Below are 111,070 nucleotides of genomic sequence, written 5' to 3' on the forward strand. Positions count from 1 at the left end.
GGCTGGATTGTCCGGCACCCCGCCGATGGGGGCAAGGTGAAGGCGGGCCGCGGTTCAGGCGGCCCGCCGTGTCAGACCGTTGCGATCAGCGGCGGAAACGACCCAGCAGGCCGCCCTTGGGCGCTTCGGGCTCGCTGGGCGCGACGATGTCGGGCTCGGCGACGCCGACGGCGAGGCTGGCGTTCACGTAGTCGGTGACTTCGGCCAGGCTGGCACCGCTGAGTTCGGCGATTTCGGTCAACAGCGCCGGACCCTTCATCATCACCGTGGCGATGCGGAAGTGGCGCGGGAACTCGCGCTCGGTCTGCGGCCACTTGAGCAGCTTGTAGCGGTCGTTCGGGTTGTAGCCCGGCGCCAGGCTGCCGTTGTGGCCGCCCAGGCCCAGGATCCATGCCAGGCGGCTGAACGGGTGGCTGCCGCCGAGTTCGGTCGCCAGGGCCGGCAGTTGCGCCGGGTCCACCGGTTCGAGGTCGTCTTCGCGGATGATCGCGGTGGCATAGGGCAGCAGTGGCTTGAGCGTCGCTCCGCCCAGGTAGACACGCTGGCCCGGGTCCAGCACCAGGTCGGGAGCGCCGGCCAGCCGTATCCGCACCGGGCCGGACAGCGCGCCGGGGCGCAGGTAGTCGGCCAGGCGCGGGTCGGCCGGTGGTTCCGGGGCCGGCACGGGCTCCGGTTCCGCCGCGGGTTCCGGCACGGGCTCGGACGCGGGTTCGGGTTCCGGTGCGGCGGCGGCAGCGGGGGCCGGTTCGGGCTCAGGTTCCGGCACCGGCTCGGCGGCGACCGGCGGGGCCTGGGTTTCAAGCTGCGCCAACAGGGTCGCCACGCCAACGGCGGTGACCGGGCGGGCCAGCTGGAAATCGGTGTCCACGCGGCCGCCGGCGGTGAGCGCAACGACGGTCTTGCCGCCGCTCATGGCCTTCATCAGGCTCATCTGGCCGTACATGGAGTCCATGTCGACCACCACCACCTCGGCCTCGTTTTCGTTGGTCATTGCCCAGCGATGGGCGGCATTGGCCTGCTTGAACGCGGCCTCCACCGAGGCCTGCTCGTCACGTGAGAGGCCTGCAAAACAGATGCTTCGAGTCGTCATTTCCTGGAGTTCCCCCTGGTCACGCCGGCTAGGGACGGCGTGAAGGCCGAAAGTGTCGGTGCTGGCGCCGACCGCGTCAAATCGGCTCAGCCGGGACGGCCGGGCCGCCGCGGCAGGTGGCTCTTCAGGAAGGCCATCTGGTCGGCCAGGATGTGGCGGTTGGAAAGGATCAGGTGTTCGACCCAGCTGGGGCGGTAGGGCACGGCCAGCAGCGGCATGCCGGCCTGCTGCGGCGTGCGCCCGCCCTTGCGCGAGTTGCAGTGGAAGCAGGCGCAGACGACGTTTTCCCAGACGTCGCGGCCGCCCTTGGACACCGGCATGACGTGGTCGCGGGTCAGGGAGTGGCGGCCATATTCCTTGCCGCAGTACATGCACAGGTTGCCGTCGCGGGCGAAAAGGGCGGTGTTGGACAAGGCCGGCGAGGGGTCCAGGGCCTTGGCGTGGGCATGGCTGCGGCCGGCCACGATCGGGTGCAGTTCGACCAGGCTCTGCAGGCCGCTGGCCCGGTTGGTGCCGCCACGCACGACCAGGCAGGGGTCGCCCAGGGTCCAGGCGACGGCGCCGCGCACGTACAGGCAAACCGCGTCCTGCCAGTGCATCCAGTCGAGGATGCGGCCATGGGCGTCGAGGGAAAGCACGCGGGGAATGCCGGTTTCAGCGAAAGACGGGGCTCCACCCGGGTGGGGCTTGCTCCCGGTGCCCACCAGACTCAAGCGGGTCGGCGGTATTCCCATCAGGGCTTGAGCATACGCCAGTCCCGTTGCAGTTCAAGCACCGGGCGGATCCGACGGGGCGGGCAGCGCGGGGCGGGCTAGAATCGTGCATCCCTCCCCCGTCACGAGGCGTGCATGCGCGGCCTGTATCCCGACATCGAACCCTACGACAGCGGTTTCATCCAGGTGGATGGCCGGCACCGGCTCTATTACGAACAGTGCGGCAACCCCGATGGCAAGCCGGTGGTGATCCTGCACGGCGGGCCGGGCGGCGGCTGCGGCGCGAAGATGCGTCGCTTCCACGACCCGCAGGCGTATCGCGTGGTGCTGTTCGACCAGCGTGGCGCGGGGCGCTCGACACCCCACGCGGACCTGGTCGACAACACGACCTGGGACCTGGTGGCGGACATCGAAAAGCTGCGGCGACACCTCGGGGTGGACCGCTGGCAGGTATTCGGCGGCAGCTGGGGTTCGACCCTGGCCCTGGCGTACGCGCAGGCGCATCCCGGGCAGGTGAGCGAACTGGTGCTGCGCGGCATCTTCATGTTGCGGCGATGGGAGCTGGAGTGGTTCTACCAGGAGGGCGCCTCGCGCCTGTTCCCCGACGCCTGGCAGCAGTACCTCGAACCGATCCCGAAGGTCGAGCGTCACGACCTGATGAGCGCCTACCACCGGCGCCTGACCTCGGACGACGAAGCAACCCGCCTGGCGGCCGCGCGTTGCTGGTCGGTCTGGGAGGCGGCGACGAGTTTCCTGCGCCAGGACGAGGCCTTCATGCACAGCCACGAGGACGCGCACTTCGCGCTGAGCTTCGCGCGCATCGAATGCCACTACTTCGTCAACGGCGGCTTTTTCGACGCCGACGACCAGCTGCTGCGCGACGCCCACCGCCTCAAGGAGATCCCGGGCGTGATTGCCCACGGTCGTTACGACGTGGTCTGCCCGGTGCAGAACGCCTGGGACCTGAAACAGGCCTGGCCCGGCGCCAAACTCGAGATCGCCCCGACCTCGGGCCACTCAGCCTTCGAACCCGAGCTGGTCGACATCCTGGTGCGCGCCACCGACGACTTCCGCTGACGTCGCCGAACCGGATACGAGAGGGGTTCAGTCCCGGGCCCCGGTCTTGCCCTTTGGGCAAGCAAGGCGGCCCTTGCGGCAATCGTCGGTGGCGCCGCCGCGCACGCTACGTCCTCGCCGCCCGGCCGGGACCAAGCGTCATCCATGACCAGCTCACGGCCGGGTCGCTCCCGCGCATCCATGCGCTCCGCGACACTTGGGCATCCTGCCCGGCGCCACTACGGACATCCATGTCCTCCGTTTCGTCGAGGACGTAGCGTGCACGACGTCGCTCCCACTCCATCACGGGCCGCTGGTTGCCAGCCCGACGCTTCGCGTCGAAGTGCTCTTCGTGCGCCAATCACTGGAGGCCGGAAAACGTCTCCGGCGGTGGCTCGCCGCCTGCTTGCCCGGCGGCCACGACGTCATTTCGAGGAGGTAGCGTGCAGTCGCCCTGGCCGACCTTCGGAGACAAGGACGTCGACGAAGAGCCTACATGGAGGTACTTGCGGCGTGTCGGCCAGGGCGACTGCACGCTGCCTCCACCCGCGAATATCCTGAGCGGCGCCGCCTTGCTTGCCGAAGGGCAAGACCAGAGATCGGGAGTCCCTCCCGCAGGAAGTCGTTCCCCCCCCCAGCAATCATTCCACGCGGGTGAGGGTCAGGCGGGGCTGCCGTCGGGGTCGTGGTTGAGCAGCCAGAGGCCGGCCCAGAGCTTCGGGTCCATGGAGTACCCGGCGGCCATCTTGGCGGCCAGCCAGCGCGGGGCGTCGTCGACCGGCACTTCGTGGACCGTGATGTCCTCGGTCTCGTCACCGCCGCCGGCATGGACCCGGGTCAGGCCGCGGGCGCGGACGAAGGCGATCAGCTCGTTGCTCATGCCTGAACTGGTCGGCCCGACCATCAGCACCTTCACTTCGTCGGCGCGCCAGCCGGTTTCCTCGAGCAGTTCGCGTTTCGCGGCTTCCTCGACCGTATCTGCGGCGTCGAGGTCACCGACCAGGCCCGCCGGCATCTCGATCGTCGGCGCGTTCATCGGGATGCGGAACTGCTCGACGAACAGCAGCTTCCGCTCCGGCGTCAGCGCGATCACGATCACCGCGCTGCCGGCGTTGGTTCTCTCGGCGTATTCCCAGTGCCCGCGCTTCACCAGCCGCAGGTATTTGCCTTCGCACAGGGTTTGGGGTTGGTCGGCCATGCCGGCGATCCTAGCGCGCCGTGCGCGGGCCCGTCAGGTCGCCAGCAGTCGCCGGCGCGACAACGGGCCGAAACGAAGCTGGTCGCAGATCGCTTCCAGCGCGGGCTTGTCGGGGTCGCGGCGTTCGCAAAGGCCCAGGTCCTCGGGCAGGGGAGCATCCGTGGCGATCGTCGCCAGGCGGCGCGAGAGCAGGGCGATCTCGCCGTGCTCGCGCAGCCGCTGCGCGTGCTGGGCGGCACCGCGCATGCGCAGGAAAGGCACTTCGTCCAGCCTTTCGTAGATCTGGTCGAGGCTGCCGAAATGACCCAGCAGCGTGGCCGCCGTCTTCGGACCGATGCCCGGGACGCCGGGGATGTTGTCGATCGCGTCGCCGGTCAGGCCCAGGTAGTCGGCCACCTGGTGCGCGTGCACGCCGTAGCGCGCTTTCACCCCGTCGGCGCCCCAGCGCTGGTCGCGGGCGAAATCCCACTGCTGGTCGTCACCGGCCAGCAGCTGCGAGAGGTCCTTGTCGGCCGAGATGATGAGCCCGGCGTGGCCGGCCTCGCGCACCCGCACCAGGGTGGCACCGATCAGGTCGTCGGCTTCGTAGCGGCCGTCCGACAGCACGGCCAGGCCCAGTGCGCGGCACAGCGCCTGGCAGTGGCCGAACTGGCGCTTGAGCTCCTCCGGCGCCGGTTCGCGGTTGGCCTTGTAGGCCGGGTAGAGCGCGTTGCGGAAATTCGACTCCAGCGATTCGTCGAAGGCCACGGCGATGCGTTCGGGCCGCTGCCGCTCCAGGATGTCGAGCAGGAAGCGCGCGAAGCCCTGGACTGCGTTCACCGGCCAGCCGTCGAGGTCGTGGAATTCGTCGGGCATCGAGTGCCAGGCCCGGAAGACGTAGAGGCTGGCGTCGATCAGGTGGACCGGCGGGTTCATGGCTGCCACGGCGCCAGCAGCGCGTCCACGTCCGGGCGCTGGCGCTCGGGCGCGGCCTCGGCGGCGGTTCCCAGGTGCATGAAGCCAAGCACCTGCTCGCCCTCGTCCAGGCCCAGGAACTGCTTGATCTGCGGGTCGTAGGCGGCCCAGCCGGTCAGCCACTGCGCCCCGAAGCCCAGGGCCTGGGCCGCTTGCAGCAGGGCGAAACACACGGCGCCGCCGGACAGCAGCTGCTCCTGCACCGGGACCTTGTGGCCGGGTACCGGGCAGCCGACCACCACCACCACCAGCGGCGCGTGCGAGAAGCGCTGCCGGTCCTTGTCCACGACCGCCGCCGGCGCCGCGGGATCCTTTTCCAGGCAGCGCGCCGCGAGGCGTTCGCCCAGCGCGTGGCGGGCGTCGCCCCGGATGGCCAGGAAGCGCCAGGGCGCGAGCTTGCCGTGGTCGGGCACGCGGACGGCCTCGGCCAGCATGGCGCGCAGCTGGGCCGCGTCCGGGCCGGGTTCTTGCAGCAGCCGGGAGGGCACGGAGCGGCGGGCCCGCAGGAAATGCAGTTCGTTCATCCGGGCGAGATTACCATTCGTCCTGCCGGTGCCCTCCCGGCCCGATTCTGGGAATAGGGTCACAGTTATCTGTGGCACGATTGACCAGACTTGCTCTACAGCGCGTAGTCCCCCCCGGCGTGCAGAGGCCCATGAACGAAATCCCCAGCCCAGGTACCGCCCGTCCAGGCAGCCCGACGTCCCCGAAGGACCTCGTGTCGGCGATGCGCCGTCGCAGCACCGAACACCTCCAGGCCGTGCTGGCGCGGGTCTTTGCACGTGCCGACGACTGGCTGTTCGACCTGGCGAAGAAGGACGGGGTGCCCGATGGTTCGCCCTACCTGTTCGCGATGCGGGCGCTGCGTACGTCGCGCGCGCCGCTTGAGCGGGGATTCCGGGACTACCTGGACAAGGGCTTTTCCTCCTTCGAAACCCGGACCGCGCCGCGCGCGCCGTCGGAAGACGACGGCCTGGCCGAACTGACCCTGCTGCCCGAGAGCGAACTCGAGCAGCAGCTGGCCACCAACCTCACCGCCGAGGCAATCACCCGCATCCACGGCAACCAGCTCGACGAGCTGGCCGGTCGCCTGGCCCGCATGGTCGGCGTGGCCAAGCTCGAAGCCGACCAGAACCCGCTCAGCGCGCACGCCCTGGCCGGTGCCATCGGCGCCGCCCACGGTGGCATCGAGCTGCCTGACGACGTGCGCATGGTGCTGTTCAAGTATTACGAGCGCGAGCTCATCCACGACCTGCGCGACCTGCTCACCGACCTCAATGCCCGCCTCGAGGCCGCGGGTTTCCGCGCCGACCAGGGCGCGGCCAAGCCGGCCCAGCGTGCCAAGCCCCGGCCCGACTACGTGCCGCCGGCGACCGCCGACGGTTACGCCCCGGCGGCGTCCGACTACCTGTCCTCCGGCCAGGGCGGTGGTGGCGAGGCCCCGGCGGGCGAAGACCGCGCGGTTTTCGAAGCGCTGCAGCAGCTGCTGCATGCCTGGCGCCCGGCCCAGCCGCCGGGTGGCCGTCAGCCCGGCCGCCCCGGCCAGCGACCGCTGCAGTCGAATGAAATGATGTCGCTGCTGTCGCTCATGCAGCCCAGCGTGCCGCAGGCCGTCCACGAAGCCCTGGACCGGCCCGAGGCCTCCCTGGCTGCGTTGCTCAAGAACGAGCTGCTCAGCGGCGCCAGCCGCATCGGCCTGCCGCCCGAAGACGTCAGCATCAGCCGGGACGACGAAGACGCCGTCGACCTGGTCGGCATGCTCTTTGACGTGATGTTCGACGAGCGTGACTTCGAGCAGTCCGCCCGCACGCTCATCTCGCGCCTGGTCGTGCCTTTCGTGAAGGCCGCGGTCATGGACCGCCGGCTGTTCCTCTACAAGACCCACCCGGCCCGTCGTTTGCTCAACTCGCTGGCCGAAGCCGTCGAGGGCAACCGGGGCGAGGGCCCGCAGGAGCGCGAGCTGCTGCAGAAAGCCGAAAACACCGTCGACCGCTTGATCGCCGAGTTCAATGAAGACCTGGCCATCTTCGAGACGCTGGAACAGGAACTGCGCCAGTTCCTGGAACAGCACCGTCGCCGGGTCGAGCTGGCCGAGCGCCGCGCCGCCGAGGCCCAGCGTGGCCAGGAGCGCCTGGAACAGGCCCGCGACCTGGCCAAGGTCGAACTCGAGCAACGCACCCGCGGCCTGGAGCCGACCCCGGCGATGCGCGACTTCCTCGAGCGCAACTGGACCCACCACCTGTCGATGATCGCGCTGCGCGAGGGCCCCGACAGTGGCTCCTGGCAGAACGCCCTGACCGTCGCCGACCGCCTGCTGGCCCTGCTGCCCAAGCCGGGCGATGCGGTCGAAGCCATCGGCCCGTCGGTGCAGGCCATGCGCGAACCGATCGAAACCGTGCTGGCCAGCTCCGGCATCATCGGCGAGGCGGCCCAGGACGTGATGCACGGGCTTTCCGACAGTCTCGAGCGCCGCGCCCGTGGCCAGGCCCCGGCCAAGGTCGAGGTGCCGGTCGAACCGCCGGCGGACGACAAGGTCGTGCAGATGCCCGACCGGCGTTCGGCCGTGCAGGCCGCGCTGGCCGACCTCAAGCCCAAGCTTGAGGTCGTCGGCGGCAAGGCCGAGATCGAGGTCAACGACAGCGATGTCGAGCAGATGCGCCAGCTCAAGGTCGGCACCTGGATCCACATCGCCGGCGAAGACGGCAAGCACCATCCGGTCAAGCTGTCCTGGGTCAGCCCGATTTCCTCGCGCCTGATGTTCGTCAACCGCCGCGGTGTCCGCGTGCTGGTGGCGTCGGTCGAGGAACTGGCCGCCATGAAGCAGCAAGGCAACCTCCTGGTCCGGGAGCAGGAACAGGTCTTCGACCAGGTCCTGCACCGCGTCATGGGCAAGCTGCGCGAAGACCTGGGCTGAGCCCTGCCGCGTCCACGGCGGTTTCCGGTAGCATCAATGCCGGACATCCCCGGGAGTGGCCTGCATGTCGGCCTGCATCGTCTTCATCCGTGAAACCGCGCCGGGCGAACGGCGCGTTGCCCTGACGCCGGAAACCACCCGCAAGCTCACCGGCCTGGGCGCCCGGGTACTGATCGAACGCGGCGCCGGCGCGCCGGCCTTCTTCCCCGACGCCGCCTATGCCGGTGCCGATTTCAGCGACGACGCCGATGCCGCGCTTGCCGCGGCCGACGTATTGGTTTGCGTGCAGCCGCCCTCGGATGACCGCCTGGCCCGCCTCAAACCCGGCGCCCTGTTGGTCGGCCTGTTGGCGCCGCACGCCGACCCGGGACGGGTGCAGGCCATCGTCGACGCGAAGCTGACCGCTTTCCCGCTGGAAAAATTACCGCGCACGACCCGGGCCCAGGCCATGGACGTGCTGTCCTCGCAGGCCGGCATGGCCGGCTACAAGGCCGTGTTGCTGGCCGCGCAGCTGGCACCGCGTTATTTCCCCATGCTCACCACCGCCGCCGGCACGATCCGCCCGTCCCGGGTGCTGGTGGTCGGCGCCGGCGTCGCCGGCCTGCAGGCCATCGCCACGGCGCGGCGGCTGGGGGCGCAGGTGGAAGGCTTCGACGTGCGCCCCGAGACCCGCGAGCAGATCGAATCCCTGGGCGGCAAGTTCCTGGACCTGGGCGTCAGCGCCGCCGGCGAAGGCGGTTATGCCCGTGAACTCACCGCCGAGGAACGGGCCGAACAGCAGCGCCGCCTGGGTGAACACCTCAAGAGCGTCGACGTCGTGGTCACCACCGCCGCGGTGCCCGGCCGCCCGGCCCCCCGGATCATCAGCGCGGCCATGGTGTCGGGCATGAAGCCAGGCAGCGTGGTCGTCGACCTCGCGGCCGAAACCGGCGGCAACTGCGAACTCACCCGGCCCGGCGAAACCTTCGTGCAAGACGGCGTCACCTTCGCCGGCCCGCTGAACCTGGCGAGCCAGGGCGCGATGCACGCCAGCGAAATGTACGCGCGCAACGTCTACAACTTCCTGGCGCTTTCGCTCAAGGACGGGGCGCTGGCGCTGGACTGGGACGACGAGTTGATCGCCCGCACCTGCCTGGCCCACGACGGCGCACGCCGCGACGGCTGATCAGTCGGCTTTCGCATCCGGCGCCGGCGAAATGCCCGGCCCACCGGTCTCCAGCCAGGCGCGACGTTGCTCCGGATCCAGTGATCGCCATTTGTCGGCCAGCGCCTGGCGCTCTTCGGCCGGCAGGCCCCGCATGACCCGCATCGCTTCGCGCATCTGCTGGCGCTGCGCCGGCGACAGGTCGCGGTAGTTGCGCATGCCCTTGCGGATGCGTTCGCGCTGTTCGGGCGACATGGCCTCCCAGCGCGCGCGGCGCTGCGCGTGCTCCAGGGCCTGTACGCGCCGGGAGGCGGGCAGGGTGTCCCACTCGTCCTTGAGCCGCACGAGCAGCTTCTGCTGCTCAGGCGTCAGTTCGTCCCAGTCCGGGACGACCACGCCTTCGGGGACCTGCATGGGCCCGTGCGGCGGGTGACCGTGGCGGTGGTCCCCGCGCCGGCCGTCGCCGTCCCCGGCGCTGGCGGGAAACGCGATCACCAGGGCCAGCGCCAGGACGCAGGCGTGGAGCAGCCGACGCGGCAGGGTGTTGCGGCCCGGTGTCATTGCGGCTCCCCGCGCGAGGCCACCGGTGCTTCGGCCAGCCAGGCGTAGAGTTCGGCGTCTTCGGCCATCACCAGGGCTTCGACTTCATCGCTGGCCAGCGTTCCGGCGACCGGCGAGCCCGGGTCCAGGCGCGCCGGCAGCCACCAGGCCAGGCCCAGGGCCATGACGCTGGCGGCGACGGCACCGGCCGGCCACAGCAGGCGGCCGTGCCGGGCCGGTACCGGCCGCAGCGCCGCTTCGCGGGCCCGGCGCAGGCGGAAAACCATGCCCTGGTCCAGGCGCTCGCTGGCGCGTGCGAACAGGTCGCGGGCCCGGTCAAGGGTGGGGTCGGGGCGGCTCATCGCCATTCCTCCAGGTGGGTGCGCAGGGCGGACATCGCCCGCGACAGGTGGGTTTTCACGGAGCCTTCGGAACAGCCCATGGCCGACGCCGTGTCGGCCACGTCCAGTCCCTGCAGCTCACGCAGCAGGTAGGCCTCGCGCTGGCGCCGGGGCAGGCGGCGCACGGCGCGCCCCAGGGCGGCCCAGGCGGCGCCGTCGGCGTGGCGGCGGGCCGGGTCTTCGTCCGGGTCGGGCAGCATCTCGAGCGGGTCTTCGCGGCTGTCCTCGTCCCGGCCCAGGACCGCCATGAACTTGCGGCGCACGCCGTTGCGACGGTGCCGGTCGGTGATCTGGCGGCGCAGGATGGCCCAGAACAAGGGCGTCCACTCGGCGGCAGGGCGGTGCTGGTAGCCCACGAGCTTGATCATGGCGTCCTGTACGGCATCCAGCGCGTCCTCGCGGTGTCCCAGCGCCAGCTCGGCCATGCGCAGCCCACGGCGCTCGACCGACGCCAGGAAGGCGTCGAGGCTGGGGCTTTCGGCGGCGGGGGCGGCGTCGAAGGGCATCACGGGCGGGCGGCGGTACCGGGCATGTGGCCTTATAACGCATCGCCGGCCCGCGGGTTGACCGGCGGCGGCCCCGGCGCTGGCCGGCATTCAAGCAGCGGTTATGATGCCCGGGCGAGCGCCTTCGCACGGGGAGGGGACATGGACGGTTTCGTCGCGCTGTACATCTTCATGCTGGCGGCCTTCACGGGCTACGAGATCATCGGCCGGGTGCCGGTGATCCTGCACACGCCGCTGATGTCGGGTTCGAATTTCGTGCACGGCATCGTGCTGGTGGGCGCGATGGTGGTGCTGGGCCACGCCGACACCACCGCCGGGAAGATCATCGGGTTCCTGGCGGTGCTGATGGGCGCCGGCAACGCCGCGGGTGGCTACGTGGTCACCGAGCGCATGCTCGAGATGTTCAAGTCCAGCAAGAAGGGAGACGGCGCATGAGCTGGCTGCCGCTGCTGGTGAAGGCCAGTTATTTCGCCGCCGCCCTGCTGTTCATCCTGGGCATCAAGCGCATGTCGTCGCCGGTGACGGCGCGCAGCGGCATCCGCTGGGCCGGCGTGGGCATGCTGATCGCGACCCTGGCGACCTTCGCGACCCCGGGCCTGCACAACATGCCGCTGATCCTGGCGGCGGTGGTGCTGGGCACGGCGGTGGCCTGGTGGTCGGGCAAGCGCGTGGCGATGACCGACATGCCGCAGATGGTGGCGCTGTACAACGGCCTGGGCGGTGGTTCGGCGGCGGCGATCGGCGCGGTCGAGCTGCTGCGTTATTCGGACCTGGGCGTGGCGCCGTCGCAGACGGTGCTGGTGCTGGCGGTGGCCGGCGCCCTGATCGGCTCGATTGCGCTCACCGGTTCGGTGATCGCCTGGGCCAAGCTCGACGGCCGGCTGGACAAGCGCTTCACCTTCCCGGGCCAGCAGGCCTTCAACGCGCTGGTGTTCCTGGCGGCAGTGGGCCTGGGCGTGTTCACGGTGCTGGGCCTGCAGCAACCGGTGATCATCGGCTTCTTCGTGGCGGCGCTGGCGGTCGGCATCCTGATGACGCTGCCGATCGGTGGCGCCGACATGCCGGTGGTGATTTCGCTCTACAACGCGCTCACCGGCCTGGCCGTGGCCTTCGAGGGTTACGTGCTGCAAAACGAGGCCTTGATCATCGCCGGCATGGTGGTGGGCGCGGCAGGCACGATGCTGACCCAGCTGATGGCGAAGGCGATGAACCGTTCGATCGCGAGCGTGCTCTTCGGCAGCTTTGGCGCGACGGGCGAGGCGAAGGAAATCGCCGGCGCGCAAAAGCCCATCGAAGCGGGCGACGTGGCGGCGATGATGGCCTACGCCGAGCGCGTGGTGATCGTGCCGGGTTACGGCATGGCGGTGGCGCAGGCCCAGCACAAGGTCTGGGAGCTGACCCAGGCGCTGATCAAGCGCGGGGTGAAGGTGAAGTTCGCGATCCACCCGGTGGCGGGCCGCATGCCCGGGCACATGAACGTGCTGCTGGCCGAGGCGGGCGTGCCTTACGACCTGATCGCCGACATGGACGACATCAACCCGGAATTCCCGACGACGGATGTGTCGCTGGTGATCGGCGCGAACGACGTGGTGAACCCGGTGGCGAAGACGGACCCCTCGTCGCCGATCTACGGGATGCCGATCCTGGACGTGTCGCTGTCGAAGAACACGATCGTGATCAAGCGCGGCAAGGGCACGGGTTTCGCCGGCATCGAGAACGCGCTCTTCTACGCCGACAACACCCGCATGCTCTACGGCGACGGCGCCGCCGCGGTGGCCGGGCTCATCGCCGAACTCAAGTCCGTCGACGGCGGCCACTGATCCGCCCTCCCACGCGGGAGGGCGGGAGTAGCGGGGTCAGACGGAGAAAGCGGCCGCGTAGTTGGTCGAGTAGACGACCTTTTGCAGGGCTTCGGAGATCTTCAGGTTGCCCGCGATGATCTGGCCCGAGTCGATCAGCTTGTCGCCGCGGCCGTGGAAATCGCAGACCCGGCCGCCGGCTTCGCGCACCAGCAGCAGGCCGGCCGCAATGTCCCAGGGCTTCACGCCCGCCTCGAAATAGGCGTCGGCGCGACCGCAGGCCACGTAGGCCAGGTCCAGCGCCGCCGAGCCCGTGCGCCGGATGTCCTCGGCTTCGGACAGCATCGTCCGGATCGTGTCCAGCTGCGGCGCCAGGCGCTGGCGCTCGCGCGGCGGGAAGCCGGTCACCAGCATGGCGCCCTTGAGGTCCTTGCGTTCGGCGACGCGGATCTTCTTGTCGTTGAGCAGGGCGCCCGCGCCCTTCGACGCCGTGAACAGCTCGTTGCGCATCGGGTCGAAGACCACGCCGTGCACCGGCTCGCCGTTCTCGACCTGGGCGATGGACACGCAAAAGTGCGGCCAGCCGCGCAGGTAGTTGGAGGTGCCATCCAGCGGGTCGATGACGAACGTCGAGCGGCCCTTGCCCATCGCGCCGGACTCCTCGCCCAGCATGGCCGCGTCGGGGAACGCCCGCCGCAGCTCGCGTATGATCACGGCCTCGGCTTCGGCGTCGACCTCGCTCGCGTAGTCGAGCTTCGACTTCTCGAAGACGTTGAGGGCGTCGAGCTTGCCCATGTGGCGCAAGATCAGGTTACCGGCCGATCGGGCGGCCTTGACCATGACGTTGACGACAGGTTTCTGCATATTCCCGTCCGAAAAACCGCTGGATTGTGTGAAGAACAAGGGGCCGGTCCGTGCCGGCGCCGCGCAAGGATAACAGGTTGGCCAACGAAAATATCCGCATCGTCCTCGTCGGCACGCAGCATCCGGGCAACATTGGATCCGCTGCCCGGGCCATGAAGACCATGGGCTTGTCGGCCCTGCACCTGGTCTCGCCCGAGCGCTTCCCCGACCCCGAGGCGGTCACCCTGGCCGCCGGTGCCGGTGACCTGCTGGACGCCGCGCAGGTGCATACGGACCTGGTCCAGGCGCTGGCCGGCTGCCGTTTCGTGGTCGGCACCAGTGCCCGCCGCCGGACCGTGCCGCTGCCCGAGCTGAGCCCCCGGGACGCCGCCCGGCAGCTCGCCCAGGCCGCCGCCGACGGTCCCGTGGCCCTGCTGTTCGGGCGCGAGCGCACCGGCCTGGAAAACGACGAACTCCAGCGCTGCCACGCTTCGGTCTGCATTCCGACCGACCCCGGCTTTGCCTCGCTCAACCTGGCCGCGGCCGTGCAGGTGCTGTCCTACGAGCTGCGCCTGGCCGCGCTGGAGGCCTCGGGCGGGCAGTTGCCCGTGGCCCGGCCCATGCCCGCCCCGGATACCGAGCCCCCGGCCACCGCCGACGAGCTCGAGCGCCTGTTCGGGCACCTGGCCGAGGCCCTGGACGACATCGATTTCCACAAGGGGCGGCCGCCGGACATGGTGATGGCCCGGCTTCGGCGCCTCTACCTGCGGGCCGGGCTGGACAGTCGCGAGGTGAAGATCCTGCGCGGCATCCTTTCCGAGGCCCAGCGCATGGCCCGGCTGGCCGGCTACGGACAAGCCTAGCGTCGCCGCGCCCGGGCGAATACAGTAGGACAGCCCGAACACGAGTGCGACGAGAACCTAGTGACGCCCCGCAACCCCAGTGTTATCCCCGGTGGTCTGGTGCGGCTGGCCGTGCTTCTCCTGTTGGCGTTGTCCGGGCTGGCCCAGGCCAACGACGGGGTGCTGGTGCTGGGGCGCATCAGCGACGACCCGCGTCGCCACTACGAACAGCTCAAACCCCTGCTCGATTACGTCGTGCCGCGGATGAAGGACGTCGGCATCACCGAAGGCCGGGTCCTGATGGCGCGCGACCCGCAGCAGATGATGAGCTACCTGCGTCGCGGCAAGGTCGATTGGGTCACCGAAACTCCTGGCACGGCCCTGCTGTTGGCCGATCGCGCCAGCGCCCGGCCGCTGCTGCTGACCGAGCGCAGCGGCTCGCGCGAGTACCGCAGCGTCATCTTCACCCACCGCGACAGCGGCATCACCGACCTGTCCCAGCTGCGCGGGCACACCATCGCCTTCCAGTCGCCGTCGTCCACCAGCGCCTACCTGGTGCCGGCGATGGTGCTGCTCGACCGCGACCTGCCGATGGCCCTGATGGTCTCGCCGCTCGACGAAGCCGATCCGGATTCCGTCGGCTACGTCTTCGCCAATACCGACGCCAACCTGGGCGCCTGGGTGCACAAGCGCCTGGTCGATGCGGGTGGATTCAGCGACCAGGACTGGGAATCGCTGCAACGGGTCTCCGAAGCCTTCCGGCGCGACCTCGTGATCATCCACACCACCGGTCCGGTGCCGCGCGCGATGGAGCTGGTCAGCGAAGACATGGACCCGAAGGTCGCGGCCCGGCTCAGGGAAGTGCTGCTGGGCGCCGCCGAAGACCCGCAGGCGCGCGACGCGCTGCGTCAGTTCTTCCGCACCACCGGATTTTACGAGGCCGATGCCGAAACCCGGCGCTCGCTCGATGAATTGCGGCGCGGCGCCCGCGTCGTGCGCGAGGCCCTCGAGTGAAGCTGCCGTTCCGGCTCGGGCTGCGCGGGGAGCTGATGTGGATGCTGGCCGCGGTGATGCTGGTGGTCGCCGGCCTGTTCGGCGCGCTGTGGCTGCACACCAAGCGCAGCAATGTCGATGCCCGCGAGCTCAGCGCCGATGCGGTCCGCGAGCTGGCGCGCGAAGGCCTGCTCATGCGCGGCCGCACGCTGTCGAGCCAGTTGGCCGACGCCGCCACCAATCCGCTCTACTACCTGGACCTGGCCAAGCTCGGTGAGCTCGCGCGCGCCACGCTGCGGCAGCCGGACGTGGTCTACGTCATCATCCACGACGCCGAGGGCCAGGTGCTGCACGATGGCTCGGGCGACATCCCGGCCTTCGGCCAGCCGATGTCCGATCCGATGGCCTTCCAGGCGCTGCAGGCCGAAGGGCCGCATGGCCAATGGAACGACAAGCTGCTCGACGTCGCCAGCCCGATCCGGATCGGCGGCGAGCGTATCGGCGGCGTGCGCGTTGGCCTGTCGCGCGACAACGCCAGCCGCCGCGAAGTGGAGGTGCTGGGTCCGCTGGAACAAAGCCTGGGCGAGGCCAACCGCGAACACCTGGCCTGGATCGTGGCCCTCCTGGCCGCCCAGTTCGGCATCGCCCTGATGGCGATGTGGCTGCTGCAGCGGCGCATCGTGCAGCCGATCAGCCAGCTGGCCGACGCCGCCGGACGGATCGAACAGGGCCGCTATGACGACGTCGACCTGCGGTCCGAGCGACAGGACGAACTGGGCGACCTCGTGCGCGGCTTCGGTCGCATGGCCGAAGCCGTGGCGCGGCACGACCGCGACATCCGGCGCATGGCATATACCGACTCCCTGACCGGTTTGTCGAACCGGCTCGCGTTCCGCGAAGCCCTCGACGACCGCCTGATGACCCTGCAGGCCAGCAGCGGCGAACTGGCCCTGCTGTTTGTCGACCTGGACGACTTCAAGCGGGTCAACGACACCCTGGGCCATGAAGCCGGCGATGACGTGCTGGGCGAGCTGTCGGTGCGGATCCGGATGACGGTCGAGCGCCTGGGCGGGCAGGGCGCTGAAATCGCCCGCTTCGGCGGCGACGAATTCATCGTGCTGTTCCTGGCCGACGACATCCGCGCCAGTTCCGGCCGCCTGGCCGAGGAGCTGATCGAGGAAGTGCAGCGGCCACTGGTGCTGCAGGGTCGCCAGGTCTTCCTGGGCGCGTCGGTGGGCATCACCCTGTTCCCCTTCGACGCCTCCAGCGCCGGCCAGCTGCTCAAGAATGCCGACATCGCCATGTACCAGGCCAAGGTCGCCGGCAAGGGCTGTTACCGCTTTTATTCCAAGGCCATGGACCAGGCGGTCGAACGCCGGGTGCAGCTGGAGGAAGAGCTGCGCGGCGCCTGGGAGCGCGGCGAGCTGAGCCTGCACTACCAGCCGATCTACCGCCTGGCCGACGGCCGGGCGATGGGCGCCGAGGCGCTGTGCCGCTGGGAGCACCCGCGCCTGGGCGTGGTGCCGCCCTCGGTGTTCATCGAAGTGGCCGAACAAAGCGGGTTGATCGAAGCGCTGGGCCGGCACGTGCTGGTGCAGGCCTGCCAGGACGCCGCCACCTGGCAGCAGCCCGGACAGGAGCCGCCCTTCGTGTCCGTGAACATCTCGCCGCGGCAGCTGCGCACCGGCGACCTGCCCGACGTGGTCGCAAGCGCCCTGCAATCGACCGGGGTCGCCCCGGCGCAGCTGCACCTGGAGCTGACCGAAACCGCGGTGCTGGGCGACGAGGTCCAGGCCAGCGCGCTGCTGTCACGCCTGCGGGCGACGGGCGTCAAGGTCTGGCTGGACGACTTCGGCACCGGATTCTCGGGATTGAGCCACCTGCGCCGGGTGCCGGTGGACGGCGTCAAGATCGACCGCAGTTTCGTTGCCGACGTGCTGCGCGATCCCGACGACCTGGCGCTGACCTCGGCCATCATCGCCATGGCGCATTCGCTGGGCATCACCGTGGTGGCCGAAGGCATCGAGACCGAAGGGCAGTACGCGGTGCTGCGCGAACGCGGCTGCGACCAGGGCCAGGGTTTCTGGATGGGCCGGCCAATGCCGGCCAACGACATGCGCCGGGCTTTCCGCGACGCTTCAGGCGAATAGGCCCTGCACCCAGGTCCAGGCGTTGGCCGCCGCTTCGGCGAGTTGCTTGGAAAAAAACGCCAGCACGACGACTTCCGCCAGGCCCAGCAGCCAGGCCACCATCAGCAGCCGTCCGTCGCGTTCGATCATCGCGATCGCGTAAGCCAGCAGCAGCAGCCCGAAGATGTAGTTGGTGGCCGGGATCGGAAGCGCCAGCAGGAAGCCAAGCACCACCAGCATCAGGCCGGTGAAGATGCGGGCCAGGGGATGGTCGATGGCCCACTCGCTGCGCGGGCGGCTGAATTTTTCCAGCCAGCGCAGTACGCGCGAACTGCGGTCACGGAAACGCACCAGGCGTTCGGGCGGCAGCGGTCGCCGGGAAAGGAAGCCGGGAACCCAGGGATGTTCCATCAGCCACAGCAGCTGCAGGCCAGCCAATGACACCAGCGGACCACTGACGGCGCCGGCACCCGCCGGCAGCGGGATGAAGGCCGGCAGGATGACGATGAGCAGGTAGATGCCGAAGGCGCGGGCCCGGAACTCGTCGAGCACCCCGCCCAGGGTCATTGGCGACGCGCCCGCCCGCCCTTCCGCGAGGGCGTCGAGCAGGGCGCGGGTGCTGATTTCGGCGGGGGTCATGGCACGGCAGTGTGGGCTTGGGCGCCTTTATCCGTGCTAAATCCCGTCCTCGCGCTCGGGTTCGGGCAGGCGCGAGACCAGCAGCTTGTCGATGCGGGCGCCGTCGAGATCGACCACTTCGAAGCGCCAGCCGGCCCAGTCGAAGTGTTCGCCCGAGTGTGGGATGCGGCCGAAACTGGCGATCACCATGCCGGCCGCCGTGTGGTAGTCGCCGTCGTCCTCGTCGGGCAGCCGGGCCAGGGACAACAGTTCGCGCAGCTCCTCGGTCGAGAGGCGGCCGTCGACCAGGTAGGAACCGTCGTCGCGGGTCACCACCAGGGCTTCCTCGGGCGTGGACTCGGTGTCCTGCACGCGGCCGAGCACCGCGGCCAGCAGGTCGTTGGCCGAGACCATGCCCTGCACGTCGCCGTATTCGTCCACGACCAGGGCCAGGGTTTGCTGCTCTTCGCGGAAGATCTCCAGCAATTTCATGGCCTGGGTGGATTCGGAGACGAACAGCGCCGGCCGCAGCTCGCGGAACAGTTCGGCATTGCTGCCCAGGCGGCCGATCAGGCCGGTCAGGCTTTTGATCTCCAGGATGCCCAGGACCTCGGTGTCGCCGCCGCGGTAGACGGGGTAACGCGAGTAGGGTGTTTCCTGCATCACCGCCAAGTTGTCCTCGAAGCTGGCCGAGGCGTCGAGCCAGACGATGCGGGTGCGCGGCGTCATCAGGCCGGCGCTGCTGCGGTCGCCCAGCCTCAGGACGCGGTTGATCATGTTGCGTTCGCCGACGTCGATGACGCCCTGCTCGTGGCTTTCGGCCACCAGCATGCGGATCTCTTCTTCCGTCACCTGCTCGGCCTGGCCGCGGTCCAGGCGAAGCACGCGCAGCAGCACCCGGGTGCTGGTCGAAAGCAGCCAGACGAAGGGCGTGGCGATCAGCGAAATCCACCGCATCGGCACCGCCACGAAGGACGCGATGCGCTCGGGCGCCAGCAGCGCGATGCGCTTGGGCATCAGCTCGCCGACGACGATGCTGAAGTAGGTGATCAGGGTGACCGCCACGCCGGTGCCGATGCCCTGGGCCAGTTCGGGGTCCAGGCCGAGCGGGGCGATGGCCTCGACCACGCGGTTGCCGATGCTCTCGCCGCCGTACAGGCCCAGCAGGATGCCGATGAGCGTGATGCCCACCTGCACCGTGGACAGGAAGCGCTCCGGATGCTCGGCGAGGTCCAGCGCGGCTTTCGCGCGCTTGCTTTCCTCGGCCTGCTGCTTGAGCCGGGCTTTCCGGGACGTCACCACCGACATCTCCGATAGCGCGAAGAAGCCGTTGCAGAGGATCAGGAACAGGACGAGGGCGAGTTCGAAGGTCATGGGCCGCCGGACGGGTCCGGCAAGGGGCTCCTGCAGGGAAGTTGGCTGGGTTCGAGCCGGCACTATGCCACAGGCGCCCCGCCGGACCCCGGGACGCGGGGCTGGGGCGGCCTGTCAGGCGGCGGTAACATGCACGCCGAACGAGGCCCGGGGCGATCCCGGCCAGGCCAAGGATCCCCGATGTTTTCCCTCCAGACCATCTTCGGCAAGGGCGACAAGTTCTATGGGCTGCTCGAGTCCAGTGCCGCCGCCGCCCGCGAAAGCGTCCGCGCCCTGGGCGAGCTGCTGTCGACGCCACCGGCCGAGCGCTCGCTCGACCGCTTCAAGCTGGCACGCCAGCGCGAGAAGGACCTGCACGCCCAGATCAGCCAGGAGCTGGTGAACACCTTCGTCACCGCGCTCGAGCGCGAGGACATCGAGGACCTGTCCAACGCCCTGTACAAGATCCCCAAGGTGGTCGAGAAGTTCGCCGAGCGTTACGCCCTGGCCTCCGAGCGGGTGGGCGACGTGGACTTCATCCCGCGTGCGGCGATGCTCGAGCGTGCCTGCACCGTGCTCGAGGAGATGGTCGGCCAGCTGCGCAAGGGCATGGCGCTGGAAACCACCAAGAGGATGAACGACAAGCTGCAGGCCATCGAATCCGAAGCCGACCGGCTGATCCTGGAGATGTACCGGGACACCTACACCAACGAAACCGACCCGATGCGCTACCTGATCCTCAAGGACCTGTACGAAATCCTGGAAAAGGCCATCGATCGCTGCCGCGACGCCGGCAACGTGATCTACCACATCGTGCTCAAGAACGCCTGATCCATGACCACCGCCCTGGTCCTGGTGCTGGTCGTGGTGTTGGTCGCGCTCGTTTTCGAGTACATCAACGGATTCCACGACACCGCCAACTCGATCGCCACCGTGGTCGCCACCAAGGTGCTGACGCCGCTGCAGGCGGTATCCCTGGCGGCGGTGATGAACCTGATCGGCGCCCTGTCCGGCACCGCGGTGGCCAAGACCATTTCATCGGGCCTGATCGACGCCGACGTGGTGCTGGTCAGCTCGCAGCTGGTCATCTGCGCCCTGTCCGGCGGCATCGTCTGGAACCTGGCGACCTGGTGGTTCGGGCTGCCGTCCTCGTCCAGCCACGCCCTGATCGGCGGCCTGATCGGCGCGGCGCTGGCCGCGGCGGGCAACAACCTGGACGTGCTGGTGTGGTCGCAACCGGCGCTGGACTGGACCAAGAGCGAGGGCATTTACTGGAAGGTGATCCTGCCGATGATCAGTTCGCCGCTGGCCGGATTCATCCTGGGCCTGGTGATGATGGGCGCGCTGTTTGCCGTCATCAGCGCCATGAACGGTTCCGGCGGCTGGCTGGCGCGCATTTCCCGGCCCAAGTGGGTCAATGCACTGTTCGGAAAGGCGCAGATCCTCTCGGCCGCCTACATGGGATTCGCCCACGGCACCAATGACGCGCAAAAGACCATGGGCATCATCGCCCTGGCGCTGATCGGTGCCGAGGCCGCGGGCACCCTGGACGCCTTGCCGCCGATGCTGGCGTTCCTGCACCCGGGCGACTCGGCGGGCGGCATCGACACCTGGATCATCGTCACCTGCGCCATCGTGATGGCCATCGGCACCGCCGCGGGCGGCTGGCGCATCATCAAGACCCTCGGCCACAAGGTGGTCAAGCTGCACCCGATCCACGGATTCGCGGCGGAAACCAGCTCGGCGACGGTGCTGTCGATGGCCGCGCATTTCGGCATGCCGGTATCGACCACCCACAGCATCTCGACCGCGATCATGGGCGTGGGCGTGGCAAAGAATCCACGCGCGCTCAGGTGGGGCGTCATCGAGAAGATCCTCTGGGCCTGGATCCTCACCATCCCCGCCTCGGGCGGTCTCGCCTACGCCCTGTTCAAGGGTGTCCAGGCCCTGGGCTGGGCCTGACCCACGCGCTTACAGCAAGTCGCCGCCGGCGGAGAGCATGCGTTCCATCTGGTCGCCGAGGCCGCCGATTTCCAGGACCAGCCGGTCGATCTCCGCCGCCGTCAGCGTGTCGTAGGGGCGGTTTTCGCACAGCTGCAGGTAGGGCACGCCGTCGAGCTCGCCCACGGCCAGGTAGCCGACCGGGCTTTGCCAGTTGAAACCCAGCATGCGCTTGGCGTCGACGCCGGTCATCGGCGCGATGACGGTGCTCACGCGCAGGTAGGGGCGCTCGGTCTCGTCCATCATTTCGGACAGGAAGATGCTCTGGTGGCGCTTGCCCTGGTCCAGCGACAGCTGCACGCAGGCCAGGTAGGGCTCGCTGGCGGTCAGCTTGTACTTGCCCTGGAGGTGGCCGCGGATCTGTTCGAAGTTCTGCATGGTTGCGCACTGCTGCTGGCTTGGGGGAGGGGTATCCTAGCGCCCATGCCACGAAAGCCCAAGGAAAGCCCCGCCCAGGAACTGCGCCGCAGGGTGCTCGAGGCCGTGCGCGCCGTGCCGCCGGGCCAGGTCGCCGGCTATGGGGAAATCTCCCGGCGCGCCGGCTATCCCGGGCGGGCCCGGCTGGTGGCGCGCATCCTGTCCGCCGGTGACGAGCCCGGGCTGCCCTGGCACCGGGTGCTGCGCTCGGATGGGCGGATCGCCTTCCCGCCGGGCTCGGCCGGTTTCGACGAACAGGTGCAGCGCTTGCGCGCCGAAGGCGTGCGGGTCGAATCCGGACGCGTGCGCGGGCAGCGGGCGGCGCCCACGCTCGACCAGATCCTGTGGGCGCCGCCCGACTAGGGCCTCCGGCGATGCGCCGGCTGCCGTTATGATGGGCCGGTCTTGAAACGGGATCCCGCATGTACCTGCCGCCAGTCACCAAGGCCCTGCTGATCGCGCTCGCCGCCGCCTACCTGGCGCAGATGCTGGCGCCGGATGTCGCCTATCTCTATTTCGCGCTTTGGCCCCTGGGTGAGTATTCCACCCAGTTCGTCGGGTCCGACGGCTTGCCGGTCACGGTGGGCTTCCTGCCCTGGCAGATCCTCAGCTACGGCCTGCTGCACGGCAGCCTGGGGCACCTGTTCTTCAACGCACTGGCGATCTACATGTTCGGCGGTTCGCTGGAGCAAACCTGGGGCTCGCGGCGCTACCTGACGTTTTTCATCGTCTGCGTGGCGGGTGCCGGCCTGATCCAGCTGATCGTCGTGACCAGCGGCGTCACCGGCCAGGGCATCTACCCGACGGTGGGGGCCTCGGGCGGCATCTTCGGCCTGTTGATGGCCTACGGCATGCTGTTCCCGAACCGGCAGATCATGCTGCTGATCCCGCCGATCCCGATGAAGGCGCGCACGTTCGTCATCGTCTTCGGCGCCATCGAGCTGCTGATGGGCGTGTTCAACACCGCCTCGGGCATCGCCCACTTCGCCCACCTGGGCGGCATGCTGTTCGGCTGGCTGATGATCCGCTACTGGCGCGGGCAACCGCCGTTCAAGCCCCGCGGGCCGCGCCGGATCCACTGAATCGAAACCTCAGGTAGGAGCGCCTTCAGGCGCGAATCTTTTGACTTTGCCGCTGGCAAAGAAGGGCTTCGCGCCTGAAGGCGCTCCTACAGGTGTCTGGCGGAAAGGTCAGCGGCGTAGCTGGAGGAAGTCGGTGCTCGCGACCAGGCGCAGGCTGTCCAGGCGCGGGCGCGCCGTGGGCAGTGCGGCCAGCACGGCCTCGCGTTCGGCTTCCAGCGCGGCGATTTCCGCCGGCCGTACGGCCGGGTTGACGTGGGCGAGGGCGCGCAGGCGCTGGATTTCCGCCGACAAGGTGGCGTCGGCACGGGCTACGGCCTCGTCGATCAGGGCCTGCGCCGCGGCCTTGGCTTCGTCGCGGGTGCGTTCGAGCATCGGCGGCACCAGGGCCGCCAGCACCTTGCGCTGCGGGCCCAGGTCGAACACGCGGTCGCCGGCACGGTGGCGGGCGCGTTCGCCGGGCGCGAAGTTCGGGCGACGCTGCAGGCGGGTGTCCACGGCCACGGACAGCGGCGTCGGCGGCAGCCAGCGCTCGATGTCCAGGCGGGCGTCGGCGACGCACTCGATCACGTTCACGGCTTCAAGCACGACCGTGCGCGGCGGCAGTGAGTCGTCGACCAGGAAGGCGGCATTGCCGCTCTCGCCCGAAATCAGCAGGTCGGTCGCGGTCAGCATCAGCGGGTGGTCGGGGCGCAGGTAGAGCAGGTCGTCGCGCGACAGCGCGGTGGCGCGGTCGCTGGTGCACATGCGCGGCCCCTGGCGCAGTTCCTCGAAGCCATCCACGGACAGGTGCTCGGGGTCGAGCAGCCAGATGTTCTGGGCCAGGGCTTCGTTGTGCACGCCGAAACTTTCCAGCAGCCGCAGCGGGAAGTCGTCCATGGCCGCGTGCTGGTCGTCGGCGGCCAGGGCCTGGCGCAGCGCGTCGCGCTCGCCCAGGCCACGGCTGCCGAGTTCGAGCAGCCGGTCGCGGCCTTCGGCGATCAGCCGTGCCAACTCGGCGTGGCGCTGCCGGCTGCGTTCGAGCAGCTCATCGAGCGCCGGTTCGCGGGCATCGGCATCGAGCGAAGCCAGTTGCAGCAGTTCGGCGCCGAAACCGCGCAGCATCTCCCGGCCGTCGGCCAGCACCTGGCGGAAGGCGTCCAGGCCTTCGTGCAGCCAGCGCTGGAGCACTTCCTGGGCGCTGTCGGCCACGGCGGCGGCGTGCAGGTGCACGTCGCCCTGCTGGCCGATCCGGTCCAGGCGTCCGATGCGCTGTTCAAGCATGTCCGGATGCAGGGGCAGGTCCCAGAACAGCAGGTGCTGGGCGAACTGGAAGTTGCGGCCTTCGGCGCCGATCTCGCTGGACACCAGCAGGCGCGCGCCTTCCTCGTCGGCGAAGTAGGCGGCGTTTCGGTCGCGCTGGAGCAGGTTCATGTCTTCGTGGAAACGCGCCACCTTCATGCCGGTGCGCAGGCGCAGCGCTTCCTCGATGGCCTGAACCTTGGCCCGCGAACGGCACAGCAACAGCACCTTGGCCGGTGCGACCGCGTCGAGCGTATCGAGCAGCCAGTCCATGCGCGGGTCGCGGGTGAAATCGTGTGACGGTTCGTCGTCGGTCTCGCCGACGTCGTGTGCGAATTCGGCGCGCAGCACGCCCAGCAGGGTGGGGTCCTCGTCGGCGTGCAGGACCTTCAGGTGCGGAATGCGCTTGGGGAATCCCCCCACGGCGGCACGTCGGTTGCGCACCATCACCCGGCCGGTGCCGTGGCGGTCGACCAGGTCGGCCAGGAGGGCATCGCGCGCGGCGGCATCGCCGGCCGCGATGCGGCCCAGGCGCTGGGCCAGGTGGTCCTGGTCGTCCGGGAACAGCCGCGCCAGGGCCTGCATGTCGTCGGTGGTGAGCGCCTGGTCGTCGAGCAGGCGACCGGCCAGCGCCGACAGGTCGTGGTAACCGCGGGTCTCGGCCTTGAAGGCCTCCAGGTCGGTGTATCGGGCCGGGTCGAGCAGCCGCAGGCGGGCGAAGTGGCCACCCAGCCCGAGCTGTTCGGGCGTGGCGGTGAGCAGGAGCAGGCCGGGCGTGCGCGCCGACAGGGATTCGACCAGCGCATAACCCGGGCTGGTGAACTCCGGGGTCCAGACCAGGTGGTGGGCCTCGTCGACCAGCAGCAGGTCCCAACCGGCGGCCAGGGCCTGGCGGGCGCGCTTTTCGTGGCTGGCCAGCCAGTCCACCGAGGCGATGACGCACTGCTCGTCTTCGAAGGGATTGGCCTTGGGCTCGGTCATCTCCAGCGATTCGCAGCGCTCTTCGTCGTAGATGGCGAAGGCCAGGTTGAAGCGGCGCAGCAGCTCGACGAACCACTGGTTGACCAGGCTTTCCGGCACCAGCACCAGCACGCGGCTGGCGCGGCCCGAGGCCAGCATCTGGGCGGTCACCAGGCAGGCTTCGATGGTCTTGCCCAGGCCGACTTCATCGGCCAGCAACAGGCGTGGCGGCCGGCGCGCAGCCGCGGCCTCGGCGACCTGCAGCTGGTGCGGCACCAGGTCGATGCGCGCGCCCAGCACGCCCCAGCCCGGGTGCGCGCGCGCCTCGGCGCGACGCCGCAGGCACTCGACGCGGAATTCGAACTGGTCGTTGCGGTCGACCCGGCCGGACAACAGCCGCGAATCGGCCTGCGACACCGGCTGCTCCGCGTCGAGCTCGCCCTCGGCGTGCCAGTGGCCATCGCACAGGTAGTGCACGTGGCCCTCGCGGTCCTCGACCTTCTCGACGGTCTTGTCGTTGCCCTCGACCCGCACGCGCTCGCCGGGACGGAACACCGCACGCAGCAGCGGCGCCGAGCCCAGGGCATACATGCGCACGACGCCGGTGCCGGTGAAGACGATTTGCACCTGGCGTCCGGCCAGGCGCAGCACCGTGCCCAGGCCCAGTTCGGGTTCGGCGCTGGAAAACCAGCGTTGGCCGGGGGAAAACAGCATGCGCGACTCCATTCGGGGAGCGCGATTCTACAGGGCGCGGCGGGCTGCCCCAAAGTTCCGGCTCCCTGCGCCTGAACGGAGACGGCCCGGGCAAGCCCGGGCCGTCCTGGTGCCGCTATGGTCGGGTGCTTACCAGATCGAGACCCGGTCCGCTTCCGGACGCACCATCGGGTCGCCGGCTTCGCAGCTGAACGCGGCCGCGAAGGCGGGCAGGTTCGAGGGCGCGCCGATGGCCCGGAAGCGGGCCGGGGCGTGCGGATCGGTCTGCAGGCGGACCCGCAGTTCTTCGTCCTTAAAGTTGCGGCGCCAGACGGTGGCCCAGTTCATGAAGAAGCGCTGGTCCTGGGTGTAGCCGTCGATCTCGCCGACCCTCTTGTTCTCCAGCTCGCGCTGCAGGGCGTCGTAGGCCACGGCCAGGCCGCCCAGGTCGGCGATGTTCTCGCCCAGGGTCAGCTTGCCGTTGACGTGCAGGTCGTCGATCGAGGTGTAGGCGTCGAACTGCGCGACCAGCTGGTCGGTGCGCGACTGGAAGCCTTCCTTGTCCTTGTCGCTCCACCAGTTCTCGAAATTGCCTTCGGCGTCGAAGCGGCTGCCCTGGTCGTCGTAGCCGTGGATCATCTCGTGGCCGATGACCGCGCCGATGCCGCCGTAGTTGAGCGCCGGGTCGGCTTCGAGGTCGAAGAACGGCGGCTGCAGGATCGCGGCCGGGAACACGATCTCGTTGGCCAGCGGGTTGTAGTAGGCGTTGACCGTCTGCGGGCTCATGCCCCATTCGGTGCGGTCCACCGGCTGGCCGATCTTGGCCAGGTTGAAGCGGTAGTTGAAGGCGTTGGCGGCCATCAGGTTGGCGACGTAGCCATCGCGGCTGGTCGCCAGCGCGCTCCAGTCACGCCACTTGTCCGGGTAGCCGACCTTCGGGGTGAAGGCGGCCCACTTCTCGAGCGCCTTTTCCTTGGTTTCCGCGCCCATCCACGCCAGGCCCTCGATGCGGGTCTTGAGCGCGGCGGACAGGTTGCCGACCAGGTCCTGCATGCGCGCCTTGGCTTCCGGCGGGAAGGCGACCTCGACGTACTCCTGGCCCAGGGCTTCGCCCATCTGGCCGTTGATGGTGTTGAGCACGCGCTTCCAGCGCGGCTGCATTTCCTGCTGGCCGCGCAGGGTCTTGCCGTAGAAGTTGAAGTTTTCCTCGGCAAAGGCGCTCGACAGGAACGGCGCGGCGTTGTCGATCGCGTGGTAGCGCAGGTAGGCCTGCCAGGTGGCCACCGGGACCTCGCCGAGCATGGTGCTGACCTCGGCATGGAACTCCGGCTGAGCCAGCGAGAACATCTCCGGGGCCGGCACGCCCTGGGAATCGAAGAAACGCGTCCAGCTGAAGTTCGGGCTGACCGCGTCGGCCTGTTCCAGGTTGACCGGGTTGTAGTACTTGGAAACGTCGCGCGAGAGCTCCTCGCTCGACAGCGACTTGCCGGCCAGGCGGGTTTCGAACGCCATCACGTCCTTGGCCTGGCTCGCGGCGGCCTCCGGTTCGGCGCCGGCGAGCTCGAGTACCTTGGCGATGTGCGCGACGTAGGCTTCGCGGATGCCGGCATGCTTGTCGTCGAAGTAGTAGGACTTGTCCGGCAGGCCCAGGCCACCCTGGGTGGCGTAGGCGATGTTCATGGTCGAGTTCTTGAAGTCGGCTTCGGGACCGAAGCCGAACACGAAGGCCTGGCCCTTGGCATAACTGTCGCGCAGCCACTGCGCCACGGCGTCGCCGGAGTCGAGCGCGGCGATGCCGTCGAGCGTGGACTGCATCGGCGCCAGGCCGGCGGCCTCGATCGCGGCTTCGTCCATGCCGGTGGCCCAGATGTCACCGATGAGCTTGGCGGTGCCGTCGGCGGCATCGCGGGCGGCGAGGTTTTCCACCAACGCGTGCTGGATCTCGAGCGAGCGCTCGGCCAGGGCCTCGAAGCTGCCCCAGGTGGTGCGGTCGGCCGGGACGGGGTTGGCGGCCAGCCACTTCCCGTTGACGAACTGGTCGAGGTCGGTGCAGGCCGGCACGCTGGTGTCGAGGTCGGCGGCCTGCAGGGTGATCATCGGGGTCTTGACGCCCGACAGGTCGATCGCCGGCGCCGGGGTCCCGGCGGCGGTCGGGGCCTGGGACGGGTCGGTGGAGTCGGACTTCTGGCAGGCGGCCAGGGCGACGGTGACGGCGAGCGCCAGGGTCAGGGGCTTGGCATAACGAAGGTTCACGGCATTCTCCGGGCGCCGGCATGGCGCCGCAGCGCCCGATTCTCCGCCCCCCGGCCGGGCAGGGGCATAGGTCGAAGGTCATGGGCCGGGTCGCCAAAAAAAAGGGGCGCGACCTGCGTCGCGCCCCTTCCCGTCGCTTTTCTGCCCTGGGATCAGTAGTGACCGATACCGAAGCGGAAGAGCATGCTGGCGCTGTTGTTGCGCTCCAGCGGGTCGGCGTTGGTGCTGCCGGCGGTGCCCGTGGCCTGGACCTGGACCGAGCGCGCCGAGGTGGCGGTGAACCGGATCAGGTCGTTCTGGCGGTTCGGGTAGTTGCCAGCGAACTGGCAGCGCATGATCCGCGTGGTGCGGGTCGGCGCCTGCTCGGCGCAGCTCCAACCTGCCGGGGCGTCATAGGAGAGGCCTTCGATTTGGTTGGTGATCTGCATTTCCAGGAAGGTGCCGGCGGCGTCGCCTGGACCGCGGTTGCGGACGGAGAAACCAAAGGTGACCTCGCGGGCGTAGGTGATCGAGGCCGGACGGCTGGCATACACGGCCAGGTCGGCCGGCTCGGGCACGAAGCTCGCCGCCTGGACCAGCGCGTGGGCATCGAGCAGGCCCGGGCCGCAGCCCTGCGGGCAGGCGATCGGCATGGCGTAGGCGGTGGCGGCCAGCTGGCTGGTCACCTCGGCCGGCGTCCACAGCGGCAGGCCAAGGGCCAGGCGGCGGCTCTGGGCCAGGGCGATGGCGCCCGAGACGTGCGGGGCCGCCATCGAGGTGCCGCTCATGTAGGCATAGGCCTGGCTACCCGGGACCGTGGTGCCGTTGTTCCAGGTCGACGCGACGGACGAGCCCGGCGCGGTGATCTCGATGCTGGGGCCGAAGTTGGAGAAGCCCGAACGCGCACCCGTCGAGGTGCTGGAGGCGACGGTCACGACGTTGGCGCAGTTGGCCGGGGTGGCGTTGCTGGCATCGAGGTTGTTGTTGCCGGCCGAAACGACCACGGTGGTGCCGCGCGACACCGCACCATTGACCGCGTCCTGGATGACGCCGAAGCAGGGCGCGAGGCCGCCGAGCGACATGTTGATGACGTCGGCGACGTCAGCGGTCGCGAGGGAGGGGACGCCCGGCACGGTACCGCCGGAAGCCCAGGTGATCGCGTCGATGATGTCGATGAAGCTGCCGCCGCCGGTGCCCAGCACGCGCACCGGCATGACCCGGGCGTTGAACGCGGTGCCGGCCAGGCCGCTGCTGTTGTTGGTGACCGCGGCGATGGTGCCGGCGACGTGGGTGCCGTGCCAGCTCGAGGACTCGCCCGGCTCCCAGTCGCCCGGGTCGCTCGGATCGGCGTCGCGGCCATCGCCGTCGTTGGAAATGGACGGCTCGGAGATGAAGTCATAACCGGCCACGATGTTCGCATTCAGGTCGGTATGCGAGGTGATGCCGGTGTCGAGTACGGCAACGCGGATGCCGCTGCCATCGGCCAGGTCCCAGGCCGCTTCGGCGCGGATGCCGGTGCTGACGTTGAAGAAGGCGTACTGGGCCCAGTACAGCGGGTCGTTCGGGACGAAGTGGGCCTCGAGCATGAAGTCGACCTGGACCGACTCGACGCCCGGCAGCGCGGCGATTTCATTGAGCACGGCTTCGGCCGAGGCGCGGTCGAGCTTTTGGCTCACGCCCAGGACTTCGGCACCCAGGGACATCGGCCGCAGGTGGCTGGCCACGGGGGGCAGCTCGACCTTGCGGCCGCTCGCCTTGGCGAGGTTCTGGCCCTGCAGGGCGCGGTTGGCGGCAAGTACGACGGCGTCCATCGGCGAGCCGCCGGACTTGGCCGCGACCTGGTCGTCGCTGAACTTCACGATGAAGCGTTCGAACTGCTGGCCTGAATCAAGGCCGGCGGTGATGACTTCGCCGGCGTTGGCGGCGGTGCCGGCGAAAGCCATGGCCGTGGCCAAAGCGAGGGCGCGCAGGCGGTGCTTGCGGGAGGTGTGAATCACGTTGGTGTTCCCCTGAACTGGATGCGGATGGGGCCGCGGGAGGCGCGGCGCTGTTGACGGCGAGGCGGGTCGGTGTTCCCCAACGACCAGTTCCCTGTGCCGTACTTCCGAATATAACGGGGCGGAGGCCGAAAGTGGGACGTGCTTCACAAAAAAAGACCCCGGGCAGCAGGGCTGCCCGGGGTCTGGTCCAGCTAACCGATGCCTGGCTTACCAGATGACGACGCGGTCCTCGCCCGAACGCACCATCTTGTCGCCTTCCTTGCAGTCGAAGGCTTCGGAGAAGGCCGGCAGGTTGGACGGGGCGCCGATGGCGCGGAACATGCCCGGCGAATGGGGCCCGACCGTCAGCTGCTGCTTGAGCTGGGCTTCGGTGAAGGCGATGCGCCAGACCGTGGCCCAGTTCATGAAGAAGCGCTGGTCCTGGGTGTAGCCGTCGATCATCGGGTCGGTGTAGCCCTCGCCCTGGGCGCGCTGCAATGCGTCATAGGCAACGGTCACGCCGCCCAGGTCGGCGATGTTCTCGCCCAGGCCCAGGTTGCCGTTGACGAACAGGCCCGGCAGCGCCTCGTAGCCGCTGTACTGGTCGGCCAGCTTGGTGGTCGCGGCTTCGAACTTCTTGCGGTCCTCGTCGGTCCACCAGTTGGCCATGTTGCCCTGGGCGTCGAACTTGCTGCCCTGGTCGTCGAAGCCGTGCAGCATCTCGTGGCCGATCACCGCGCCGATGCCGCCGTAGTTGAGCGCGTCGTCGGCGTTCACGTCGAAGAAGGGCGGCTGCAGGATGGCGGCCGGGAACACGATTTCGTTGGCGGTGGCGCGGTAGTAGGCGTTCACCGTCTGCGGGCTCATGCCCCATTCGCTGCGGTCGACGGGCTTGCCGATCTTGTCGAGCATGTACCGGTAGTTGAAGGCCGAGGCGGCGAGCAGGTTGCCGGCGTAACTATCGTCCGAGACCTCCAGGCCGCTCCAGTCGCGCCACTTGTCCGGGTAGCCGACCTTGGGCGTGAACGAAGACCATTTCTCGATGGCCTTGGTCTTGGTCTCCTCGCTCATCCACTCCAGGTTTTCCAGGCGGGTCTTGAGCGAGGCCATCAGGTTGCCGACCAGCTCCTCCATCTTGGCCTTGGACTCGGGCGGGAAGGCCTGTTCGACGTAAAGCTGGCCGAAACCTTCCCCCATCGAGCCATTGAGCGCGCCCAGCACGCGCTTCCAGCGCTCCTGCATTTCCTTCTGCCCGCGCAGGGTCTTGCCGTAGAACTCGAAATTGCGTTCGGCGAAGGCGTTGGACAGGTAGGGCGAGGCTCCGTCGATGGTGCGGAAGCGCAGCCAGGTCTTCCAGGTGTCCAGCGGCACGTCGGCCAGCATCGCGTCCACCTCCTTGAAGAAGGCGGGCATGGGCAGGGAGAAGGTCTGCGGCGCATCGACGTCGAGCGCGGCGAAGAACTGCGTCCAGCTGAAGTTCGGGGTGCTGGCGTCGGCGTCAGCCAGGGAGACCGGGTTGTAGCGGTTGGCCGGGTCGCGCAGTTCAAGCCGGCCCAGGGACGCCTTGGCCAGGCGGGTTTCGAACGCGAGCACGTCCTGAGCCTGGGACTTCGCGGTGTCCTCGTCGGCGCCGGCCAGCTGCATCAGCGCAGCCACGTGTTCGACGAAGGCGGCGCGGGCGGTCTTGTAGTCCTCGCGGTCTTCCAGGTAGTAGGCGCGCTCGGGAAGCGACAGCCCGCCCTGGCTGGCGTAGGCGATGTTGGTGGTCGAGTCGTTGTAATCGGCCATGGCGTACAGGCCGAACAGCATGCCCTGGCCGCGCGCGTAGGCATCACCGATATAGGCCGGGATGTCGGCGTTCGACGCCAGTGCATCGATGCGGTCGAGCTCGGGCTGCACCGGCGCCAGGCCGGCGGCTTCGATGGCGGCTTCATCCATGCCGGCGGCGAAGAAGTCGCCGACTTTCTGTTCCATGCTGCCCGCCGGCCAATCCCCGGCGGCGGCAGCCTTGGCGATTTCATGCTGCACCTGCAGCGAGCGCTCGCCCAGCGCCGGGAAGGCACCCCAGGTGGTGCGGTCGCCCGGCACCGGATTGGCGGCCAGCCACTTGGCGTTCACGAATCCGTTGAAGTCCTGGCAGGCCTGGATGCTGGTATCGATGTCCTGGGCATCGAGCGAAATCGGCTGCTGCTGGACCTGCGCGAGGTCGATCGCCAGCTTCGGCGCCTCGGGCGCGGCGACGGCGGCGGGTTCTTCGGCTTTCTGGCAGGCGGCCAGGGCCAGGGAAACACAGAGCGCCAGGGTCAGGGGCTTGAGGCGGGTCATGGGCGAAACCTTTGCAAGGGACGAAGCCCCCGAGCCTAGGGCATGCGCGCGGCCGGCGGGTAGGCCAGAGGTCATGGTCCGGGGCTGGCGGCGATGGCCGGGGCTCTGCTACGGTGGCGGCGTTGGTCCTGGACTCCCATGCTCATGAAGCCCCGTCTCCAGACCCGCAGTCACGCCGGTGGCGTCGTCACGCATCGGCTTTCTGATGGTCCTAGCGCCGCCCCCTTCACGTGCATGAATGCCGCCGCGCCCGCGGCTGCCTGGTTGTCCCGGTCCCCCTCGAACCGTGAACCAGGAGAGTGGCAATGCGCGTATTGGCCTGTGATGGCATCCATGAAGACGGACTGGACCTGTTCCGCAAGGCAGGCTGGACCGTCGAGACCAGCGACCCGATAAAAGACCCCAAGGCCCTGGCCGAAAAGCTGGCCGGCTTCGACGCCGTGCTCGTGCGTTCGGCGACCCCGGTGCCGGGCGAAGCCCTGGCCAAGGCCGGCCAGCTCAAGGTGATCGGCCGCGCCGGCGCCGGCGTCGACACCATCGACGTCGAGGCCGCCACGGCCCGCGGCGTCGCGGTGATGAACGCGCCCGACGGCAATACCCTGGCCGCGGCCGAACACGCCATCTCGCTGCTGTTCGCGCTGGCCCGGCACGTGCCGCGCGCCGACGCCGGCATGAAGGCCGGCGATTGGCCCAAGGCCGGCCTCACCGGCTTCGAGCTCGAGGGCAAGAAGCTGGGCGTGATCGGCCTGGGCCGCATCGGCGCCACGGTGGCGCGCAAGGCCCAGGGCATCGGCATGGAAGTGGCCGCCTTCGATCCCTTCCTGCCCGCCGCTGCCGCCGGCAAGGGCAGCGTTCCGCTGATGACGCTCGACGAGTTGCTGGCCTGGGCCGACGTGGTGACCCTGCATATCCCGCGCACCAAGGACACGACCAACCTGCTCGATGAAAAACGCCTGCGCGGCATGAAGAAGGGCGCCTTCCTAATCAACGCCGCGCGCGGCGGCCTGGTGGACGAACAGGCGCTGCTGGCGCTGCTCGAGGAAGGCCACATCGCCGGCGCCGGCCTGGACACGTTCGCCACCGAACCGCTGCCGAAGGACTCGCCCCTGCGTGGACATCCGCGCCTGGTGCTGACCCCGCACCTGGGCGCCAGCACCGGCGAGGCGCAGCAGGCCGTCAGCACCATCCTGGCCCGGCAGATCATCGATTTCGTCGCCACCGGCGCCGTCGCCGGCTGCGTCAACCTGCCGCCGCTGACGCCCGAGACGGCCCGCGAGGTCGGTCCGTGGATGCCGCTGATGACGGCCCTGGGCAAGCTGGCCGGCCGCCTGGTGCCGGCCCCGGTGAAACTTCACGTCACCTACGCCGGCCGCACCCAGGGCCTGGACACGCGGCCGCTGACGCGGCTGCTGGTGGCGGCGCTGCTGGGGCCGGCCTCGGGTCGGGTGACGCCGGTCAATGCCCTGCACGAAGCGGCGACGCGCGGCCTCGAGGTCGCCGAAACCCTGGGCGGCGACGGCGACGGCTTCGACCGGCTGCTGCGCATCCGCGTGGAAGCCGGCGGTCAGTCGCGCGAAATCGAGGCGACGCTGCATCGTGGTCCGCGCGTCGTGCGCCTGGACGGCGTCGAGCTGGACTTCGACCCGCTCGCGCACGTGTTGCTGATGCGCAACGAGGACAAGCCGGGCGTGATCGGCCTGGTGGGTTCGCACCTGGGCGCCGCCGGCGTGAACATCGTCAACTTCTCGCTCGGCGCCACCGGCGACGGTGGCGCGGTGGCGGCCATCACCGTCGACCGCGAGGTCGCCGAGGCGCAGCTGCAGTCGCTGCGCGGCATCCCGGGCATCGTGTCCATGGAGCAACTCTGATGCGCGTCTTGCTTGCCCGCCACGGTGAAACCCCGTGGAACGCCGAAGGCCGCTACCAGGGCCAGCACGACATCGCGCTGTCGGAGACCGGTGAACGCCAGGCCCGCCTGCTCGGTGACCGCCTGCGCGACGTCCCGATCACGCGGGCCATCGCTTCGCCGCTGTCGCGCGCGCGCCGCACGGCCGAACTGGCCCTGGGCGAGGCGCGCGGCGGACTGCTCAGCCTGGACCGCGACCTGCAGGAGATCGCCCACGGCGACTGGGAAGGCCTGCTCGCCAGCGAGATCCGGGCCCGCGACCCGAACCGGCTGCGCGCCTGGCGCGATTCCCCGGAAACCGTGCAGATGCCCGGCGGCGGTGAATCGATCGTGCAGGTGTTCGATCGCGCCTGGCCGGCGTTCGCCCGCGCCTGCGAAGGCCTGGGCGACGGCGACACCTTGCTGGTGGTGGCGCACGACGCGGTCAACCGCGTCATCCTGTGCCGGGTGCTGGGGCTGCCGCTCTCGCGGCTGTGGTCGTTCCGGCAGGCGCCGACCACGCTCAACCTGCTCGAAGGGCAGGGGGCCGATGCGCTCGAGGTGGTGCGCCTGAACGACTGCAACCACCACACGCCGCTGTTCGGCGAGGCGGTGCACCGGGCGCTTTGAAGCCGCTGGGGGCGGGTCCGGCGGCGCGCTAGCCGCCGGACGGATTCGCCGCCGCGTCGCGGGCCTGTTCGACCTGGCGGATCATCGACTGCAGGCGGTCGTTGCCGGGCATCCTGGCGTCCACGGCGCGCAGGTCGGCAAGGGCCGCCTCGTAGCGTTTGGTGGCGAAGTAGGCCTCGGCGCGATGAAGGATGACCTGTGGATCACCGGTGCGATCGACCAGCCAAGTGTATTCCGCGAGCGCCTCGTCAACCTTGCCGGCGGCCAGTTTCACCCGGGCGCGCAGCAGCCGGGCATCGCCATTGGCGGCATCGTCCTGCACCAGCCAGTCGAGGTCCGCCAGGGCCTGTGGCCAGTCCTGGGACTGGGCATGCAGCTGGGCACGGGTGAAGCGTGCGGTACGAATGTCTTCGTCGGGCACCCAGTCGCCGGAGACCACTCCGTTGCACGCCAGGATGCGCTGCGCGACGTCGCCCTGTCCCGTGCACCGCGACAACCGGGCTTCCGGAATGATGGTGGGCAAGCCGGTCGCCCGTTCCAGCTCCGCCAGGAGGTCTTCGCCGCTGCGATTGCGCGTGCCGGGGTCGCCGCCGGATTGAATGAGCGTGCGCAGGCGCTGGCGCAGCATCGTCCTCAGGGCCTGCACGGCTTCGTCGCGCCGGCCGGCCTTGGCCAGGGCGCGACCGCGCCACTCGTGGTAGTCGCCGTTGTCCCGGTAGTGCGTGAGCCAATCTTCGCGCTGGATGCGCTCGATCAAGGCCAGCGCCTCGTCGAAGCGGCCCAGGGCAATGAGGTCTTCGACGATCCGGAAGTAGTTGAAGGCGTTCGAAGTCGCCGTGAAGGCCGCCTGGTGATCGGCCAGCGCCAGGGCGTGCTGCTGCATGTCCCGGTAGCTCTCGCCGCGCTGCGCCAGCCAGTGCGATCGTTCCGCCGGCGGCAGGGTCGCCAGCACGCGGGTGCAGGCCTGGGCACGCTCGGCGGGTGCCGGCACGCCATGCGAGCGGCCCGGGGCGCGGTTCTGGCACAGTTCCCTGTCGGTCGTGGATGCCAGGGCGGGCAGGCTGGTCGCCAGGGCCGGCAGCAGGCTGAGAATCACGAACAGGCTTCGCATGCGTGCTTCCCTTTCCCGGTCAGGTGGCGGCCATCCTCGCGGCTGCGCTGGCCGGGGTCAAATCCGGCCAGGCGTGGATCTAAGGCGTTTTGTCCGGATCCGCCGGGGGCGCCTCGTCCGGCGACTGCCCGGTCGCGGCGCGCTTGCGCATCGCCTTCTCGGCTTCCTTCTCGGCTTTCTTCTTCTGCTTGGCCAGCTCACGCTGCCGCTTTTCGAACGAATAGTTGGGTTTGGCCACGTTGATCCACGGTAAAGGACTGGCGGCTAGCCTAACGCCTTAGCTCGTCGCGGGCGACGCCCGTGGAGGATAATGCCGCCATGGCGCGCACCCTCGAACAGTGGCTGGACTACCAGCAGCAGGTCCATCCCCGGTCCATCGACATGGGGCTCGAGCGCGTGGGCGAGGTGGCCAGGCGGCTGGGCATCGGCCGTCCGGCGGCGCGGGTGGTCACCGTCGGCGGCACCAACGGGAAAGGTTCGACCGTGGCCTTCATCGAAGCGATCGCCAGGGCGGCCGGGCTCCGGGTGGGTGCCTATACGTCGCCGCACCTGCTTCGCTACAACGAACGCATCCGCATCGACGGCGTCGAGGCGACCGACGCCGCGCTGGTCGAGGCCTTCGAACGCATCGAGGCCGCGCGCGAAGCCATCTCGCTGACCTATTTCGAGTTCGCCACGCTGGCGGCGCTGCTGCTGTTCGAAGCGGCCGGGCTGGACCTGGCCATCCTGGAGGTCGGCCTGGGCGGGCGCCTGGACGCCACCAACCTGGTGGACGCCGACTGCGCGGTCATCACCACCGTCGACCTGGACCACCAGGACTACCTGGGCAACGACCGCGAGAGCATCGGCGCCGAAAAGGCGGGCATCCTGCGCGCCGGCAAGCCCTGCGTGCTGGCTGAAAAGGACCCGCCCTCGTCGGTGCTGCGCCGGGCCTACGTGCTGGGCGCCTACGCCATCCGCGGCTATTCCGACTATCTGGTCGACGAACTCGACACCGGCTGGCGCTGGCGCGAGCCCGGCTTTTCGATTGACCTGCCCGAGCCGGCGATGCCGGCGCCGGCGCAGCGCGGCAACGCCGCCGCCGCCATCGCCGCGCTGCGTGCGCTCGACCTGCGGATCCCGGCCAGGGCGCTGCGCGAGGGCGTGGCGGGCGCCAGGGTGGCCGGCCGCCTGCAGGTCATCCCCGGTGCGCCCGAGCTCGTGCTGGACGTGGCCCACAACCCGCAGGGCGCACGCCAGCTGGCGCAATGGCTGGGGGCCAACCCAAAACCGACGGTGGCCGTCTTCAGCGCGCTGGCCGACAAGGACCTGGCCGGCATCTGCCGGCCGCTGGCCCCCTGGCTCAAGGCCTGGCACCTGGGGCCGATCACCGACGCCGGGACACGCGGGCTGCCGGTCGACGAACTGGCGCGCCGGCTCGCCGACGAACTGCCGGCCGACATCCTGCACCCGCATCGCAGCCTGGCCGAGGCCAGGCAGGCGGCCGCCGCCTCGGCCGGGGAGGCGGGGCGCGTATTGGTTTTTGGTTCTTTCCACACGGTGGCTGAAGCCCTGGCCCAGGCCTGAACCGGCCCGCCTGCCATCCCGGCTATAATTCGCGCCACTCCTCCGGCCGGACCGAATACGCGATGGATTCCGCCCTGAAACAGCGCCTGATCGGTGCCGCCGTGCTGGTGGCGCTGGCGATGATCTTCCTGCCCATGCTGCTGCAGGGCCCGGAGGTCGGTGAACCCGACGCCGCGCAGGTTCCCTTGACGATGCCGGACGCGCCCGACCAGGAGTTCGAGACCCGCGAGCTTCCGCTCGCCGCGCCCCAGCCGGCCGGTGAGGGTTCCGTGCTCGGCGGCCCGCAGCCTGTGCCGGCGGACGACCCCAATGCCGTCGCGACCGTGGACGTGCAAGGCGACGCCGCGCCGCGTGTGGACGCCGTGGACGCGCCCGTCCCGGACGCCGGAAACGACGGCGCGCCGCTGCAGGCGGTCGATGCCGCCAGCGGCCAGCCCCTCTCGGCGACGCCCGCGCCGGAACCTGCGCCTGAACCGGCGGCGGCAGCGCGGCCGGAGCCCACGGCGCCCTCCGAAGCCTTGCCCGCCACGGCCGCCGGCGGACGCTACGCCGTCAATGTCGGCAGCTTCTCCAACCTGGCCAATGCCCGCGCGCTGGCCGACAAACTGCGCGCGGCCGGGCTGCCGGTCACCAGCGAATCGGTGGACGTGAACGGCAAGCCGGCGATGCGGCTGCGGGTCGGGCCGTACGCCGAGCGCACCGTCGCCGAGGCCGCGCGCCTGCGCGCCGAGAACGTCGCCGGTACCCGCACCGTGGTGGTGACGCTGCAGGCGGGCCGCGAGACGACGCCGGCGCCGACGACGCGCGCGGCGACGGCTGCGTCGGTCGGCTTTGCCGTGCAGCTCGGCGCCTTCAGCACCGAAGCCGATGCCAATGCGCTCCGCGACCGGGCCCGCAGTGCCGGCTTCGTCGCCTTCCACCAGCGCGTGGCCACCGACAGCGGCGCCGTCTGGCGCGTGCGCGTGGGCCCGGAGGCCGACCGCGCCGCCGCGGAGCGCCTGCGTGCCGCCATCGCCGACAAGTTGGGCCTGCGCGAAACGATCATCGTGGCCCACCCCTGACCCCCATGCTGAACTGGGCTGACTACGCCTTGCTGCTGGTGCTCGCGGTTTCCATGGCCATCGGCCTGTGGCGTGGGTTCGTGGTCGAGGTGCTTTCGCTGACCGTCTGGGTCGCCGCGTTCTGGCTGGCGATCGCCTTCGGTGCCGAGGCCTCGACGCTGTTCACCGGTGTGGGTGCCGCGTCGGCGCAGCTGTTCCTCGGCTACGCCAGCGTCTTCCTGGCCGTGCTGCTGCTCGGTGGCCTGGTGACCTGGGGGATCGGCAAGCTGATCGCCAACACCGGCCTCTCGGCCACCGACCGCGTGCTTGGCCTGGGTTTTGGGCTGGCGCGCGGCGTGGTGCTGGCCTGCGTCGCGGTCATGCTGCTTGGCTTCACGCCGGTGCCGCGCGATACCTGGTGGACCCAGTCGCGCTTCATGCCGACCGTGCAGGAGGGCGCCCTGTGGATGGCCGGCTTCCTGCCGCCGGTGGCCGCCCAGGAACTGCAATTCCCGGTGCCGGGTTCGGCACTGTTGGACCCCTTTACCGGCCAACCGCCTGAAGCGGACGGCCAGACTCTCCCGGAGACCTGAACCATGTGCGGCATCATCGGAATCGCCGGCGCCAGCGACGTCGCGGCGGCCCTCTACGACGGCCTGATGGTGCTCCAGCACCGTGGCCAGGACGCCGCCGGCATCGCCACGATGGAAGGCCGGCGCCTGCACGTGCACAAGGGCAACGGGCTGGTGAAGGAAGTTTTCGACGAGCGAGCCATGTCGCTGCTGACCGGCGGCGTCGGCATCGGCCATTGCCGTTACCCCACGGCTGGTTCGGAGGGTGACGCCGAAGCGCAGCCGCTTTACGTCAATTCGCCCTACGGCATCGCGCTGGCGCACAACGGCAACCTGATCAACACCGACGAATTGCGGCGCATGGTGTTCGAACAGGACAAGCGCAACATCAACACCGAGTCCGATTCCGAAGTGCTGCTCAACGTGTTCGCGCACGAACTGCAGGTCATCGGCAGGCTCGACGCGAAGGCCGCCGCCGCGGCCGTGGCGAGCGTGCACCGGCGCTGCAAGGGCGGTTACGCCACCGTCGCGATGGTGCTGGGCCTGGGGCTGGTCGCCTTCCGCGACCCGCATGGCATCCGGCCGCTGGTACTGGGCAAGCGCGAGGTCAACGGCCGCGACGAATATGCGGTGGCCTCGGAAAGCGTCGCCCTGGACATCCTGGGCTTCCGCCGCGAGCGCGACCTGCAGCCGGGCGAGGTGGTGGTGGTCACCCCCGACGGGCAGCTGTATTCGGAAGCGGCCGTGCAGGAACAGCCGCACGCACCCTGCATCTTCGAATACGTCTATTTCGCCCGCCCGGACTCGATGATCGAGAACATCTCGGTGCACAAGGCGCGCATGCGCATGGGCGTGACCCTGGGCCAGAAGATCCTGCGCCTGCGCCCGGACCACGACATCGACACCGTCATCCCCATCCCCGACACCTCGCGCGATGCGGCGCTGGAACTGGCCAACGTCCTGGGCGTGAAGTACCGCGAGGGCTTCATCAAGAACCGCTACGTCGGCCGCACCTTCATCATGCCGGGGCAGGGCGAGCGCAAGAAGTCGGTGCGCCGCAAGCTCAACCCGATCCCGCTGGAGTTCAAGGACCGGGTGGTGCTGCTGGTGGACGATTCGATCGTGCGCGGCACCACCAGCCAGCAAATCGTGCAGATGGCGCGCGACGCCGGCGCCCGCAAGGTCTACCTGGCCTCGGCGGCGCCGCCGGTCCGGCATCCGAACATCTACGGCATCGACATGCCGTCGGTGGAGGAGCTGGTGGCGCACGGCCGCAGCGAGGCCGAGGTCGAGAAGGTGCTGGGCTGCGACTGGCTCATCTACCAGGACCTGGCCGACCTCGAAGCCGCCGTGGCCGGCCCGAAGTTCCCGGGCCGCCGCTTCGACAGCTCGTGCTTCAGCGGCGACTACGTCACCGGGGTGGAAGCCGGTTATTTCGAACACCTGCAGAAGCTGCGCTCCGACGACGCCAAGCACAAGCGCCGCGGGGCGTGAAGACGCCAGGGCCTGACATCCTCGAAGCGGCCAGGGCCTGCATCGACGCGGCCAACCCGGCCGACAAGGTCCGCCTGACGCGCGCGGCCGCCGAGGCCTTCCGCGCCGGCAGCCTGCCGGTGCCCGCGGCGCCATCCGAACCGCAGCCGATCCGCGCGCCGGGAAGGCCCGAGCGGCCGCGCCTGGTGCTGCCGCGCGAGGTGCCGCAGCGGGGACTGGGCAGCATCGAGGGCCGGGCGGCGTTCCTGCATGCGATCGCGCATATCGAGTTCAACGCCATCAACCTGGCCTGGGACGCGGTGTATCGGTTCCGCGGCATGCCCCACGCTTATTACCAGGACTGGGTCGGCGTCGCCGACGACGAAGCACGGCACTTCGCCATGCTGTCGGCGCGGCTGGGCGAGCTGGGTTTCGCCTACGGCGATTTCGATGCGCACAACGGCCTGTGGGAAATGGCGGAAAAAACCGCCGACGGCGGCCTGCGCCGCATGGCCCTGGTGCCGCGCGTGCTCGAGGCCCGGGGCCTGGACGTGACGCCCGGCATGATCGCCCGGCTGCGTTCGAACGGCGACGAAGCATCGGCGAAGATCCTGGAAGTGATCCTGAGCGAGGAAGTCGCCCATGTCGCGGCCGGCACGCGCTGGTTCCACTGGCACTGCGAACGCGCCGGCCTGGCCCCGGGCCGCGAGTTCATCCGGCTGGTCCGCGAAGCCGTGCGCGGCAGCATGCGCGGTCCCTTCAACCGTCCGGCGCGCCTGGCCGCCGGCTTCGAGGAAGACGAGATCCGCAGCCTCGAAACCATGGAGTGATGCAATGAATCGTTTCCTGTCGTTCCTGTTCGTCCTGCTCCTGGCCGCCTGCCAGCCCGAACCGGTCGATCCCGCCGCGGACGAAACCGCCGGCGCTGAAAAACTGGCGCTCTACGAGGCGGCCCGCGCCGACGGGGATTTCGAAATCGCCGAGATGCACGGCAACCTGCTTGACCAGGACCACGGCAAGACCCAGGCCGCCGCGACCATGCGCAAGACCATCGACGAAGTGCGCGCGCAGGCGGAAGCCATGCGCGAACGCCGGCGCCTGATCGGCCTGTGGGACTACCAGTCGGTCGCCGTCGAGGGCGGCACCCAGCATTCGGCGGCCATCTACAGCAAGGTGCCGGGCTACGACGCCGAGTCCGGCGGCCCGGCGCCACGTCCCGAGGCGCGCCTGGTGCTGCGCCGGCATCCGCAGTGGGGCGAAAGCGCCTACCTGGTGCTGGAGATGTCCACGCTTCGCTGCGGCCCGCCCTGTCGCCTGGCGATCCGCTTCGACGACCAGCCGGCACGCGAATTCGCCGGTGAACCCGCCGACACCGGCACCGGCCCGGCGCTGTTCATCAAGGACGAGCCCGGCTTCCTGGCGGCGATGTCGTCCGCGCAGCGCGTGCGCATCGAACTGCCGCGCAACGGCGTGCTGGTGCCGCGCTTCGAATTCGAAGTGGGTGGCTTCCGGCCGGCGCTGTACCGCGGCGACTAGGTCGCCGGTCCAGTGTCGGCGGCCAGCGGGAGTGCCTCAAGCACCAGGCCGTCCGCGTCGACGCGGAGCACGCTGCCCTGCTCGTACCAGTCGCCCAGCACGATGCGCTGCGCGGCACGCCCATCCACGTCCAGAGCATGCATGGCCGGGCGGTGGGTATGGCCGTGGATCAACCGGTCGACGCCGTGGCGGCGCAGGACCTCCACGACCGCAGCCGGGTTCACGTCGGTGATGGTTTCCGCCAGGCCCTGCTGGTGTTCGCGGCTGGCGGCCCGCGCCTGCGCCGCGAAGGCGTGGCGTGCGGCCAGCGGCTGGGCCAGGAACTGCTGTTGCCAGGCCGGGTCGCGCACCTGGCGCCGGAAGGCCTGGTAGGCGGCATCGTCGGTGCACAGCAGGTCGCCGTGCATGAGCAGGGTGGGTACGGCGAACAGGTCGACCACGCAGGGATCGGGCAGCAGGGTGGCACCGCTGCGCCCGGCGATCTGCTGGCCGTAGAGGAAATCGCGGTTGCCACGCATCAGGAACACCGGCACGCCGGCCTGGGACAGCGCCTTGAGTGCGATGCACACCGATGCGCCCGGCTCGCCGGGGTCGTCGTCGCCGATCCAGGCTTCGAACAGGTCGCCTAGTATGTACAGCGCCGAGGCCTCGCGGGCCGGGCCCGCCAGCAGCGCCAGGAACGCGTCGGTGGCCGCCGGCCGTGCCGGGTCCAGGTGCAGGTCGGACACGAACAGCACGCTCACGGCGTGTCGGACCCGGTCACCGTGGCCGGCTGCGAAGGTCCGGCCAGCACCACCTGTTCGATCACCACCGGCGTATCGGGCACCCAGCCGTTGAACGGCCCCTGCGAGCCGGTCGGCACGGCCGCGATGCGGTCAAGCACGTCCAGGCCCTGCACGACCCGCCCGAACACCGCATAGCCCGAGGTGTAGGGGCTGGAGTCGTCCTTGCGGTCGAAAGCCGGGTTGTCGGCCAGGTTGATGAAGAACTGGGTGGTCGCCGAGTCGGGCGCGCCGCGGTCCCGCGCGGCCGCGATGGCGCCGCGCAGGTTCAGCAGGCCGTTGCCCGCTTCGTTGGGCACGGGTGCACGGGTCGGCTTGGCCTGCAGGTCCGGCGTGAATCCGCCGCCCTGGACCAGCAGCCCGGGCACGACCCGGTGGAAGATCGTGCCGTTGAAGTGGCCGTCGCGGGCATAGGACAGGAAGTTCTCGACCGTGCGCGGTGCGGCGGCGGCGTCCAGCTCCAGGATGATCTCGCCCAGGCTCGTCACCAGGCGGACGCGCGGCGCGACCGGTGTGGTCGCCGGCGTCTCAGTTTCCGGCGCCGGGACAAGGGGCGGGGCGGTGGGCGAGGCGAGGGCGACGAGCGGCAGCAGCAGCAGGAAAAGCAGGGTCTTTCGCAGGGGCATCCGGGCAAATCGTGCGGGAACTGCGCCATGTTAGCGCAGGCGGCCGGCCCGGCCGGACATTTGCCGTAAAATGCCCGGCCCACCGACCCGACCCGGCCCCGACGATGACCTGCCGCACCCGTTTTGCCCCCAGCCCGACCGGTTTCCTGCACATCGGCGGCGCCCGCACGGCGCTGTACTGCTACCTGGAGGCGCGTCGTCGCGGCGGCCAGTTCATCCTGCGCGTCGAGGACACCGACCGGGAGCGCAGCACCCAGGCCGCGATCGACGCCATCCTGGCGGCGATGGACTGGCTGGGCCTGGACTACGACGAGGGGCCGATCTTCCAGACCGACCGCCTGGACCGGTACCGGGAGGTCGCGGAAAAAATGGTCGCGGACGGCACGGCCTATTACGCCTACGAAACCAAGGAAGAGCTAGAAGCCATGCGCGAGGCGGCGATGGCCGCCAACCTCAAGCCGCGATACAACGGCCACTACCGCGACCGCAACGAACCCTTCCGCGACGATCCCAACCGGGTCATCCGCTTCAAGAACCCGATCGGCGGCAGCGTCGTGTTCGAGGACAAGATCAAGGGCCGCATCGAGTGGAGCAACGACGAGCTCGACGACCTGGTGATCTTCCGCTCCGACGGCTACGCCACCTACAACTTCGCGGTGGTGGTCGACGACCTGGACATGGGCATCACCGACGTCATCCGCGGCGACGACCACGTCAACAACACGCCCCGCCAGATCAACATCTACAAGGCACTGGGCGCCCCGGTGCCGCATTTCGCCCACATGCCGATGATCCTCGACCCGGAGGGCGCCAAGCTCTCCAAGCGCTCGGGCGCGGCCAACGTGATGTCCTACAAGGACGAGGGTTACCTGCCGCATGCCCTGGTGAACTACCTGGCGCGCCTGGGCTGGTCGCACGGCGATCAGGAGATATTCAGCCGCGACGAGCTCAAGACGCTGTTCGCGATCGAGAACGTCAACCAGAAGGCCTCGCGCCTGGACCCGGCCAAGCTGGGCTGGCTCAACCAGCACTACCTCAAGACCGACGATCCGGCCGACGTGGCCCGGCACTTCGAACCGCAGCTGATCGCCCACGGCTACGACCTGTCGAAGGGCCCCAGGCCCGCCGACGTGGTGGTGGCGCTGCGCGACCGCGTCCAGACCCTGAAGGAAATGGCCGAGCGCGCCCACGTCTGGTATTGCCCGCTGGAGGCCTACGATGAAGCCGCGGTCGCCAAGCACTTCACGGCCGCGGCGCGTTCGCCCCTGTCGGAAGTACGCAGTCGCCTGGCGGCACTCGCGGACTGGAGCCCGGCGGGCGTCGACGGCGTGCTGCGCGCCACGGCCGAAGCGCTGGGCGTGGGCCTGGGCAAGATCGCCCAGCCGCTGCGCGTGGCCATCACCGGCACCCAGGTCAGTCCGTCGATCGACCATACGGTTTTCCTGGCCGGCAAGGACCAGGCGCTGGCCCGTATCGACGCCGCGCTGGCGATGCTGCCCGGCTGAACCTGCCCTGTAGGAGCGCCTTCAGGCGCGGAGTTCTTCCTTTCCGGAGGCAAGGGCAAAAGATTCGCGCCTGAAGGCGCTCCTACAGGTTCTTCGTCGTTGATTTAGCGGGCGCCAGGCCCCACCCTTAGGCCATGTCCCGCAAGCGCAGCCACGCCGCCCACGATTGCACCGATCCGGACCTCCACGTCCACGATGCCGGCGCCTACGTGCGCGCGGTCGAGGAAGCCTGCGCCGAGCGCGGCCTGCGCCTGACGCCGCTGCGGGCGCAGGTGCTGGGCCTGATCGCCGACGCCGGCAAGCCGGTGAAGGCCTACGACCTGCTGGACACGATGAAGGAAGAAAACGGTTCGAGCGCGCCGCCGACGGTCTACCGCGCGCTCGATTTCCTGCTCGAGCAGGGTTTCATCCATCGCTTGGCCTCGGTCAACGCCTTTGTTGGCTGCCATCATCCGAACGAACGCCACTCGGTGCCCTTCCTCATCTGCGACCGCTGCCATGCAGCGATCGAGCTCGAGGACGAGCGCATCTGCGGCCTGCTCGACGAGCAGGCACGCGCCCTGGGTTTCGAACCCCGGGCGCAAACCCTGGAGGTGCACGGCCTGTGCGCACAATGCGCGGCGGCATGAAAACCACGCTCGCCGGCCTGGCCCTGCTGCTCGCCGCGGGCCCGATGGGCGCGCAGGACTATCCGGTCGAGCCGCCGAAGGCGGACCAGGCACCGCCGCCGCCGATCGGCCTGGCCCTGCCCGAGGACTACCTGGCGCCACCCGTCGACCTGGTGACGCCGCTGGCCATCCTCGACCGCCTGGTGGTGCCGGGCACCCGCATGCAGCTTGAGTGGCGGCCGGGGGGCGGCATCAGCGCCGCCGAGATCCCGAGCCCCGTCGTGGTGACGCGCGGCGCGCTGTCGGGCCCGGTGCTGTGCCTGGTGGCGGGCGTGCACGGCGACGAAATCAACGGCGTCGAAATCGTGCGCCAGCTGTCGCACGGCATCGACCCGACCCGGCTCTCGGGCACCGTGATCGGCGTGCCGATCGTCAACGTGCACGGCTATTCACGCGGCACCCGCTACCTGCCGGACCGGCGCGACCTCAACCGGTACTTCCCGGGCTCGCGCAGCGGATCGATCGCCTCGCGCATCGCCAATGCCTTTTTCCAGGACATCGTCAGCCACTGCGACATGCTGGTGGACTTCCACACCGGCTCGTTCGAGCGCAGCAACCTGCCGCAGGTGCGCGCCGACCTGACGCGGCCGGACGTGCTGGAATTCAGCCGGCACTTCGGCAACACCGTGGTGCTGCACAGTCCCGGCAACAAGGGCATGCTGCGCGTCGCCGCCACCGCGGTGGGCGTGCCCGCCGTGACGTTCGAGGCCGGCGCGCCGGCGCGGCTCGAGCCGGAGGAGATCGCCCAGGCCGTGGCCGCGATCGAACGGCTGATGGTGCAAACGGGCATGCGTGAAGACCCGACCGCCGCCGACGATGCGACCGCGGAGATCGACCCGGAGGTCGTGGCCAGGCGCCCCGATCCGGCGCCGATCTTCCTCGACTCGCGCTGGGTGCGGGCCAACTCGGGCGGCCTGCTTATCAGCGAGGTGACGCTGGGTCAGCGCGTGCAGTCGGGACAGCGGCTGGGCCGGGTCATCGACCCGGTCGCCAACGTCGAGCGCTACATCCTGGCGCCGGTGCCGGGCCGCGTCATCGGCATGGCCCTGAACCAGGCCGTGCTGCCTGGCTACGCCGCCTTCCACCTGGGCACGGAAACCAGCGAGCAGCAGGCCGTGCAGGAGGCCGTGACGCCGCAGGACGGCGAAGGTCCGGAGCCCGACCCGGAATCGCGTCCGTCTGAGCTCGCCGAACCCTCGGATCGCGAAGACTACGAATAGCCCAGCCGCGGCATCGCGTCAGAAGCTGACGCGCAGGCCCGCCATCACGTTGCGGCCAGGCAGCGGCGCGTAATCCTTGAGATAGGAGGTATGTGCGCGGGCCTCGCGATCGCCCAGGTTGCGGCCTTCCAGGAAGGCTTCCCAGCCGGCCATGCCGACGTCCCAGTGGTAGGCGATGCCGGCGTCGACCAGGGTGTAGCCATCGGTCGCCGATTCGAACTGGGCGACTTCGTCCTGCGCCTGCACGCGGACCGCACCGATGCGGGCGCGCCAGGCGCCGCGCTGCCAGTCCAGGTCGGCGCCGACGCGGCCCGGGGCGATGCGCGGCAGGCGGCCGCCATCGTCGAGACGGGCATCCACCTGGTCGGCGAACACGCGCAGGTTCCACAGGCCGCTGGCGTTGTCGGCCAGCTCCACGCCCAGCTCCGCTTCCCAGCCGGTGAACGTGGCGTCGGCCTGGGTCCAGGCGCGCAGCGGCAGGTCGTCTTGTTCCAGGCCGGTGTCGGCGAGGTAGATGAAGTCCTGGAAGGCGGTGCGGTACACCGAGATCTTGCCGTCGAACCGGCCGTGGTGCAGGTGCAGGCCCAGCTCCGTGCCGAGCGCCACCTCGGTGTCCAGCGAGGCATCGCCCAGCTCGTAGGACTGCGTGGCGACGTGGGCGCCGTCCGAGAACAGTTCTTCGGCCGTTGGCGCGCGTTCGGCGCGGTTGAGGTTCAGGCTCAGGTGGGCCGATTCCGAGAATCGCCACAGGCCACCCGCGGCGAGGCTGGTCGCGTTGCGGTCGGCGTCGGCGCCCGAATCGGGCGAGACGCTGACACGTTCGTGGCGCGCGCCCAGTTCGAGCTTGAACTGGCCGAAGTCCTTTTCCTGAAGCGCGAACAGGCCCAGGTCGCGGGTGACCGACGGCGGTACGAAGGCCTCGTCGCCAACGGCTTCGAAGTCGCGGTGGCTCATCTGCAGGCCGAAGGCGCCGCGCCAGCCCTTGAACTCGCGCTGCACGGCCTCGAAGCGCGCCTCGGTGCCCGTGTTGTTGAAGACCGTGCCGACTTCGTCACCCTCGAGTTCGGTGTGCTCGTAGAGGCTGCGCTGCACGCGCCAGTTCAGTTCGGCGAAGGCGCCGACGTCGCGGATGCCGCCCCGGGCCTCGAAGCGGTCCTGGCGCAGGTCGAGGCGAACGATCTCCTCTTCCTCGCCGTGCTCGTCGTGGTCGTCATCGTGGTCGTCGTCGTGCTCTTCGTGCGCGTGGGCGCCCGGCGGGATGCCGTAGTCGCTGCGGTAGGTGCTGGCGGCCATGCCGAACCAGGTGCGTTCACCGAACCAGCTGGCGCCCAGGGCACCGCCTTCGGTGGTCAGCGCGCTGTTGGGCAGGCGGCCGCGGGCGAAGTGGTCCGGGTCTTCGCCTTCCTCGATTTCCTCGGCGATCAGCGCCGGCGAAAACGCGTAGCCGGGAATACGCACGTCACCGCTGTCGCGGCGGAAGAGGTCGGCGTGCAGGGTCAACGCGCCGGCGTCGGCGTCGACACGGGCCATGCCCACGGTGCCGTCATCGACGCTGCCGTGGCGCAACTCGGCGCGACCGGCCACGGTGCGGCCGACCTGGGCGGTCGGCACGCGGCCATCGACCACGTTGACCGCGCCGCCGATGGCGCCGCTGCCGTAAAGCAGGCTGGCCGGACCCTTGAGCACTTCGATCTGGTCGGCCAGGAAGGGTTCGATGCCGATGGCGTGGTCGGCGCTGACCGTCGAGACGTCCAGGGCACTGCCGCCATTGGCCAGCACCTGCACGCGCGCACCTTCCAGGCCGCGGATGACCGGCCGGCCGACGCCTGCGCCGAAGCTGGCCGACTGCACGCCGGCCTGGCGCTCCAGGGTCTCGCCCAGGGTGCCGGACTTGCGGCCGTCGAGTTCCTCGCCGGTCAGCACGTCCACCGGCCGCGCCAGGTCCTCGATGCCCTGGCGCAGCGGCGAGGCGGTGACTTCGACGACGTCCAGGGTCCGGGGCTGGTCGTGGTCGTGTTCGTCGCGCTGGCCGGCCTCCTGGGCAAGGGCCAGGGCGGGCAGGGCGGTGGCGAGGGCCAGGGCAAGCGGGGCGAAGCGGGGCAGGCGGGGCATGGGCAGGACGGTCTCCGGATGCGATTTACGGAATGTTATACTGTTTCAGTTCGAAATGTTATACCATTCACCCATGGCATCAATCCCCCCCAATTCCGCCACCGCGAGCCTGGCCACCCCGGCGCCGCGCCGTCGCCTGCGCCTGCCCGCCTGGGCCGACCGCCTGGGTGCCGTCGGTGCCTTCGTGTGTGCCCTGCACTGCGCCCTGGTGCCGGTCGCGTTGGCGCTGCTGCCGGCGCTGGGCCTGGGCCTGGTGGCCTGGCACGGCATCGAATGGGCCTTCACCTCGATCGCGACCGTGCTGGCCGTGGTCAGCCTCTACCTGGGCTATCGCGGGCACCGGGCCTACCACGCCTGGCTGCTGGTGGCGCCGGGGCTGGGCCTGGTCTGGCTGGCCCTGCTGTACCCGCCGCTGCACCAGTCGGTCCTGCCGCATGCCATCGCCATGGCGCTCGGTGGCCTGCTGATCGCGGTGGCCCACCTGGCCAACCTGCGCCTGTCCTACGGCCACAGCCACTGACGCAGCCGGCGCTGCCTTGGTGACCGCCGCGCGCGGTGTTAGGCTACGCGCCCCACGAGCACACACTTTCAAGGAAACACCATGGGTAGGGGCGACAAGAAGACCGCCAAGGGCAAGCGTTTCACCGGTAGCCACGGCAATGCCCGTGCGCAGACCGTCAGCAAGCCGACCGCCGGCAAGGCCGCCGCTACGGTGAAGGCCCCGGCCAAGGCTCCGGCCAAGAAGGCCGCGACCAAGAAGGCTGCTGCCAAGTAAGCAAGCGCGATCCGGGCTTCGGCCCGTTCGTCGACGAACCCCGCCCCGGCGGGGTTTTTTCGTGGGCTAACCGAGCCGACGACCGGCGACGTGCACCGAGTGCACGAGATCGCCGCCCAGCCAGTACGCGAGTTCGGCCGGATGTCCGATGCGCCACTGCACGAAGTCGGCGCGCTGGCCGGCCGCGAGCCGGCCGCGGTCGTGCAAACCCAGCGCCGCGGCGGCGTGCACCGTGGCGCCTCGAAGGGCTTCTTCCGGCGTCAGCCGGAAATGCGTGCAGGCCAGGCTCATCGCCAGCCGCAGCGATTGCAGCGGCGAAGTGCCAGGGTTGAGGTCGGTGGCCACCGCCATCGGCACCGCGTGTTCGCGCAGCGCGTCCAAGGGCGGCAGCCTGGTTTCGCGCAGCACGTGGAAGGCGCCCGGCAAGAGCACCGCCACGGTGCCGGCCGCGGCCATCGCACGCACGGCGTCCGTGTTTGTCCACTCGATGTGGTCGGCCGAGAGACCGCCGAACGACGCGGTCAGCGCGGCGCCGCCCAGGTCGCTCAGCTGGTCGGCGTGCAGCTTCACCGGAAGCCCCAGTCCGCGCGCGGCTTCGAAGACGCGCCGGGTCTGCGCCGGCGAAAAGCCGATGCCCTCGCAGAAGGCATCCACGGCGTCCACCAGGCCCTCTTCGTGCAGGCGCGGCAGCCATCCGATCACCGCGTCGATGTAGTCGTCGGCGCGGCCGGCAAACTCCGCCGGCAGGGCATGGGCCGCCAGGTAGGTGCAGCGCACGCTGATGCCAAGCGCTTCGCCGATGCGTCGCGCCACCCGGAGCATCTTGCGCTCGTTTTCGAAGTCCAGGCCGTAGCCGGACTTGATCTCCAGGGTGGTCACGCCGTCGGCGCACAGCGACCGGGCGCGCGGCAGCGAGACGGCGAGCAGGCTGTCTTCGTCGGCGGCGCGGGTGGCGCGCACGCTTGAAAGGATGCCGCCACCTTCGCGGGCGATCTGTTCGTAGCTGGCGCCTTGCAAGCGGCGTTCGAACTCGCGGGCACGATCGCCTGCGAACACCAGATGCGTGTGGCAGTCGACCAGGCCCGGCGTGATCCAGCGGCCTTCGGCCGACTCGACGCGCGTGGCCAGGCCAGCCGCATCGCCGGGCAGTTCGTTGGCGGGGCCGGCATAGGCCAGCAGGCCGTCCTTCCACGCCAATGCACCGGCCTCGACGACGCCGTAGGCGCCCAGGTCGTCACGCAGCGTCGCCAGCCGCGCGTCGAGCAGCAGGCGGTCCCAGGGCGGTGCCAGCCGCCCGATCACCGGATCGCCCCCGCGGCCCGCAGTCCGTCCGGGTCGAAACCCATGGCGCGGGTGACTTCATCGCTGTGCTCGCCCAGGCGCGGTGGCGGCAGTTCGCGCCGCGCCGGCGAGCCGGAAAGGTGGATCGGGCTGCCAACCATGGGAATTCCTTCTATGTCGTAGCGCATGCCGCGGGCGTGGGCCACCGGGTGCTCCAGTGCCTGGCGAACACTGTTGATCGGTGCGGCGGGAATGCCGGCCCGCTCCAGGAGCGCCAGCCAGTGCGCCGCCGGCTCCGCCGCGAACAGCGTCGACAGCGCCTGGCACAGTGAATCGCGATGGGTCACGCGGGCGGCATTGTCGTGCCAGCGGGCGTCGTCGGCCCATTCGGGGTGGCCCAGTGCCCGGCACAGCTGCACCCAGAGCTTTTCGCTGGCCACCGCGAGCACGAAGGACTGGTCGCTGGCAGCGAAGGTCTGGTAGGGCACGATGCTGGGATGGGCGTTGCCGTAACGCGGCGCATCCACGTCGGTGAACAGCGCGTTGCCGGCCACGTTGGCCAGCAGTGAAAGCTGGGTGTCGAACAGGGAAACATCGATGCGCTGGCCGCGGCCGTCGCGTTGGCGCTGCAGCAGTGCCGCCAGGATGGCCGTGGCCGCGTTCTGTCCGGTCGCCAGGTCGGCCACCGCCACGCCGACCTTGCTCGCTTCCCCGTCCGCCGGCCCGGTGATCGACATCAGGCCGGCCTCGGCCTGCACCACGTAGTCGTAGCCGGGACGCATCGCGCCGGGACCGTCGCGGCCGTAGCCGGAGATCGAACAATAGACCAGCCCGGGGTTGATCGCCGCCATCGTTTCATAGCCCACGCCCAGGGATTCGGCGCCGCCCGTGCGGTAGTTCTCCACCAGCACGTCGGCCTTGCGGACCAGCGCCTCGAGCAGCGGCCGCGCCGCCGGTTCGCGCAGGTTGATCGCCAGCGAACGCTTGTTGCGGTTGCAGCAGGCGAAGTAAGCCGACATGCCGTCGAGGAAGGGCGGTCCCAGGCCGCGGGTGTCGTCGCCTTCGAAGGCTTCGAGCTTGATGACGTCGGCGCCCAGGTCGGCCAGCGTCATGCCGCACCAGGGGCCGGCAAGCACGCGGGAAAGTTCAAGCACGGTGATGCCGGAAAGTGCGCCCATGGCCTGGCATTGTATGCGCCCGTGCCGGCTGCATGCGAAACTTCCGGCATGGCCACGCCTACCGCCGTCCCCGATCCCACCGCCGTCGTTCCCGTCGCCACGCCGGACGGCCATTGGCGCCTGCCTGGCTTGCCCAACCTGCATTCGCACGCCTTCCAGCGCGCGATGGCCGGACTGGCCGAACGCCAGAGCAAGCCCGAGGACAGTTTCTGGACCTGGCGCGAGCTGATGTACCGCTTCGCCGGTCGGCTCGATCCCGACAGCCAGTACGCCGTGGCCCGCCAGCTCTACGCCGAGATGCTGGAGGCGGGTTTCACTACCGTCTGCGAGTTCCATTACCTGCACCACCAGCCCGATGGCCGGCCCTACGACGATCCGGCGGCGATGTCGAAGTCGCTCATCGCCGCGGCGCGCGATACCGGTATCCGCCTCACCCTGCTGCCGGTGCTGTACATGAGCGGCGGTTTCGACGGCCGGCCGTTGGGCGAGCGCCAGCGTCGTTTCGGCCATTCGCTCGACGGTTACCTGTCGCTGCTGCAGTCGCTGCGCGCGCTGCGCGACCCGACGCTGGAAGTGGGCGTGGCGCTGCACAGCCTGCGGGCGGTGCCGGCGGACGCGATCACGGCGCTGGTGGCCGCGATCAGCGACGAATCGATGCCGGTGCATATCCACATTGCCGAGCAGATCGGCGAAGTGCAGGAGTGCGAGTCCCTGCGCGGCGCGCGTCCCGTGCAATGGCTGCTCGCCAACGCGCCGGTCGATCCCGACTGGACCCTGGTGCATGCCACCCATCTGGTTCCCACCGAAGTGCAGGGCATCGTCGCCAGCGGCGCCACCGTGGCGATCTGCCCGACCACCGAGGCCAACCTGGGTGACGGGCTGTTCCCGCTTCGTGAGTTCCTGGGCGCCGGAGGCCACTGGGGCGTGGGCTCGGATTCGCATGTCTCGGTGTCGCCGGTGGAGGAGCTGCGCTGGCTTGAATACGGCCAGCGGCTGTCGACCCGTCGCCGCAACATCGCCGTGTCCAGCGGCCAGCCCAGCACCGGGACCCTGCTCTACACCCAGGCCCTGGCCGGCGGCCTGCGTGCCTGCGGGCAGGGTGGAGCGGCGGCGGCCGACCACCTGGTGATCGACGGCCAGGCACCGGCGCTGGCGGGTGCGCGCGAGACCGACGTGCTCGACCGGTTCGTCTTCGCCGGCAACCGGCCCCTGGTTCGCGAAACCCACGTCGCCGGCCAATGCCCGGTGCGCGATGGCCGGCATCGCGACGGTGACGCCATCGCCGCGCGCTATCGCCAGGCCTTGGCGCGGCTGCTGGCCGACTGAGCGCGCATGGGGCGGGTTTCATCCCCGTCCGGGCCCGGTTCGTCGCATTCATCCCACGGTGTTCCACGGTGGCGGCATCGTGCAGATGTCCCCGAACCGAGGTGGTCCGCCATGCATCCGATGAACCTGCTTGCTTCCCTGGTCGCCCTGGGCCTTTCCGCCCCGGCCCTGGCCCTGAGCGACGCCGACGTCGCCAGCGCCCTCAAGAAGCGCCTCGAAGGCGATCGCACCGGCGCCTGTTTCGCGGTGGCCGTCGTCGAGGCCGATGGCGTCTCGCGCGCCTACGGCTGCGCCAAGGCCGGGGGTGAGCCCCGTATCGGCCCGGATTCGGCGTTCGAGATCGGCTCGGTCAGCAAGACCATGGCGTCGGCCCTGCTGGCCCGGGAGATCCTGGCCGGTGGCGCCTCGCTCGACGACCCGTTGTCCGACTGGCTGCCCAAAGGCACCCGGGTGCCCGAATTCGAAGGCCAGCCCATCCAGCTGCGCCACGTGGTGACGCACACCAGCGGCCTGCCGGCCCTACCGCCCGGCGTCGCGATCACCGACCCGAACGATCCGTATTCGGGCATGAATCCGAAGATGCTGCACGCCGCGCTCGGCCGCGTGCAGCTGACGCGTGCGCCGGGCAGCGCCTTCGAATATTCCAACTTCGCCATGATGCTGCTCTCCGACGCGCTGGCGCGACGCACCGGCAAGGACTTCGACGCGCTGCTCGACGAACGCCTGTTCACGCCCCTGGGCATGGCCCATGCCTACGTCAACGACAAGCCCGACGACGTCACGGCTGCGCAGGGGCACGCCCCGAACACCCAGCCGGTGCCGGCCTGGACCTTCAAACCGGACCTGGCCGGCGTCGGCGGCGTGCGCGCCACGCTCGACGACATGGTTGCCTATGTGCAGGGTCAGCTGGGCGCGGCGCCGCAGGACCTGATGCCGGCCCTGGACCTGGCCCAGCAGCCGGTGTGGACCAGCGGCCAGCCGACGATGGCGATGAACTGGATCGTCGCGCCGCTCAACGGCCGCCCCGTGCACGTGCACGAAGGCGGCACCGGTGGCTTTTCCTCGCTCGTGGCGTTCGACCGCGAGGCGGCGCGCGGCGTGGTCGTGCTTTCGGACACCGCGCTGCATTCGCTCGGCGGGCTGGGCAGCCTGGGCCTGCATCTACTCGATCCGGCCGTTCCGCCCGGCCAGCCGCGCATCGCCACGCCGGCGCCGCCGGAGCTCATCGACGCGCTGGTCGGCGACTACCTGCTGCAAGGGGTGATGAAGATGAGCGTGCGCCGCAAGGGCGAGGCGCTTGAAATCCAGGCCCAGGGCCAGCCGGCCTTCGAGATGGGCCATGACAGCGCCGGCGATTTCTACCCGCTGGCGTTCGATGCGCTGCTCAAGCCGGTCAAGCAGCCCGACGGCCGCCAGTCCTTCGTCTGGGTGCAGGGCGGCGGCGCCATGCCGGCCGAACGCATCGACGCGAATGGCGCGACCCCCTGAGCGGCCGATATGCTGCCCCGGAAATGAGTGACGCCGTGGAAACCTACTCGCTGAGCCGACCGCTGCCCGCCGAGGTCCTGGTGGGCGGCAACTCGGTCTGGAGCCGCTACCATCGCTACCCCGTGTTCAGCGGGCGCTGGCTGCGTGGCCGCAGCGTGCTCTTCGGGATCATCATCGCCGCCTTTTCGCTGCTGGTGACTTTCGGTACCGCGGTGACGACGCGCGACTGGACGCTGGGCGCACTGGCCGGCGGTCACATGTTCGTCGCCTTCTTCCTGATGGCGACCACGGGCCCGGCGCTGGCGACGTTCACGCGGCACCAGCGCTGGCCGCGGCGGCGTGAGCGCCTGCTGGTGGTGCTGGCGGTGCTGGTGGGCATGGTGGCGAGCTTTTTCGTCGACCAGTGGGCATCGGGTTATGTCGACGGGGAAGTCCGGCAGGCCATGGTCGAGGCCGGCGCACTGACGTCGAAGGATCCGCCGATCGATCCGGCCTTCAAGACCGTGGCGCTGGTGGTCAACGGCGCGGTGCTGGTCATCATCTACGGTTTGTTCGGTGGCGGCCTGGCGCTGCGCGCTTATTTCAGCGAGGGCCGGCGCTGGGAGGCCGACCGTCGCCATCGACAGCTCTCGGCGCTGCGTGCGCAAAAACAACACGCCGACCTGCGGCTGGGCCTGCTGCAGGCCCAGGTCGAACCGCATTTCCTGTTCAACACGCTGGCCTCGGTGCGGGCCCTGGTGCGGCAGGATCCGGCGCAGGCCGAGGCCACGCTCGACGCCCTGGTGGCCCACCTGCGCGCGACCATCCCGAAACTGCGCGACGGTGACAGCCTGCTGCATTCCACCCTGGGCCAGCAGCTCGATATTTGCGCCAGTTACCTGGAACTGATGCGACTGCGCATGGGCGGACGCCTGGGCTACGCGGTCGAAGCCGAGCCCGCGCTTCGCCAGCGGCCGTTTCCGCCGCTGCTGCTGATCACCCTGGTCGAGAATGCGATCAAACACGGGATCGAGCCCCAGCCCGGGCCGGGCCGGGTGGAGGTGCGCGCCAGCCTGCGCGGCGAACGCCTGGTGCTCAGCGTCGTCGACGACGGCGCCGGCCTCAAGCCAGGCCTGGGCAGCGGCGTCGGCCTGGCGAACGTGCGTGAACAGCTCGCGGCGCGCTACCAGGGCCAGGCAAGCTTCAGCCTCAGGGGCCTGGCCGGCGGGCGCGGCGCCGTGGCCGAAATCATCCTGCCTTTGCGCGACGAAGCCTCCCGAACGGCGGAGGCGGCCCCATGAGCAAGGTCACCGCCATCGTGGCCGAGGACGAGCCGCCCCAGCGTGCGGCCCTGCTGGACATGCTGGCCGACGCCTGGCCGGAGCTTGAAATATGCGCCGCCTGCGAAGACGGGCCGGCCGCCCTGGAAGCAATCGCCGAGCACCGGCCCGACGTCGCCTTCCTCGACATCCGCATGCCGGGCATCAGCGGGCTGGACGTGGCGCTGGCGGCGGTGGCGGCAGGCGGGCGGGTGGTCTTCACCACGGCCTACGACGACTACGCGATCCGGGCTTTCGAGGCCGGCGCGGTCGACTACCTGCTCAAGCCGGTGGCCCCGGCGCGGCTGGCCAAGGCCATCGAGCGGCTCAGGGAGCAGTTGGCCAAGGGGCGCGAAGAAGACCTGCAGGCGCGCATCGAGGACCTGGAGTCGCGGCTGCAGCCGCGCGGCGATCGCCTGCTGCGCTGGATCAGCGCCAGCGTCGGCGACAACGTGCGCATGATCGGCATCGACGAGGTGCAATTTTTCCAGGCCCAGGACAAGTACGTCCGGGTGGTGACCGGCGACGACGAGGCGATCATCCGCACGCCGCTCAAGGACCTGCTGGCCGGGCTGGACCCGGAGGTGTTCTGGCAGGTGCACCGCGGCGTGGTCGTGCGCGTGGCCGCCATCGACCGCCTGCGCAAGGACGAGCTGGGCAAGGCCCGCATCAGCCTGCGCGGCCGTGAGGACAGCCTGCCGGTCAGCGCCGCCTTCCTGCATCGCTTCCGGGGCATGTAGGCTGCGGGGCATGAAACGATGGTGGTTGCTGGTTTGCCTGGCCCTGCCGGCCCTGGCGCAGGCGTCCGCGCCTGCCCGCGAGGACCTGCGGGTGTTCGCGGCGGCCAGCCTGCAGGAAGTGATGGACGAGGCGGGCCGGCTTTGGCAGGTGCGCAGCGGCCAGCGCGTGCGCATCTCCTATGCCGGCAGCGCGGCCCTGGCGCGGCAGATCGAGCGCGGCGCGCCGGCGGATGTTTTCGTTTCGGCCGACCAGGCCTGGATGGATTACCTCGAGGCCCGGGACCAGGTCGATCCCGCGAGTCGCTTCGACCTGGCCGCCAATGCCCTGGTGCTGGTGGCCCCGCGAGGCACGGCCGGTCCGCTGGCGCTCGAGCCGGCTGCGCTCGAAGCCGCCCTGGGTCCGCGTGGCCGGCTCGCTGTCGCCGAGACAGGCAACGTGCCGGCCGGCCGCTACGCCCGCCAGGCCCTGGTTTCCCACGGCCTCTGGGCGGGACTGGCGCACCGCCTGGCCGAAGCCGACAGCGTGCGCACCGCGCTGGCTTTCGTCGCCCGCGGCGAAGCCCCGTTGGGCATCGTCTACGCCACCGATGCCCAGGTCGAACCGCGCGTGGTGGTCGTGGCGCGTTTCCCCGCGGGTTCGCACGCGCCGGTGCGATACCCGGCGGCGCGCGTGCAGGCGTCCGCGTCCGGACGCAGCGCCGGTTTCCTCGGTTACCTCCAGGGGCGCGAGATGCGCGGGTGCCTGGAGGCGCACGGCTTTCAAATTCCCTGATGCTGCAGCCCGCTGAAATCGAGGTGGTGCTGTTGAGCCTGCGGGTGGCGCTGCTGGCGGTGCTGGTGTCGGTGGTGCCGGCGGTGGCGGTGGCCTGGGTGCTGGCGCGGTTCCGCTTCCCGGGCAAGTCGCTGTTCGACGCGCTGGTGCACCTGCCCTTGCTCCTGCCGCCGGTGTTGACCGGCTACCTGCTGCTGGTCGCCTTCGGGCGCCAGGGCGTGATCGGCCACTGGCTGGCCGAAACCCTGGGCGTCGAAGTGGCTTTCCGCTGGACCGGTGCGGTGCTGGCGGCGGCAGTGATGGCATTCCCGCTGTTCGTTCGCGCCATCCGCCTGTCGTTCGAAGCGATACCGCGCGAATACGAAGAAATGGCCGCCAGTTTGGGAGCCCGGCGCTGGGCGACCTTCGCCCAGGTGGACTTGCCGCTGGCGATGCCGGGCCTGGCCGCCGGCGCCGCGCTGGCCTTCGCCAAGTCGCTGGGTGAGTTCGGCGCCACCATCACCTTCGTCTCCAGCATCCCCGGCGAAACCCGCACCCTGTCGCTGGCCATGCACCAGCTGATGCAACAGCCGGGCGGCGAGGCGGGCATCACCCGCCTGGCCATCGTGGCGCTGGTGCTGGCCCTGGGCGCCTTGCTGGCTTCGGAATGGCTGGCGCGGCGATCGCGGGTGCGGCGCGCCAGCGAGTAGGCCCGTGGCGCGCAGGCGCGCAGGCGCGCAGGCGCGCCAGCAAGCGGGCGAGGGCGAGCCGGCCGGGCGGCTTATAATCACGGCCTTGTCCTGGGAGCCGACGATGCCTGCCGCCAACCGCAAAGACCCTTCGCGAAAGATCGCCGCGCCGCGCGGCAGCCAGCTCAACTGCAAGTCCTGGCTGACCGAAGCGGCCTACCGGATGATCCAGAACAACCTCGACCCGGAGGTCGCCGAGAATCCGGCCGAACTGGTGGTCTACGGCGGCATCGGCCGCGCCGCCCGCGACTGGGCCAGCTACGACGCCATCCTCGACAGCCTGCGCACGCTCGAAGACGACCAGACCCTGCTGGTGCAGTCGGGCAAGCCGGTCGGCGTCTTCCCCAGCCACGCCGATGCGCCGCGGGTGCTGATCGCCAACTCCAACCTGGTGCCGCACTGGGCCACCTGGGACCACTTCCACGAACTCGATGCCAAGGGCCTGATGATGTACGGCCAGATGACGGCCGGCAGCTGGATCTACATCGGTTCGCAGGGCATCGTGCAGGGCACCTACGAGACCTTCGTCGAGATGGGTCGCCAGCATTACGGCGGCAATCTTGCCGGCCGCTGGATCCTCACCGCCGGCCTGGGTGGCATGGGCGGGGCGCAGCCGCTGGCGGCCTCGCTGGCCGGGGCCTGTTCGCTGAACATCGAATGCCAGCAGTCGCGCATCGACATGCGCCTGCGCACGAAATACGTGGACGAACAGGCCACCGACCTCGACGACGCCTTGGCGCGCATCGAGCGCTACACCAGCGGCGGCCAGGCCAAGTCGATCGCGTTGCTGGGCAATGCCGCCGAGATCCTGCCCGAACTGGTGCGTCGCGGCGTGCGCCCCGACGCAGTCACCGACCAGACCTCGGCCCACGACCCGCTGCACGGCTACCTGCCGGCCGGCTGGACCCTGGAGGAGTGGTTCAGCGAACAGAAGAACAACCCGCAGAAGGTCATCGACGCCGCCAAGCATTCGATGCGCACGCACGTCGAGGCGATGCTGAACTTCGAGGACATGGGCGTGCCCACCTTCGATTACGGCAACAACATCCGCCAGATGGCCTTCGACGTCGGCTGCAAGGATGCGTTCGACTTCCCGGGCTTCGTGCCGGCCTACGTGCGGCCGCTGTTCTGCCGTGGCATCGGCCCGTTCCGCTGGGTTGCGCTCAGTGGCGACCCGGAGGACATCTACAAGACCGATGCCAAGGTGAAGGAACTGATCCCCGACAACCCGCACCTGCATCGCTGGCTGGACATGGCGCGCGAGCGCATCAGCTTCCAGGGCCTGCCGGCGCGCATCTGCTGGGTCGGCCTGGGTGACCGCCACCGGCTGGCGCTGGCCTTCAACGAAATGGTTCGCAACGGCGAAGTCAGCGCGCCGATCGTCATCGGCCGCGACCATCTTGATTCGGGCTCGGTCGCCAGCCCCAATCGCGAAACCGAAGCCATGATGGACGGCAGCGACGCCGTGTCCGACTGGCCGCTGCTCAACGCCATGCTCAACGTCGCCGGTGGCGCCACCTGGGTGTCGCTGCACCACGGCGGCGGCGTCGGCATGGGCTACAGCCAGCACAGCGGCGTGGTGATCGTCGCCGATGGCAGCGAGGCTGCCGACCGGCGTTTGGCGCGGGTGCTGTGGAACGACCCCGGCACCGGCGTCATGCGCCATGCCGACGCCGGCTACGAGATCGCCAAGGCCTGCGCGCGCGAGCAGGGGCTGAAGCTGCCCATGCTGGGGCAGGGCGAATGACCGGCGCATTCCTGGCCGTCCTGCTGTCCGTTGCCGGGGCGGCGCCAGGCCCGGTTGCGGTGGCTGCCGACGCGTGTCCGGAGCCTCGCATCGTCCAACCGCGTTATCCGCTGGACCTGGCCCGGGCGAACAAGACCGGCCTGGTCCTGGTCGGCGCCCGTTTCGACGATTGTGGCCGGATCATCGAAACCCGGATCGACGAGGGCTCCGGGCGCAGGCAGTTCGATGAAGCGGCCAATGACTCCGTGGCGCTTTACGTGCTCTCCGAACAGCAGCGTGCCAAGGCAGAGGACGGATGGGTGCAGGTGCCGGTCAAGTTCGGCGGTTTCCGCAACGTCGAGGCTCGCAAGATTCCCTGGCCGCGCTCGCATCGCAAGCCGCGTTATCTTCCGGAAACCGAGCCGCTGCCGTTCGACAGCATCCAGGCTTTCAAGGAGGCCAAGGTCACCGACCAGCGCCATTTCCTGCATCCGCCCTATGGTCGTTCGGCCGATGCGTCCGGCCGGATCATGCAGACCTGGATGAATCCTCAAAATGATGACCCGTCGGTGTTCTGGCTGATGTACAACATCCAGCCGCCCTTGAATGCCTCGCCGGCCGACAGGACGATCACCGCGGCGATCGCCCGCTATCGCCTGGTCGAAGAAGACGGCGTGCCGGTGGTCCGGCTGGGCGTGCTTTGCGAACGGCCGGCGGACGAGTGCGAGCGGCTTCGCGAGTTCCTTTCCAAGGGGCTGCCGTTCGCCAAGCCGCGGCGAGGCTGATGCCGGGCGGGATCCGCCGCCCACGACGGTTTCCACACTGGCGCGCAGGCACGGGCTCGCCGAAGATGCGGCCATTCCTCCTGGAGATCCCCACATGATCGGTTACGTCACCCTCGGCACCAACGACATGGCGCGGGCCTGCGCCTTCTACGACGCGCTGCTGGCTGAAATGGGCGCCAAGCGCATCATGGAAGGCGAACGATTCGTCGCCTGGGGCACCGACAGGCAGTCGCCCAGCGTCGGCGTCATCACTCCCTTCGACAAACGGGACGCCACCCCCGGCAACGGCACCATGGTCGCGCTGGCCGTGCGCACGCCCGCGCAGGTGGATGCGCTCCACGCCAGGGCCCTGGCCCTGGGCGGCACCGACGAAGGTGCGCCGGGCGATCGCTTCAAAGGTTTCTACGCCGCTTACTTCCGCGACCCGGACGGCAACAAGCTCAACTTCTTCTGCATGGGCGGCGCCTGAAGACACCGGGCTCGCCCAGGCTACTTGCAGTGGCCGGCGCCGAGGCTGCCTTTCCGTGTCACTGCACAGCGGTGCGCACGAAAATTTCGTAGCCATCCCAGCGGACCACCTGCCCGCCGCGGATCTTGGCGGTCTTGCGCAGTTCGACCTGGCCGTCGACGGTGACCTCGCCGCTGGCGACGATGGCCTTGCCCATGCCGCCGCTGCCGCAGACGCCGGCCAGCTTGAGCAGGTCGTTGAGCGCGACGTGTTCGCGTTCGAGCTCGAAATCAATGCGGGTCATTCGGACTCCGTCGTGCGTGCAGGGGGTCGCCGGGCCAGCCAGCGGTCGAGGGCATTGCCGAACGCCTGGCGATCACGGGCGTGGAAGCCGGCCGGGCCACCGGTGTTGACGCCGGAGCCGCGCAGTTCGTCCATGAAGTTTCGCATGGTCAGGCGCTGGGCGATGGTATCTGCGGTATAGAGTTCGCCGCGCGGGTTGAGCGCCAGCGCGCCCTTCTCCAGGACCAGGGCGGCCAGCGGGATATCGGCGGTCACCACCAGGTCGCCCGGGGCGCAGCGCTCCACGATCTCGCTGTCGGCCACGTCCAGCCCGCCGGAAACCTGCATCGAGGTGATGAATCGCGAAGGCGGCGTGCGCACCCAGCTGTTGGCCACCAGGGTCACCGGGATCCGCGCGCGCTCGGCGGCGCGGAACAGGATGTCCTTGATCACGTTGGGGCAGGCGTCGGCGTCGACCCAGATATTCATGCATTCGCGGTCTGGAACGGGTTCACAGGATACGCGGTTGCCTTCAGGGTCCGAAACGCGCGACGTCCGCCATCAGCCAGTCGGCGAACGCCTGTCCCGGTGCCGACAGGCGGCGGTGCGTCGGATAAACGATGTAGTAGTTCCAGCGTGAAGGCATGCCCGGCAGGGCCAGTACCCGCAGCCGGCCGTCGGCCAGGAGGGGTGCAAGGATGCGTTCGCGGGCCAGTGCCACGCCCAGGCCCAGCGCGGCGGCCAGTATGGCGTCGGTGGTGTCGCTGAACTGGTAGCGTTCGGGCGGCGTCGCGCCGTGCACACCCGCGGCCCGGAACCAGTCGTGCCAACCCTGGTGCGCCTTGTCGGCAATGAGCGGCAGGGTCACGAGGTCGGCCGCGCACCTGACCGCGGCCAGGCCCGGAAGGCGTGGCGACGCCACCGGACGCATCGTGTCGTCCATCAGCGGCAGCGCGGCGAGTCCGGACCATTGGCCGGGGCCGTGCCGGATGCCCAGGTCGTGGCCCCCCTCCTCGAATCGGCTCAGGGTGGCTTCGGTGTCGAACACCAGCCCGATGCCAGGGTGTTGTTCGACGAAGCGGTGCAGGCGTGGCAGCAGCCAGGTGTTCAACACCGAATGCAGGGTGGTGACGCGGACTTGGACCCGCTCGTTCCTGCTGGCGCGCAGGCCATTGAGCACGGATTCCATGTCCGCCAGCGCGTTGCCGGCGGCGTCGGCCAGCTGGCGGCCCTCCTGGGTGAGGGTGACGCCGCGCGCGTGGCGCCGGAACAGGGCCACGCCCAGGCGGGATTCCAGCTTGCGTACATGGTGGCTGACCGCGCTGGAAGTCAGGTGCAGTTCTTCGGCGGCATGGGTGAAGTTCTGGTGCCGGGCAGCGGATTCGAAGGCTGCAAGGGCCGGAAGCAGGTCGGAACGGACGCGCGTCATGAGCAACAAACCATGCTTGTGGCAATGCCGGAAAGTATGCGCTTGTGGGCCTCTCCGGGCCAACGATAATGGCACCAGTCACCAACCCGGCTAATGACGATGAAGAATCCGCCACCCCTTGCCCACGTCGTGCCGGCACCGCCGGTGCGCGGCTGGGTAACGCCCCTGGAACTGTTGCTGCTGTCGGCGGTCTGGGGCGCGTCCTTTCTCTTCCAGCGGGTGGCCGCGCCGGAGTTCGGGGCGGCACCGCTGGTTGAACTGCGCCTGCTGTTCGGTGCGCTGGTGCTGCTGCCCTTCCTGTGGCTGGCGCGCGTGCACCTGCCCTGGCGGCTCTGGCCAAGGCTCGCGCTGATCGCGGCGATCAATACGGCCGTTCCCTTCACCTTGTTTGCCTGGGCCGCGCAACGCGCGCCGGCGGGGGTAGGTGCCATCACCAATGCCATGGCGGTGTTGTTCGCGGCGCTGGTGGCCTTCCTGTTCTTCGGCGAGCGCATCGCGCCCCGCAAATGGTTCGCGTTGGTCCTTGGCTTCGTCGGCGTCGTGGTGCTGGCCAGCGACAAGACCAGCGGAGGTGAGGTTGGTGCGGCCGCGGCCGCGGGGGCGCTTGCGGCCTTCCTGTACGGGGTGGGTGCCAACCTCGTGCCGCGCTGGTTCGCCGGCTTGCCGCCGGTAGCGGTGGCGGCCGCGACCCTGGTGTGCGCTTCACTGATGACGCTGCCCTTCGCCCTGGTCTCCTGGCCCAAGGGATCGGTGTCCGGTGCCGCCTGGGGCTCGGCAATCGCCGTGGGCGTACTCAGCACCGGCTGGGCGTACGCGATGTATTACCGCCTGATCCAGCGGGTAGGCGCGGCGCGGGCCGTCACCGTGACCTATCTCATTCCGCTGATGGCGGTTGCGTGGGCCTGGAGCCTGCTGGGCGAGGCCCTTACCTGGCCCATGGCGGCTGCCTGCGTGCTGATCCTGGGCAGCGTGGCGGTCAGCCAGCGCTCCGCCGCCGCGAGAGGTTGAGCCGGGGCGCAAAAACGGGGCAAAAAGAAGGCAGGGCCAACTGTCCCGAAAACAGTGGAATGCCCTGCCAAAGGTGGTCAACGCCAGGGGGCGGTTGACTGCAAATTGGTCTCCGGGCGGCTCGACGAGGAGAAGAACGCGACCGGACGTGGGCAATGGACCATTTCCCGGGTCGGTCGCGCAAGACAGCGGGGCTGCCCTTTGGGGCGAAGACTGCTAAGCAGGACTAACGGTGGTCCCCTAGTCCCTTGAATGTGCTGGAGGGGGTGGCCGGAATTGAGCGAATCAGGACAAGGTGAGGTAAGAAACGCTCACCCGGTTAGCCGTGATGTCAATCCTGCTTGGCCAGACTACCGTTGGCCGCCTCGCGTTGGCCCTGGGCGCGTGCCAGTCGGGCGCCCGTAAAGGCCCAGGCGAGGGCGACGCCGGCACCGGCCACGGCCACCACCGCCGGATTCGAGGCGAAGGCGTCGATGCCTGCCTTGACCCAGCCGCTGACGGCATCGGCGCCGCGGTATACGGCGGTGTCGATGACGTTCTTGGCCTTGTACTTGGCGGTCGGTGCGACGACGGTGAACAACATTTCGCGGCCCGGGCGGGCCAGCGCGTATTCGCCGGCGCGCCGGGTCACCATGACGATGGCCAGCACCGCGAAGGTCGGTGCCACCGCCAGCCACAGGAAACCGCCGACCATCACCACCGGCACCGTAGTCAGCAGCACCACCAGCCCCAGGCGCCGGACGATGCGGCCGGTCAGGAAGAGCTGGGTGAAGATGGCGATCGTCTGCACCACGGTGTCGAGCAGGCTGAAGACCCGGGTCTGGTCGACCGGGTCGGGGAAGTGCATTTCGACCAGGCGGGCCTGTTCGAAGTAAAGGAAGGTCGTCACCGTCGCCAGCAGCACGACGAAGGTCGCGATGCCCAGCAGGTAGGGCGACGCCAGCACCGTGCCGATGCCTTCGAAGGGGTTGCCGCCCAGCGGCGCCCGTCGCGCCATCACTTCGGTCGGGTCCAGTGGATGGCGGTCGCGCCAACCCTGCAGCCAGATCGCGGCACCGGCGGAACCGAGCAGGAATACCGTCGCCAGCGCCATCAGCCCGCCATGGCCCAGCGGCCCGACCAGCACCAGGCCCAGCAGCGGACCCAACAGGCCACCGGCGCTGGCGCCGGCCGCCATCAGGGCGAAGGTGCGCTTGGCCTGGCTGGCCGGGAACAGGTCGGCCAGCACGCTCCAGGCCACGGAGATCGCCAGCAGGTTGAACACCGACAGCCAGATGTAGAACGCGCGTGCCAGCCAGGCGTTTTCCGGCGCGGCATGGATGGCCGCCGCGAAACCCAGCAGGTTCAGCGCGAAGAAGCCGTAGGTCCAGGGCAGGATGCGCCGGCGCCGGACGGCGGCGGCGACGGTGCCGAACAGCGGGATCGCGATCAGGGTGACGATGAAGGTGCCGGTGAACAGCCACTGCAGGTTGCGCACGCCACCGGCGATACCCATGGTCTCGCGCACCGGGCGAAGCATGAAGTAACCGGCGAACAGCAGCAGGAACATCGCCATGCCGGCCACCACGGCCGGCAGTTCCCCGGGTTCGATGCCGAGGACCCGGGCGAGCAGCCGGTGCACGTCACCCGGTTCCCGTTCCATGTCAGGCGAACATCGCCGTCAGCTCGGCGCGCTGCGCCGCATCGAGCGTGGCCGCACTGCCGGCGCGCAGGTTGTCGCTCTGGCGGTGGGGTTTGCCGGTGGCCGGGATGACGACGGTGACGGCGGGATGGCTGAGCGCGAACTTCAGGAACATCTGCGCCCAGGACGTGACGCCGACCTCCGCGGCCCAGCCTGGCAGGGGCTGCCCCGAGACGCGGGAGAACAGTTTTCCGTCGTCGAACGCCCGGTTGACCATCACCGCCACGCCGTTGTCGGCGGCGGTCGGCAGCACCCGCTTTTCGGCGTTCGGTGCGCCCACGGCGTAGTTGACCTGCACGAAGTCGGGTTTTTCGACGGCGATGATGTCGGCCAGGGTGTCGTGGGAATCGTCGCGGAAGTGGGTGAGCCCGACGTATTTCACCTTGCCCTGGGCCTTGAGTTCGCGCGCCAGGGCCAGCTGGGTCTTCCAGTCGCGCAGGTTGTGCACGGCCAGCAGCTCGACCTTGTCGGTGCGCAGGCGCCGCAGCGAATCGGCGAACTGCGCCTCGCCAGCCGCACGGTTGTCGGCGGCCAGTTTGGTGGCCAGGAAGACCTGGTCGCGCAGGTCCAGTTCGGCCATCAGGTCGCCCAGCACGTCTTCGGCGTTGCTGTAGTTGGGCGAGGTGTCGATGACGCTGGCGCCGCCGGCGACGAAGCGCCGGAGGACCTCCCTGAGCGGTTCCCGGCCGGCCAGGTCGACCTCGAAGCTGCCGGAGGTTCCCATGCCGATGACCGGGATTTTCTCGCCGGTCGAGGGAATGGCGCGCCGGCTCATGCCGGCGGCGGCTGGCGTGGACGTGGTGTCGGAGAGTGCGAACGCGGGCCGCATCGCCGCGGCGGCGGCGATGGCGACGGTCGCGGACAGGAATTCACGACGATTGGCCATGGCGGGCTCCTGGGTCGGTGGCGGACGGCCGATGCTCGCGCAGACTACGTGAACTTTCCGTTCAACCGCCCCTGCCGGTGGTCAGGGGCCTCAGAGGGCGCCGCCGGCGGGATCGTCGCGGAAGTCCCGGGCGCCGAGGCTGCGCGTGAGACGGAACACGCCCTCGCGCACGACCCGCCGCATCACAATGTCGATGATCGTGGTCTGGTTTGGTTCGATCACGTCGAGCAGGCCGCCCAGGTCCGCTCCCAGCTGCGCCGCCCAGTGTTCGACCAGGCGGTCGCCGCCGCGCGGCTGCAGTTTCAGCCCGTAGGGCGGGCGCGGTTCACGTGTGGGGCGCAGGATTTTTCCATCGGGGCCGGGAATCGGTTCGCTGCCGGCCAGCGCCGCGTGGTTGAGGAAGAAGGCCAGGTGTCCGGGTGCGCGCCGGTTGCCCTGGCGGTCGGTCAGGAAGCCCTCCGGAAGCTGGTTCGGGTCGGCCGCCGGCCCTGCCGTGAGCAGCAGGTCCAGGTCGCCAAGCCGCGCGCCGCTGTCGTCCATCAGACGGAAGACCAGCATCGAATGCGGGTCGTGGATGTAGCGGCGATCGGGCAGTACCGGGATCTTCTCGATTTCAACGCGACGCGCGGGCTGCTGGTGGACCGCATTTTCGGTTTGGAAGTCGCCTGCCAGCGCCTGGTAGCCGGCTTCGTCGGAAACGGCGAGGCAGCGCAGCACCGCGTCCACCGTCGGATGCGGCTGGCCGTCGTCGCGCACGCTGGCCAGGATGCCCATGTCGGTGCCGCTGTGCGACAGGCCCGGCAGGATGCGGAAAGGCGTGGTCGCGGCGCGCCGGTTGCCTGCCAGCTTCAGTTCGCGAAGGCGCTTGCGGGCGCTGGGCAAGGCCTCGCCGGGCACCGGCGCCGCCTGTTCAAGCACGACGTGGCGGGCGTTAAGGTTGGCCGCTGCCAGCCGCACCACGCCGTCGCCGCCGGTTTCTCCGGTGTAGGCATTGACGTGGTCGTAGAGCTTGCGATCGATCGCGTCGCCGCTGAGCACGAACTGGAACACGGGCCGCGGGCCGCGGGACAGATGCAGCTTCGGGTAGTCGTGGATCCAGCCCAGGTTGAGGGCCAGTGATTCGGGGCTGGCCAGTTCGAGCCAGTCGAGCACGCCCTGGCCCGGTTCGACGCCGTTGAACCAGGCCCGGATACCCGCCAGCCGGCCCTTGCCCAGCTGGGCCAGTGCCGAGCCGAAGTTGGCCGGCGCCAGCATCACCAGGTGCGACAACGGGCAGTCGCCGGCCCGGCCCGGCCTGACGTAATAACGGTCCAGCCATTCGCGCACCACCGGCCCGCCGGTGCTGTGGGTGATGCAGGCGAACCGGCGGTCGCGGCCGGCCCCGGCCAGGACCCCGGCGATGGCGTGTTCAAAGGCCCGGGCGATGTCCCCCAGCCGCACCTCATCGCGGAAACTGACGTACTGGCCCAGGTAGACGTGGGCGACGTCCAGGCCAGGGCCGCCGCGCCGGGCCGCTTCGCGCTTGAGGCGGGCCGGCAGCTCGCCGTAGGTCGAGGTGCTGGTCACCGACCAGCCATGCACGAACACCAGCAGGGGCTTGGCCATCGGAGGGGCCTTCCGGGGGGTGTCCCATGCTAACTTATGACCCGCGAACAGGGGGATGCCCGCCGATGGTGCTCGAAGAGCGGCAGATGCTTGTTGGTCTGCTTGAAAAGGGGATGTACGTCAGTCGCCTGGACCGAGACTGGGTAGGCACGCCGTTTCCGTTCCAGGGCTTCGAGATCAAGTCCGACGAAGACATCGAATTGCTGGCCGCGTATTGCACCAGCGTCTTCATCGACGTCGCGAAAAGCCTGGTCGCGGACCGGCCGTCGACGCGCGTGAGTTCGGCGCCGCGCAACGTGTTTCCCCCGCGCGGCCCGGAATACCACAACACGGTCGACGTCAAGGACGAGATGCCGAAGGCGCGTGAGGTCCACGCCGACCTGCGCGCACTGGCCGAACGCATCGCCGACGACGTGCGCAACGGTCGCCGGCTCGAGCCGGGCGTCGTCCGCGAGGCCATCGAACCCATGGTCGAGAGCCTGCTGCGTAATTCCGACGCCCTTTTCTGGCTGATGGCGCTGATGAAGCGCGACGACTATGCCTACAGCCATGCGGTCAACTGCAGCGCGCTGGCGGCCGCCTTCGGCCGGCACCTGGCGCTGCCCCGCGAGGTGTTGGTGGAACTGGCCACCGGCGGCTTCCTGCTCGATGCCGGCATGGCGACCCTGCCGGGAGACGTGGTCAACCACGACGGCAAGCTGGACCCCGATGCCATGCAGCTGATGCGCGAGCACGTCCAGCGCAGCATGGAACTGCTCGACCAGGCCGGAGTCACCGGCAAGTGGGCACGCGAACTCGTGGCTGCGCACCATGAGCGCCACGACGGCTCCGGCTATCCCCAGGGCCTGGCCGGCGACCGCATCCCGCTGGCCGGCCGCATGGGCGGCGTGGTCGATACCTACGACGCCTTGCGCAGCGACCGGCCGCACCGCAACGGCGAATCGCGCCACGGCGCGCTCCAGGCGCTCTACCGCGCCCGCGACCGCATGTTCCAGGCCGAGGTGGTCGAACAGTTCCTGCAGTGCCTGGGCGTTTATCCAACCGGTTCACTGGTCGAACTCAACACCGGCGAAGTCGGCGTGGTGATGGCGCAGAACCAGGTGCGTCGCCTGCGTCCGCGCCTGATGCTGCTGCTCGATCGCGACAAGAAACCGTACACGCCTTATCGCGACGTCGACCTGATGCAATACGGCGTCGACCTGGCCGATGGCGGGGTGAAGATCGCCCAGGCCCTGGAGCCGGGCACCTACGGCCTGCGGCCCGAGGACCTGTTCCTGTGATGTCCGGGGTGTGCCCATGACGGTTCGCACCGGGAGCCTGCCCGAGCTCCTGGCGCCGCGGCTCGAGGCCGCCGTGGGCGATGGTCAGTCCCTCGGCGTGATGTGCATAGGCATGCAGGATTTGCGCCGCCTGCGCGTCCACGCCGGTTACGCGGCCGTGGACGATCTGCTGCGACAGTCGGCGGAGCGCCTCACCGCGATACTCCGGCCCGGCGACGAACTGGTCGAATTGGGTTCGGGCGACTTCGCGATGATCCTCACCGGGCTCAAGGACAGCCAGCATGCACTGCTGGCCGCCGCCCGCGTCCAGCGCCTGTTCGAGTCACCGTTCCAGGCCGCCGGCCAGCCGGTGCTGGCCCTGGTCTCGGTTGGCCTGGCCATGTACCCCGAACACGGCGACCAGCCGGAACTGCTCTGCCGCCAGGCCGAGCAGGCCATGCTGCAGGCGCGCCACGAACCGGACCGCATGCTGGTCTGCAAATCGCGAATCACTCCGGCGGGCGTGGATCCAGCCGACCTGCTCACCGCGATCAACGACGGCCAGCTTTCCATGTGGCTGCAGCCCATCCTGGACTTGCGGCGCCGCAAGATCGTCGGCGCCGAGGCGCTGGCGCGCTGGCGGCATCCGCAGAAAGGCGACATCAGCCCGGGGGTGTTCATCCCGGTGGCGGAAGGCTCGGGCATGATTTCCCACTTCACCCGCTGGTCGGTCAACGCCTGCCTGCAGCTGGTCGCCGAGGCGCGCAGCCGCGGCCTGGATATCCCGATCGCGCTCAATCTCTCGGCCACGGCATTCGCCGAACGTGGCCTGGTCGAGCAACTGCTGGGCGGGCTCAAGCTCTGGGGCGTGGCGCCGCGCGACCTGGTGCTGGAAGTCACGGAAACCGCCATCGTCGCCGACGTGCGCCGGGGCGCCCAGCAGCTGCAGCAGCTCAACGCCGCGGGCGTGCGCGTGTCCATCGACGATTTCGGCGTCGGCAACGCCTCGGTGTCCTACCTGAAGGAATTCCCGGCCACCGAAATGAAGATCGACCAGTCCTTCGTCACCGGCATGCTGGGCGACCTGCGCTCGCTGCAGATCGTCAAGGCGATGATCGGCTTCGCCCACCAGATGGGCATGCGCGTGGTCGCCGAAGGCGTCGAGGACAAGGCCACGCTCGAGGCCCTGGGCGACCTCAACTGCAACCTGGCCCAGGGCTGGGCAATCGGCAAGCCGAAACCCGCCGCAGAATTCATGGACGAGCTGGCGGCCGCGCCGCGCTGAGCCGTCTCAGGCCGTTTCGGGGTCGTCGCCGACGCCGGCGCTGGAACGCACCGCGCCCGGCAGGCGCTTGGGCACGCGGTTGGCGTCGAGCAGCCGCTCGATGCGGGCGAAGACCTCGGCGCGCGAGAACGGCTTCTTCATGAAATCGTCGGCGCCGATGCGGTGCACGTAGAACTGTTCGGTGGCCTGCTCGTTGCCGCTGATCATGATCACCGGGATGTCGCGGGTGTACGGGTCCTTGCGCAGCTGTCGCAGCGCCGCGAAACCGTCCATGCCCGGCAGCACGATGTCCAGGAACACCAGCTCCGGGCTTTGGGTGCGGGCGATCTCCAGGCCCTCCTCGGCATCGCTGGCTTCCAGCACCGTGTAATCGTTCTGGCGGAGCATGCGCGAGAGCAGGGCAACGATGGTGGCCGAATCGTCGATCACCAGCATGCGGGTGCCCGGCCGGGCATTGGTGCGCGGCTTGCCGCGGCGCTCCGGTCCCGAGGCAGGCGCCGGCTCGGCGCCGCCTTCGGGCGCCTCGGCCCTGGCGGCCGGCGCGGCGGGTTTGCCCCAGCCGAACAGTCGTTTGATCTTCTCGTACACTTCCACGCGCCGCTCCCCGGCTTTTTCCCCGGGCACAGTGTCCACGTCCCGCGACCGGCTGGCAATGCGGGGCGACTGGACAGCCTGGCCGGCTTGGCCCAGGCTGCCGGGCCGCGATCCCCCGTCCCCAGAGTCCCCAGGAGCCGCCGTGGCACCCAAATCCACCGTCCACAAGGCCAGGCTGCAGGTCAGCGACATGGACCGGCACTATTACGCCGCCCACGACCTGGTCCTGGCCCAGCACCCGTCGGAAACCGACGAGCGACTGATGCTGAGGCTGCTGGCCTTCGCCCTGCACGCCGACGAGCGCCTGGCCTTCGGCCGCGGCCTGAGCACCGACGACGAACCCGACCTGTGGCGCAAGGACCTGACCGGGGTCATCGAGCAGTGGATCGACCTCGGCCAGCCGGACGAATCCCGGGTCCGCAAGGCCTGCGGTCGCGCCGGCGAGGCCGTGGTGCTGACCTATGGCGGTCGGGGCGCCGACCTGTGGTGGGAAAAGAACGAGGGGCCGCTGGCGCGTTTTGGCAACCTGGTCGTGATCGACATCGACCCAGAGGACGCCAAGGCCCTTGGCCAGCGCCTGGTGCGCGGCCTGGACGTGCAGGTGATGGTGCAGGACGGCGTGGTCCAGTGGGTGGACGAGGCCGGCACCCTGGAAATCAGCCCGCGGCTGCGCCGCACGCGCAGCTAGTCGAGCACCTTGCCCTCGGCCGTGCCCAGGTTGGCCGGTTCGGGCATGGGCAGCGGCTGCCGCGACAGCAGCGGGTGCACGAAGACGCCGAGCAGGATGACCGCGACGCCGGCGTAGAACATGCCGCCGAGCTCGTGCTGTTCGCCCAGCAGCACGATGGCGAGCAGGATCGCGTAGATCGGCTCCAGGTTCACCGCCAGCTGCGCCGAGAACGCACTCAGGTAGCGCAACGCCACCAGCGACAGGGCGAAGGGCAGCAGCGTGCAGACGATGGCCAGCACCAGCAGCCACAGCATGTCCATGCCGCCCGGGATGACCAGCGGGGACCCGAACCAGGGCAACAGCGGTGTCAGCAGCGCCAGCACCAGCCCACCGGCGCCGAGCTCGAGCCCGGTGACGGTCAGTGGGTCCGCACGTTCGACGAATCGTTTGTTGAGCGAACCGAACAGCGCCACCAGCACCGCCGAGATCGTGCCCACGACGATGCCCAGGTGCATGTCGTCGGGCACGCCGCCGACCACCAGGGCGACGCCGGGCACGACGGCCACGCCCAGCAGCAGTTCGCGGGGTTCGAACTTGCGGCCGGTGATCCAGGGTTCGACCATCGGTACGAACACCGTCGCCAGCGCGATGCAGGTCACCGCCACCGAGGCATTGGCCAGCTTGATGGCACCGTAGAAGGTGAGCCAGTGCAGCGCCACCAGGGTGCCGATGCCGGTATAGATCAGCCACAGCCGGGGCGGCAGCGCCGCCAGTCCGCGCCAGACCCGTGGCACCAGCAGCAGCGCTGCCGCCACCAGCGCCATGCGCCAGACCACCAGGGCCATGGCGGGCAGCGTGATCACCTTGCCCAGGATCGCGGTGAATCCCCAGAGCAGCACGCAAAAATGCATCTGCCAGTAGGCCTTGGTGGTGGGTGTCATCGGGTCGTGCCTTGTGCGAGAGCGCGTTTTTGCATGGGGGAGAGTTGCTTGATGGCGTGTTCGGCTTTCAGCGCGCTGGACCGGTCCGGGTGTTCGAAGCTGGCCAGCAGGCGGCGCGGCGGATGCGAACGGGTGTAGCGCGCGCCCTTGCCGGCGGCGTGTTCGGCGTAGCGCCGCGACACGTCGACGGCCACGCCGGTATAGACGCTGCCGTCCAGGCATTCGATCAGGTAGACGTACCAGGACATGGGCGGCATTCTCCCACGCGGCGGCCGCGATTCGCGCGGCCTGGAGACGCGTCATGCGCAGCTTTTTCACGGTATGCCTGCTTGTCTTGCCGGCCGGGGTCCTGGCCACGCCCGTGGTCTTGCCGTGTTCGGACCCTGGCGCCTTGCGCGCGGCGGTCGAAGTGGCGGCCATGGACGACGCGACCCCGGACGACAGGGATGACCTGGTCAGCGACCTGTTCGACTGCCTGGGACACCCCGATCCCGCGGTGCGCGATGACCTGGCCTACGCAACGCTGGCTGCGTGGCTCCGGGGCGATGCCGTCTCGCCCACCGTGCGCGGCGACCTGCTGGTCGACCTGTCGGCCGAGCTGGCGCCGAAACACCCGGATCCGCGCGGATTCCGCCCGCCGTTCGCGGCGCTGGTCCTGTCCGAGGTGGCGCGCACCGACCGGGTGTCGGCCTGGATGACCGACAAGCAGCGGCACCAGCTGGTCGCGGCCGCCGCGGATTACCTGGCGGGCGTGCGTGATTACCGTGGCTTCATTGACGGCGAGGGCTGGCGCCACGGCGTGGCGCATGGTGCCGACCTGGTGATGCAGCTGGTGCTCAACCCGGCGCTTGATGCGCCGGCACGACGCCGGCTCCTGGACGCCGTTGCGGCCCAGGTGGCGCCACCGGAGGCACCGCCGTACGTGCATACCGAATCGGAGCGGCTGGCCCGGCCGGTGCTGCTGGCGCTGGGCCAGGAAAGTTTCGACGCCGTGCAGTGGTCGGCCTGGGTCGCGGCGCTGGCCGCGCCCGCGCCGATGGCCGGCTGGGGCGAAGCCTGGCAGTCCGAGGCGGGGCTGGCACGCCGGCACAACCTGCGCGCCTTCCTGATGGCCCTGCACGTGGGTCTGTCCGGGCGCGAGGATGCGGCGGCGTGGCAGGCCCCCGTTGCCGAGGCGCTGCGCGCGAGCGACTAGGCCCTCAATCCTCCGGGGTGTCCGCCGGCACCGGTCGCACCGGCACCGCCAGGTTGCACACGTCGACATGGCCGGCCGGGTGCACGTACCAGTCGTCGCGGCGGTTGCGGCGCGATTCGACGTAGGCGTCCCAGGTCGCGGTGTCGGTGCGCATCACTTCGATCTTCGCGCGCTGGTCTTCCGGCATCTCCGAAGCCAGGCGCATGGCCAGGATCGGGGTGCGGCGCGCGGGGTCGGTGTAAAAACCCAGCGGGCCCTTGCCGCGCACCAGGGTGCTCAGGTGCTCCATGCCGACCACGACGCGGCCGACGGTGGTGATGTTGAGGTCCAGCTGGCGCGGCGACTGGCCGGTGACGACGTAGAGCTCGCTGCCGTTGCTGCTGTCGGGCGCCATGGCGCGTCCGGCGCCAACGGTGCCGTAGCAGTGCGCCAGCCAGGCCTTGCCGGCGTCCGGGTCGCGCGCCGCGGCGAATCCATCGACGAAGCCCACCTGCGGCGCCCAGCCATCGCGGTCGGGCAGGGCGGTGAAGTCCAGGCCGTCGGCGGGTCGGCTGAACTCGGCCGGCAGCGTCGCCCGGGCTTCACCCAGCGGCCGGCGCAGCGGCAGTTCGTCGCCGGCCGGGTCGCCCCACTGCACGACGAAGTTGTCCTGCGAGCGGTTGATCGACAGGCCGTCGAAATAGCGGCCCTGCACCAGGGCACGGATGTTGGCGACGTGTTCGGGCGCGAAGGCGGGCGCCAGTTCGATCACCACCATGCCGGCGGGGAGCTGCAGGTACACCGTGTGTTCCGGGTCCAGGCTGCGCCAGTCCCGGGGCGTCGAGGCGTCGATCACTTCCTGGGTCGTCGGTGCCTTGGCGACCGGCGCCGGGTTGTTGGCCGGGGCGTGGGCACAGGCGCCCAGGGAAAGGGCCAGCAGGCTGGCGGGCAGGATGGGGCGCATGCATCAGTCCTCGCGGTTCGATGCCCGGCAGCGTAACGCAGCCCGGCTCAGTCGGGGTCGGGCGGGGGTTCCTGCAGGGCGGCCAGCTGCTCCTGCATCTGGGTGATCACCGATTCCCAGTGCCGCGGGGCTTCGAACCAAGGGAAGGCGACCGGGAAGGCCGGGTCATGCCAGCGTCGGGCGATCCAGGCGTTGTGGTGGAGCAGGCGCAGGGTGCGCAGGGGTTCGACCAGGTGCAATTGCCGGCGGTCGAAGGCGCGGAAGGTTTCGTAGCCCTCGAGCAGCCAGCGCCAGGGGTCGCGGCTGTCTTCGCGGCGGCCGGCCAGCATCCACAGATCCTGCACCGCCGGCCCGGCGAGGCAGTCGTCGAGGTCGACGAAGTGGGCCTGGTCATCACGCCACAGGATGTTGCCCGGGTGGCAGTCCCCGTGCAGGCGCAGCATCACCGTTTCGCCGGCGCGTTCGTAACAATCGTCCATGGCATCGAAGAGGGCTTCGGCCAGGCGCTCGAAGTTGTCCTCCAGCTCCGGCGGCAGCCAGCCTTCTTCGAGCAGGTAATGCACCGGGTCTTCGCCGTGGCTTTCGATGCCGATGACGTCCCGGTGCCTGAATCCACGGGCCGCACCGACGGCGTGCATGCGGCCGAGCACGCGGCCCAGGTGGGTGAGCACGTCACGCCGGCCCAGCTCGGGCGCGTGGCCGCCGCGCATTTCGAACAATGCGAAGCGGTGGCCTTCGAAGTGGTGCAGGGTCTGTCCGTCCAGGACCAGGGGGGGCACCACGGACAGGTCCGCGGCCCGCAGCTCGGCCGAGAAGGCGTGCTCTTCGCCGATGGCTTCGTCGGTCCAGCGACCCGGCCGGTAGAACTTCGCCACGCGCGCCGGGCCGTCTTCCATGCCGATGCGGTAGACGCGGTTCTCGTAGCTGTTGAGCGCCAGCACGCGACCATCGCAGCGCAGGCCCAGCGATTCGACGGCGTGCAGGATGCGGTCGGGGTCGAGGTCGGCGAACGGCGTGTTGCCGCCCACTAGCGCGGCAGTTCCAGCGCGGTCGCGCGCTCGGCCAGGGGCATCGACAGGTACAGGTGCGAACCCAGCGGCGAGAAGCCGGCCTTGCGGAACGCCTGGCGGTACCAGGTGGCCGGCCGGCGATGCAGTTGCTTGAGATCGCCGATGATCTCGTCGCCCTCGGCGAATACTTCCAGGAACGCGACGCCCTGGCACAGGCGCGAGAATTCCTTCAGCCCGCGCAGCAGCTCGTCGTCGTCCAGGTAGTGCATGACGTCCGAACACACCAGCAGGTCGACCGGGCGCGAGAAGCCCACCGCGGCCAGGTCGCCGAAGGGCATCCAGTGCAGGTTGCGGCTGGCACCGTAGCGATCCACCGCGTAGTCGCTGCTGTCCAGGCCCAGGTAGTTCAGGGTGGGGCGGAGCTTGAGCAGCGGCGCACGCCAGGCGCCTTCGCCGCAGCCGACGTCGAGCACCGACCTGATCGGCCTGCCCAGGTGGTATTCGGCGGTCGCCACGGCCAGCGCGACCTTCCTGCCCAGCGCCGCCGGACCGCCGAGGTCGCGCCGGCGGTACCAGTTTTCGAAGTAGTCGCGGTCGTAGACCTTCTTCATGCGATGCGCGCCCTGGCCCGGTGCAGCAGCCAGGCGGCGAAGATCGCGCCGGTCAGGTACATGCTCAGCGCATACACCGCGGGGGCGATGCTGGCGGCGTCCCGACCCAGCACTTCGATGGCGATGAAGATCGCCAGGGTCCCGTTGTGGATGCCGATCTCGAAGGCGATGGCGATCGCCTGCGGCTCGGCCAGGCGCACGCCGCGGGCGACGAAATAGCCCGACAGCAGGCTGACCAGGTTGAACAGTATGCAGGCCAGGCCCACCACCGGCGCGTAAGCACGCACGATGTCCCATTCGGATACGAAAGCCATCACGATCAGCACGCCCAGCAGTGCCGAGGAGAGCAGGCGCACGGGCTTTTCGGCGGCGGCCGCCAGGGCCGGCCGCCAGGCCCGCAGCGCCATGCCCAGCGCCACCGGTCCGATCACCAGGATGGCGACCTCGACGATCTTGCGCGTTGGCGGCGGCACGCTGCCCTCGGTGCCCAGGAACACCGACAGGGCCAGGGCCGTCCAGACCGGCAGCGTCAGCAGCGCCAGGATGCTGTTGATGGCGGTCAGGCTGATGTTGAGCGCGACGTCGCCGCGCGCCAGGTGGCTGAACAGGTTGGCGGTGACCCCACCGGGCGAGGCCGCCAGCAGCACCAGGCCAAGCGCCAGCTCGCCCGGCAGGTCGAAGGCCATCGCCAGGCCGAAGGCGACCGGTGGCAGCAGCAGCACCTGCACCCCCAGGGCCACCGCCACCGCCCGCGGCACCGCCAGCACGCGGCGGAAGTCGGCCAGCGTCAGGTGCAGGCCCAGCCCGGCCATCACCACGGCCAGCGCGATGGGCAGGAAGAGCATCAACACCGGATTGTCGGACATCAGCCGAGCTTTCCGATGATGACCGAGCGCATCGAAATCGGTCCGGTCACTTCTTCGTTGAAGAACTCGACCGGGTCCCCGTCGCGCTGCAACGCCAGCACGTAGAGCAGCGGCAGGTAGTGTTCCGGCGTGGGAATGGCCAGCAATGCGTCCGGTCCCAGGGTCTCGTAGCCGAGCATGCCTTCGTGGTGGCCTTCGGCGATGCGTTCGGCGATGTCTTCGTCAAAGCGCAGCGCCCAGTCCAGCGGCGCCTCCTGTCCCTTCTTCCAGTAGCGCAGGTTGTGCACGATGTTGCCGGTGCCCAGCACCAGCACGCCTTCGTCGCGCAGCGGCGCGAGCTGGCGGGCGAGGTCGTAGTGCCAGGCGCCGGGTTGCAGGCTGGACAGGCTCAGCGGCACCACCGGGATGTCGGCGGCGGGAAACATCGGCTCGAGCACGCTCCAGATGCCGTGGTCCAGTCCGCGGTGCGAATCGAAATGCACCCGGGGTTCGGTGACCAGTTCGGCGACCCGATGCGCGAGTTCCGGACTGCCCGGTGCCGGGTAACGCACGTCGAACAGCGCCTTGGGGAAGCCGCGGAAGTCGTGGATGGTGTCGGGCTTTTGGGCGGTGCCGACATAAACGCCCTGGGTTTCCCAGTGCGCCGAGATGCACAGGATGGCTTTGGGTCGCGGCAGCCGCTGGCCCAATGCCTGCCAACTCCGACGCCAGGCGTTGTCCTCGATGGCGTTCATGGGCGATCCGTGCCCGACGAACAGGGCGGGCATCGGGCCAGGCATGGACGGGCTCATCGAGTCACTCTCCGGGGGCGTGGACTGGCGTCCACATTAACCAAGGCCACGGCGGATGCAAGACGGGGCCGGTCGCCGCGTTCCGGGAGCCGTGACTTGCGGCACTGCCGGGGCGGCCTCAGCTGGGTATTATCAACTCAACACTATGCACAAGACGCCTGTATGAAGCAGGCCGGGACAGAGCCATGGCCGACACCGAGCCGCACCTGAAGAAATTCCAGAAGGAACTGAGCGCCGGGACCGTTTCGCTGGTCCTGCTGGCGGTACTGGCCCGGTCGGACGAGCCGCTCTACGGCTACCAGATCGCCAAGCGGTTGGAGCAGACCGGCGATCCGCTGCTCGGCGGCAAGCAAAGCGCGCTGTATCCGGTGCTGCGCAACCTCAGCGCGTCCGGGCTGGCCGAGAGCCACGTCGAGCCATCGGTCGCCGGTCCGCCACGCCGCTACTACCGCATCACCACGCTGGGCCGCCAGGCGCTGTCGGAATGGACCGGCAGCTGGCGCACCACCCGCGACTCCGTCGATTCCGTGCTGGAAGGAAACCTGCGATGACCGCCGCCACCCCGAAAACCATCCCCGAATACCTCGACCAACTGCGTGCGGCACTGCGCGGTGCCGACCAGGCCCTGGTCCAGGATGCCCTGTACGACGCCGAGGAATACCTGCGCTCGGAAATGGCCGCCAACCCCGGCCTGTCCGAAGCCGACCTGATCGCCAGCGTCGCCACCTCGTACGGCGCCCCGGAAGAAGTGGCCGACATCTACCGCGACACCGAGGTGCAGGTGACGCGGGCGCTGCGCACGCCGCCAGCGCCGCCGCGCGCCAGCCTCACCGGCCGCTTCTTCGGCGTCGCCACCGACACCCGGGCCTGGACCGCGCTTTTTTACATGCTGCTGTCGCTGGCGACCGGCATCATCTACTTCACCGCCGTGGTCACGGGCTTCAGTCTGTCGGCGAGCCTTGTCCTGATGATCATCGGCATCCCGGTGGTGATCCTCTTCGTGGGCCTGGTGCGGGTGCTGTCGCTGGTCGAAGGTCGCATCGTCGAGGTGCTGCTGGGCGAGCGCATGCCGCGCCGCCCGCTCTACCAGGGGCGTGGCCAGCCCTGGCTCGAGCGCATCGGCGCCATGTTCACCGATCCGCGCACCTGGTCGACCATGCTCTACCAGCTGATCATGCTGCCGCTGGGCATCGTCTATTTCACGGTCACGGTGACCGGCCTGGCGCTGTCGGTGGGGCTGGTGGGCGGTGGCATCCTCGCCCTCCTGGGCAGCTTCGGCCTGCCGGTGAGCATGGATTGGGACGGCGTCTACTTCGGTGCGCCCTGGCAGGCCGCGGTGGTCATTCTTGCCGGCGGGCTGTTGTTCTTCGCCATGCTGCACCTGGCGCGAATGGTCGGTCGCGGCCATGGCGCCCTGGCAAAGAGCCTGCTGGTCAAAACCGCCCAGCATTGACCCGGAGGGGCATCAGGCAAGGGCAAACGTCCAGCCGATGCCCCACAGGCCCTGCACGACCAGGGCGAGCAAGGCGAGGATTGAAACCACGAAAGGAACGGCGCGACTTTTCGCCGGATCGATGTAGGCCGCCGCGTACCAGATCCTCGCCAGCAGCCAGACGGCGCCGAAAATGGCGGCGAGGCCGGGCAGTCCGAAGGCGGCAGCGACCCAGAGCGCCGGCAGGAACATCAGCGCGGATTCCTGGGTGTTCATCTGCGCGCGGAAAGTGCGCTCGAAGCCGTCGGGCCCGGTGGTTGCCGGTGCCTTGACGCCGTGAAGCCCGCGGGCTCGGCCGACCAGGGCCATCAGGGTCATCATCAGCAGGACGGTGAGCAGGGTGATCAGGCCGATAAGGGGATGCATGGCGGGCTCCTGGGGATTCACTACAGCCTAGCGGCTCCGCGACGTTTTGCGGGCCCGGCTTGCGACGCCGGGCTTTGCAGTATGGTGGGTGCCCGGAAATCCCGCTGGAGTCGCCCATGTCCGACCCCCTGGCCCAGCCCCTGCCATTGCCCTGCGGCGTGGTGCTGGGCAACCGCCTGTGCAAGGCGGCGATGACCGAGGGGCTCGGCGACTCCCGGTTGCGGGCGACGGCGAAGCTGGACCAGCTCTACGGCGCCTGGAGCGATGGCGGTGCGTCGCTGCTGCTTACCGGCAACGTGGTGATCGACCACCGCGTGCTCGAGCGTCCCGGCAACGTCGCCATCGACCCGGGCTTCGCGCCCAGCGTCGATGCCACGGCCCGCGCGCGCCTTCGTGCCTGGGCCAGCGCCGGCACGCGGGCGGGCAACCAGCTATGGATGCAGGTTTCGCATGCCGGGCGGCAGTCGCCGCGTTATGTCACGCGCCGGCCGGTCGGGCCTTCCGACGTGCAGCTGGACCTGATGGGCAATTACGCCAGGCCGCGGGCCCTGCGCGAGGACGAGATCCTCGGCCTGGTGCGGCGATTCGCCCAGGTGGCGGTGATCGCGCGCGACTGTGGCTTTACCGGCGTGCAGGTGCATGGTGCCCACGGCTACCTGCTCAGCAGCTTCCTGTCGCCGGTCACCAACCGGCGCAGCGACGCCTGGGGTGGTTCGCTGGAAAACCGCGCACGTTTCCTGCTTGAGACCGTGCGTGCCGTGCGCAAGGCCGTGGGCAACGACTTCCCGGTGTCGGTGAAGCTCAACTCGGACGATTTCCGCAAGGGCGGTTTCAGCCACGTCGACTGCCTGGGCGTGGTCGGGATGCTCAACGGCGCCGGCGTGGACCTGCTGGAGATATCCGGCGGCAACTACGAACAGCCGCGCCTGCTTGGCCTGAGCGGTCGCGCCGATGACGCCGTCGAAGTTCGCGCCAGCACGCAGGTGCGCGAAGCCTATTTCCTGGACTATGCCGCCGCCATCCGCCGGGTCGCGACGATGCCGCTGATGGTCACCGGGGGCTTCCGTAGCCGCGAGGGCATGGAATCGGCGCTGGCCGGCGGCGATACCGACATGCTCGGCATCGCCCGGCCGTTCTGCACCCATCCCGATGTCGCCCGCCAGCTGCTGGCGCGCGAAATCGACACGCTGCCCGCCTACGAACACCGCCTGCACCTGCGGCCGCGCGGCCGGCTGTCGCCGGCCAGTCCCTGGCTGGCGGCGAAGATGATCAACGTGCTGGGCGCGCAGGGCTGGTACTACCAGCAGATGGCGCGCCTGGCCGATGGCCGCCATTTCGACCCGCGGCGCGGGGTCATGCGGTCCTTCGCCCGCTACTGGTGGGACGACCTGAGCCGCGCCGCCGCGCTCAAGCGATAAGGAGCAGACCCGATGACCCACGATCCCATGCATGGCGATGAACCGCTGACCGACGAGGCCGTCATCGAGGCGACCCGCGATTGGCTGGAAAAAGCGGTGATCGGACTGAACCTCTGCCCCTTCGCCAAGGCCGTGCACGTCCGGCGGCAGATCCGTTACGTGGTCAGCCAGGCCACCGACGAGGAAGGCCTGCTCGACGACCTGCTGCATGAGCTGCAGCTGCTGGCCTCGGCCGACCCGGGTGACGTCGAGACGACGCTGGTGATCCATCCCTACGTGTTGCGTGATTTCCTGGACTACAACGACTTCCTGGACATCGCCGACGCCGCCGTCGAGGAGCTGCAGCTCGAAGGCGTGCTGCAGGTGGCCAGCTTCCATCCCGACTACCAGTTCGCCGACAGCGACCCGGCGGACATGGCGAACTTCAGCAACCGTGCGCCTTACCCGACGCTGCACCTGCTGCGGGAAGACAGCGTGGACAAGGCCGTCGCCGCCTTCCCGGAAGCCGACCGCATCTTCCAGGCCAACATCGACACCTTGCGCCGTCTTGGCATGGATGGCTGGAAGGCGCTGTGGCGCAAATGACTCAGAAGGCGTCCTCGGGCATCGCCATCAGGCTCGGGGCGCCGGCGCGCGCCTCGCGGAACCGCTGCTCGACTTCCGGCAGCAGCCAGGCGAAATAGAAGCGTGCCGTCGCCAGCTTGGCGGCGTGGAACCGGTCGTTTTTGCCGAGCGCAAGCGCGGCCATGCGCGCCCACAGCCAGGCGAAACACAGGTGGCCGACGATGCGCAGGTAGGGCACCGCGGCGGCACCGATTTCATTCGGGTCGTTCTTGGCCTTCGCGCCCAGCTCACGGCTAAGCGCCAGCGTCTGCGCCAGCAAGTTGCCGAGCGGGCCGGTGAAGGTGGCCAGGTCCTCGCGGCCGGCGTGCTCGTCCAGGAAGCGCTGCACCAGCGCGGCGAATCGGCCGAGCCTGGCGCCGCCGTCCATCAGCACCTTGCGGCCCAGCAGGTCGAGCGCCTGGATGCCGTTGGTGCCTTCGTAGATCATGTTGATGCGCGCGTCGCGCACGAACTGGTCCATGCCCCACTCGGAAATGTAGCCGTGGCCGCCCAGCACCTGCTGGCACAGCGTCGTGGTCTCCCAGCCGTTGTCGGTCAGGAAGGCCTTGACCACCGGCGTGAGCAGCGCCATCAGCTCGCTGGCGTCCTCGCGCACGGCGGGGTCGGGATGGCCGTGTTCGCGGTCGAGCAGCAGGGCGGTCCAGGTGGCGAGCGCGCGCCCACCTTCGTTGTAGGCGCGTGCGGTGAGCAGCATGCGGCGCACGTCCGGATGCACCAGGATCGAGTCGGCCGGCTTGTCCGGCGAGGCCGCGCCCGTGGCGGCGCGTCCCTGCAGGCGGTCCTTCGCATAGGTCGCGGCGTTCTGGTAGGCGATTTCGGCCTGGCCCAGCGACTGCATGCCGACACCCAGGCGCGCGGAGTTCATCATCACGAACATCGCCGCCAGTCCCTTGTTGGGCTCGCCGATCAACCAGCCGGTGGCGCCGTCGAGGTTCATCACGCAGGTTGCGTTGCCGTGGATGCCCATCTTGTGTTCGATCGAGCCGGCCTGGATGGCGTTGCGGGCGCCGGGCTTGCCGTCGGCGTCGGGCAGGAACTTGGGCACCAGGAACAGCGAGATGCCCTTGGTGCCGGCCGGCGCGCCGGGCAGGCGGGCCAGGACCAGGTGCAGGATGTTTGCCGCCAGGTCGTGTTCGCCGGCGCTGATGAAGATCTTGGTGCCGGCCAGCGCGTAGCTGTCGTCGCCGTTGGGCTCGGCCCTGGTCTTGAGCATGCCCAGGTCGGTGCCGCAGTGCGGCTCGGTCAGGCACATGGTGCCGGTCCATGCACCCGAGACGATTTTCGTCAGGTAGACCTGCTTCTGCTCGTCGGTGCCGAAGGCCATCAGGCACTCGTAGGCGCTGTGCGAGAGGCCGGCGTACATCAGCCAGGCCTGGTTGGCCGAATTCCACATTTCGTAGAGCCGGTTGTTGACCAGCGTCGGCAAGCCCTGGCCGCCGAAATCCGGGTCGCAGGCCACCGACGGCCAGCCGGCCTCGACGAACTGCTGGTAGGCGGCCTTGAAGCCTGGCGGGGCCGTGACCACGCCGTCGCCGTGGAAGGTGCAGCCTTCCCGGTCGCCCACCTGGTTGAGCGGCAGGATGACCTGGCTGGCGAACTTCGCCCCTTCCTCGAGCACCGCCTCGATGGTGTCGCGGTCCAGGCCGGCATGGCGGGGCAGGGCGGCGAGCTCGGTTTCGGCCTGGAGCAGGTCGAACAGCACGAACTGCATGTCGCGCAGCGGGGCGGTGTAATGGGGCATGGCGGGCTCTCGGGTCGGGCTTCAGGCGCACCATACCGGTGCGTATGTGAGGCCGGAGTATGCCCGAGTGCGCCGGCGCTGGGCCAGCCCCGCCGGGGCGGGGCTGGCCGGCGGCCTATTCGACGCGCAGCGGCTGGCTGTGCAGCATCAGCTGGTTGTCGCCGTTGTAGTAGCGCAGCTCGTAGTTGCCCGGCGCGTCGGGCAGCTTGATGGTCACCTGGCGCTGGTCGTAGCCCTTGTCGGACTGTACCCGGCGATTGGCGAGCGCCTTGCCGTTGCCGCCGCGGGCCGCCGGGTCCCAGACCTGCACTTCGTCGTAGCGCGCGCCCGGCCCGGTCCAGGTGACGGTCAGCTGGCTGCCGGCGGCTGCGGCGACAGGCGCATCGAACGCCACGTCCACCGGCGTCACCTGCAGCGGTTGCTCATGCAGCAGGGACTGGTTGTCGCCGTTGTAGTAGCGCAGTGTGTAATCGCCGGCCTTGCCGGGCGCGGTGAGCGTGACCTGGCGCTGGTCATAGCCCTTGGCGCTTTGCACGCGCTGGTTGTCGATGACCTTGCCGCTTCCGGCCCGGGCGGCCGGATCCCAGACCTGGACCTCGTCGTAACGGGCGCCCGGGCCGGTCCAGGTGACGTCGAAGTCCGAGGCCATGGGCACCGAAGCCGGTGCCTGCAGGGCCACCTCGACCGCGACCACCCGCAGCGGCACCGACACGAGCTCCTTGTTGTTGTCGCCGTTCCAGTAGCGCAGCGTGTAATCGCCCGGCGTGGCCGGCGCGGTGAGCGTGACGGTGCGCTGTTCGAAGGTCTTCGCGCTTTGCACGCGCTGGTTGTCGATCACCTTGCCGCTTCCGGCCCGGGCGGACGGATCCCAGACCTGCACCTCGTCGTACTGGGCACCCGGGCCGGTCCAGGTGACGACGAAGGTGGAGGCCATGTCCACCTGTTCGGGTGCCTGCAGCGCGACTTCGGCGTCGAGCACTTTCAGCGGCACGGTCGCCAGGACCGCGCTGTTGTGCCCGTTGTAATAACGCAGTTCATAGTCGCCCGGCGTGGCCGGGGCGGTCAGGCTGACGGTTCGCTGCTCGAAGGTCCTGGCGCTTTGCACGCGCTGGTTGTCGATGACCTTGCCGCGGCCGCCACGCTGGTCGGGCGCGAACACCTGCACTTCGTCGTATTGCTCGCCCGGGCCGGTCCAGGTGACTTCGAACCGGCTGGCGATGCTCACCTCGGCCGGTGCCACCAGGCCCACTTCGGCTTCGGTGATGGTGATCGGACGAGTGGCGATGACCTTGCCCTGGGCGCCATGGTAATAGCGCAGCAGGTAATCGCCGGGCTTGGCAGGCGCCACCAGTTCCACCTGCTTCTGGTCGACGCGTTTGTCGGCGACCACGCGCTGGGCATCGATGACCTTGCCGCGACCGCCGCGTTCGCCAGGCGCGAACACCTGCACGTCGTCGTACTGGTGGGCAGGGCCGGTCCAGGTGACCCGGATGCGCGAGGACATCGGCGCACTTTCGGGGGCGTCCAGCGTGGCTTCCGGGGCCGGCGGCTCGGGCGGCGCAGCGACGACGGTTTCGGTCAGCGCCGCGGCCAGCCCGTCGGCGTCATTGGCGGCGAGGTAGCGGCCGCCGGTGTTCTCGGCCAGACAGGCGACCTGCTTGCCTTCTTCGGCGCTGAGCCCGAATCCGACCACGTGGGCGGTGAAATCCACGCCGGATTCTTCCAGTTCCTTGCCCAGGGCACAGGGGTCGGCCTTGCAGGTCTCCAGGCCGTCGGTGATCAGGATGACGGTGGCCTTTTGCTCGGTGAAACGGAGCTCCTGGGCCGCACGCGCCACCGATTCGGACAGCGGCGTCATGCCCAGGAACTTCATCTTCGCGGCGGCCGCGGCGATGTCGGCGGCGCTGCCCGTGCGCACGGGCACCACCAGCTCGATGTCGTCGCAGTTGCCCTTTTCGCGGTGGCCGTAGGCCATCAGCCCCAGCGCCATGGAATCGGGCGTCTGCTTGAGCACCGTCGCGAGCGTTTCACGGGCGATCTCGAGCTTGGGCTTGCCATTGATCTGGCCCCACATCGAACCCGAACCATCGAGCACGATGATGGCCTGCTCCTGGGCGGGCCCTTGGGCCTGTGCCAGGCCGGTGGCCAGGCAGAGCAGCGCCAACGGGGGCAACATGGCACGACGGGGGGTCCGGGGCATGCGGAAACTCCTGTTTTGCTTGGGTATGCAAGAACTAACGCGAAACGGGCCGCGAATGCGCCATTCAGGCGGCAAGGCCCGCCGCGTGGCCGCTGGCCCAGGCCCACTGGAAGTTGTAGCCACCCAGCCAGCCGGTGACGTCCACCACTTCGCCGATAAAAAACAGCCCGGGCACGATGTTCGACTCCATGCGGCTCGAGGACAGACCGTCGGTGTCCACCCCGCCGAGCGTGACTTCGGCCGTGCGGTAGCCCTCGGTGCCGCTGGCCACGATGGGCCAGTGCGCCAGCTGCCGCGCGATGGCCGGCAGTTCGCCGTGGCTGAACTGCCGCATCGGTTTGCTGGTGAGCCAGGTTTCGCACAGCCGCTGCGCGAATCGCTTGGGGAAGACATCGGCGAGCACCGTGCGCAGTTCGGCGGCGGGCTGTTCGCGCTGGCGCTCGAGCAGCCAGGCCTGGATGTCGTGTTCCGGCAGCAGGTCGAGCAGCAGTTCCTTGCCCGGTTCCCAGTAGGAGGACACCTGCAGGATCGCCGGGCCACTGAGGCCACGGTGGGTCACCAGCATGGCATTGTCGAAACGCGCCTTGCCGCATCGGGCCGACACGTGCACGGACACGCCGGCGAGGTCCGCGTAGTGCTCGAGATGCTTGCCGCTCAGCGTCAGCGGCACCAGGCCGGCGCGCGTGGGCAGCACGGCGTGGCCGAACTGGCGCGCAAGCTCATAGCCCAGGCCGGTGGCGCCCATCTTCGGGATCGACAGGCCGCCGGTGGCGACGACCAGCGACGCGGCATCCTGCCTGCCGCGCGAAGTCTGCAGCCTGAAGCCGCCGCCGGGCAGCCCGGCCACCGATTCGATCGTGCAGCTGGTCTCCACGACCACGCCGGCGTCGGCGCATTCGGCCAGCAGCATGGCCACGATTTGTTTGGACGACTCGTCGCAGAACAGCTGGCCCAGCTCTTTCTCGTGCCAGGCGATGCCGTGGGCGTCGACCATGTCGATGAAATGTCCGGGTCGGTAGCGCGCCAGCGCCGACTTGCAGAAGTGCGGGTTGGCGGACAGGAAATTGGCCGGGGTCGTGCCGGTATTGGTGAAGTTGCAGCGGCCACCGCCCGACATCAGGATCTTCTTGCCGCATCGGTTGGCATGCTCGAGCACGCGGACGCGACGTCCCCGGCGCCCCGCCGTGAGCGCGCACATCAGGCCGGCGGCGCCGCCGCCGATGACCAGTACCTCGGGTTCGGGTCCTGCGAGGCTCATGGAAGGAAGGTCGGGCGGCGGAAACGCCATGATAGCGGGCATGTGCGTCGCCCGAAAATGCGGCTAGTCTTGGCCTGGCATACAGGGGAGGGCGCGCGATGAAACTGGCAAGGATCGTCTGGGTGACGCTGGTGCTGACGCTGGCCGTCGGCTGTTCCGACACCGGGCAGGACGCCATGGAATCCATGGATGCCGCCGATGCGGCGGGCGCCGCGGCCATGGCCGGCATGGAGAACGCCCCGGGTGAGTTCCTCGCCTACGAACACCACGCCCGGGTACGCCTGCCCGTAGCCGACATGCCCGAACGGGTCGCCGCGGTTCGCGCGGCCTGCCTGGGGGGACAACACGGCCAATGCACCGTGCTGGGCGAAGACATCCAATCGGGCCAGTTCCCTTCCGCGTCGCTGGTGCTGAGGGTGGTGCCCGGCGGCGTCGAGCCCTTGTTGGGCCTGGCCGCCAACGGCGGCGAGCTGGCCCAGCGCAGCACCCGGGCCGAAGACCTGGCGGTGGCCGTGCGCGACACCAGCCTGCGCCAGGCCAGGCTGCGGTCCCAGCACGCGCGCCTGCTGGAGTTGATGGCACGCCCGGATGCGCGCGCCGAGGACCTGATCGCGATCACCCGCGAGCTCGCTGAAATCGAAACGCAGCTGCAGCAGGCCGAACAGGATGCCGCCCAGCAGCAGCATCGCGTCCGCACCAACCTGCTGACGCTGGCGTTCGAAGCCGACCAGCTGACCACGGCGAGTTCCGAATTGGGACGGACCCTGGGCGACGTGGTGTCGGTGCTGGACCACAGCGCAGCGGTGCTGGTGCTGGTGGTGGTGGCCCTGCTGCCCTTCCTGGTGCTGGCGCTGGTGGTCTACGTGCTGGTTCGTGCCTGGCGTCGGCGGCGCCGGAGGGTCGGCTGATGGCGGCCCGGCGCTGGCTGCTGGGCTGCCTGCTGACGCTGCTGGTCCTGCTCGTGCTGGCCGTGGCGACCTGGTGGTTCGTGCTGCGGCCGATGTGGAACGCCGGTGTCGAAGGTGCGAAGACCTGGATCAGTGCGGTCGACCTGGGCGACGACATCGTCAACCAGGCGCCCTACGAGCCGCCGGCGGACGGCCGCATGACCGCGGCCCAGGTCGAGTCCTTCGTGCGGGTGCAACAGGTGGTGGCCGCCGAAATGGGGCCCGACCTGGCGCGCCTGGCGCACCAGAGCCAGGCCGCGGCCAGCGAACACGCCAGCGGCAGGCGCGAACCGACGATCCAGGACCTGGGCAACGTGTTCGGGGAGGCCTCGGGGCTGCTGTCCAGGGTGCGCGCCGCACAGGCGCGCGGCGTCAACCAGGTCGGCATGTCGCGCGAGGAATACGCCTGGGTGCGCCGGCAGTCGCTGGCGGCGATGTCCGAACTGCTGCCGGTGCCCGATGCCGGCACCGTCGCCGGCATGGCCGGCCTGCCTGGCCTGCCGGCCTTCAAGGGGCCGGACGCGGACGACGAAGTGGCGTTGGCGGCGGCCCGGCACAACGCCGAGCTGCTGCGCCCGCACCTGCCGCTGCTGCACCAGACCCTGGGGGCGATGCCGGCCCTGCCCTGAGCGGGCTCAGTCCTTCGGCGGTCCCTTGCGGTGCGGCTTTTTCGGGCCGAAGGACTTGCGGTCGCCGAAGTCCTTCTTCGGGCCGAAGGGCTTCTTGCCGAAGGGCTTCTTGGCCGGCATCTTGCCGGCGGTGTCCGGCGGCTCGCCGTCGCGGGTGATGCGCAGCTGCTGGCCGGCGCACCAGACGGTCTTGAGATGGCCCATCACGTCCGCCGGCATGCCGTCGGGCAGGTCGAGCAGGGTGTGGTCCTCGAAGATCTCGATGCGGCCGATGTGCTTGGCGTCCAGGCCGGCTTCGTTGGCGATGGCGCCGACGATGTTGCCCGGCTTCACGCCGTGGTCGTAGCCGACCTCGATGCGGAAGGTCATCTTTCCTTCGTCGGGCGCACGGGGTTCGCGGACCTTCTTCGGGAAGGCCGGCCGTTCCGGGCGATCGCCGCGTTCGAAGCGCGAGGGCTTGGTGAACTTGTCGGTGGCGGCCTGCACGTCGCGATCGAAGGCGCGCTTCTTGGCCTCGAACTTCGGCGGCTGCATCAGCAGCGGCACGTCGCCCCGGGCCATCTTGGCCAGGGCGGTGGCGATCTCGATGGCCGGCACGTTCATCTCGCGCTCGTAGTCCTCGATCAGCTTGCGGAACTCGCCCAGCTCGCCGGCGGCCAGCGTGTCGGTGATCTGCTGCTTGAACTTGGCGATGCGCACGTCGTTGACGGCGGCGACGGTCGGCAGCTCCATCGGCGTGATCGGCTGGCGGGTGGCGCGCTCGATGGCGCGCAGCATGCTGCGCTCGCGCGGGGCGATGAACAGGATCGCCTCGCCACTGCGACCGGCGCGGCCGGTGCGGCCGATGCGGTGCACGTAGCTTTCGGTGTCGTAGGGCACGTCGTAGTTGACGACGTGGCTGATGCGGTCCACGTCCAGGCCACGGGCGGCCACGTCGGTGGCCACCAGGATGTCGATCTTGCCGTCCTTGAGCTGCTGGATCGTGCGTTCGCGCTGCGCCTGCACGACGTCGCCGTTGATCGCGGCGGCGGAGAAGCCACGCGCCTGCAGCTTTTCGGCGAGTTCGTCGGTGGCCTGCTTGGTGCGGGCGAAGACGATCATGGCATCGAAGGGTTCGGCTTCCAGGATGCGGGTCAGCGCATCGAGCTTGTGCATGCCGCTGACTTCCCAGCTGCGCTGGCGGATGTTGTCGGCGGTGCGGGTCTTGGCCTCGATCGTGACCTCGACCGGTTCCTTGAGGTAGGTCTGGGCGATGCGGCGGATAGCGTGCGGCATCGTCGCCGAGAACAGCGCGGTCTGGCGCACGGCCGGCATCTTCTTGAGGATGGCCTCGACGTCGTCGATGAAGCCCATGCGCAGCATTTCGTCGGCCTCGTCGAGCACCAGGGTGCGCAGGTGCGAGAGGTCGAGCGAGCCCTTGTCGAGGTGGTCGATGATGCGACCCGGGGTGCCGACCACGACGTGCACGCCGCGGCGCAGGGCCTGCAGCTGCGGGCCGTAGCCCTGGCCGCCGTAGATTGGCAGCACGCGGAAGCCGGGCAGGTGGGCGGCGTACTTCTGGAAGGCCTCGGCGACCTGGATGCCCAGCTCGCGGGTGGGGCAAAGCACCAGGGCCTGGGGCGAATTCACCGCCGGGTCCAGGCGCGCCAGCAAGGGCAGGGCGAAGGCGGCGGTCTTGCCGGTGCCGGTCTGGGCCTGGCCCAGCACGTCCTTTCCGGCCAGCAGGTGCGGGATGGTCGCGGCCTGGATCGGCGAGGGCGACTCGTAGCCGACGTCGGCCAGGGCCTTGAGCAAGGGCTCGCCGAGGTCGAGGTCGCGGAAAAGCAGAGGCGCGTTCGGCGCCACGTTCGTGGAGTCGGTCATGGGAGGTCCGTTGGAATTCGGGGTGCTTCGCATTCCGGCACACCACGGACACGAAGAAGGCGCGCGGATTGTACCCCAAGTGGCCTGCAAACGCCTGAACCGCTTCGGTATTGCGGCCCGGGAGCATTGCCGGAATCATGGTGCTCCCGCCCCGACCGGAGAACGACCATGCGTCCCATCCGCTCCAGCCTAGCCCTCGCCGCGGTTTTCGCCGCACTTGCCGGCGGTTGCGCCACCACCCCGACCGGCCGCAGCCAGCTGATCCTGGTCGACGATTCGGCGATGGACCGCATGGGCGCCAGCGCCTTCGACCAGATCAAGACCAGCGGCCGCCTGGCCAACGACCCGGCGGCCAACCGCTACGTGCGCTGCGTGGCCGAGGCCCTTGTGCGGGTCCTGCCCACCCACGAGCGCCAGCAGGCCTGGGAGGTGGTGGTCATCCAGGACGACAGCCCGAACGCCTTCGCCCTGCCCGGTGGCAAGGTCGGCGTGCACACGGGCCTGTTCAAGGTCGCCACCAACCAGGACCAGCTGGCCGCGGTGATCGGCCACGAAATGGGCCACATGGCCTCGCGCCACGCCGCCGAACGGGTCTCGCAGCGTTATGCCGCCGATGCCGCGTTGCAGGCGCTCAATGCCGCCACCGGCGGCGAGCGCCAGCAGTTGCTGGGCCTGTTGGGCGTGGGTGCGCAGGCCGGCGTCCTGCTGCCGTTCTCGCGCCAGCACGAGGTCGAGGCGGACGTGCTCGGCCAGCGTTACATGGCCCTGGCCGGCTTCAACCCCGAAGGCGCGCCTGCGGTGTGGGAAAACATGATTCGCGCCACCAGCGGCAACCGCCCGCCGGCATGGCTCTCGACCCATCCGGACCCAGCGCAGCGCGTGCAGTCGCTGCGCGCGTCGGCGCCCGGGCTCATGGCCACCTACCAGCAGGCCCGCGCGGCAGGCCGCAATCCCAACTGCCGCTGACCCGGCGAGGACACCGACCCCATGTACCTTTGGACCAAGCTGTTCCACGTATTGTTCGTCATTGCCTGGATGGCGACGGTCTTCTACCTGCCGCGCTTCCTGGTGAACCTGGCCGAGGTGGGCGAACAGCCGGCGGTGCGCGAGCGCCTGGCGCTGATGGGCAAGCGCCTGTACCGGTTCGGCCACGTGATGTTCGGCATCGCCTTCGTGCTGGGGCTCACCCTGTGGATGCACTTCGACCGGTCGGGCGGCTGGCTGCACGCGAAGCTGACGGTGGTGGCGCTGATGCTGGCGCACTTCATCATCACCGGCCGCTGGCTCAAGCGTGCCGCCGCGGGCGGCGCGCTGCCTTCGCCCACCACCCTGCGCTGGTACAACGAAATCCCGCTGCTGCTGACCATCGCCATCCTATGGCTGGTCTACTTCAAGCCCTTCTGAGCCTTCCACAGCCAAGCCCCATTCACAGGACGTTTCTGCCGACGGGTTGCAGGGTCAGGCGCGGCGGCGCTGGTGCAGTTCCCGCCAGGCGACGACGGCCAGGGTGATGGCGGTCAGCGGGATGACGACCGTGCGCATCACCCAGGTGTATTCGTCCAGGCTGGCGTGGTCCTGGGCCCAGAGCACCAGGTAGGTCACGTAGAACGCGTAGTAGGCCAGGAACAGCGCGCCTTCCCAGCGCGCGATCAGGTGGCCGGTGAAGAGCACGGGCAGGCAGGCCAGTGAAACGGCGAACATCACCGGCAGGTCGAAGGCCAGCAGTGCCGACGGAACGCCCAGGCCGTCCGGCGCCACCAGGGCGCTGAAGCCCAGCACGCAGACCAGGTTGAAGATGCAGCTGCCCATCACGTTGCCCACCGCGATGTCGCGTTCGCCGCGCGCCGCGGCAATCACCGACGTCGCCACTTCCGGAAGCCCGGTGCCGGCGGACACGATGGTCAGGCCGATCACCATCGGGCTGACGCCGAGCAGCGTCGCGAACTCGATCGCCGCCTGCACCATCCAGCGCGAGCCGGCCACCAGCATCACCAGGCCCACGACCATCAGCAGCAGCTGCACCCAGAGCTTGGACAGCAGCGGCGAGTCGGCCCCGGTCACCAGCCCGTCCTCGAGTTCGGCGGGTGGCGACGTGCGGCCGATGCGGTAGAGCAGGCCCGTGTAGGCCAGCAGCAGGGCGACCAGGACCGCGCCATCGAGGAAGGAAATCTCGCGGTCTAGCGACATCCAGCCCACCAGCAGGCACAGGCCGACCAGGATCGGCACTTCCTGGCGCACCAGCTGCCGGTCGACGACCAGCGGCGCCACCAGGGCCGACAGGCCCAGGATGAAAAGCACGTTGAAGATGTTGCTGCCGACCACGTTGCCCAGGGCCAGGTCGGTTTGCCCGTCCAGCGCCGCCATCACCGAGATGGCCAGCTCCGGTGCGCTGGTGCCGAACGACACCACCGTCAGGCCGACGACCAGGGGCGCGATGCCCAGCGACAGGGACAGGCGCGAGGCGCCACGAACCATCAGATCGGCGCCCAGGATCAGCAGCGCCAGGCCAACGAGGAAGAGCAGGATCGTCATGGGGGCTCCAGGGTCGGGCCGTCATTATCGCGCAACGATGTGTTCCTGCCGGTGACGAAGTGGGTGACCCGGGCCCCGGCCGCCGCTATGTTCGGCACTTGATCCCCCGTCTGGTCGAGCCCATGGCCCTGGTGAACCGCTGGTTCCGCATTCCCTTCTGGCAGCGCGTGCTGGCCGGCTTCGTGCTGGGCGCCCTGGCCGGCTGGCTGATGGGCGAGGCCGCCGGGACCTGGTTGCAGCCCCTGGGCAGCCTGTACGTGACGATGATCAAGATGATCGCGACGCCGCTGGTGTTCTTCGCGGTGATCAACGCCGTCTCCAGCCTGGTCGGGCAGGAGTCGATCGCCGCCCTGGGCGGCCGCACCTTCCTGTGGTTCGCGCTGACGGCGGCCCTTGCCGTGGTGGTCGGCCTGGGCACGGGCTGGCTGATGCAGCCGGGCGCGGGGCTGGGCGAGCTGGCGATGGCGCCCGACTACCAGGTCCGGGAGGTGCCCGGGCCGGTGCAGGTGCTGCTGGACGTGGTGCCGGCCAATCCGTTCCGGGCGCTGGCCGATGGCCAGATCCTGCAGGTGATCTTTTTCGCCGGCCTGCTGGGCTTCGCCCTGGTGAAGCTGGGGCGCCGGACGCTGCGGCTGCGCAAGCTCGCCGGCGAGGCCAGCGAGCTGATGATCCAGGTCACGCGCTTCGTGCTCGAGTTCACGCCGATCGGCACCTTCGGCCTGATCGGCGCCCTGGTCGGCACCTATGGCTTCGAGCGGCTGCTGCCGCTGGGCGGCTTCGTGCTGGCCATCTACCTGGCCTGCGCGGTGCACATCGTGGTGGTCTATGGCGGCCTGCTCGCGGCCCACGGCCTGAGCCCGCTGAAGTTTTTCCGCGGCGCCGCGCCGGCGATGCAGGTGGCGTTCGCGACTTCGTCCAGCTTCGCCGCGTTGCCGGCGGCGCTGCGGGCGACCGTGCACAACCTGGGCGTGAAGCCCGAGTACGCCGCCTTCGCGGTGCCGCTGGGCGCCAGCATCAAGATGGACGGCTGTGGTGCGATCTTCCCCGCGCTCACCTCGGTGTTCATCGCCCAGTATTTCGGCATCGAGCTCAGCCTCACCCAGTACTTCATCATCCTGCTCGCCTCGGTGCTCGGCAGCTTCGGCACCGCCGGCGTGCCGGGCACGGCGGTGGTGATGGCGACAGTGGTGCTCAGTTCGGCCGGCCTGCCACTGGAGGGCCTGGGGTACCTGATCGCCATCGACCGCATCCTGGACATGATGCGGACCATGACCAACGTCACGGGCCAGATGCTGGTGCCGGTGCTGGTGGCGCGCGAGAAGGGCCTGCTGGACCTCGATGCCTACCGCAACGCCGGCAGCAACCTGGGCATGGAGGCGGGCGAAGCCGGGCGATGACGGCTTCGTTACCTTCGCCACGGGGCCGTGGCCGGGCCAGGCGCTAATCTGCCCGCTTGCCCCGGAAGCGAGTTCCCCGATGACCCCCAAAACACGACGCCGGCTGGCCCTCGGCCTGCTGCTGGCACTGCCCGTCCTGGCCCAGGCATCGGATCGCTGGCAGATCCCGGTGCACACACGGACCCTCGACAACGGCCTGACGGTGGTCGTCTCGCCCGACGACAGCGCCCCGGTGGTGGGCGTGAGCGTGGTCTACAAGATCGGTTCCCGCCAGGAGCCGCGCAACCGCAGCGGCTTCGCGCACCTGTTCGAGCACCTGATGTTCGAAGGCACGCCGGTGGCCGGCGAGGGCGTGTTCGACCGGGTCATCACCTCCGGCGGTGGTCGCAACAACGGCTCCACCCGTTCGGACTTCACCAACTACATCGAGGTCGCCCCCGCCTCCGCGCTCGAGCCGATCCTGTGGCTCGAAGCCGACCGCATGACGACGCTGGACTTCAACGAGCGCACGCTCGCCAACCAGCAGGACGTGGTCAAGGAAGAGATCCGCGTCAACGTCGAGAACCAGCCCTACGGCGGCTTCATGTGGCTCGACATCAACCAGGCGGCGTTCCAGAAGTGGGAAAACAACCACGACGACTACGGCAGCTTCGAGGACCTGGAAAGCGCCACCGTCGAGGACGTCGCCGCCTTCCATCGTGATTTCTACGGTCCCAACAACGCCGTGCTTTCCATCGCCGGCGACGTGACCGCGGAGCAGGGCTTCGCGCTCGCACAGAAATATTTCGGGCACATCGCCGCCCGGCCCACGCCGGCGCGACCGGATGTCTCCGAGCCCATCAACACCGGTGAGAAGCAGCTCACCCAGTCCGACGCGCTGGCCCAGGTGCCGGCACTGGCCGTGGGCTGGAAGATCGCCGACCGCGGCAGCGAGGACCACGCGCCCATCGTCGTGCTGGCCGAGGTGCTGGCCGGTGGCGACGCGTCGCGCGTCTACCAGGGCCTGGTCAAGGGGCGGGAGATGGCCGTCAACGGCGAATACCTGTTCGGCCTGTCCAGTCCCTGGGAGTTCGACGGGCCGACCCTGCTGACGCTGTTCGCGCTTTACAAGCCCCAGTACACGGCCGACCAGCTGCTGGCGGCCCTGGACGAGGAAATCGCCCGCATCGCCCGCGACGGCGTGTCCGACGAGGAGCTGGCACGGGTGAAGACGCGCATGCTGGCCGACTGGAACAACGGCATGGAAAGTTTCCTCGACCGCGCCGACACGCTGGCGCGCCTGCAGGCGATCTGGGGCGACGCCGACGTGGCCAACCAGATCCCGGGCTGGATCGACGCGGTCGATTCGAAGGACTTGCAGCGCGTCAGCGCGAGGTACCTCACCGCGAAAAACCGCACCGTGATCGACCGCAAGCCGGCCGCGATGCTCGAAGCGGCCGCCGGCCAGGAGTAAGCCCATGAAACTGCACAAATCCCTGGCACTCGCGATCTTCTGCGCCACGCTTGCGCCGGTCGCCTTCGCCGACGAGGCGATCCGGCTTCCGGACGCGCTGCCTGCCTTCGCCCCCGACAAGCCGATGCCGGTGCCCCAGGTCGCGCGCCATGCGCTGGGCAACGGCCTGCAGGTGTGGGTCGTGCCGCGCGACGGCGTGCCGCGGGTGGACTACGTGCTGGCGTTCCGCCATGCCGGGCTCGCCGCCGACGCCGCCGACACACCGGCTTTCGCCTCGATGCTGGCGGGACTGCTGGCCGAAGGCACCGCCACGCGCGATTCCCGCGGCATCGCCGAGGCCGCGCAGGGCATGGGCGGTTCGGTCGGCGCCTACGCAAGCAACGACGCGCTGGTGGTGAACGCCAATGCCCTGCCTTCGCACGCCGGCGGGATGGCGGCGTTGCTGGCCGAACTGGTGCGCTCGCCCAGTTTCCCCGAAAAGGAAATCGAACTGGCGCGTGCCAACGCCGTGCAGGGGCTGAAGGCGAACGAAGCCCAGCCCAGCTTCCGCGCCGAACGCACCCTGCTGCCGGCGCTGTATGGCGACCACGCCTACGCGCGCACCCTGGCGACCGAAGAAGGCCTGGCCGCCATCGACCGGGAACGGCTGGTCGCCGAACACGCACGACGCCTGCGACCGGACAACGCGCTGCTGGTGGTCGCCGGCCGCATCGACGAGGCCGCGGCCCTGGCCCTGGCCAAGCAGCACTTCGGCGACTGGCAGGCCAGCGGCGAGGCGCCCCCGCCCACGCCGCCAGCGCGCACCGGCGCCGTGCCGACCCGCAGGCTGCTGCACCGCGAGGGCAGCGTGCAGTCGACGCTGCGCATCGGCCGGCCGGCCGTGCGCGCCACCCATCCCGACCAGGTGCCGCTGCAGCTTGCGAGCACGGTGTTGGGCGGCAGCTTCAGCAGCCGGCTGATGCAGAACCTGCGCGAGGAGAAGGGCTATACCTACGGCGCCGGCGTCGGCCATCGCCGGCTTGCGGCTGGCGGGGCCCTGGTGTCCTACGCCGATGTCCGCAACGAAGTGACCGGTGCCGCCATCGGCGAGGTCTTCACCGAATTCGAGCGCCTGGGCAACCAGCCCGTGCCGGCGCACGAGTTGGAAATGAACAAGCGTTACGTCGCCGGCAGCTACCTGGTGTCCAACCAGATGCAGCGTTCGGTCGCCGGCACCCTGGCCTCGTACTGGCTGGTGGGCCTGCCCCCGGAATACATCGGCGAGTTCGTGCCGCGGATCCGCGAAGTGACCGCCGAACAGGTGCAGGCCATGGGCCGCAAGTACTTCCAGCCGGCGCAGCAGTCGGTCGTGGTGGTCGGCGACAAGGCCGTGCTGGACCAGCTGGGCCAGTTCGGGGAATTCACCCAGGCCGAATGATCCACGCACGCGCATGAAAAAAGGCCGCCCGATGGGCGGCCTTTTTCCTGGCGGGACGGCGGATCAGCGTGCGCTGTCGGTCGTGCCCTGGCGACGCTCGCCGCCGCCGCGCGGGCCGTGGCCCTTGGGGCCGGCGTGGGCGTGGCGTTCACCGCCCCCGGCATGCGGGCGACGACCGCGCGGCGGGGCGCCTTCGCGACGCGGCGGCGGGCGGTTGCCGGCCGGGCGGCCGCGGGTCGGGTTGTCGTTGCCCATGCGGATACCCCGGGTCGGAACGTAACCCTCGACTTCGACCAGGGCGATGTCGGCCTTGAGCACGCGCTGGATGGCGCGCAGCAGGCCGCCCTCGTCCTGGCTGACCAGCGAAATCGCTTCGCCGCTGGCGCCGGCGCGGCCGGTGCGGCCGATCCGGTGCACGTAGTCCTCGGCGACCATCGGCAGATCGAAGTTGATCACCAGCGGCAGCAGCGGGATATCGAGGCCGCGGGCGGCGACGTCGGTGGCGACCATCACGCGGGCCTGACCCGACTTGAAGTCGCGCAGGGCTTTCAGGCGCTGGCCCTGGCTCTTGTTGCCGTGGATGGCGACGGCGCTGATGCCGGACTTTTCGAGCTGCTCGGCCAGGCGGTTGCAGCCGTGCTTGGTGCGGCCGAAGACCAGGATCTGGTCCTGGTGGCGCTTGGAAAGGATCTCGATCAGCAGCTCGCGCTTGCGCGAGGCGTCCACCGGGTGCACGACGTGAGTGACGCTGGCGGCCGTGGCGTTGACCGGCGTCACCTGCACCTGGTGCGGGTTGCGCAGGAACTCGAGCGCCAGCTTCTTGATCGATTCCTCGAACGTCGCCGAGAACAGCATGGTCTGGCGCTGCTTGGGCAGGGCCGACAGCACGCGCTTGATCGCCGGCAGGAAGCCCATGTCGAGCATGCGGTCGGCTTCGTCGAGCACCAGCACTTCGACCTGGGACAGGTCGACGGTGCGCTGCTGCAGATGGTCGAGCAGGCGGCCCGGGCAGGCCACCAGGACATCGACGCCGCGGCGCAGGGCTTCGATCTGCGGCTGCATGCCGGCGCCGCCGTAGACGGTGGCGGTGTTCATGCGCAGGTGCTTGCCGTAGGTGCGCAGGCTGTCGTTGACCTGCACGGCCAGCTCGCGGGTCGGTGCCAGCACCAGCGCACGCGGCTTGCGCGGCCCGCGCATCGGGCCGGCCTGGGCCAGGCGATGCAGCAGCGGCAGCGCGAACGCGGCGGTCTTGCCGGTGCCGGTCTGGGCGCCGCCCATCAGGTCATGGCCGGCCAGGGCCAGCGGGATGGCTTCGGCCTGGATCGGGGTGGGGGTGGTGTAGCCGACGTCCGACAGCGCGCGGACGAGCTCGGGCGCAAGCCCAAGGGACTGGAAATTCATCAATTGCTCCGTGGTGTAACCCGGAGCGTTCCCTGAAACCGCGCAACGAGTCTTGCTTCTGATTGTTCGCCGGGCCAGGAGGGCCGGGCGTGTTTGCGCAACGAAAGGCGTGCGGAGTGGGGCCTGGCCAGGCGGCAAGCAGGGCTTGGGCCGGGCGGCGGGGCATACCGGGGGAAAACGGTCAGCCGGTGCAGCAAACGCCGCGAACTGTACGCTAAGCGCGGCGTTGGGACCATCCCTGGCCTTTGGCAGGTGAACGCGCCGTTCAGGCTGGCGTACGATGCCGGCATGAAGATCAGCTTCGAACTCGAGCCCGGCGACATCGATCGTTTCCACGAGGCCCTCGCGCGCGCCGAGCGCCGGGTGGCCTGCGCCGAGGAGTGCGACATCGTCGCCGCGGCGCGCCACAGCCTGCAGACCCTGCCCATCGAAACGGCCCCCGGATACATCCGGCGCCGCCTGCTGCAGGTGGTCGAGCTGGTGGAGATGCTCGAGGACGAGGCCTGGGCCCTGCCGCAGGTCGAGCGGGCGGAAGTCCTGAAGCTGTTGGCCTACTTCAGCGACCCGGAGGACCTGATCCCGGACGACGTCGCGGTGATCGGCCTGCTCGACGACGCGATCATGCTCGAGCTGCTCATGCGCGACATCCGCCACGTGGTGGCGGCCTATGATGATTTCCGCGATGCCCGTGAGACCATGGGTCCGGCCAGCGACGAAGCCGGGCGCATCGCCAGGGCGCGTGAGCTGGCCCGGCGCCGCGACCAGCTGCAGGCCCGCATGCGACGCCGACGCGTGCGCGACTCGGTGTCCCGGGCCGGCAAGGCCGGCATCAGCGCCTGAATTCCCGGAGGACGAGCCATGAGCGGCGAACAGCGTGAACTCACCTTCCGGTTCCTGGCCGAACCCACCGACGTCAATTACGGCGGCAAGGTGCACGGCGGCGTGGTCATGAAATGGATAGACCAGGTCGGCTATGCCGCCGCGGTGGGCTGGGCCGGCCGCTACAGCGTCACCGTCGCCGTGGGCGGCATCCGCTTCGTGGCGCCCATCCGCACTTCGGACATGGTCACCGTCAGCGCCAAGCTGGTCTACACCGGCACGAGCAGCATGCATTTCTACGTCGACGTCTTCGCGCGCGACCCGATGACCGACGACGAAGGCCGCCTGTGCACGCACTGCATGATCGTCTTCGTCGCGCTCGACGGCCCCGAGGGCAAGCCGGTGACGGTGCCGCCCTGGACACCCGCCGACGAGTCCGACCAGCGCCTGGCCGACTACGCGCTCAACGTGATGTCGCTGAGCAAGGACATCGAACAGGCCGTTGCCCAGATCAACGGATGAGCCCGATCCACCACGCCCGGCGCTGGCTGTGGCTGCTGCTGGCCTACCTGGCGCTGGGCCTCGGCATCCTGGGCATTTTCCTGCCCGGGCTGCCGACCACGCCCTTCATCCTGGTCGCGGCCTACGCCGCCGCACGCGGATCCAAGCGCCTGCACGACAGGCTGCTGGCGCACCGGACCTTCGGGCCGATGATCCGGGACTGGCAGGCGACCGGTGCGGTCTCGCGGCGCGCGAAATATTGGGCGATCGGCATGATGGCGGCGAGCAGCCTCATCATGTTCGCCACGGCGCCCCGGTGGTGGATGGCGGCGACCGGCACCGGTGTGATGGCGGTGGTGGCGGTCTGGCTGTGGCTGCGGCCCGAGCCCGCGCCCGGCCCACCTGCGGGCTGATCCCGGCGCGCTAGTCCAGGATGCGGCGTGCGCCGGCGTAGTGGCGGCTCCAGTAAGGGCCGTCCAGGCGGTCCAGGCGCACCGTGCCGCCCGTGCTTGGCGCGTGCACGAAGCGTCCCTCGCCGACGTAGATGCCGACGTGGAACACCGTGCCCTTGTCGCTGAAGAGCACCAGGTCGCCCGCGGCCAGGCGGTCGCGCGGGGGCTTGCTGGCGTCGTAGCGGGCGAGGTCGCGGGTGGTGCGCGGCAGGTAGATGCGGGCGGCGTCCAGGAAGACGAAACCGACCAGGCCGCTGCAGTCGAAGCCGCCTTCGGGCGTGTTGCCGCCCCAGCGATACGGCGTGCCTACCAGGCCCAGCGCCCGCATCAGCACCTCGTTGGCGAGCCGGGGGTCGGCAGGCGCCACGTCCACCACCTGCAAGCCACCGGTGCCGCCCGCGCCGGCCGTGCCACGCTTGGGCGACGAGCCGCAGCCCACCAGCAGGGCCGCCAGCAGCAGGGCAACCGCCGCGACGAGGCCGGAAGCTGGCGCCGGGCGGACCGGGCCGGGATAATGCGCGTTCGCTTTCACGGGCCCAGTGTGCCCCATCCCCGCCGGTGCAGTCACCGGCCCTTTCCCAGGTTCCCCATGAAGATCGAAAAAAATCGCGTCGTCCGCTTCCACTACACCGTTTCCGAGCCGGGCCAGGCGCCTGCCGAAACCTCGCGTGACCGCGAGCCGATGGCGATCCTGGTCGGCCACGGCAACATCATCCCGGGCCTGGAGGCCGCGATGATGGACAAGGCCGAAGGCGATTCCTTCGAGGTCACGGTGGGTCCGGACGAAGCCTATGGCGAACGTCGCGAAAACTTCGTGCAGCGCGTTCCCAAGAAGCACCTGCGCAATGCCCGCGTGCGTCCGGGCGACCAGATCGTGCTGGAAACGTCGATGGGCCCGCGTGCGGTCACCGTCGTCAAGGTCGGCGCCACCGTCGTGGACGTGGACCTGAACCACCCGATGGCCGGCAAGACCCTGGTCTTCCAGGTCGAGATCGTCGGCGTCCGCGATGCCGAGGCGGTCGAGGTCGAGCACGGCCACGTGCACGGCGATGGCGGCGTCGAACACTGAATCGGGATACATTCGGGGCGGGGCGGGGAGGCCCCATGCCATGACCCAGACAAGCGAGCTGGCGCCGGTCACCGGCGCCGAACGAATCCAGGCTCTCGACGCCATCCGCGGTTTTGCGCTGCTGGGCATCCTGCTGATGAACATCGAAGGCATGGTGGGGCCCCTGATGGCCTCCATGACCGGCCTGAACCCGGCGCTGTCCGGGGCCGACCGCTGGGTCGATGGCGCGATCTACCTGCTGGTGCAGGGCAAGTTCTTCCCGCTGTTCTCGATGCTGTTCGGCATGGGCTTCGCGATCATGCTGGCCAGGGCCCAGGCGGCCGGCCGGCCGTTCTTCGGCGTCTACCTGCGCCGGGTGCTGGCCTTGCTGGTGATCGGGCTGCTGCATGCCCTGCTGGTGTGGTCGGGCGACATCCTGGTCACCTACGCGTTGATGGGCCTGCTGTTGCTGCTTTTTTTCCGTAATACGCCGCAATCGCGGCTGCCCAAGTGGGGCATCGCGCTGATCCTGTTGCCGGCCGTGTTCACCCTGGGCCTGGGTTTGCTGGGCACCGCCCTGCAGTCGCTGCCCGAAGAGGCCAGCGCCGAGTTCAACCGGGCGCTGGCCGAGCAGTCGCAGCAGATGGCGGCTCTGGTCCAGGCCCAGCGCGAGGCCTATGGCAGCGGTGGTTTCGCCGAGGCGACCGCGCAGCGACTGGATGATTTCCTGAGCATGATGGGTTTCCTGGTCATCTATGGCGCCTTCATCCTGGGTCTGTTCCTGGTGGGGGCCTGGTTCGCGCGCAGCGGCGCGATCGCACGCCCGGCCGAACACGCCCGGCTGTTCACGCGGCTGCGCTGGGTGGCGCTGCCGGTGGGCCTGGCGATGGTGCTGGTGTCGTTCTGGCTCGAGCCGACGATGGATTTCGGCCGGCTCGACCTGCGTGCGTCCACCGCGCAGGTGCTGCAGATGCTCGGCGGCGCGGTGATGGCGGTTTCCTACCTGGCCTGGGTGGTGCACGGCCTGCATTCGGCGGCGGCGGGGCGGCTGCTGGGGTTGCTGGGCCCGGCAGGGCGCATGGCGCTCACGAACTACCTGCTGCAGTCGCTGGTCGCCACCTTCATCTTCTTCGGTTACGGCCTGGGCTACTTCGAGCAGCTGCCGCGGGCCTGGCAGCCGGTGTACGTGTTCGGCTTCTTCGCCCTGCAGGTGGCGCTGAGCCACTGGTGGATGGCGCGCTTCCGCTTCGGCCCGGCCGAGTGGGCCTGGCGCGCCGCTACCTACCTGAGCCTGCCGCCGATGCGCCGAGGGTAAACTGCGCGGCATGAGCCACGACGCGGATGTCCTGGTGCTGGGTGCGGGCGTGGTTGGCCTGGCCTGCGCCCATTACCTGCTCAGCGAAGGGCGGTCGGTGCGCGTGCTCGACGCCGGCAAGGTCGGCGGTGCCACGTCCTGGGGCAACTGCGGCACGCTCACGCCCAGCCATGCGGCGCCGCTGGCGGCACCCGGCATGGTGGCCCAGGCGCTGGGCTGGATGCTCCGGCCCGACGCGCCGCTTTACATCAAGCCGCGTTGGGATCCGCCGCTGGCCCGCTGGCTGGGCAAGGTGGCGGGCCGCTGCAACCCACGCCACTGGCGCGAAAGCGGCATGGCCAAGGGTGCACTCCTGAAATACTCGCGGGTGCTGGTCGAAGACCTGGTCTACGGCCAGGGCCTGGACTGCGGCTTCGAAGCCAGCGGCCTGCACTACGTGTTCCTGACCCCGAAGGCGCTCGCGCACCAGCAGCGCGAACTGCCCCTGCTGGCCGAACTGGGCATCGCCGCGCGCGTGATCGACGGCGACGCACTGGTGGCGGACGAGCCAGCGCTGAAGCCGGGGCTGGCCGGCGCCATCCATTTCCCGGGCGACGCCCACCTGCGCCCGGACCGCTTCACCGCCGAGCTGGCCCGCATCGTGCGCGAGGCCGGCGGCGTGATCGAAGAAGACGTGCGGGTGTCCGGTTTCGAACGCGGACGCAATGGCATCGAGGCGGTGCAGACCAGCGAAGGTCGGCGCTCGGCCGGCAAGGTGCTGGTGGCCATGGGGGCATGGTCGGCGGGATTCGCCGACAACCTGGGCCTGAACATCCCCATCCAGCCGGGCAAGGGCTATTCGATCAGCTACGACCGCCCGACCATCGCGCCGCGCCGGCCGCTGGTGCTCAAGGAGCGCAGCGTCTGCGTCACGACCTGGGACGATGGCTACCGCCTGGGCAGCACCATGGAATTCAGCGGCTTCGATGACACGCCCAACCCCAGGCGACTGGCCGCCCTCGAGCGCGGCGCCGCCCGATACCTGGTCGAACCCACGGGCCCGGCGCGACGCGACGCCTGGCACGGTTGGCGTCCGATGACCTGGGACGACCTGCCGATCCTGGGCCGGGCGCCAGGCCACAACAACCTGTTCCTGGCCACCGGCCACGGCATGATGGGCGTCGGCATGAGCGCGGGCACGGGCCGGCTGATGGCCGACCTGATGACCGGCCGCACGCCGGCGATCGACGCGACGCCGTACGCACCGACGCGCTTCGCCGGCTAGACTGCAGGCATGAGCGACGTATTCAGCCTCCACCGCGGCGAGCTGCCGCTGCTGGTCAGCCTGCCGCACGACGGCATCGCCCTGCCCGAGGACGTCGCCGCGCGGGTCACGGACGCGGCCCGCGGCGTGCCCGACACCGACTGGTACGTGAGCCGGCTCTACGATTTCGCCCGCGCGCTCGGGGCATCGGTGCTGGTTCCGAACTACTCGCGCTACGTGGTCGACCTCAACCGGCCGCCGGACGATGTCTCCCTGTATCCGGGCCAGAACACCACCGGGCTGTGTCCGGTGCGTCGATTCACGGGGGATCCGGTGTACCTGCCTGGCCAGGAACCAAGCCCCGACGAAGTCGCGACGCGGATCGAGCGTTATTGGCGGCCCTACCACGACGCCCTGGCCGAAGAGCTCCAGCGACTGCGCCGGGCGCATGGTCGCGTCGTGCTGTGGGAAGGCCATTCGATCCGGAGCGTCGTGCCTTTCCTGTTCGAGGGCCGGTTGCCGGACCTCAACCTGGGCACCGCGGCCGGCGAAAGTTGCCGAACCGACACCCAGGTGCGCCTGGAATCGGTGCTGGCCTCGCAGGGTGATTACACCTGGGTGGCCAATGGCCGCTTCAAGGGCGGCTACATCACGCGCCATTATGGCCAGCCCGCGCAGGGCGTCGAGGCCATCCAGCTGGAGATCGCCCAGTCCTGCTACATGGACGAAGACGCCGGGCGCTACGAGTCCGGACGGGCGGAGCGGCTGCAGCCCTTGCTGTCGTCGCTGTTGCGCGCATCCCTGGGCTGAGCGGCGGCGGGCAGGGCCGGGTGCCTGAGCGCCACCGGGGGCGTGCAGGCGGGCATGGGCGCATCCGGGGTCGTCGCTGGCGCGCTCCGCTCGACCGGGCCGGCGGCCTGGCCTTCGCCGGCCTGCAGGCCCACCGCCAACGCCACCGCGAGGAACAGCACCAGCAGGCGCAGCACGATGCCGTGCTTGCGCGGCAGGGATTGCGTCCTGGGCAGCATGGGATCGATCACCGCTGGCGCCTCGCACCGATGTCGACGCGGGTGGTGTCGCGGACACGGACGTCGATGGCACGCTCGCCGTTTTCCCCTTCCAGGAACCAGGGCAGGGGCAGGTTGTCCGGCACCACTTCCAGGGTGTGCGCGCCGGTGGCGACACGCGGGAATTCGAACTCACCCTGGCTGTCGGTGCGCACGGCGTAGCGGCCGTCGAGCAGTACCGTGACGTTGGCCGCCGGCAGCTCCGACGCCGACCGCTCGCCGTCGCCGTTTTCGTCCAGGAACACGCTGCCGGTGACGGACCCGGCGGCCATGCCCGGCGCACCGCCGAGCACGCCGGCGCTGGTGCCGGCCTGACGCTCGTAACGAAGGCTCAGGAAAACAGATCGGTCGCGCGGCAGGGAAACGAAGGCCTGTTCGGTGGCCAGCGGATCGATGATGAAGGGCGAGCGCTGCGAACCCTGGTTCTCGTAGATCGTCGCCACCAGCGACCAGTGGCTGGAGACGCGCCAGGCCAGGTTGAGGTTCAGGTCGGCGCCGCGGAAGGCGTCGCCCTCGGTCCAGCGTGCCGTGCCATCGAGGGTGATCCGCGAGCCCAGGTCGATGCCGCCATAGGCTGACAGGGACGCGACGCCGCTGGCGGCCTCGCCCTCGTAGGACACTTCGCCGTAAGAGGCGGTGAGGCTGAGCCGTCGGCCCTGGCGCAGCGGCAGCGACTGGTCGACGCTCAGTTCCCAACTGTCGTCGTCATCGCCGGCTCCCCGCGAATGCAGGTGTTCGAACTGCAGCCGGCTCTGGCCCCAGCGGGTGGTCTTGTCGACGAACCACAGGGCCGAGAGGGCGTCCTGGGCACGCGAGCTGCGAAGGGCCAGGTTGCCGCCGTAGCCCATGGATGCCGTTGCCTGGAAGCGCGCGAAGGCCGTGCCGTACCAGCCGTCGAAACTGTTGCCGGAAATGCTGGCGACCCGGTCCAGGCCCGCAGACCAGGACCAGCGGGCGTGCTGGTAGGCGACGCGGTAGTAGGCACCCCGGCTGTCGTTGTTGATCGGCTGCGCACCCCAGGCCAGGTCCGGCTCGAGGTTGAAGACGCCGTAGCGATGCGTATAGGCGCCGCGCATGTTGCGCACGTCCAGCCAGGCACCGGTCGCGCTGCCCAGGTAGCCGTCGCTGGCCTGCAGGTTGAGGTTGACGCCATTGCGCGCGTCCGACCAGGCGAGCGCGCCATGCAGGGCCTCGGTGCGGCCATCCTGGAAGAAGCTGCCGCCGAAATCGTCCGGGACGATCAGGCCGTCGGTGGCCAGCGCCGAAATCGCGGCGCGCCATCCCCGGGCGGGTTTGAACTGGAAGCTGGCGGTGCCGACATTGCCGTCGGCCACGTCGAAACCCACCACGCGGGCGCCGTTGAAGACGCCGGCCCGGCCCAGGGCGGCTTGCACGACCAGGTCTTCGCGGCCGCGCGTCCACTCCGTGCTGGCGCCGGCGAACGGCACCGTGGGCAGGAAGAAGCGGTGCTGTTCGCGGAGCAGGGACGGCGAGGGCGTGTTGAGCACGCCGATGCCGTTGTTGCCGCGCCAGCCGCCATCCAGGAACAGTCCACGCTGCCACAGGGTCGCGGTGCCACCGACATCGGAGGCGTCGTCGCGGCGGTCGGACTGGGTCAGCGTCGCATCCAGGGACAGCGTCCCGTGGTCCGCCGTTTCCCGGAAACCGCCGAAGCGCAGGCCGAACTCGTGGAAGGTGTCGTCGCCACGCTCGGTGCGGCTGGCGATCGCCTCGAAGGTGAACGAGCGCGGCAGGCCGCTGGGATCGAAGTCGATCTCCGGGTCGACCGGCAGCGGCGCCAGGTCCTCCGAAGCGATCACGTTGTCCGACCAGGGCTCGCCTTCCGGCTCGGGCGCCTGCACGAGCGGGCGCGCGGCCGCCGGCAAGGCGGCAAGCGCCAGCGCGATGCAGGCGGACAACTGCACCGCGGTAGGCAGGCGGGCGGGCGTCATCGGTCGGCGCTGACGTCGATGTCGATGGCGCGTCCGCGCCATTCGAGCTTTCCGGACACCTTCATCGGGAAGGCCAGCACGACGGGCTCGTCGTCGTTGACCACCGGATACAGCGGGATGTCGCGGGTGGCGCCGGGCAGGATGGGGTTGCCCGACGGGGTCAGGGTCCAGCGCTCGCCGGTCGCGTCGGTGGCATCGATGAAGCCCTCGAGGCGCCCATGCGCGGTGCCGGCGTTCTGGATGCGCAGCATCGGCATCGGCCGGCCGGCTTCTTCGACGACACCGCTGCCGACGACACGCAGGTCGGCGCGGGCATCGCCCACGTCCAGGTAAACGATGATGCCGATGCGTCCCGCCACCGGGACGGCCACGCCGGGGACCGGGGTCGGCTCGCCTTCGAACATCACGGCGAAGCGGCACTGCCGGCTGCCCGCATCCTGGGGTACCCGGACCTCGAAGCGGAAGCGTCGCTTGCCATTGGGCGGCACTTCGATCTCGGTGGCCTCCAGGGCGGTCCAGGGACGGCAGCTGTCCTCGGCGAGGGAGGCCTGGAAGGCCACGCCACCTTCCGCGTTGAGCGACCAGTCGGCGGTCGCCACGGTCAGGCGCAGTGGCACCGGGGCGATGTTGGAGATCTCGATGACCTCCCGGTAGACGTCGCCCGGCTTGGCGCGGTCCTCGAACCGCGGCGGCATGATCTGGGCCGAGAACTGCGCCTGCGCGAGGCCCGACAGGACCAACAGCGCCAGCAGGGCCAGGCAGCGGAGGGTCAAGGGCTTCACTGTCCGTCGGCCTCGAATTCGAAGTGGAACTCAAGCTGTTCGGGCCGGGACAGCAGGTTGGCGTCGGCGCGCAGGGTCAGCACGAAGGTGTCTTCCAGCAGGTTGGTGCTGATCGGGCCGGCATAGACCAGGGCGCGTTCACCATCCTTGAGCTGGCCGGGCAGCAGCGGACCACGCGCGGTCCAGCTCGCTTCCACCGGCGTTGCCTGGCGGCCAAGGACGTGGAATATCCGGCCGCTGCGGCCGCGTAGTTCAGAGGTGTCGATGCGCACCAGCACCGTCACCTGGCCCACCAGCATGTCGCTGCGCCCGGGTGCCGGGTCTTCCCACTGCATGCGCACCAGGCCGGTCAGGACCTGGCTGGCGGAATCGTCCAGGCGCACGGCCTGGGCCCGGGCGGCGCCGGCGCTGAGCAGGAGCAGGGCGATGAGGATGACGGCGCGGGTCATGGCGCGGTCAGGGTGTAGGTGACGCGGGCGGTGTAGGTGCCGCCGGCGACCAGCTGGGAATTGGCGTAACGGAAGCTCAGGCAGCTCTCGCGCCAGGTGTTGCGGTAGAAGTCGCTGGCGAGCGGCTGCGAGCCACCGCCGGCCTGGAAACTGCCGGACGGTACCGGCTGGGTAGCCGTGCCATCGCCGTTGCCCGAGCTGGTCCAGCTGATCTGGGAAATGGGAATGGTGTCGCCACCGGCATTGACCAGGAAGGCTGGCGCGGTGACGGTGAGCGTGGCGTTGGCGTTGCCATTGTTGTTGCGGCGGTAGAAGCCGCCGACGTACAGCTGCCCTGCGTTGCAGAACAGATAACCGTCCCAGTCGCTGGTGAGGCGGCCGTTGGCGCTCATGACCTGGGGCGTGCCATTTCCCAGGGCCGCCTGCGGCACCGTGACGGAAACGCGGCTGACGGCGCCGCCCGATTGCGGGGTGCCGCCGCCGCTGTAGGAGCCACCGGACATCACGCCGTCACCCACGCGCAGGTAGACCGCGTTGGTGCCCTGGTTGATGTTGACCACGTACGCGCCCGCTTCACCGGCCGACAGCAGGCAGGCGGTGGAAAGCAGCAGGGCGGGCAATACGCGCATGGTCGGGGCTCGCTTGCGGGGGAAAGCACACCGCGGGGCCGGAAGGGCTGGCCCCGCGGTGGAGTGTCCTCGTCCGGTCAGGGGTTGGAGGCGGTGAAGGTGACGCGGCCGGTATAGGTGCCGGCGGCGACCACGTTGCTGTTGTCGTAGCCGAAGGTCCAGTCGGCGGTGCGGTTCACCACGCGGGTGCCGACGTTGGCGGTGACCGACTCGGCGGCACCGGTGCCGGCGTCGACGATGGCCGGCACGTCCAGCGCGGCGTCCGAGCTGGAGGTCAGGATTTCGGACCAGGAGATGCTGTCCGTGCCGTCGGTCAGGGCGGCGGCGGTGGTGGCGTCGAGGCTGATGGTGCCGACGTTGCCGAGCAGGCTGACGGCCAGGGTGCCGTTGCTGGTCGCGGCGACGTCGGAGCCGTCGCCGACGTTGGCGGCGGCCACGTCGAAGACCACTTCGTCGATGGTGGCGCCGGCCGAGCCGACCTGGAAGCGGATGAAGCGCGGGATGTTGATCTCGAAGTCAACGCGGGCGTCGGCGGAAATGGCGCCGTTGCCGGTGGCGAAGTCGGACTCGGCCAGGGCCGGGGTCATCGCGATCAGGCCGAGGGACGCCACGCCAACAAGGGCGAGGCCTCGGATGCTACGGACGGTGTTCTTCATGTGCAGGTTTTCCTTGGTGGAGTTTGCTGGGTGAAACGACAGGATTGTTGGGTAGACATTCCGGGTCGGATCACCGACCGGGGGCACGCAAACTGCGGGCGGGAGAAAAGAAGCAGGAAACGTGCCAATGGGCTGCATCCGGGGTGGTGGAGGGCCTCCTGGCCACGAAATGTGCGCTGATTCACATTATGTGACGGGCCGGCCCGACGCAAATCAGGGCCGATACCGGCCGTCCGGCCGACGAACGGCAGCTGGTTGGGGGCAGGCGGGGTGAAAATGTGACGCAAAGCGTCACCTTTCCGGGGTGCCCGTCACAGTTTGCGGCCAAAACCCCGGCCGTCGGGGACTCAGACTTCCAGCGAGGCCAGGTCGCCCTTGGCTTCCAGCCAGGCCTTGCGGTCGCCGGCGCGCTTCTTGGCCAGCAGCAGGTCCATCAGCGACCGGGTCTGCTCGGCGTCGTCCACCGTCAGCTGCACCAGGCGGCGGGTATCAGGGTGGATGGTGGACTCGCGCAGCTGCGAGGGATTCATCTCGCCCAGGCCCTTGAAGCGGGTGACGTTGACCTGGCCGCGGATCTTCTCGCGTTCGATCCGGTCCAGCAGCAGCCGCTTCTCCTCTTCGTCCAGGGCGTAGAAGACCTGCTTGCCGACGTCCACGCGAAACAGCGGCGGCATGGCCACGAAGATGTTGCCGGCCCGCACCAGCGCCGGGAAATGGCGCAGGAACAGGGCCGAGAGCAGGGTGGCGATGTGCAGGCCGTCCGAATCGGCGTCGGCCAGGATGATGACCTTGCCGTAGCGCAGGCCGTCGATGTTCTCTACGCCCGGGTCGCAGCCGATGGCCACGGCCAGGTCGTGGACCTCGTTGGAGGCCAGCACGCCGCCGGATTCGACCTCCCAGGTGTTCAGGATCTTGCCGCGCAGCGGCAGGATGGCCTGGAAGTCCTTGTCGCGGGCCTGCTTGGCGCTGCCGCCGGCCGAATCACCTTCGACAAGGAACAGTTCGGTGCGGCCCAGGTCCTGGCTGATGCAG

The 111,070-nt window shown here is 69.6% G+C and carries 109 protein-coding genes (1 of these 109 cut by a window edge); 57 read left to right on the plus strand and 52 right to left on the minus strand.

The window, feature by feature from the left end:
* Positions 1–85 precede the first annotated feature (85 nt).
* Together N788_RS14950 and N788_RS07340 are read right to left on the minus strand one after the other, a co-directional pair.
* Complete coding sequence (locus N788_RS14950; RefSeq protein WP_211250693.1) at positions 86–1,090, minus strand: hypothetical protein; 1,005 nt, start codon at positions 1,088–1,090, stop codon at positions 86–88.
* Between the two features lie 86 nt (positions 1,091–1,176).
* Positions 1,177–1,824, minus strand: coding sequence for an HNH endonuclease (locus N788_RS07340; RefSeq protein WP_084695941.1), 648 nt, complete (start codon positions 1,822–1,824; stop codon positions 1,177–1,179).
* Positions 1,825–1,938: 114 nt separating this feature from the next.
* Here N788_RS07340 and pip point away from each other — a divergent pair, with 114 nt between their 5' ends.
* Positions 1,939–2,880 (plus strand): prolyl aminopeptidase, encoded by a 942-nt coding sequence (gene pip, locus N788_RS07345; protein ID WP_034222991.1) that lies wholly within the window; start codon positions 1,939–1,941, stop codon positions 2,878–2,880.
* A gap of 640 nt (positions 2,881–3,520) precedes the next feature.
* Here pip and N788_RS14665 read toward each other — a convergent pair.
* Genes N788_RS14665 through N788_RS07360 form a run of 3 tightly spaced genes read right to left on the minus strand, consistent with a single transcriptional unit; the run spans position 3,521 to position 5,535 of the window.
* On the minus strand, positions 3,521–4,057 hold the full coding sequence (locus N788_RS14665; RefSeq protein WP_034222994.1) for an NUDIX hydrolase: 537 nt from the start codon (positions 4,055–4,057) through the stop codon (positions 3,521–3,523).
* Between the two features lie 33 nt (positions 4,058–4,090).
* Positions 4,091–4,972 (minus strand): 5'-3' exonuclease, encoded by an 882-nt coding sequence (locus tag N788_RS14670; RefSeq protein WP_034222997.1) that lies wholly within the window; start codon positions 4,970–4,972, stop codon positions 4,091–4,093.
* Positions 4,969–5,535 carry a nitroreductase family protein gene (locus tag N788_RS07360; RefSeq protein WP_034223000.1) on the minus strand — a complete coding sequence of 189 codons (567 nt, stop codon included), beginning with the start codon at positions 5,533–5,535 and terminating at the stop codon, positions 4,969–4,971. Before N788_RS07360 ends, N788_RS14670 begins: the two co-directional genes overlap by 4 nt.
* 131 nt (positions 5,536–5,666) lie before the next feature.
* Here N788_RS07360 and N788_RS07365 point away from each other — a divergent pair, with 131 nt between their 5' ends.
* Both N788_RS07365 and N788_RS07370 read left to right on the plus strand, forming a co-directional pair.
* The gene (locus N788_RS07365) at positions 5,667–7,925 is read left to right on the plus strand and encodes a DUF1631 family protein (protein ID WP_084695942.1); all 2,259 of its coding nucleotides are present in this window, start codon (positions 5,667–5,669) and stop codon (positions 7,923–7,925) included.
* Between the two features lie 64 nt (positions 7,926–7,989).
* A complete protein-coding gene (locus N788_RS07370; RefSeq protein WP_051924472.1) occupies positions 7,990–9,090 on the plus strand; it encodes an NAD(P) transhydrogenase subunit alpha in 1,101 nt (366 codons plus the stop codon).
* On the opposite strand, the gene N788_RS07375 is transcribed toward N788_RS07370, so the two are convergent.
* From N788_RS07375 to N788_RS07385, 3 genes are read right to left on the minus strand one after another with little or no spacing between them, the layout of a single operon-like run.
* On the minus strand, positions 9,091–9,630 hold the full coding sequence (locus N788_RS07375) for a DUF3106 domain-containing protein (protein WP_051924473.1): 540 nt from the start codon (positions 9,628–9,630) through the stop codon (positions 9,091–9,093). It abuts the gene before it with no gap.
* The gene (locus N788_RS07380) at positions 9,627–9,971 is read right to left on the minus strand and encodes a hypothetical protein (RefSeq protein ID WP_034223003.1); all 345 of its coding nucleotides are present in this window, start codon (positions 9,969–9,971) and stop codon (positions 9,627–9,629) included. The genes N788_RS07375 and N788_RS07380 overlap by 4 nt, the downstream gene beginning before the upstream one ends.
* On the minus strand, positions 9,968–10,516 hold the full coding sequence (locus N788_RS07385; protein ID WP_034223007.1) for an RNA polymerase sigma factor: 549 nt from the start codon (positions 10,514–10,516) through the stop codon (positions 9,968–9,970). The genes N788_RS07380 and N788_RS07385 overlap by 4 nt, the downstream gene beginning before the upstream one ends.
* A gap of 141 nt (positions 10,517–10,657) precedes the next feature.
* Here N788_RS07385 and N788_RS07390 point away from each other — a divergent pair, with 141 nt between their 5' ends.
* Both N788_RS07390 and N788_RS07395 read left to right on the plus strand, forming a co-directional pair.
* Positions 10,658–10,951 carry an NAD(P) transhydrogenase subunit alpha part 2 gene (locus N788_RS07390; RefSeq protein WP_034223010.1) on the plus strand — a complete coding sequence of 98 codons (294 nt, stop codon included), beginning with the start codon at positions 10,658–10,660 and terminating at the stop codon, positions 10,949–10,951.
* Entirely contained in the window at positions 10,948–12,336 is a 1,389-nt protein-coding gene (locus N788_RS07395; RefSeq protein ID WP_034223012.1) for an NAD(P)(+) transhydrogenase (Re/Si-specific) subunit beta, read from the plus strand. The genes N788_RS07390 and N788_RS07395 overlap by 4 nt, the downstream gene beginning before the upstream one ends.
* Positions 12,337–12,372: 36 nt before the next feature.
* On the opposite strand, the gene N788_RS07400 is transcribed toward N788_RS07395, so the two are convergent.
* Complete coding sequence (locus N788_RS07400) at positions 12,373–13,179, minus strand: inositol monophosphatase family protein (protein ID WP_034223015.1); 807 nt, start codon at positions 13,177–13,179, stop codon at positions 12,373–12,375.
* 77 nt (positions 13,180–13,256) lie between these two features.
* Here N788_RS07400 and N788_RS07405 point away from each other — a divergent pair, with 77 nt between their 5' ends.
* The 3 genes from N788_RS07405 to N788_RS07415 are packed head-to-tail and all read left to right on the plus strand — an operon-like array spanning position 13,257 to position 17,143.
* Positions 13,257–14,021 carry an RNA methyltransferase gene (locus N788_RS07405; RefSeq protein WP_034223018.1) on the plus strand — a complete coding sequence of 255 codons (765 nt, stop codon included), beginning with the start codon at positions 13,257–13,259 and terminating at the stop codon, positions 14,019–14,021.
* A 60-nt stretch (positions 14,022–14,081) separates the two neighbouring features.
* Positions 14,082–15,014 (plus strand): phosphate/phosphite/phosphonate ABC transporter substrate-binding protein, encoded by a 933-nt coding sequence (locus N788_RS07410; RefSeq protein WP_211250694.1) that lies wholly within the window; start codon positions 14,082–14,084, stop codon positions 15,012–15,014.
* Between the two features lie 35 nt (positions 15,015–15,049).
* On the plus strand, positions 15,050–17,143 hold the full coding sequence (locus tag N788_RS07415; RefSeq protein ID WP_051924474.1) for a putative bifunctional diguanylate cyclase/phosphodiesterase: 2,094 nt from the start codon (positions 15,050–15,052) through the stop codon (positions 17,141–17,143).
* On the opposite strand, the gene N788_RS07420 is transcribed toward N788_RS07415, so the two are convergent.
* Positions 17,132–17,761: an exopolysaccharide biosynthesis protein gene (locus tag N788_RS07420; protein WP_051924475.1), complete on the minus strand. Its 630-nt coding sequence runs from the start codon at positions 17,759–17,761 to the stop codon at positions 17,132–17,134. The genes N788_RS07415 and N788_RS07420 overlap by 12 nt on opposite strands.
* Before the next feature lie 36 nt (positions 17,762–17,797).
* Positions 17,798–19,114: a hemolysin family protein gene (locus tag N788_RS07425; protein ID WP_034223021.1), complete on the minus strand. Its 1,317-nt coding sequence runs from the start codon at positions 19,112–19,114 to the stop codon at positions 17,798–17,800.
* A 180-nt stretch (positions 19,115–19,294) separates the two neighbouring features.
* Between N788_RS07425 and N788_RS07430 the strand changes: the two genes are divergently transcribed.
* The gene (locus N788_RS07430) at positions 19,295–19,924 is read left to right on the plus strand and encodes a DUF47 domain-containing protein (RefSeq protein ID WP_034223023.1); all 630 of its coding nucleotides are present in this window, start codon (positions 19,295–19,297) and stop codon (positions 19,922–19,924) included.
* A 3-nt stretch (positions 19,925–19,927) separates the two neighbouring features.
* On the plus strand, positions 19,928–21,055 hold the full coding sequence (locus N788_RS07435) for an inorganic phosphate transporter (RefSeq protein ID WP_034223026.1): 1,128 nt from the start codon (positions 19,928–19,930) through the stop codon (positions 21,053–21,055).
* Between the two features lie 9 nt (positions 21,056–21,064).
* Here the strand turns inward: N788_RS07435 and N788_RS07440 are convergent, their stop codons facing one another.
* Complete coding sequence (locus N788_RS07440; RefSeq protein ID WP_034223029.1) at positions 21,065–21,472, minus strand: hypothetical protein; 408 nt, start codon at positions 21,470–21,472, stop codon at positions 21,065–21,067.
* A 45-nt stretch (positions 21,473–21,517) separates the two neighbouring features.
* Between N788_RS07440 and N788_RS07445 the strand changes: the two genes are divergently transcribed.
* Together N788_RS07445 and N788_RS07450 are read left to right on the plus strand one after the other, a co-directional pair.
* Positions 21,518–21,874 carry an MGMT family protein gene (locus N788_RS07445; protein ID WP_051924476.1) on the plus strand — a complete coding sequence of 119 codons (357 nt, stop codon included), beginning with the start codon at positions 21,518–21,520 and terminating at the stop codon, positions 21,872–21,874.
* A gap of 59 nt (positions 21,875–21,933) precedes the next feature.
* Positions 21,934–22,593, plus strand: coding sequence for a rhomboid family intramembrane serine protease (locus N788_RS07450; RefSeq protein WP_034223032.1), 660 nt, complete (start codon positions 21,934–21,936; stop codon positions 22,591–22,593).
* A gap of 108 nt (positions 22,594–22,701) precedes the next feature.
* On the opposite strand, the gene rapA is transcribed toward N788_RS07450, so the two are convergent.
* The 4 genes from rapA to N788_RS07470 all read right to left on the minus strand — a co-directional run bounded on the left by rapA (position 22,702) and on the right by N788_RS07470 (position 32,060).
* The gene (gene rapA / locus N788_RS07455; protein WP_338022631.1) at positions 22,702–25,545 is read right to left on the minus strand and encodes an RNA polymerase-associated protein RapA; all 2,844 of its coding nucleotides are present in this window, start codon (positions 25,543–25,545) and stop codon (positions 22,702–22,704) included.
* A gap of 129 nt (positions 25,546–25,674) precedes the next feature.
* Complete coding sequence (locus N788_RS07460) at positions 25,675–27,777, minus strand: M13 family metallopeptidase (protein WP_034223035.1); 2,103 nt, start codon at positions 27,775–27,777, stop codon at positions 25,675–25,677.
* 152 nt (positions 27,778–27,929) lie between these two features.
* Positions 27,930–29,753: a S8 family peptidase gene (locus N788_RS07465; protein ID WP_152560419.1), complete on the minus strand. Its 1,824-nt coding sequence runs from the start codon at positions 29,751–29,753 to the stop codon at positions 27,930–27,932.
* 210 nt (positions 29,754–29,963) lie between these two features.
* Positions 29,964–32,060 (minus strand): M13 family metallopeptidase, encoded by a 2,097-nt coding sequence (locus N788_RS07470; protein WP_034223038.1) that lies wholly within the window; start codon positions 32,058–32,060, stop codon positions 29,964–29,966.
* A 305-nt stretch (positions 32,061–32,365) separates the two neighbouring features.
* Here N788_RS07470 and serA point away from each other — a divergent pair, with 305 nt between their 5' ends.
* Together serA and N788_RS07480 are read left to right on the plus strand one after the other, a co-directional pair.
* A complete protein-coding gene (serA, locus tag N788_RS07475; protein WP_034223041.1) occupies positions 32,366–33,928 on the plus strand; it encodes a phosphoglycerate dehydrogenase in 1,563 nt (520 codons plus the stop codon).
* The gene (locus tag N788_RS07480) at positions 33,928–34,575 is read left to right on the plus strand and encodes a histidine phosphatase family protein (RefSeq protein WP_034223044.1); all 648 of its coding nucleotides are present in this window, start codon (positions 33,928–33,930) and stop codon (positions 34,573–34,575) included. Before serA ends, N788_RS07480 begins: the two co-directional genes overlap by 1 nt.
* 28 nt (positions 34,576–34,603) lie before the next feature.
* On the opposite strand, the gene N788_RS07485 is transcribed toward N788_RS07480, so the two are convergent.
* Both N788_RS07485 and N788_RS14900 read right to left on the minus strand, forming a co-directional pair.
* Positions 34,604–35,686, minus strand: coding sequence for a tetratricopeptide repeat protein (locus tag N788_RS07485; protein ID WP_034223047.1), 1,083 nt, complete (start codon positions 35,684–35,686; stop codon positions 34,604–34,606).
* A 79-nt stretch (positions 35,687–35,765) separates the two neighbouring features.
* Complete coding sequence (locus N788_RS14900) at positions 35,766–35,924, minus strand: hypothetical protein (protein WP_169740398.1); 159 nt, start codon at positions 35,922–35,924, stop codon at positions 35,766–35,768.
* A gap of 80 nt (positions 35,925–36,004) precedes the next feature.
* Between N788_RS14900 and folC the strand changes: the two genes are divergently transcribed.
* From folC to N788_RS13920, 6 genes are all read left to right on the plus strand, one after another.
* A complete protein-coding gene (gene folC / locus N788_RS07490; RefSeq protein WP_034223050.1) occupies positions 36,005–37,252 on the plus strand; it encodes a bifunctional tetrahydrofolate synthase/dihydrofolate synthase in 1,248 nt (415 codons plus the stop codon).
* Positions 37,253–37,314: 62 nt separating this feature from the next.
* Positions 37,315–38,313, plus strand: coding sequence for an SPOR domain-containing protein (locus tag N788_RS07495; RefSeq protein WP_034223053.1), 999 nt, complete (start codon positions 37,315–37,317; stop codon positions 38,311–38,313).
* Positions 38,314–38,318: 5 nt separating this feature from the next.
* The gene (locus N788_RS07500) at positions 38,319–38,885 is read left to right on the plus strand and encodes a CvpA family protein (protein ID WP_051924478.1); all 567 of its coding nucleotides are present in this window, start codon (positions 38,319–38,321) and stop codon (positions 38,883–38,885) included.
* 3 nt (positions 38,886–38,888) lie between these two features.
* On the plus strand, positions 38,889–40,358 hold the full coding sequence (purF, locus tag N788_RS07505; protein WP_034223056.1) for an amidophosphoribosyltransferase: 1,470 nt from the start codon (positions 38,889–38,891) through the stop codon (positions 40,356–40,358).
* Positions 40,355–41,167, plus strand: coding sequence for a ferritin-like domain-containing protein (locus tag N788_RS07510; RefSeq protein ID WP_034223059.1), 813 nt, complete (start codon positions 40,355–40,357; stop codon positions 41,165–41,167). Before purF ends, N788_RS07510 begins: the two co-directional genes overlap by 4 nt.
* A gap of 4 nt (positions 41,168–41,171) precedes the next feature.
* Complete coding sequence (locus N788_RS13920; RefSeq protein ID WP_051924479.1) at positions 41,172–41,873, plus strand: hypothetical protein; 702 nt, start codon at positions 41,172–41,174, stop codon at positions 41,871–41,873.
* On the opposite strand, the gene lpxH is transcribed toward N788_RS13920, so the two are convergent.
* Together lpxH and N788_RS07525 are read right to left on the minus strand one after the other, a co-directional pair.
* Positions 41,870–42,616, minus strand: coding sequence for a UDP-2,3-diacylglucosamine diphosphatase (gene lpxH / locus N788_RS07520; RefSeq protein WP_034223060.1), 747 nt, complete (start codon positions 42,614–42,616; stop codon positions 41,870–41,872). The two genes, N788_RS13920 and lpxH, sit on opposite strands and share 4 nt — an antisense overlap.
* Entirely contained in the window at positions 42,613–43,281 is a 669-nt protein-coding gene (locus N788_RS07525; protein ID WP_051924480.1) for a peptidylprolyl isomerase, read from the minus strand. The genes lpxH and N788_RS07525 overlap by 4 nt, the downstream gene beginning before the upstream one ends.
* A 104-nt stretch (positions 43,282–43,385) precedes the next feature.
* On the opposite strand from N788_RS07525, the gene gltX reads away from it, so the two are divergent.
* The 3 genes from gltX (at position 43,386) to N788_RS07540 (ending at position 46,674) form a co-directional block, all read left to right on the plus strand.
* Positions 43,386–44,786, plus strand: a complete 1,401-nt coding sequence (gltX, locus tag N788_RS07530) for a glutamate--tRNA ligase (RefSeq protein WP_034223064.1) — start codon at positions 43,386–43,388, stop codon at positions 44,784–44,786.
* 134 nt (positions 44,787–44,920) lie between these two features.
* Positions 44,921–45,415: a transcriptional repressor gene (locus tag N788_RS07535; protein ID WP_034223067.1), complete on the plus strand. Its 495-nt coding sequence runs from the start codon at positions 44,921–44,923 to the stop codon at positions 45,413–45,415.
* Positions 45,412–46,674, plus strand: coding sequence for a succinylglutamate desuccinylase/aspartoacylase family protein (locus N788_RS07540; protein ID WP_160171918.1), 1,263 nt, complete (start codon positions 45,412–45,414; stop codon positions 46,672–46,674). Before N788_RS07535 ends, N788_RS07540 begins: the two co-directional genes overlap by 4 nt.
* Before the next feature lie 18 nt (positions 46,675–46,692).
* Here N788_RS07540 and N788_RS07545 read toward each other — a convergent pair whose 3' ends face one another.
* The gene (locus N788_RS07545) at positions 46,693–48,786 is read right to left on the minus strand and encodes a TonB-dependent receptor (RefSeq protein ID WP_034223070.1); all 2,094 of its coding nucleotides are present in this window, start codon (positions 48,784–48,786) and stop codon (positions 46,693–46,695) included.
* A gap of 73 nt (positions 48,787–48,859) precedes the next feature.
* On the opposite strand from N788_RS07545, the gene N788_RS07550 reads away from it, so the two are divergent.
* Complete coding sequence (locus N788_RS07550) at positions 48,860–49,306, plus strand: MerC domain-containing protein (protein WP_084695946.1); 447 nt, start codon at positions 48,860–48,862, stop codon at positions 49,304–49,306.
* Between the two features lie 81 nt (positions 49,307–49,387).
* On the plus strand, positions 49,388–49,561 hold the full coding sequence (locus N788_RS14375) for a 30S ribosomal protein THX (RefSeq protein ID WP_084695947.1): 174 nt from the start codon (positions 49,388–49,390) through the stop codon (positions 49,559–49,561).
* Positions 49,562–49,627: 66 nt separating this feature from the next.
* Here the strand turns inward: N788_RS14375 and hutI are convergent, their stop codons facing one another.
* Both hutI and N788_RS07560 read right to left on the minus strand, forming a co-directional pair.
* Positions 49,628–50,863, minus strand: a complete 1,236-nt coding sequence (hutI, locus tag N788_RS07555; RefSeq protein ID WP_244444101.1) for an imidazolonepropionase — start codon at positions 50,861–50,863, stop codon at positions 49,628–49,630.
* Positions 50,860–52,020, minus strand: coding sequence for a CaiB/BaiF CoA transferase family protein (locus N788_RS07560; protein WP_034223073.1), 1,161 nt, complete (start codon positions 52,018–52,020; stop codon positions 50,860–50,862). The genes hutI and N788_RS07560 overlap by 4 nt, the downstream gene beginning before the upstream one ends.
* Before the next feature lie 48 nt (positions 52,021–52,068).
* Between N788_RS07560 and N788_RS07565 the strand changes: the two genes are divergently transcribed.
* From N788_RS07565 to N788_RS07605, 9 genes are all read left to right on the plus strand, one after another.
* Complete coding sequence (locus tag N788_RS07565; protein WP_051924481.1) at positions 52,069–53,346, plus strand: formimidoylglutamate deiminase; 1,278 nt, start codon at positions 52,069–52,071, stop codon at positions 53,344–53,346.
* 111 nt (positions 53,347–53,457) lie between these two features.
* Positions 53,458–54,834 (plus strand): serine hydrolase domain-containing protein, encoded by a 1,377-nt coding sequence (locus N788_RS07570; protein WP_034223076.1) that lies wholly within the window; start codon positions 53,458–53,460, stop codon positions 54,832–54,834.
* A 23-nt stretch (positions 54,835–54,857) separates the two neighbouring features.
* Positions 54,858–56,114 (plus strand): sensor histidine kinase, encoded by a 1,257-nt coding sequence (locus N788_RS07575; protein WP_034223079.1) that lies wholly within the window; start codon positions 54,858–54,860, stop codon positions 56,112–56,114.
* Positions 56,111–56,872: a LytR/AlgR family response regulator transcription factor gene (locus N788_RS07580; protein WP_034223082.1), complete on the plus strand. Its 762-nt coding sequence runs from the start codon at positions 56,111–56,113 to the stop codon at positions 56,870–56,872. Before N788_RS07575 ends, N788_RS07580 begins: the two co-directional genes overlap by 4 nt.
* Positions 56,873–56,882: 10 nt before the next feature.
* On the plus strand, positions 56,883–57,644 hold the full coding sequence (gene modA / locus N788_RS07585) for a molybdate ABC transporter substrate-binding protein (RefSeq protein WP_034223084.1): 762 nt from the start codon (positions 56,883–56,885) through the stop codon (positions 57,642–57,644).
* Positions 57,644–58,333, plus strand: a complete 690-nt coding sequence (gene modB, locus N788_RS07590) for a molybdate ABC transporter permease subunit (RefSeq protein WP_034223086.1) — start codon at positions 57,644–57,646, stop codon at positions 58,331–58,333. Before modA ends, modB begins: the two co-directional genes overlap by 1 nt.
* A gap of 103 nt (positions 58,334–58,436) precedes the next feature.
* Positions 58,437–60,119 carry a urocanate hydratase gene (gene hutU / locus N788_RS07595; RefSeq protein ID WP_034223089.1) on the plus strand — a complete coding sequence of 561 codons (1,683 nt, stop codon included), beginning with the start codon at positions 58,437–58,439 and terminating at the stop codon, positions 60,117–60,119.
* Positions 60,116–60,883 carry an energy transducer TonB gene (locus tag N788_RS07600; protein WP_034223093.1) on the plus strand — a complete coding sequence of 256 codons (768 nt, stop codon included), beginning with the start codon at positions 60,116–60,118 and terminating at the stop codon, positions 60,881–60,883. The genes hutU and N788_RS07600 overlap by 4 nt, the downstream gene beginning before the upstream one ends.
* A gap of 94 nt (positions 60,884–60,977) precedes the next feature.
* Positions 60,978–61,352, plus strand: a complete 375-nt coding sequence (locus tag N788_RS07605; RefSeq protein ID WP_034223098.1) for a VOC family protein — start codon at positions 60,978–60,980, stop codon at positions 61,350–61,352.
* Between the two features lie 58 nt (positions 61,353–61,410).
* Here N788_RS07605 and N788_RS07610 read toward each other — a convergent pair whose 3' ends face one another.
* From N788_RS07610 to N788_RS07620, 3 genes are read right to left on the minus strand one after another with little or no spacing between them, the layout of a single operon-like run.
* The gene (locus N788_RS07610) at positions 61,411–61,635 is read right to left on the minus strand and encodes an RNA-binding S4 domain-containing protein (protein ID WP_034223103.1); all 225 of its coding nucleotides are present in this window, start codon (positions 61,633–61,635) and stop codon (positions 61,411–61,413) included.
* Entirely contained in the window at positions 61,632–62,102 is a 471-nt protein-coding gene (locus N788_RS07615) for a YaiI/YqxD family protein (RefSeq protein ID WP_034223107.1), read from the minus strand. The genes N788_RS07610 and N788_RS07615 overlap by 4 nt, the downstream gene beginning before the upstream one ends.
* Positions 62,103–62,145: 43 nt before the next feature.
* Positions 62,146–63,042: a LysR substrate-binding domain-containing protein gene (locus tag N788_RS07620; protein WP_034223111.1), complete on the minus strand. Its 897-nt coding sequence runs from the start codon at positions 63,040–63,042 to the stop codon at positions 62,146–62,148.
* A 99-nt stretch (positions 63,043–63,141) separates the two neighbouring features.
* Between N788_RS07620 and N788_RS07625 the strand changes: the two genes are divergently transcribed.
* Complete coding sequence (locus tag N788_RS07625) at positions 63,142–64,050, plus strand: DMT family transporter (RefSeq protein ID WP_152560421.1); 909 nt, start codon at positions 63,142–63,144, stop codon at positions 64,048–64,050.
* Positions 64,051–64,381: 331 nt separating this feature from the next.
* On the opposite strand, the gene N788_RS07630 is transcribed toward N788_RS07625, so the two are convergent.
* The 3 genes from N788_RS07630 to N788_RS07640 all read right to left on the minus strand — a co-directional run bounded on the left by N788_RS07630 (position 64,382) and on the right by N788_RS07640 (position 68,222).
* Positions 64,382–65,692, minus strand: a complete 1,311-nt coding sequence (locus N788_RS07630) for an NTP/NDP exchange transporter (protein WP_034223117.1) — start codon at positions 65,690–65,692, stop codon at positions 64,382–64,384.
* A 1-nt stretch (position 65,693) separates the two neighbouring features.
* Positions 65,694–66,617, minus strand: coding sequence for an aldo/keto reductase (locus N788_RS07635; protein WP_034223119.1), 924 nt, complete (start codon positions 66,615–66,617; stop codon positions 65,694–65,696).
* A gap of 90 nt (positions 66,618–66,707) precedes the next feature.
* Complete coding sequence (locus tag N788_RS07640; protein WP_034223122.1) at positions 66,708–68,222, minus strand: esterase/lipase family protein; 1,515 nt, start codon at positions 68,220–68,222, stop codon at positions 66,708–66,710.
* An 86-nt stretch (positions 68,223–68,308) separates the two neighbouring features.
* On the opposite strand from N788_RS07640, the gene N788_RS07645 reads away from it, so the two are divergent.
* Entirely contained in the window at positions 68,309–69,502 is a 1,194-nt protein-coding gene (locus tag N788_RS07645; RefSeq protein WP_275039604.1) for an HD-GYP domain-containing protein, read from the plus strand.
* A gap of 16 nt (positions 69,503–69,518) precedes the next feature.
* A complete protein-coding gene (locus N788_RS07650) occupies positions 69,519–70,766 on the plus strand; it encodes a putative bifunctional diguanylate cyclase/phosphodiesterase (protein ID WP_034223128.1) in 1,248 nt (415 codons plus the stop codon).
* 6 nt (positions 70,767–70,772) lie between these two features.
* Here the strand turns inward: N788_RS07650 and N788_RS14675 are convergent, their stop codons facing one another.
* Entirely contained in the window at positions 70,773–71,360 is a 588-nt protein-coding gene (locus N788_RS14675; protein ID WP_034223131.1) for a response regulator, read from the minus strand.
* Positions 71,361–71,502: 142 nt separating this feature from the next.
* Here N788_RS14675 and N788_RS07660 point away from each other — a divergent pair, with 142 nt between their 5' ends.
* The gene (locus tag N788_RS07660) at positions 71,503–72,048 is read left to right on the plus strand and encodes a YaeQ family protein (protein ID WP_034223134.1); all 546 of its coding nucleotides are present in this window, start codon (positions 71,503–71,505) and stop codon (positions 72,046–72,048) included.
* Here the strand turns inward: N788_RS07660 and N788_RS07665 are convergent.
* The gene (locus tag N788_RS07665) at positions 72,045–72,971 is read right to left on the minus strand and encodes a DMT family transporter (RefSeq protein WP_034223135.1); all 927 of its coding nucleotides are present in this window, start codon (positions 72,969–72,971) and stop codon (positions 72,045–72,047) included. The two genes, N788_RS07660 and N788_RS07665, sit on opposite strands and share 4 nt — an antisense overlap.
* A complete protein-coding gene (locus N788_RS07670) occupies positions 72,968–73,219 on the minus strand; it encodes a GIY-YIG nuclease family protein (RefSeq protein ID WP_034223139.1) in 252 nt (83 codons plus the stop codon). Before N788_RS07670 ends, N788_RS07665 begins: the two co-directional genes overlap by 4 nt.
* Before the next feature lie 53 nt (positions 73,220–73,272).
* Here N788_RS07670 and N788_RS07675 point away from each other — a divergent pair, with 53 nt between their 5' ends.
* The gene (locus N788_RS07675; RefSeq protein WP_051924482.1) at positions 73,273–74,166 is read left to right on the plus strand and encodes a DUF2785 domain-containing protein; all 894 of its coding nucleotides are present in this window, start codon (positions 73,273–73,275) and stop codon (positions 74,164–74,166) included.
* A 4-nt stretch (positions 74,167–74,170) separates the two neighbouring features.
* Here N788_RS07675 and N788_RS07680 read toward each other — a convergent pair whose 3' ends face one another.
* Genes N788_RS07680 through ygiD form a run of 5 tightly spaced genes read right to left on the minus strand, consistent with a single transcriptional unit; the run spans position 74,171 to position 78,387 of the window.
* On the minus strand, positions 74,171–75,109 hold the full coding sequence (locus N788_RS07680) for a peptidylprolyl isomerase (RefSeq protein WP_034223142.1): 939 nt from the start codon (positions 75,107–75,109) through the stop codon (positions 74,171–74,173).
* A gap of 47 nt (positions 75,110–75,156) precedes the next feature.
* Positions 75,157–76,137, minus strand: coding sequence for a serine/threonine protein kinase (locus tag N788_RS07685; protein ID WP_034223145.1), 981 nt, complete (start codon positions 76,135–76,137; stop codon positions 75,157–75,159).
* Positions 76,137–76,730 (minus strand): class I SAM-dependent methyltransferase, encoded by a 594-nt coding sequence (locus N788_RS07690; protein WP_034223147.1) that lies wholly within the window; start codon positions 76,728–76,730, stop codon positions 76,137–76,139. The genes N788_RS07685 and N788_RS07690 overlap by 1 nt, the downstream gene beginning before the upstream one ends.
* Complete coding sequence (locus N788_RS07695; RefSeq protein WP_034223149.1) at positions 76,727–77,596, minus strand: bile acid:sodium symporter family protein; 870 nt, start codon at positions 77,594–77,596, stop codon at positions 76,727–76,729. Before N788_RS07695 ends, N788_RS07690 begins: the two co-directional genes overlap by 4 nt.
* Positions 77,596–78,387, minus strand: coding sequence for a 4,5-DOPA-extradiol-dioxygenase (ygiD, locus tag N788_RS07700; RefSeq protein WP_244444102.1), 792 nt, complete (start codon positions 78,385–78,387; stop codon positions 77,596–77,598). The genes N788_RS07695 and ygiD overlap by 1 nt, the downstream gene beginning before the upstream one ends.
* A gap of 185 nt (positions 78,388–78,572) precedes the next feature.
* Between ygiD and N788_RS07705 the strand changes: the two genes are divergently transcribed.
* Entirely contained in the window at positions 78,573–78,938 is a 366-nt protein-coding gene (locus N788_RS07705) for a PadR family transcriptional regulator (RefSeq protein WP_034223152.1), read from the plus strand.
* The gene (locus N788_RS07710) at positions 78,935–79,840 is read left to right on the plus strand and encodes a sensor domain-containing protein (protein ID WP_034223155.1); all 906 of its coding nucleotides are present in this window, start codon (positions 78,935–78,937) and stop codon (positions 79,838–79,840) included. Before N788_RS07705 ends, N788_RS07710 begins: the two co-directional genes overlap by 4 nt.
* A gap of 12 nt (positions 79,841–79,852) precedes the next feature.
* On the opposite strand, the gene N788_RS07715 is transcribed toward N788_RS07710, so the two are convergent.
* Positions 79,853–80,245, minus strand: coding sequence for an MAPEG family protein (locus N788_RS07715; protein WP_034223158.1), 393 nt, complete (start codon positions 80,243–80,245; stop codon positions 79,853–79,855).
* A gap of 116 nt (positions 80,246–80,361) precedes the next feature.
* Here N788_RS07715 and N788_RS07720 point away from each other — a divergent pair, with 116 nt between their 5' ends.
* Together N788_RS07720 and N788_RS07725 are read left to right on the plus strand one after the other, a co-directional pair.
* Positions 80,362–81,663 carry an NADH:flavin oxidoreductase/NADH oxidase family protein gene (locus tag N788_RS07720; RefSeq protein ID WP_034223161.1) on the plus strand — a complete coding sequence of 434 codons (1,302 nt, stop codon included), beginning with the start codon at positions 80,362–80,364 and terminating at the stop codon, positions 81,661–81,663.
* Positions 81,664–81,675: 12 nt separating this feature from the next.
* Positions 81,676–82,248: a DUF1415 domain-containing protein gene (locus N788_RS07725; RefSeq protein ID WP_244444103.1), complete on the plus strand. Its 573-nt coding sequence runs from the start codon at positions 81,676–81,678 to the stop codon at positions 82,246–82,248.
* Between the two features lies 1 nt (position 82,249).
* On the opposite strand, the gene N788_RS07730 is transcribed toward N788_RS07725, so the two are convergent.
* The 3 genes from N788_RS07730 to N788_RS07740 form a co-directional block, all read right to left on the minus strand.
* Positions 82,250–84,028, minus strand: a complete 1,779-nt coding sequence (locus N788_RS07730; RefSeq protein ID WP_034223167.1) for an acyl-CoA dehydrogenase C-terminal domain-containing protein — start codon at positions 84,026–84,028, stop codon at positions 82,250–82,252.
* 115 nt (positions 84,029–84,143) lie between these two features.
* On the minus strand, positions 84,144–86,228 hold the full coding sequence (locus N788_RS14380) for a VWA domain-containing protein (RefSeq protein WP_211250696.1): 2,085 nt from the start codon (positions 86,226–86,228) through the stop codon (positions 84,144–84,146).
* Between the two features lie 64 nt (positions 86,229–86,292).
* Complete coding sequence (locus tag N788_RS07740; RefSeq protein ID WP_034223170.1) at positions 86,293–87,486, minus strand: BaiN/RdsA family NAD(P)/FAD-dependent oxidoreductase; 1,194 nt, start codon at positions 87,484–87,486, stop codon at positions 86,293–86,295.
* A 98-nt stretch (positions 87,487–87,584) separates the two neighbouring features.
* Here N788_RS07740 and N788_RS07745 point away from each other — a divergent pair, with 98 nt between their 5' ends.
* Together N788_RS07745 and N788_RS07750 are read left to right on the plus strand one after the other, a co-directional pair.
* Complete coding sequence (locus N788_RS07745; RefSeq protein ID WP_034223173.1) at positions 87,585–88,394, plus strand: DUF4349 domain-containing protein; 810 nt, start codon at positions 87,585–87,587, stop codon at positions 88,392–88,394.
* On the plus strand, positions 88,394–89,062 hold the full coding sequence (locus N788_RS07750) for a hypothetical protein (protein ID WP_034223176.1): 669 nt from the start codon (positions 88,394–88,396) through the stop codon (positions 89,060–89,062). Before N788_RS07745 ends, N788_RS07750 begins: the two co-directional genes overlap by 1 nt.
* A 6-nt stretch (positions 89,063–89,068) precedes the next feature.
* Here N788_RS07750 and N788_RS07755 read toward each other — a convergent pair whose 3' ends face one another.
* Complete coding sequence (locus N788_RS07755; RefSeq protein ID WP_034223179.1) at positions 89,069–90,925, minus strand: DEAD/DEAH box helicase; 1,857 nt, start codon at positions 90,923–90,925, stop codon at positions 89,069–89,071.
* A 168-nt stretch (positions 90,926–91,093) separates the two neighbouring features.
* Between N788_RS07755 and N788_RS07760 the strand changes: the two genes are divergently transcribed.
* Both N788_RS07760 and N788_RS07765 read left to right on the plus strand, forming a co-directional pair.
* Positions 91,094–91,891, plus strand: a complete 798-nt coding sequence (locus N788_RS07760) for a M48 family metallopeptidase (RefSeq protein WP_034223182.1) — start codon at positions 91,094–91,096, stop codon at positions 91,889–91,891.
* 21 nt (positions 91,892–91,912) lie between these two features.
* Positions 91,913–92,329, plus strand: coding sequence for a CopD family protein (locus tag N788_RS07765; protein ID WP_034223184.1), 417 nt, complete (start codon positions 91,913–91,915; stop codon positions 92,327–92,329).
* Positions 92,330–92,383: 54 nt separating this feature from the next.
* On the opposite strand, the gene N788_RS07770 is transcribed toward N788_RS07765, so the two are convergent.
* Positions 92,384–93,457 (minus strand): calcium/sodium antiporter, encoded by a 1,074-nt coding sequence (locus tag N788_RS07770; RefSeq protein ID WP_034223189.1) that lies wholly within the window; start codon positions 93,455–93,457, stop codon positions 92,384–92,386.
* Positions 93,458–93,579: 122 nt separating this feature from the next.
* Between N788_RS07770 and N788_RS07775 the strand changes: the two genes are divergently transcribed.
* From N788_RS07775 to N788_RS07785, 3 genes are all read left to right on the plus strand, one after another.
* Positions 93,580–94,854 (plus strand): dicarboxylate/amino acid:cation symporter, encoded by a 1,275-nt coding sequence (locus tag N788_RS07775; protein ID WP_034223192.1) that lies wholly within the window; start codon positions 93,580–93,582, stop codon positions 94,852–94,854.
* A 79-nt stretch (positions 94,855–94,933) separates the two neighbouring features.
* Complete coding sequence (locus tag N788_RS07780; protein WP_051924483.1) at positions 94,934–96,307, plus strand: M16 family metallopeptidase; 1,374 nt, start codon at positions 94,934–94,936, stop codon at positions 96,305–96,307.
* Positions 96,308–96,311: 4 nt separating this feature from the next.
* Entirely contained in the window at positions 96,312–97,724 is a 1,413-nt protein-coding gene (locus N788_RS07785) for a M16 family metallopeptidase (protein ID WP_034223195.1), read from the plus strand.
* Positions 97,725–97,787: 63 nt separating this feature from the next.
* On the opposite strand, the gene N788_RS07790 is transcribed toward N788_RS07785, so the two are convergent.
* Complete coding sequence (locus N788_RS07790; protein WP_051924484.1) at positions 97,788–99,125, minus strand: DEAD/DEAH box helicase; 1,338 nt, start codon at positions 99,123–99,125, stop codon at positions 97,788–97,790.
* 288 nt (positions 99,126–99,413) lie between these two features.
* On the opposite strand from N788_RS07790, the gene N788_RS07795 reads away from it, so the two are divergent.
* Genes N788_RS07795 through N788_RS07805 form a run of 3 tightly spaced genes read left to right on the plus strand, consistent with a single transcriptional unit; the run spans position 99,414 to position 100,858 of the window.
* Complete coding sequence (locus N788_RS07795) at positions 99,414–99,965, plus strand: YkvA family protein (protein WP_034223198.1); 552 nt, start codon at positions 99,414–99,416, stop codon at positions 99,963–99,965.
* Between the two features lie 18 nt (positions 99,966–99,983).
* Positions 99,984–100,466 carry an acyl-CoA thioesterase gene (locus N788_RS07800; RefSeq protein WP_034223201.1) on the plus strand — a complete coding sequence of 161 codons (483 nt, stop codon included), beginning with the start codon at positions 99,984–99,986 and terminating at the stop codon, positions 100,464–100,466.
* Complete coding sequence (locus tag N788_RS07805; RefSeq protein WP_034223205.1) at positions 100,463–100,858, plus strand: YbaN family protein; 396 nt, start codon at positions 100,463–100,465, stop codon at positions 100,856–100,858. Before N788_RS07800 ends, N788_RS07805 begins: the two co-directional genes overlap by 4 nt.
* A 10-nt stretch (positions 100,859–100,868) precedes the next feature.
* Here the strand turns inward: N788_RS07805 and N788_RS07810 are convergent, their stop codons facing one another.
* Positions 100,869–101,429, minus strand: a complete 561-nt coding sequence (locus N788_RS07810) for a C40 family peptidase (protein WP_244444104.1) — start codon at positions 101,427–101,429, stop codon at positions 100,869–100,871.
* 57 nt (positions 101,430–101,486) lie between these two features.
* On the opposite strand from N788_RS07810, the gene N788_RS07815 reads away from it, so the two are divergent.
* Genes N788_RS07815 through hutG form a run of 4 tightly spaced genes read left to right on the plus strand, consistent with a single transcriptional unit; the run spans position 101,487 to position 105,313 of the window.
* On the plus strand, positions 101,487–101,966 hold the full coding sequence (locus tag N788_RS07815; RefSeq protein ID WP_034223211.1) for an FKBP-type peptidyl-prolyl cis-trans isomerase: 480 nt from the start codon (positions 101,487–101,489) through the stop codon (positions 101,964–101,966).
* Between the two features lie 40 nt (positions 101,967–102,006).
* Entirely contained in the window at positions 102,007–103,260 is a 1,254-nt protein-coding gene (locus tag N788_RS07820; RefSeq protein WP_034223214.1) for a DUF418 domain-containing protein, read from the plus strand.
* Positions 103,261–103,270: 10 nt separating this feature from the next.
* Positions 103,271–104,524: an NAD(P)/FAD-dependent oxidoreductase gene (locus N788_RS07825; RefSeq protein ID WP_034223217.1), complete on the plus strand. Its 1,254-nt coding sequence runs from the start codon at positions 103,271–103,273 to the stop codon at positions 104,522–104,524.
* A gap of 9 nt (positions 104,525–104,533) precedes the next feature.
* Complete coding sequence (hutG, locus tag N788_RS07830) at positions 104,534–105,313, plus strand: N-formylglutamate deformylase (RefSeq protein ID WP_034223220.1); 780 nt, start codon at positions 104,534–104,536, stop codon at positions 105,311–105,313.
* On the opposite strand, the gene N788_RS14680 is transcribed toward hutG, so the two are convergent.
* From N788_RS14680 to parE, 7 genes are all read right to left on the minus strand, one after another.
* Entirely contained in the window at positions 105,244–105,543 is a 300-nt protein-coding gene (locus N788_RS14680; protein WP_152560423.1) for a hypothetical protein, read from the minus strand. The genes hutG and N788_RS14680 overlap by 70 nt on opposite strands.
* Entirely contained in the window at positions 105,540–107,522 is a 1,983-nt protein-coding gene (locus tag N788_RS07835; RefSeq protein ID WP_034223223.1) for a carboxypeptidase-like regulatory domain-containing protein, read from the minus strand. Before N788_RS07835 ends, N788_RS14680 begins: the two co-directional genes overlap by 4 nt.
* On the minus strand, positions 107,519–108,295 hold the full coding sequence (locus N788_RS07840; protein ID WP_152560424.1) for a hypothetical protein: 777 nt from the start codon (positions 108,293–108,295) through the stop codon (positions 107,519–107,521). Before N788_RS07840 ends, N788_RS07835 begins: the two co-directional genes overlap by 4 nt.
* 5 nt (positions 108,296–108,300) lie before the next feature.
* Positions 108,301–108,753 carry a hypothetical protein gene (locus tag N788_RS07845; protein ID WP_034223227.1) on the minus strand — a complete coding sequence of 151 codons (453 nt, stop codon included), beginning with the start codon at positions 108,751–108,753 and terminating at the stop codon, positions 108,301–108,303.
* On the minus strand, positions 108,750–109,382 hold the full coding sequence (locus tag N788_RS07850) for a hypothetical protein (protein ID WP_152560425.1): 633 nt from the start codon (positions 109,380–109,382) through the stop codon (positions 108,750–108,752). The genes N788_RS07845 and N788_RS07850 overlap by 4 nt, the downstream gene beginning before the upstream one ends.
* Positions 109,383–109,459: 77 nt before the next feature.
* A complete protein-coding gene (locus tag N788_RS13925) occupies positions 109,460–110,038 on the minus strand; it encodes a hypothetical protein (RefSeq protein WP_152560426.1) in 579 nt (192 codons plus the stop codon).
* 347 nt (positions 110,039–110,385) lie between these two features.
* Positions 110,386–111,070 carry the final stretch of a DNA topoisomerase IV subunit B gene (gene parE, locus N788_RS07860; protein ID WP_034223232.1) on the minus strand. Its footprint extends 1,205 nt past the window's final position, so 685 of the gene's 1,890 nt are visible here — the last part of the coding sequence; its start codon lies off the right edge, out of view; it ends in the stop codon at positions 110,386–110,388.

The organism is Arenimonas donghaensis DSM 18148 = HO3-R19 (assembly GCF_000743535.1).
GTDB lineage: Bacteria > Pseudomonadota > Gammaproteobacteria > Xanthomonadales > Xanthomonadaceae > Arenimonas > Arenimonas donghaensis.

Coding starts and splice junctions, on each gene's coding strand:
- N788_RS14950 (WP_211250693.1), bottom strand. CDS start 1,090: ATGACGACTCGAAGCATCTGTTTTGCAGGCCTCTCACGTGACGAGCAG.
- N788_RS07340 (WP_084695941.1), bottom strand. CDS start 1,824: ATGGGAATACCGCCGACCCGCTTGAGTCTGGTGGGCACCGGGAGCAAG.
- pip (WP_034222991.1), top strand. CDS start 1,939: ATGCGCGGCCTGTATCCCGACATCGAACCCTACGACAGCGGTTTCATC.
- N788_RS14665 (WP_034222994.1), bottom strand. CDS start 4,057: ATGGCCGACCAACCCCAAACCCTGTGCGAAGGCAAATACCTGCGGCTG.
- N788_RS14670 (WP_034222997.1), bottom strand. CDS start 4,972: ATGAACCCGCCGGTCCACCTGATCGACGCCAGCCTCTACGTCTTCCGG.
- N788_RS07360 (WP_034223000.1), bottom strand. CDS start 5,535: ATGAACGAACTGCATTTCCTGCGGGCCCGCCGCTCCGTGCCCTCCCGG.
- N788_RS07365 (WP_084695942.1), top strand. CDS start 5,667: ATGAACGAAATCCCCAGCCCAGGTACCGCCCGTCCAGGCAGCCCGACG.
- N788_RS07370 (WP_051924472.1), top strand. CDS start 7,990: ATGTCGGCCTGCATCGTCTTCATCCGTGAAACCGCGCCGGGCGAACGG.
- N788_RS07375 (WP_051924473.1), bottom strand. CDS start 9,630: ATGACACCGGGCCGCAACACCCTGCCGCGTCGGCTGCTCCACGCCTGC.
- N788_RS07380 (WP_034223003.1), bottom strand. CDS start 9,971: ATGAGCCGCCCCGACCCCACCCTTGACCGGGCCCGCGACCTGTTCGCA.
- N788_RS07385 (WP_034223007.1), bottom strand. CDS start 10,516: ATGCCCTTCGACGCCGCCCCCGCCGCCGAAAGCCCCAGCCTCGACGCC.
- N788_RS07390 (WP_034223010.1), top strand. CDS start 10,658: ATGGACGGTTTCGTCGCGCTGTACATCTTCATGCTGGCGGCCTTCACG.
- N788_RS07395 (WP_034223012.1), top strand. CDS start 10,948: ATGAGCTGGCTGCCGCTGCTGGTGAAGGCCAGTTATTTCGCCGCCGCC.
- N788_RS07400 (WP_034223015.1), bottom strand. CDS start 13,179: ATGCAGAAACCTGTCGTCAACGTCATGGTCAAGGCCGCCCGATCGGCC.
- N788_RS07415 (WP_051924474.1), top strand. CDS start 15,050: ATGTGGATGCTGGCCGCGGTGATGCTGGTGGTCGCCGGCCTGTTCGGC.
- N788_RS07420 (WP_051924475.1), bottom strand. CDS start 17,761: ATGACCCCCGCCGAAATCAGCACCCGCGCCCTGCTCGACGCCCTCGCG.
- N788_RS07425 (WP_034223021.1), bottom strand. CDS start 19,114: ATGACCTTCGAACTCGCCCTCGTCCTGTTCCTGATCCTCTGCAACGGC.
- N788_RS07430 (WP_034223023.1), top strand. CDS start 19,295: ATGTTTTCCCTCCAGACCATCTTCGGCAAGGGCGACAAGTTCTATGGG.
- N788_RS07435 (WP_034223026.1), top strand. CDS start 19,928: ATGACCACCGCCCTGGTCCTGGTGCTGGTCGTGGTGTTGGTCGCGCTC.
- N788_RS07440 (WP_034223029.1), bottom strand. CDS start 21,472: ATGCAGAACTTCGAACAGATCCGCGGCCACCTCCAGGGCAAGTACAAG.
- N788_RS07445 (WP_051924476.1), top strand. CDS start 21,518: ATGCCACGAAAGCCCAAGGAAAGCCCCGCCCAGGAACTGCGCCGCAGG.
- N788_RS07450 (WP_034223032.1), top strand. CDS start 21,934: ATGTACCTGCCGCCAGTCACCAAGGCCCTGCTGATCGCGCTCGCCGCC.
- rapA (WP_338022631.1), bottom strand. CDS start 25,545: ATGCTGTTTTCCCCCGGCCAACGCTGGTTTTCCAGCGCCGAACCCGAA.
- N788_RS07470 (WP_034223038.1), bottom strand. CDS start 32,060: ATGACCCGCCTCAAGCCCCTGACCCTGGCGCTCTGTGTTTCCCTGGCC.
- serA (WP_034223041.1), top strand. CDS start 32,366: ATGCGCGTATTGGCCTGTGATGGCATCCATGAAGACGGACTGGACCTG.
- N788_RS07480 (WP_034223044.1), top strand. CDS start 33,928: ATGCGCGTCTTGCTTGCCCGCCACGGTGAAACCCCGTGGAACGCCGAA.
- N788_RS07485 (WP_034223047.1), bottom strand. CDS start 35,686: ATGCGAAGCCTGTTCGTGATTCTCAGCCTGCTGCCGGCCCTGGCGACC.
- folC (WP_034223050.1), top strand. CDS start 36,005: ATGGCGCGCACCCTCGAACAGTGGCTGGACTACCAGCAGCAGGTCCAT.
- N788_RS07495 (WP_034223053.1), top strand. CDS start 37,315: ATGGATTCCGCCCTGAAACAGCGCCTGATCGGTGCCGCCGTGCTGGTG.
- N788_RS07500 (WP_051924478.1), top strand. CDS start 38,319: ATGCTGAACTGGGCTGACTACGCCTTGCTGCTGGTGCTCGCGGTTTCC.
- purF (WP_034223056.1), top strand. CDS start 38,889: ATGTGCGGCATCATCGGAATCGCCGGCGCCAGCGACGTCGCGGCGGCC.
- N788_RS13920 (WP_051924479.1), top strand. CDS start 41,172: ATGAATCGTTTCCTGTCGTTCCTGTTCGTCCTGCTCCTGGCCGCCTGC.
- N788_RS07525 (WP_051924480.1), bottom strand. CDS start 43,281: ATGCCCCTGCGAAAGACCCTGCTTTTCCTGCTGCTGCTGCCGCTCGTC.
- gltX (WP_034223064.1), top strand. CDS start 43,386: ATGACCTGCCGCACCCGTTTTGCCCCCAGCCCGACCGGTTTCCTGCAC.
- N788_RS07535 (WP_034223067.1), top strand. CDS start 44,921: ATGTCCCGCAAGCGCAGCCACGCCGCCCACGATTGCACCGATCCGGAC.
- N788_RS07540 (WP_160171918.1), top strand. CDS start 45,412: ATGAAAACCACGCTCGCCGGCCTGGCCCTGCTGCTCGCCGCGGGCCCG.
- N788_RS07545 (WP_034223070.1), bottom strand. CDS start 48,786: ATGCCCCGCCTGCCCCGCTTCGCCCCGCTTGCCCTGGCCCTCGCCACC.
- N788_RS07550 (WP_084695946.1), top strand. CDS start 48,860: ATGGCATCAATCCCCCCCAATTCCGCCACCGCGAGCCTGGCCACCCCG.
- N788_RS14375 (WP_084695947.1), top strand. CDS start 49,388: ATGGGTAGGGGCGACAAGAAGACCGCCAAGGGCAAGCGTTTCACCGGT.
- N788_RS07560 (WP_034223073.1), bottom strand. CDS start 52,020: ATGGGCGCACTTTCCGGCATCACCGTGCTTGAACTTTCCCGCGTGCTT.
- N788_RS07565 (WP_051924481.1), top strand. CDS start 52,069: ATGGCCACGCCTACCGCCGTCCCCGATCCCACCGCCGTCGTTCCCGTC.
- N788_RS07570 (WP_034223076.1), top strand. CDS start 53,458: ATGCATCCGATGAACCTGCTTGCTTCCCTGGTCGCCCTGGGCCTTTCC.
- N788_RS07575 (WP_034223079.1), top strand. CDS start 54,858: ATGAGTGACGCCGTGGAAACCTACTCGCTGAGCCGACCGCTGCCCGCC.
- N788_RS07580 (WP_034223082.1), top strand. CDS start 56,111: ATGAGCAAGGTCACCGCCATCGTGGCCGAGGACGAGCCGCCCCAGCGT.
- modA (WP_034223084.1), top strand. CDS start 56,883: ATGAAACGATGGTGGTTGCTGGTTTGCCTGGCCCTGCCGGCCCTGGCG.
- modB (WP_034223086.1), top strand. CDS start 57,644: ATGCTGCAGCCCGCTGAAATCGAGGTGGTGCTGTTGAGCCTGCGGGTG.
- hutU (WP_034223089.1), top strand. CDS start 58,437: ATGCCTGCCGCCAACCGCAAAGACCCTTCGCGAAAGATCGCCGCGCCG.
- N788_RS07600 (WP_034223093.1), top strand. CDS start 60,116: ATGACCGGCGCATTCCTGGCCGTCCTGCTGTCCGTTGCCGGGGCGGCG.
- N788_RS07605 (WP_034223098.1), top strand. CDS start 60,978: ATGATCGGTTACGTCACCCTCGGCACCAACGACATGGCGCGGGCCTGC.
- N788_RS07610 (WP_034223103.1), bottom strand. CDS start 61,635: ATGACCCGCATTGATTTCGAGCTCGAACGCGAACACGTCGCGCTCAAC.
- N788_RS07615 (WP_034223107.1), bottom strand. CDS start 62,102: ATGAATATCTGGGTCGACGCCGACGCCTGCCCCAACGTGATCAAGGAC.
- N788_RS07620 (WP_034223111.1), bottom strand. CDS start 63,042: ATGACGCGCGTCCGTTCCGACCTGCTTCCGGCCCTTGCAGCCTTCGAA.
- N788_RS07625 (WP_152560421.1), top strand. CDS start 63,142: ATGAAGAATCCGCCACCCCTTGCCCACGTCGTGCCGGCACCGCCGGTG.
- N788_RS07630 (WP_034223117.1), bottom strand. CDS start 65,692: ATGGAACGGGAACCGGGTGACGTGCACCGGCTGCTCGCCCGGGTCCTC.
- N788_RS07635 (WP_034223119.1), bottom strand. CDS start 66,617: ATGGCCAATCGTCGTGAATTCCTGTCCGCGACCGTCGCCATCGCCGCC.
- N788_RS07640 (WP_034223122.1), bottom strand. CDS start 68,222: ATGGCCAAGCCCCTGCTGGTGTTCGTGCATGGCTGGTCGGTGACCAGC.
- N788_RS07645 (WP_275039604.1), top strand. CDS start 68,309: ATGCTTGTTGGTCTGCTTGAAAAGGGGATGTACGTCAGTCGCCTGGAC.
- N788_RS07650 (WP_034223128.1), top strand. CDS start 69,519: ATGACGGTTCGCACCGGGAGCCTGCCCGAGCTCCTGGCGCCGCGGCTC.
- N788_RS07665 (WP_034223135.1), bottom strand. CDS start 72,971: ATGACACCCACCACCAAGGCCTACTGGCAGATGCATTTTTGCGTGCTG.
- N788_RS07670 (WP_034223139.1), bottom strand. CDS start 73,219: ATGTCCTGGTACGTCTACCTGATCGAATGCCTGGACGGCAGCGTCTAT.
- N788_RS07675 (WP_051924482.1), top strand. CDS start 73,273: ATGCGCAGCTTTTTCACGGTATGCCTGCTTGTCTTGCCGGCCGGGGTC.
- N788_RS07680 (WP_034223142.1), bottom strand. CDS start 75,109: ATGCGCCCCATCCTGCCCGCCAGCCTGCTGGCCCTTTCCCTGGGCGCC.
- N788_RS07690 (WP_034223147.1), bottom strand. CDS start 76,730: ATGAAGAAGGTCTACGACCGCGACTACTTCGAAAACTGGTACCGCCGG.
- N788_RS07695 (WP_034223149.1), bottom strand. CDS start 77,596: ATGTCCGACAATCCGGTGTTGATGCTCTTCCTGCCCATCGCGCTGGCC.
- ygiD (WP_244444102.1), bottom strand. CDS start 78,387: ATGAGCCCGTCCATGCCTGGCCCGATGCCCGCCCTGTTCGTCGGGCAC.
- N788_RS07705 (WP_034223152.1), top strand. CDS start 78,573: ATGGCCGACACCGAGCCGCACCTGAAGAAATTCCAGAAGGAACTGAGC.
- N788_RS07710 (WP_034223155.1), top strand. CDS start 78,935: ATGACCGCCGCCACCCCGAAAACCATCCCCGAATACCTCGACCAACTG.
- N788_RS07715 (WP_034223158.1), bottom strand. CDS start 80,245: ATGCATCCCCTTATCGGCCTGATCACCCTGCTCACCGTCCTGCTGATG.
- N788_RS07720 (WP_034223161.1), top strand. CDS start 80,362: ATGTCCGACCCCCTGGCCCAGCCCCTGCCATTGCCCTGCGGCGTGGTG.
- N788_RS07725 (WP_244444103.1), top strand. CDS start 81,676: ATGACCCACGATCCCATGCATGGCGATGAACCGCTGACCGACGAGGCC.
- N788_RS07730 (WP_034223167.1), bottom strand. CDS start 84,028: ATGCCCCATTACACCGCCCCGCTGCGCGACATGCAGTTCGTGCTGTTC.
- N788_RS14380 (WP_211250696.1), bottom strand. CDS start 86,228: ATGCCCCGGACCCCCCGTCGTGCCATGTTGCCCCCGTTGGCGCTGCTC.
- N788_RS07740 (WP_034223170.1), bottom strand. CDS start 87,486: ATGAGCCTCGCAGGACCCGAACCCGAGGTACTGGTCATCGGCGGCGGC.
- N788_RS07745 (WP_034223173.1), top strand. CDS start 87,585: ATGAAACTGGCAAGGATCGTCTGGGTGACGCTGGTGCTGACGCTGGCC.
- N788_RS07750 (WP_034223176.1), top strand. CDS start 88,394: ATGGCGGCCCGGCGCTGGCTGCTGGGCTGCCTGCTGACGCTGCTGGTC.
- N788_RS07755 (WP_034223179.1), bottom strand. CDS start 90,925: ATGACCGACTCCACGAACGTGGCGCCGAACGCGCCTCTGCTTTTCCGC.
- N788_RS07760 (WP_034223182.1), top strand. CDS start 91,094: ATGCGTCCCATCCGCTCCAGCCTAGCCCTCGCCGCGGTTTTCGCCGCA.
- N788_RS07765 (WP_034223184.1), top strand. CDS start 91,913: ATGTACCTTTGGACCAAGCTGTTCCACGTATTGTTCGTCATTGCCTGG.
- N788_RS07770 (WP_034223189.1), bottom strand. CDS start 93,457: ATGACGATCCTGCTCTTCCTCGTTGGCCTGGCGCTGCTGATCCTGGGC.
- N788_RS07775 (WP_034223192.1), top strand. CDS start 93,580: ATGGCCCTGGTGAACCGCTGGTTCCGCATTCCCTTCTGGCAGCGCGTG.
- N788_RS07780 (WP_051924483.1), top strand. CDS start 94,934: ATGACCCCCAAAACACGACGCCGGCTGGCCCTCGGCCTGCTGCTGGCA.
- N788_RS07785 (WP_034223195.1), top strand. CDS start 96,312: ATGAAACTGCACAAATCCCTGGCACTCGCGATCTTCTGCGCCACGCTT.
- N788_RS07790 (WP_051924484.1), bottom strand. CDS start 99,125: ATGAATTTCCAGTCCCTTGGGCTTGCGCCCGAGCTCGTCCGCGCGCTG.
- N788_RS07795 (WP_034223198.1), top strand. CDS start 99,414: ATGAAGATCAGCTTCGAACTCGAGCCCGGCGACATCGATCGTTTCCAC.
- N788_RS07800 (WP_034223201.1), top strand. CDS start 99,984: ATGAGCGGCGAACAGCGTGAACTCACCTTCCGGTTCCTGGCCGAACCC.
- N788_RS07805 (WP_034223205.1), top strand. CDS start 100,463: ATGAGCCCGATCCACCACGCCCGGCGCTGGCTGTGGCTGCTGCTGGCC.
- N788_RS07815 (WP_034223211.1), top strand. CDS start 101,487: ATGAAGATCGAAAAAAATCGCGTCGTCCGCTTCCACTACACCGTTTCC.
- N788_RS07820 (WP_034223214.1), top strand. CDS start 102,007: ATGACCCAGACAAGCGAGCTGGCGCCGGTCACCGGCGCCGAACGAATC.
- N788_RS07825 (WP_034223217.1), top strand. CDS start 103,271: ATGAGCCACGACGCGGATGTCCTGGTGCTGGGTGCGGGCGTGGTTGGC.
- hutG (WP_034223220.1), top strand. CDS start 104,534: ATGAGCGACGTATTCAGCCTCCACCGCGGCGAGCTGCCGCTGCTGGTC.
- N788_RS07835 (WP_034223223.1), bottom strand. CDS start 107,522: ATGACGCCCGCCCGCCTGCCTACCGCGGTGCAGTTGTCCGCCTGCATC.
- N788_RS07845 (WP_034223227.1), bottom strand. CDS start 108,753: ATGACCCGCGCCGTCATCCTCATCGCCCTGCTCCTGCTCAGCGCCGGC.
- N788_RS07850 (WP_152560425.1), bottom strand. CDS start 109,382: ATGCGCGTATTGCCCGCCCTGCTGCTTTCCACCGCCTGCCTGCTGTCG.
- N788_RS13925 (WP_152560426.1), bottom strand. CDS start 110,038: ATGAAGAACACCGTCCGTAGCATCCGAGGCCTCGCCCTTGTTGGCGTG.